Raw genomic sequence first — 115,343 nt, 5'->3', positions numbered from 1 at the left:
TGATAGGGGGCGGAGACGCGGTGAGCCGACCCGTTCGGCCCGGACACTTCCCCCGCCCCGAAATAGGCGGCCGCTTCCCATACCGTCCACGCCAGTCCCGAATCAACCAGCGACAAATCAATGTACTGGCCTTCACCTGTCCTAATCTTGTGGACATACGCCGCCAAAATGGAGTAGAGCGCGGTAACGCCCGCCGCGATGTCGTGGATGGCGATGCCGCTTTTGACGGGTCTGCCGCCTTTTTCACCCGTCATGCTCATGATCCCTGACAGGCCCTGTGCCATAATGTCAAACCCGCCTTTGTGGCTGTACGGCCCCGTTTGTCCGTATCCGGAGATCGAGCAGTAGATCAGGCCGGGGTTGACGGCTCGCAGGGTTTCAAAATCAATCCCCAGCTTGCGGGTCGTGCCGGGCCGAAAGTTCTCGATAAAGACATCGGCCGTTTTGACAAGGTCATACAGGATGGCGCGGCCCGCTTCTTCCTTGATGTTCAAGCGGATTCCCCGCTTGTTCCGGTTCACCATCATGTAGCAGTAGCTCTCATCGTTCACGAACGGTCTCATCGTCCGGGTGTCGTCCCCGTCGGGATACTTCTCCACCTTGATCACGTCGGCTCCCAGATCCCCCAGCACCATCGTGCAGTAGGGACCGGCAAGCACCTGCGTCAGATCAACGACTCTCATGTTTTGCAACGCTTGCTGCATGTTGGACGCCTCCCGCAGTGGATTACAGGCGAGTGAGAATGCCGCGGTTCAGGTCGCTGACGGATTTGCTGCCGGACAAGGCCAGTGACACGTCCAACTCGCTGATCAGCGTATCGATGACGCGCGCTACCCCTTTTTCCCCCGCAACAGCCAGGCCGTACAGGAACGGGCGTCCAATCAGGACGGCATTCGCTCCCAGCGCGAGCGCCTTGATGATGTCCGCTCCCGTGCGAATCCCGCTGTCCAGCAGGAGAGGGATTCGTCCCCCCACCGCTTCCACAATGGGCGGCAGCGCATCGAGGCTGGAGATGGCTCCGTCCAACTGCCGTCCCCCGTGATTGGAGACGATCAGGCCGTCGACTCCATGCTCGACGGCCAGCTTCGCATCTTCGGGATGCAGAATGCCTTTGAGCAAAATCGGCAGGCGGGTCTGCTGCCGCAAAAAGCGAATGTCCTCCCAGCTCAATGCCGGGTGATAGATGTTGCGGAGAATTTCCTGCACGGCGGTCTCTTCGTTGACGACCGGCAGCCGGGAGCAGAAGACCGGGTCGTTGATGTAGTTGGCCAGTCCTTTGCCTTCCTTGAGCGGCGAATACCCGTTCCAGAAATCCCGCCGCTTCCATCCGAGCATGATCGTGTCGACGGTCAGCACAATGGCACCGTACCCGGCCGCTTCCGCCCGCCGCACCATGCTGGCGGACACCTCCCGGTCATTGGACCAGTAGAGCTGGAACCAGCGGGGCGCATCCCCCATGGTCTCGGCGATCTGCTCCAACGAATAGGTGGATACGGTGCTGACGATGAACGGAACGCCATGGGCAGCCGCCGCCCGAGCAGTCGCAAGCTCCCCCTCCGGATGGGCGATGCCCTGCATGCCGATCGGGGCCAGCAGAATGGGTGTGTCCAGGTGTTGATCAAAGAGTGTGATGCTCAGCGTGCGGTCGGACACGTCCCGGAGCATTCTCGGCACGATGGCCCACCGCTGAAACGCGGTGCGGTTGGCCGCAAGCGTCTCCTCGGCTCCCGATCCGCCGCAGATGTAATCGAACGGTCCGTCGGGCAGTATCGCTCGTGCCCGCTGTTCCCAATCCTCGCTCGAGATGGGCAGTGACTGCGTGTCCTTGTCGATTTTGGTAAACAGTGCGGTTGCCGTCCGTTTTTCTGCTTCCACCATTTGCTGTTCGCTTCCTTTCCCTTTACGAAAATCGCGGTTTTCTTTTCTCCAAAAACGCCTGTACGCCTTCCCGGTAATCCTCCGAGTGAAACGATTCCAGTACCATCTGCGCCAGCTCCGGACTTTCCTCGATATGGCCGTCCAGAATCGCCTGCACCATTTTTTGGGTTCCGCGTATGGACACCTGGGAGCGCTCCGTCAGCAGGCGGGCAAATGCGTAGGTCTGCCCGACGATCTCATCCTGCGAATAAATGCGGTCAACCAGGCCGATCCGGTAGGCTTCGTGCGCATCCAGCGATCTGGCCGTGTAGAGGATCTCCTTGGTCCTGGAGGGACCGACGAGATCCACCAGACGCTTGGTGCTGGTCAGATTGTACACAATCCCCAGCTTGGCCGGCGTAATGGCGAAGACGCCGTCCTCCGAGCTGAAGCGAAAATCGCACGAGAGCGCAATATCCAGCCCGCCGCCGACCGCGTACTTTTGGATCATGGCAATGGTTGGCTTGGGAAAGCGGTGCAGCCGGTCCACCGCTCCCATGGACTGGTCGTTGTAGCGTTTCGCCTGTTCCGGAGAAAACCGATTGGATACAAACTCGCTGATATCCGCTCCCGCGGAAAAGGCGGTGTCATCCACCCCGCGAATGACCACCACTTTTGTCTCCCGGTCCTCCTCCAACTGCTGCAGCAGCGTGGACAAGGTGCCCCACATCTCCAGATTGAGGGCATTCCGCTTTTCCGGCCGATTCAGCACAATCGTCGCGACGGCCCCTTCCTTTTCCACAAACAGATGCTGTTCTCCCACATCGCTCGCTCCTTTCGCACGTGCCGTCAGTCTTTCTTGTATTTCGCCGCCATCCGGTTGCCGATGGTCTGCAAGCCCTGTACGAGGAGAATCAGGATGAACACGGTGACGTACATGACATCCACTTCGTAACGCAAATGCCCGAAGCGGTACGCCAGATCACCCAGCCCCCCCGCGCCGACCAGACCCGCCATGGCCGTGGCGCCGACCAGGCTGATCACCGCGATGGTCAGTCCCAACACGATGGAGGGACGGGCTTCCCGAAGCAGCACGTGCCAAATGATGTCCCGCGTCCGGATGCCCATCGACTTGTACGCTTCGACCACGCCGCTGTCCACCTCCAGCAAGGCGCTTTCCATCAGGCGGGCAATGGACGGCGCGGAATGCACGATCAACGGGACAATCGCCCCTTTTACCCCAATCGTTGTTCCCACCACCAGCTTGGTAAACGGCAGGATGAAGAACAGCAGGATGATAAAGGGGATGGACCGGATGACGTTGATCACGACGTTCAGAAGCTGATAGACAAACCGATTCTCCCATGCGTTGCCCGGCCGGGTGAGGATCAGCAGCACGCCCATGGGCAGGCCGATCAATACGGAGAACAGCAGGGATACGGACACCATTTGAAAGGTTTGCACCACGGATTCCCCGATAATGGGGAGGCGTTCCTGGACAAATTCTTGCAGATCAGACATGGCCCCTCTCCATCTCCTCCACGTTTACTCCTTGTTCCTCCAGGAAGGCAATCGCCTTCTTCGTCTCCTCGCCCTCTCCCTGCAGATGGACCACCAGCGACCCGATCTTCTCCTGCTTCAACTGGATGATTCCTCCGGCCAGGATGTTGGGAGAAACGTCAAACTTCCTGCTGACCGCTGCCAGCACCGGCTTCCCGGTGCTTTCCCCCACAAAGGAGAGTCGGACCACGGGCCCGGTCTCCCGGAGTTCCCTGAGCAGGGACGGGGGCAGCTCCCGGTGATAGGTCCCGTTGACGAACCGTTTGGTGGTGCTGTGTCTGGCGTTGGTGAAAATGTCCACCGTTCTCCCCTGTTCAATCACTTCTCCCTTTTCCATCACCGCCACACGGTCGCAGATCTTCTGGATCACGTTCATCTCATGGGTAATCAGGAGAATCGTGATCCCCAGTTCCTGATTGATCGTGAGGAGAAGCTCCAGAATCGACTCGGTGGTTTCCGGGTCCAGCGCACTGGTCGCCTCATCGCTGAGCAGCAGTTCCGGCTCCTGCGCCAACGCACGGGCAATGGCCACCCGCTGCTTTTGTCCCCCGGACAGTTGGCTGGGGTAGGCGTCGTGCTTGTCTTCCAATCCGACGATGCTCAGATACTTGCCCACACGCTTGTCGATTTCCTGTTGACCGACATCCATCAGGCGAAGCGGGATCGCGATGTTGTCGTAGACCGTGGCTGTCTTCAGCAGGTGAAACCCTTGAAAAATCATCCCGATCTTTCGCCTGATCGCAAGTAGCTCGTGTTCGGGCAGACGGGTGACATCCGTGCCATTGATTTCAACCGTCCCGGACGTCGGGGTCTCCAGCAGATTGACGCATCGGATCAACGTGCTTTTGCCTGCGCCGCTGTACCCGATTACTCCGAAGATTTCCCCTTTTTCCACTTCGAGCGAGACATTGGTAAGCGCACGAACGATGCCTTTTTCCGTATGAAAATGTTTGGACACGTTTGTCAGCTTGATCACGCTTGCACTGTACCTCCCTGTTCCGTCCCCCCGGAAAACCCGTCCCCGTCGGTGCCGCGCAGCACCATCCGGTGCAAGAAAGGAAGCTTCACCGAAATGAAGCTTCACGGGCGGCCCGGGATTTTACCACAACGGAATTACCGATCCCTGGAACGTTTCTTCGACGAATGCTTTCACCTCGTCGGAGCGGTACGCCTTCACCAGTTTTTGCACCACGGGATCATCCTTGTTTTCGGTCCGGACCACAATGACGTTATGATGCTTGGACTCTTTCTGCTCGAGGAAGATGGCATCGCGCCCCGGATTGAGATTGTTCTTCAGCGCATAGCTGGTGTTGATGGCGGCGGCAGTCAGGTCGTCCAACTGCTTCGCGATTTGCGCGGCGTCCAGCTCGACAAACTCCAGCTTGCGCGGATTTTCCGCAATGTCCAGCACAGTCGCTTCCCCTTCGATGCCATCCTTGAGCTTGATCAGTCCGGCGCTTTGGAAGAGATGCAGCGCCCGGTCGCAGTTCGTCGGATCGTTCGGCAGGCCAATTTTATCGCCTTCTTTGATCTCGGAAATGTCTTTCACTTTTTTGGAATACATGCCCATGGGATTCAGGACGGTTTCTCCCACAGCGGTCAGGTCTGCGTTGTGCTCTCGCTTGTAGGTTTCGAGGAAGGGGATGGTTTGATAGCTGTTGGCATCGATCTCCCCTTCCACCAGGGCAACATTGGGCATTTGAAAATCGGAAAACGCCTTGATTTCCACTTCCACGCCGTCTTTGGCCGCCACTTCCTTTACTTTTTCCATAATCTGTTCGTGCAGGCCGGACGTAACCCCCACGACGATTTTCTTCTCATCCAGTGCACCGCCCGTTTTTCCGCCGCATGCGGCCAACGCCAGAACGAGCAGGCCGGAAGCAAGTCCACCCAGAATCTTTTTCATGTTGTCCCCCTCCATATACATACTATTTCTATGCGCATACTATGAATTACATTTACACCCAATTATGGGTTTGTGAGGAAATTCACAATCTTCATCAAGTAAATTCAGAAAATAATATACTATAGGCAGTATATCCTAGTCAACCACTATGTTTTATGGGAGTACCGTGACATTGTACATCCCCCATGAATCACCTGTGCAATCGGGCAGCCAGACGAATCAGCCCCTGGTCCTGCCTGCCGGCAAAACCAAGGGCTGCGCATGGTCTGTCTTATTCTTCATTGAACCGATCCAGCATCGAAATCGTGTCGATCAAATGGTTGTTAAAGATTTGCCGAGCGACGGCCAAGAGTTCGATAATCATGGGATCACGAAGCGAGTACGTCACCTTGTTTCCATCCTTGGTCCCGTACACGATGTTCTTGTTTCGCAAAATCGCGAGCTGCTGGGAAACCGCGGAGCCTTCGCTCCCGATCAACGCTTGCAGCTCATTGACGTTTTTGTCCCCTTCTGACAGCAGCTCCAGAATGCGAATCCGCAATGGATGCCCCAGAGCCTTGAAAAAATCTGCTTTGAACTGCTGCAGTTCCAAATTCAACGACCGATCCCCCCATTTTTCATTTTCCTCTCATGAACTACTGCCATGCGCCGCCGCTCTCCTCTTCGTATAGACGCCGTTCGTTTTCGCTCGTTACACCTGATGGGCCGGGTGCATGTCCGGGTTGGCCTGTTTCGGCGAAAGCTCAGGGTTCGACAACCCCGCACATTCCCGAAAGGCAAAATGCCGGCACCCTGCACAGCGGTTCTGATCCAGGCGGGCCAGGGCGAAATTGATCGCGTCCCCTGTGTGCTCGAAGAAATGCTGCTCGCCAATGTACGCATACAATCCGGTACGCTTGAGGACTTCCCTGGGCTGGGATTGCATGCCCGAAATCAGCACCATCCCCCCGTTGTTTTTCCATGTTTTCACCACACTGGCCAATTTGGATTCACCCGTCGTATCCATGAACGGCACTTTTCCCATTCTGAGCAGCAAAATCTTCGGACGGTGCTGAAGGGTGCGCATCACGGATTGTTCAAACGTGGATGCCGCACCGAAAAAGAGCGCTCCTTCCACGGTGAAGATGCTGATTTGCGGACAATCGTGCCCTTCCGTGACCATGTGCGGCCTTACCTTTGCATGTTTCGAAGACGGATCGGGCAGCACCTTGTGTACCGTGATGAGTTCGCCCATCCGCTTCACGAACAGGATCACCGCAAGGATCAACCCGATTTCCACAGCGGTTGTCAGGTTGGTAAACACCGTGAGCAGAAACGTAACCAGCAGCACGACGGAATCGCTGGTCTTTGACTGGAGAACGTGGAAAAATTCCCTGCGTTCGCTCATGTTCCAGGCGACGACCATCAGAATGGGAGCCATGCTGGCCAGCGGAATGTGCGACGCGTACGGAGCAAACAGCATCAGCACGAGCAGTACCACCAGTCCATGAATGATCCCCGCCATCGGGGACACCGCCCCGTTTTTGATGTTCGTCGCCGTTCGAGCGATGGCTCCGGTCGCCGGAATGCCTCCGAACAAGGGAGCCGCCATATTGGCGATGCCTTGACCGATCAGCTCCCGATTGCTGTTGTGCCGCGTGCCGGTCATCTCGTCCGCCACAACGGCGGATAACAGGGATTCGATACCGCCCAGCATCGCAATCGTGAAGGCGGGAACCAGCAGCTGCCCGATTCGTTCCAGCGTCACGTCAGGGAAGTGAAAGCTCGGCAGCGTGCTGGGGATGGGGCCAAACGTGGAACCGATGGTCGCCACTTTCCCCTCAAACAATAATGCGGCAACGACACTCGATATGACAAGTCCCGCCAGCGATCCGGGAACGTTTGGGAACAGCCGCGGTGTAATCAGGATGACGGCCAGGCATATGCCGGCCGTGATTACGCTGTAGACGTTCACCGTGGACAAGTGCATCCCGATTTCCTCCATGTTGGAAAGAAAATCCTCATGTTTCTGAATATCGCGAAGGCCCAGGAAATTGGCAATCTGTCCGCTAAAAATGATGACCGCGATCCCGGTGGTAAATCCGATGGTCACCGGGCGAGGAATATAGCGGATCAGGCCTCCCATCCGGCAAAGCCCCATCAGCACAAGCATGATCCCCGCCAAAAAACCGGCAATCAGCAGGTTTTCATATCCGTACTGCATGACAACCCCGAATAAAATGGGAATGAATGCGCCAGTGGGACCGCCAATCTGGAACCGGGAGCCTCCAAACATGGAAATGAGAATCCCGGCGATGATCGTGGTGTAGATGCCGTACTCCGGTTTCACCCCGGATGCAATGGCAAATGCCATCCCCAACGGAATGGCAATAATCCCCACAATCAATCCCGACAGGCAGTCTCTCCGGAATGACTCCGCGTTGTAACCCGCAAATCGTCCCGTCCACTTCATGTCTGCAACCCTTCTTCTCTTTGAATCTTTGATTATTTGAAGATACAAGAAATAACACACTCACTTTACACGCACGATGCACGTCTTGTCAATGGCGTCGTTTTGTTTCCGCTGCGGGACAGGCCGTACTCCCGGCGCTTGCCTCAGACGACTGCGCGCATCCGGCCGGATGCGGATGAAAGACAAACTCCCCCGCCTGCCATTGGCAGCGAGGGAGTTCGCATCAACGGTTATTCTGCCGGGGTTTGTGCGGCCACGACTTCCTTTTCGCAAAGATATACCGCTTCGGCGTAGAGGCGCAGCGCCCCTTCCCACTGCTTCCGATAGTGTTCCCATTCCTGGTGATTGAAGGTGCTGCCTGTCAACAGGAAAAGGGGAATTCTCAGGTTCAGCAGGCGGCCGCTGACAAGAAATCGCGTCACGCCCGCCGGCATGACCTGCCCGGACGCAACGATTTTTTCGATTTCCTCGATGGTGCAAACAGGATAGCGCAGGCAGACGGTTCCTTCCTCCGGCAGGGAAACGCTGCCCCGCGCGACTCGCTGAACCGCGTATTTCCTGCTGTACGCGCTGACAATCCGATGCCAGGCGTGCAGTTTTTCAGAGCGGTCATGCGATTTCTCCCTGGCGTACAGATAGAGCCGTTTCCCGCTCGGATACATCACCTCCGCCACCAACTGCTTGTGGCGCCGCTCGGCTTCCCAGCGCAGGGACGCATCATGCAGCAGCCCGTACAGCCATGTCCCCATCGGCACGAGATGATCCCAGGCCTCCAGTCGAAAGTCCGCAGGATCCACCACTTGCACCGGTATCCATCTGCAGCCCATCTGGCGCAGGGCTGCCGTCCGATGGGCGCCGTCCAGGATCAGGTATCTCCCGTCCTTCATCCGCATGGCCAGCGGCGGATGGCGCAGCACGCCGTCTTGGCAAAGAGCGGAGCAGGTGTCATCCAACCTCGCAGGTTCATGCTCTTCATGCAGGCAGATTCGTTCGGCTTCCATCACCTGTAACGAAGATAGTACATTCATCAATGTTTACCTCCTCCTGTCCCCGTCACGACCAGTCTTCGTCCAGAAACGGATGGCTGAGCTGCCAAGCCAGCGGCAGCCTTGATCAACGCGGTTCATGAGCGGTCCTCTTCCGCACGCGTTCTCTCCCGGTCTTTCCACGTGCGAAGCTGATGCCGGAGCGCTCGGAACGCAATGCCCCGCTCGTCACCCAGCACATAGGCCCGCACCCCTTTTTCCCACCACAGCGCCATGTCCTCTTCCGCGCGCGGGATGGCGCAGTACGGTACCCCATGGCGAACGGCGGCCGAGTGGATCCGGCGCAGGGCCGCTTTCACCGTATCCCCGCGCGTCTGCCACGGCACCCCGTACGATTGCGAGAGGTCGGCTGCTCCTTCCAGTACCATGTCGATACCGGAGACTGACAGGATGTCGTCAATCCGATCGACCCCTTCCCTGCTCTCAATCATGGGGACGACCATGATTTCTGCATTGGCCCGCTCCATGTAAGCGACCAGGTCGTTCTTGCCAAACGCCCCGGGACGGCCGCTGTTCAAACTCCTGCTTCCCAGCGGATGGTACCGGCTGAAACGGACGATGCTCTCCGCTTGTTCCCTGCTCTGGACATGCGGCACCACCACGCCCTGCGCGCCGCTGTCCAGAACGCGCAAAATCGTTCCCGGCCGGGAATCGGCCACGCGTACCAACGGGGTGAGATGGGCCGTTTCGGCAGCCCGGATCATGTTTTCCAGCGTCTCCGGATTGATGAGGACATGCTCGGTATCAATGATCACGAAATCAAACTCCGCACATCCGATCAGTTCGACCATGACAGGGGAGGGAATCGAGCAAAACAAGCCGTACACGGCTTTTCCTTCTTTCAGTTTGCGTTTCAGCGCGTTTTCCTTGAGCACTTTACACACTCTCCCTTCGCCGCGTGGTTACGCCAACCACGCCAAGGGATTGGACACGTTGTGAACCCGCAGCTCCGTGTCCGGGAACAAGCGGCGCTTTGCCAACTGCTCCACCTCGATCACGGGCACAAACAGATCGAATGCGGCATAGCGTTCCGCCAGATGGGGAAAGCGCTTGTGATACGCTTCGATCACCTGGCGCACCAAGCCCCAGAACGTTTGCTCCGGGTAGCCGAATGCGTCCGCCATGAATAAGGCCAGCTCCCCCATATTAATGAAGAAAAAGGCGTCAAGCATGAAGTCGCGAACCGCTGCCAGGTTGTCCGTTTCGATGAAGGAATTGCGGTTGACCCGCGCATGGTATTCCGGTGTACCGAGCAGCGCCGGGCATTTGTCCGGCTGGGCCAGAAGTTTTTTGGAAAAACGGATGCCGTCGTGAAAGTCTTTCAGTGCGATTCGCTCCGGCATTCCCTCCCGATGGATGAGCACCATGTTCTGCGCGTGCGACTCCAGAGCGATTCCATGGGCGTACAGCATATGGACAATCGGCAGGACGCTCGATTCAAACAGCCTGGTCAACCACGCCTCCGCTCCGTATCGGCGAATCCACGGCTCGATCAACGGCCGACCGCTGTGATCGACCGAGCACAGACCGTTGAATGGCAGGGCCTCTTCCCCCTCCTCCAGGAAGCGGTGCAAACTCTCCCGCCAGATGCAGCTCAGAACGCCGTAGGTTTTGGACTGCACCACATCGGACAGGGCGGGACGATCGTAGGAAATCCCCATGATTTCGCGCAGCAGCACCACTCGTGCCTCATCGAGCAGGAACGGGTCTGCCATGACGAGCTCCCGCAGCCAGTCGGAAATGGCGGGCGCATTGGATACCGTATGGGGCGCAAGGATGCGGCCGGTCGACGTATTGATGAGACTCATCGACAGCTTGACATACGATTTTTCCGGTGACGTATGGTTGGCCAGCGTTCGGATGGACTGCTGCGGCCGATAAGCGTCCTCGGATGCGCCCAAAAGCACCAGACGATTCTCCCGCACATCCTCCAGCAGCGCCGTGATGATGGTTTTCCACTGCCAGGGATGGACGGGCACAAACCAATAGTCGTCCGGATCAAGAGAGCGGCTCCTGAGCTTCTGGGCAAACCGGGCAAACAGCCGTTCTCCCAGCTCCTCGCGCAGAAAGCGCTGATACTCCAGGTCCCGTGCGATCGCAAGACGGGCATGCGTTTTCGCCACCGCCACCCAGAGCGGACGCAGCTCTCGTTTGAACTCGGGACCATACTCGTAGTGATCCTCGTAATCGAACCCGATTCTCGATTTGTAGCTGGGATGGTACGGATGACCGTCCATGATGTCGCCTTCCAGCTCGTCGTAACCGCCTGCCTGCAGCGCTCTTCCCTCCAGATGGCGCTGGTGCTGCGCCAGCGTGTCGTTGAGAAGCGTATGTTCCAGCTCGTTGATGAACGCCGTCAGTCGGCCTTCGTCAGCTCCCACCGACCGGCGAATCTCCAGGAGGAATTGAGCGAGTGATTCCGCTTCCCGGCAGTCGTCACCAGCCATGCGGATGATCGGCGTGTCGGACAGACGGATTCGTCCGAACGTAAATCGCCGCTGTCCCCGGCACAGGTAGACAACCGGTTCGCCTGTTTCAGATTGGGCCGGGATGCGGAAAACCACTTCGCTGTCCGCTTCCTCCGTCTCGGCGGCAATCACGCCTTCGAACAGCAGTGCCTCAAGCAGTTGGCGGAAAATTCGCCGCCGCACCGCCACAAACTGGTCTGACTGAATCGCCGCTTCCACGATGGATGCCCGGTCGGCGAAATCATGCCCCAACTCTACGCGTGTGTTATTCATACGTTCCCCCCAACATGTGCAAGCGGATTTGGTATGGTCACATACAACGGCCGTTCGCCGCGCTGATGAAAGCTGCTGATCAGGTTGGCTTTGGCAGGCAGTCCTTCATTCCGCATCAGATCGAGCAGGATGTCTTTGCCGTTTTGCAAGGCAGGCGATGTATGGACAACCTCGGCCACGATCTTCCACAGGGCGGTTTCCTCCGTCGACCCGCAGCAGGCCAGCGTGTGAATCAGATGGCCCAAATGATTGACCACGACGTAATACTTGAAACGATTCCACGCTTCTTCCTCCGTGTAGAGAACGGGACTGTCTTCCGCCAGCCGGTTTTGGAACATCGCCTGCTGGCGAGCGCGCGTACGCCCGATGCTGACCCCTTCCAGATCGCGGACATAGAAATGAACCGGCCATCCGTCGCGAAGCGTGACCATCGAATTCTGGACGTGCGCTTCCATGCTGACGCCATGTTCCACAAACAGCCATAACAGCGGCACAAGGGACATCTCCAGATACTGTCTCAGCCATTTTTCCAACAGCTCGCTCCAGGAGAGATGCGGGCATTGACGGGCGGCCATTCGCACCGCTTCGATGATCGGCGGCACTTCCGCGTAAGGCGGCTGTTCCAGCGCGGCAGCGACCACGTTGGGCACCTCGTCGTCTTGAGGTGCGGTGATCGGATTCTCCCGGAAAATCACCCCGAAACTCTCCGTCAGTCTCTCCCGCTGTTCGGCAGTCACATGGGCGGGTGCAATCGTGCGATACCCCGCTTCCAGCAAAATCGTAAACGCGGAAAACGGCATGTGGTTGGCCAGAAACGCCAGCACGCGGCTGGCATCCATCGTTCTCTCCAATTGATCAAGCGGATTGACGCGGATGAAATGGGTGATGCGCACATTCAGCGGCAGCTTGAAAAAATAGGGGTGCCGCGGGTCCCACACCGTCCGGACAGACGATGTGGGGTAAACGTTCCCCCCGAGTGCTCCCAGGTCAACCAGCAGTCCGCTGTCCAGCAGGTCCTGCACGTCCCCCCATTGTTTCAGGTGGTTCGCCTGCCAGGGATGGCAGGGGATCAGCCGGTAATGCTGCCGGGAAGGCCCCAACTGCTGTGCAGCCGCTTCCCGCACCCCCGCAGGAATCCATGATTCGTCCGCCGCGTCGGGACCGACAGACGCTTCCCGCACGATTTCAGGCGCGCAGGCGAAGTAGTGCAGGACAAACGACGCTCCCATCTCCGGCGCGTACCTGCGCAGATCTTCTGCCGAAAAGCCTTGCGAACTCTTGGGAGCAGGATGAAACGGATGCCCGTACACGAGCGACTGCTCTGCCGCAGAAAAGCGTTCCACCCCCGACAACTGCGAGAAGGAGCGGCCTTCCCGAAGACTGCGTTCGACGTATGTGCGCGTCTTCTCCAGCGAGTTCTCCAGGTGGGACAAGAGCGTGTCGACCAGATCGGTTCGCGAGAGCGGAAGGGTCGCGGACGCCGCGAGTTCATTCAGCAGCGCCTTGGCCAATTCACGGCAGTGGCCGATCCGCGTGACATCGGCGGTGTCGTTCCGGGCGATCCAAAACGAACGGCCGTAGCGATGATGGCCAAACGGCGAGTAATAGGAAACCGAACCCAGAAGGACAACTCCTGTCGCCTCCAGCACGACTTGCATCGGCGCACCCTGTCCGGCGATCTCCTCCAGAATCTCGGCAGGAAGGTCTCCCAGCCGGGGATCATCCGGGGACAGTCTGGGATCCGCTGCGCCCGTTTCACGCAGATACGCATTGAGCAGTCTCTCCGCCGCTGCTGTTTCAGCCCGTACGCGCCCGATATCGATCGACGCGTGAACGGTGTCAGAGATCGATTTGTTTGTCATCGTTCGTTCTCCACCTCATCATGATGGTTGTAAAGGACGGAGTGGACACGGCATGCCGGGTGCTTGCGACGAGCCAAACAGCCCCTGCCATAAACGAGAACCCCATGATCGCAAATGTCCATTCCATGGGAAGATAGGCGGCAAATGCGGCCCCCCATAACGAGCCGGCAATTTGCCCCATGACGAGAACGGAATTGGAGATCCCTATGTTAACCCCCCTCTGTTTTTCATGGGACGCTTTTGCAACCACCAGGAAAATCGACGGAACCAGGGCGGCAAAGCAAAATCCCTGCAGGACGCGCAGCGGAATCAACCAGCCCACGCTCGCCGGGATGGCTTGCAGCATCACGCTTACGCCGCATCCCGCCAAGGCGGCGCACACGTTTTTTTCCACCTGGATCCGGTCGTTGCAACGCCCCCACCACAGGGAGCCGAACAATGTTGCGCCCCAGGTCACGGCCTGCAGCACGCCCACCCAACTGGCGGCGTACGCGGATCCGACCATTTCCTGCACACGGGGGGCAAACACCGTCACCAATCCAAACGCTCCGAATTGGGCCAGCATCCCCGCCACCAGGACATTTCGCATTCGGCGGTGCCGCAGCACGTCTCCCCACGCGTGCGGAAGCGACACGTTCTCCCGATGAGGGACGTGTGTCTCCCGAGGTGGTTCCTTCAGCACCATCGCCGCACCCAATCCGCAAAAACCAAGCAGCAGTGCTGTCGCCCACAAAATCGGCCGAAAGCCGAACACATCCGTCAACGTTCCGCCAACAAGCGGCCCCAAGAGGGAACCGGCCGCGGTAGCGCTCTGCAGGCTTCCCATCACGCGGCCTTCCGTTCCCTCTCTCGCCTGCGATCCGGTAAAGGCAGCGGCGGCATCCACCACCCCTCCGCACGCGCCCTGGAGCAGTCTCGCCAGGAAAAACTGCATGGGGGTTTGGGCCAGACCCATCAATCCCAGACTGGCCGCAATCCCGATCAGCGCCCGGACGACCATCCACTTCCTTCCGAAGCGATCCCCGTACTTTCCCCAGATCGGGGAAGACAGCGACAGCGTCACGGCGGGAGCTGCCAGGGACAGCCCCGTCCATAACCCGTTTGCTTCGGGGGTCACCGCTCCCAGCTCCGCGAGATAAAAGGGCAGGAGGGGAACCATGACGGTCAAGCTGCAGATGGAGAAAAACTGACCCGTCCACAGCATGCGAAAGTTTCGATCAGCGAAGCTGGATGGATTCATCTTCGGCCCCTACACATTTCAGCGGATTTATCGTTGTCCCGACACCGGCGGGCATGCTGCCTCCACCTGTTCCCGTTCGCTTCAAGAGCGGGGTCAGCAGCAGGCGGGTAGGCCATGTCTCGCTCTCCATCAACTGCTGCTGCAGTACGTCCCGCACCGCAGACGGAACATCGATATGGGACCCGATCACGCTTTTGATCTCCTGCCAGAACAGGGCTTCCTCGATGGCGTACGAGGCGGACAGCGCATCCGCGATGGCGTAAAGATTTACCTGCACCCCGAGTGTTTGAAAATACGAGAGCAGGTGGGCGGGTGTTTCGTTGATCAGGCTGTTGGGGGTACCCGGCTTGACCACGTACGCGGGATCAGCCAGGCCCTCCCGCTCCAGCCACGGGAGATGCACGCGAATCGTGTCATGGTCGCGCAGCAGCAAGCCGCAGGCCCGTTCATTCCGAATGATCACCAGGACGTTCTGGCCGTGAACTTCCGGCATGATTCCATACCGGAAGCACGTGAGCGTCGTCTCGACAAAGACCTGGGCAATCTCGCGAAACAGCGCCAGCACCTCGGTTTTGCCCGTCTGCACACCAAACCGCTTCGCCGCCCATTGGGCGAATACCGGATTTTCCCCGCTGCGATCCAGCACCGCCAGGGCAGACATGGGGATCAGGTGAACGTGTTCATCCTCGAGCAGATCGCGCGGATACTCCCGGATGAGGCAGGCGAGATGCCCCGGCTTGTCAGCAAACGGATCGCCGTCCGGTTCGGAATATCCCCACCAGTTGGACTCGTCGCACACACGCAGCCGGTTGTGCAGCAGGGCGTCTTTTTCGATGAGCTGCCTGAGCAAGGCCTGCCCCTTTTGTCCGTTGTGAAGGTAACGCGGCGGAAGCACACGCAGTGCTCCAAGGGAATAGATGCCAATCGGCACCTTGACATGGTAATGTTCATTACCCGGGGCAGCCAGCGCGCGAACGGACGACGTCGCCCGAAACGCGCCCAACCCTCGAATGACCGGTACGCAAATCTTTCGGGCCATCTCGGTCTGGTAAAGCGACGGCAGCACATGCTCCATCTGCCAGGGGTGAACGGGGAGCAGAAGGTAATTCTCGTCGTCGATGCCGGCACGTACGGCTGCCAGGCGCAGCGTCTCGCGTTCCGATTCATTCAGGATGAAGGCGGCCGCCTCTTGACCTGTGCTTGCCTGGATATGATCGCGCCGTACCGCAATCCAATCCAGTCCGAATGATTGGCCAAACTCCGGGCTGTACCGCTGATAGTCGTCGTCGTTCCACCCGCGTTTCGCCCGCGAAGTCGGATGAAAGGGCCGATCCCGAAGGGCGGAAAACCGCTCCATCTGCAGCAGGAGAGAATCGTACTCATTCCGTTTTATAGCATGCTCTCTCATGGCCGCTAGCGACAGCTCCGTATGCCGGACGGCATCGCTCAATTCGTCGAGAAAATCGTGCACGTTCGGCAAAGCGGCGGCACGCTCCGCTTCGGATACGGAATCGGCAACGACGCGCATGAATTCTGCCGGATGCAGCTCTTGCGCAGTCAGGCTGCCTTCCCGCTCCGTCAGCAGCACGACGGGCAATCGGCTGATCTTGTACGCTTGAAGAAAACGCCGCGGGAATACGCGAAACATCACCGTTCGCTGCCCATCCAGCGGGACATAAAAGTAGCGTTCCCCTTCGTCCAGCGGGTACGGCCCGCTGCCCGATGCGTTCATCCATGCGGACGACACGATCCCCTTTTCCCGAAATCCCAGCAGATTCTCGTGCAGCATCGCGTTGATCAGATCGCAAAACACCATGTTTTCCGCTTGCGTGGTAGCCATTCGTGGTGTACCTCCTTTCAGGCGGGATTACAGAGGTAACCGGGTGCCTTTGTTTTCCGCGACGGCCTTCCGGTAAATTTCCTGTGCGCTGGCAATGTCTTCTACCGCCATCCCCATCGGATTCAGGATGATCACTTCCTCATCCGATTCCCTGCCGGCCTTCGCTCCGATCAGAATTTCCCCCAGCTCGGCATGAAGCTGCTCCCGCGAGAACCTTCCTTCCAGGACGAGCTGGTTGATGACTTTTTTCTCGCGGTTTGCCTGATCCCAATCGTCCACGACCACTTTATCCGCCTTGATAAATACTTCTTTATGTACGTCCATGATGGAAATGTTGCTGACAAACGCCCCTTTTTGCAGCCATTCATACGGAATGTACGGCTGGTCCACCACTGTGCACGTGATGACCACTTCCCCTGCGCGGACTGCGCTTTCTGCATCCGGAGCGATCACGAACGTTACATGCGGATACGTTTCCCGCAAGTGATCGGCCAATGCGCGAGCGGCTTCCGGGTTCAGATCAAAGAGATGGATGGCGGTAATCTGCGGAAACTGTTCCAGCATGGACCGAAGCTGCATGCGGGCGATCACGCCGCATCCCATGCACGCGACACGTTCAAATCCTTTTTTCGCCAGGTAACGCGCTCCAATGACGGTCACAGCTGCGGTGCGCATGCCGCTGATCAGGCTGGCTTCCATCACGGCGATCGGATAGTTGCTCTCGGGATCGTTCAGGATGATGAGGCCGCTGGCGCGTTCCATTCCCCGCCTGCTGGGGTTGTCGTGCTTGCTTCCGATCCACTTCAGCCCCGACACCGGCGCTTCTCCGCCAATGTAGGCCGGCATCGCGATGATGCGATCGGCGATATGCCCGTCGTTTTCGTTGACGCGCAGGTACGGTTTCAGCGGCTGCACGAAATCGCGTTTGGCATGCAGCTCCAGCGCCCTGCTTACAGCCGTGACGTACAGATCGGAAGCGTTTCCTCCCAGCGCGATGATGTCTTCCTTGCTCAAATACAAGATGGAATGATGGCGAGACATGTCGATTTCCTCTCCTTTTGCTGTCATACCGATACGGTTGGGCGGCTGAGCTTTTGCACCCAGGCGTCATCGTACACACTGTCCAAATAACGTTCTCCCCTGTCAGGGAGAATCGTAACCACGCGGGATGCGGCCGGTACCGACGCGATGATCTTCCGGATGGCCGCGATGACCGAGCCCGACGAGCCGCCGGCAAAAATCCCTTCGGCAGCCAACAGGTCGCGGCAGCCCGATACCGATTCGGCGTCGTTCACATAGACAACCTCGTCGATTTCCTCCCTCCTGAGGAGCTCCGGAACGCGGCTGGAACCGATGCCGGGAAGTTCGCGCGGGGCGGGAGGCGCTCCGAAGATGACGGAACCGACCGCGTCGACGGCGATCACTTTGACGTGTGGATACGCTTCCCGAATCCGTCTCGCCGTTCCCAGAATACTTCCGGTTGTGCTGACGGCCATGACGAGGTAATCAATCGAGCCGCTGACTTGTTCCAAAATTTCGCTGGCTGTGCCGTAGTAGTACGCCTTCCAGTTGTTCTCGTTGGCATACTGATTGATCCAATAGGCGTTTGGAGTCGTTTGCAGCAGTTCCTGTACACGCCTGATCCGCGTCTTTAAATACCCTCCCTGGTCATCCGGTTCCTGAACCATGTCAATACGGGCTCCCATTTGCTTGAGAATGGCCAGGTTTGTCTTGGTAATCTTGGGATCGACCACGCAGGTGAAAGTCAATCCATGCACGCGTGCCATCATGGAGATGGCGATGCCCAGATTGCCGGAGGTGCTTTCAATCAGGTGCGTGTTCTCATGGATGGTACCGTCCTTCAGTCCCTGCTCGATGATATAGCGAGCCGGGCGGTCCTTCATGCTGCCGCCGGGATTCATCAGCTCCAGCTTGGCGAAAACGTCCACCTGGCTGCCCGAAAACAGCCGCTTCAGGTGAACCAGCGGAGTGTTTCCCACGCAAGCCGCAATGGAATCAGAAACAGGGGGGCTGGTACGGTTGCATTCGATTCCTGAACGATTCATCATCGGCACCTTCTCTCCCAAAAGGCATTTTGTTAATAATGAAAATCATTTTCAATTATTGTTACGATGAAATTATATTTGATAGTGATAATCATTGTCAACATGATTTTGGCAGATTTTTCATGTGACTTTGGTCCCGTTCTAGCGGGAACCCTCCTGTTCTTACATCGAGACAATGGTCCGCTGCGAGCGTTTTGCGTGAAATCCCCCGCATCCCGCTGATTTTCGGAAACGCGATCGCGGTTATAGCTGCGGGGACAACCCATCTGCTATCATGGAAGAAAAAAGAAAGAAGGGTGAATCATGCAACCGCTCGTTACCCCCCGTTGGCTGTACGAACACCTGCAGGACGACCGGCTGATCGTCATCGACTGCCGCTTTGCCCTGAACAACCCTGCCCTGGGCGAGGAACAGTACCGCCAGGAGCACATCCCCGGCGCCCTCTATTTCCATCTGGAGCGGGACCTGTCCGGCCCCAAACAGACGCATGGCGGACGCCATCCGCTGCCCGATCCGGAAGCGCTCGCCGCCCGGCTGTCCCGCGCGGGTATTGACGAGAGCGTCACCGTGATCGCATACGACGACCAGGAGATGTCCATGGCCGGCCGGCTCTGGTGGCTGCTCCGCTACCTGGGGCACGAGAAGGCAGCCGTGCTGGACGGCGGATTTGCCGCCTGGAAGCGGGCCGGCTACCCGGTGACGGCCGACGTGCCCACTCCCGCCCCGCGCACCTTTGTCCCCCGTCTGCAGCCGGACATGCTGGTGGACATCCGCGGCGTGCAGGAACGCGGCGAACGGACGGCGCTGCTCGACTCCCGCGCCGGCGAACGCTACCGCGGCGAACAGGAAACGCTCGATCCGAAAGCGGGACACATCCCCGGCGCCCTGCACTTCTTTTACAAGGACAATCTCTCCGCGGACGGCACGATGCTGCCGCCTGAACGGCTGCGGGAGCGGTTTGCCCCCTTGGACGGACAGGAGATCATCGTCTACTGCGGCTCCGGCGTGACGGCCTGCACCAACCTCCTGGCCCTGCACGCCGCCGGCCGGACCGACGCCAAACTGTACCCCGGCAGTTGGAGCGACTGGTGCTCCTACGACCTGCCGGTGGCGAAAGGACCTACTCCGGCCGACGACGTTGAAAAGTGAGGGAGGGCCGCCTCCCGCCCGTTTAGCGATCGATCGGCGATGCCGCTCCCTGCTGGATCAGCCGGTGCAGACCGCCGAGCAAAAACGCGCCGCCGGTGACGAAGAAGACGATAAAAAACGAGTGGTTCCAGTTGTCGATGATGCCCGCCACGATGGGGCTGAGAATGGCACCGGCGGAGGTGACAGCGGAAAACAGGCTGAACGCGCTCCCGTACAGGTCGCGCGGCACGTGAAGCATCAGGATGGTGGACAAAGCCGGGAACAGGAGGCCGGAGCAGATGCCGAACAGAAACATCATCAGATACAGCGACACATCCAGGCCGATCGCCAGCCCATACGTCAGCAGGCTCATCAGGCAGAGGCCAACCAGCGTGCGCTGCTCCGGGGACGTGCGGGCCAGCCAGAACTGGCTGAGCGTCGCCAGCGCCCCCAATCCCTTGAGACTGAACAAAATGCCCGTCACCGAAGGCGAAAGATCGTGCCGTTGGATCAGCAGCGGGACCTCGTAAATCAGCGTCCCCTGCGCGTAGACGACGGCAAACCCGCCGAGAAAGGCGGGATAGAGGTACGGATTTGCCACCACGGCCATCAAAGAGGATTGTTGCGGCAGGCGGGCAGCGACGGCAGCGCTGTTGGCGGTGCTGGCAGCGCTGTCGGAAACGCTCCCGCCGTCCGCTCGACTGCCGGGCAGGACCAGCAGGGCAAACACCCCGGCAGCCGCCATGATGCCGCCCAGGATGACAAACGACTGCCCGTAGCCAAACTGTACCGCGAAGAAGCTGCCCACCGCTGGCGAGACAATCGCCGCCGTCGTCAGCACCATCCCGTTTTTCGCCATCAGTTCGCCCTGCTCCGCCCTCGTCCGTCCGGTTTCCCCCAGCATGGCAAAACAGGCCGGCGAGACAAACGCCATCAAAAACCCCAGGATCAGGCGCAGCACGAAGAAATGCTCCGGCGCCTGCACCACTCCCTGGCCGCTCAGGATCAGCCCGGCCAGGAGCAGTCCCCCGGCGACAAACCACTTTTTCGGAAAGCGATCCAAAAACGGTCCGGCGATCAGGTTGCCGCCCAGGTTGCTGATCGCGTACGCCCCCAGGACCACGCCGATCATTGCCCCCGACGCCCCCAGCACGAGCATGTACGGCGCGAGCAGCGGCGTCTGCGCATGCATGTCAAACGACACGAGAAACAAGACGACAAACAGGAGAATCCGCATTCCCTTCCACTCCCCTCTCTATCTCCTATCTATATGAAGCAGGTCGTCCCCATAGAAAAGGGGCTGTCTCAAAAGAGGCACTCCGAATGATTGAATCCCAAAAAGCAGCCAAGAAACATCCCGTCTCACTGTCTTAGTGGGACGGGACGCTTGGTTTACGGGTAATGTTGATTTCCTCGGGGTGGTATTCGCGTTTTCTACGTTGACATTTTGACGGAATATTTTGTATAATGCCAAAAATGAACGATCGCTCAATCAAAATGTGTTGGGAGGCGGAAACTGTCACGTGGTTCTCTTTTTTGAACGTATGTTTCCCAGTGCAAACATGGCTCTGATCAAAGACGAGTTCCCTGTACTCGTCGATACCGGATTTGGAAGTGACTGGGCAGAAACGGAAAGGTTAATCAGAGAAGCGGGGATTTCACCCGAAACGCTGCAGCTTATCGTGAACACCCATTATCACAGTGATCACGTGGGAGGCAATCATCAACTGCAAAAAAATACGGTACAAAGATCGCCGCACATAAATGGGAGGCTGATTTGATAAACGCCTGCCACCCGGAGGCATGCTGTGCCGAGTGGTTGGACCAGCCTGTAGAGCAGTACCGGATCGACAGAAGACTATCTGACGGCGATGAAATTCATACAGGACGCCGAATCCTGCAGGTTGTTCACACGCCTGGTCATACATTGGGGCATATCTCTTTGTACGAACCTGAGGAGAAGGTATTGATTTGTGGCGATCTTTTCCATAAGAATGACATCGGCTGGATCAATATCTTTCGTGAAGGAGTCGCTGCCGTTCAGCAATCAATCGAAAACCTGGAGCGGCTGGCCAGTCTTCCGATTCGACACGCCTACTCCGGCCATGGTCCTGCGTTGGATAATCCTCTGGTTGCGATTGATCATGCGAGAAATCGGCTGGAAAAGTGGCTCCATGCGCCGGAAAAGATGGCATGGCACGCTTGCAAGAGAATTTTTGCCTATACCCTGATGATGTACGACGGACTGTCAAAAGATGAAATCGATACCTACCTCCCATCGTGTGGATGGTTCCGGGATTTTGCCCGCTACTCGTTCCAACTGCAACCGGACGAATTTGTCCCCATCCTGCTTGATGAAATGCTGCGCTCCAAAGCCGCAAGCTGGCGTGGTGATGATCTGATTGCCACTACACCCTATCAGCCGCCAACCAGGGAATGGATGGAGCGGAGTAGCAAGCCTCGCGTTTGGACAACGGAAGGTTATCATTCATGATGAAGAAAGGGGGAAGCTTATGCAGGCAGGCGATGTCCTAACGTGGGAGAGAACATTTACCGAGCAGGATGTGCAAGAGTTTTGCAGAATTTCCGGCGACAACGGCGCGCACCATATTACGCCTGATGAACATGGGCGTTTCATGGTACATGGTTTGCTCACCGCAACCTTGCCGACAAAAATCGGTGGGGACTTGCATGTTCTTGCCAGAAAAATGGAGTTTACCTTTCTCAGGCCGGTGTTTACGGGAGACACGATCCGCTGTGAAGTTACCGTCACCCGTTATGAACGGCAGGAAATCAAAGTGGAAATCGCTGCCGCTGTGGAGTGCTTTAACCAGGCGGGAAAGAAGGTATTGGAAGGCGCGTTTGAAGGGATTATCAGGCGCTAGACAAAATCGCCGGAGGAGCGGGTGAGGCGGGAGACCAGATCAGTGATGCCGTAGCCGTAATCGAGCAGGCGGGCCGTCTCTTCCGGCTTTAGCTGCCGGGGCGTGAGGCCGCCTTCGTACAGTCCGCGCCAAAACAGATTGGCCGGATTGGCGTAGTGAAAGCCGGCTGTCGCCGACACGCGGCCCGGATTGATGCCGCAAAACAGTACCGTTAGATCGCGGCGGATGTAGGTGGGCAGCCATTTTTCCGTAAAGTGGGAGACTCTCCCTAAGGGAGAGTCTCGGTCTCGGGAATGTCATTCGCACCAGCTTGGGCGAAAACGTCTGTTTTTCTGCGCTCTGTGCACGGCCGGCGTCTACGCATGCACCGATTTCAAGCCCAACGAGCTTTCGTGGAACTTGATGTTCGGATACTTCTCCATCGCCATCCGCAGTTGGTACTCGCTCTCAAACAGCATCACCGGCCGGCCGTAGCGGTCCGTCACGGTTTTGTTCTTCAGCGCGTCCAGCGCCGCTTTTTCTCCTTCCAGCCAGCGGGCGATCTGGTACGGCAGGCGGGTCAGCGTGATCTCCACCCCGTACTCCGCTTTCAGCCGGTACTCCAGCACTTCAAACTGAAGCACCCCGACCACGCCAAGGATCAGCTCCTCCATCGGGTAGGTGCGGAACAACTGCACCGTTCCTTCCTCCGTCAACTGCATGATCCCTTTTTGGAACTGCTTGTGCTTCATCGCGTCCTTCACCATCACCCGGGAGAAGAACTCCGGCGAGAAGTGCGGCATCTCTTCGTACTCGAAAGGCTGGCCGACGCAGAGCGTGTCGCCGATCTGGAAGATGCCCGGGTCGAACAGGCCGATGACGTCACCGGCGTACGACTCCTCCACGATCTCCCGGTCCTGGGCCATGAACTGCACCGGCTGGGCCAGCTTGATCTCCTTGCCCAGGCGCACGTGCTTGACGGTCATGCCGCGTTCGAAGCGGCCCGAACAAATCCGCAGAAATGCCACGCGGTCGCGGTGCGCCGGATTCATGTTGGCCTGGATTTTGAAAATGAAGCCGGAAAACGGATGGCTGTACGGATCAATCAGGCCGACGCTGCTCTTCTTGGGCGACGGCGGCGGAGCCATTTGCAAAAAGTTGTCGAGGAACGTCTGCACCCCGAAATTGTTGATCGCACTGCCGAAAAAGACGGGGGTCAGCTCCCCTTTGCCGATCAGCTCCATGTCGAAGGCGTCGCCCGCCACGTCCAGCAGGGCGATTTCCTCCTGAAGCTGCTGCCACAGGTCCTGGCCGACGCGTTCGCCGATCAGCGGATCGTCCGGGCCGCTTACCTCGAAGAAGCGGATGTCCTCATGCTGCGAGCCGTCCTGATACAGCTCCACGCGCGATTTCATCCGGTCGTACACGCCGCTGAAGTGGCTGCCCATGCCGATCGGCCAGTTCATCGGATAGGAGCGGATGCCCAGCACCCGTTCGATTTCTTCCAGGAGCTCGAACGGGTCCTTGCCGTGCCGGTCCAGCTTGTTGATAAAGGTAAAAATCGGGATGCCGCGCATCCGGCAAACCTTGAACAGCTTGATCGTCTGCGCCTCCACCCCTTTGGCCACGTCGATGATCATCACCGCGGCGTCGGCCGCCGTCAACGTCCGGTACGTGTCCTCGCTGAAGTCCTGGTGGCCCGGCGTATCCAAAATGTTGATGCGGTGCCCCTTGTATTCGAAATCCATCGCGCTGGAGGTGACGGAGATGCCCCGCTTCTTTTCGATTTCCATCCAGTCGGAGGTGGCGTGCTTGGAGTTCTTCCGCCCTTTGACCATCCCGGCTTCACGGATCGCTCCGCCGTAGTACAGCAGCTTTTCCGTCATGGTCGTCTTGCCCGCGTCCGGGTGGGAGATAATCGCAAAGGTGCGCCGTTTCGCAATTTCTTGTTCCCATTGGGGGTTTTTCTGACTCATCTTCATTCTCCTGTCGTTGTTCTCTGCCATAGCGTATTCCATAACGATTATAACGACAAACATGCGTGTGAGCTAGCTCGTATCTTTCCTTTTCCATCAGATCGGGTATAATAGAGGGATGGAAGTAGTAAAAATTTTTTGACTGTATGTGAATTCTACATAACAAGGGAGGAACCCTATGACAACCTCTGTGGAAAAACGCGCAGCCGCCTTTCGCGACTACGTGAAAAAAATGACCAGCTACAGCCAGGCGCTCGCCGTCCTGCATTGGGACATGCGCACGCAGGCGCCGCGCAAAGGGATGGAAGCCCGCTCCGAGGTGATCGGCGTGCTGTCCAGCGAGCAGTTCAAACTGGCCACCTCCAAGGAGATGGAGGAACACCTGGAGGCGCTGAGCGAACCGGCCGCGCTGGAATCGCTCGACGCCATCACCCGGGCGACAGTGCTGGAGTGCAAGAAAGAGTTTGACCGCAACAAGAAAATCCCGGCAGACCGGTACCGGGAATTTGTGGTGCTGACCTCGCAGGCCGAGACCATCTGGGAGGAAGCGCGGGCCAACAGCGACTTCGCCATGTTCCGCCCCTATCTGGAAAAGATCGTCAACTTCCAGCTTGAGTTTATCGACTACTGGGGCTACGACGGCAGGAACAAGTACAACACCCTGCTTGATCTGTACGAGCCGGGCATGACCGTGGACCAGTTGGACCCGATGTTTGCCACCCTGCGCGAGAAAACCGTCAAGCTGGTGGCAGCCATCGCCGAGTCGCCGAACAAACCGGACACGTCCTTCCTGAAGAAGCACTTCCCGGAGAGCGAGCAGGAAGCGTTCAGCCGCTTTGTGCTGGAGCGGATCGGGTACGACTTTCAGGCGGGCCGCATGGATCGCAGCGTGCATCCGTTCTGCACGTCGTTCAACCCGGGCGACGTCCGGATCACGACCCGTTTCCACCCGAACGACTTCAACTCGGCGCTGTTTAGCTGCATCCACGAAGCCGGACACGCCATGTACGAGCAAAACATCAATCCGGAGCTGCTGGGCACACCGCTGTGCGACGGCACTTCGATGGGCATCCACGAATCCCAGTCCCGCTTCTGGGAAAACATGGTGGGCCGCAGCCTGCCGTTCTGGAAACATTTCTACGGCGATCTCTTGAAGGCCTTCCCGGCCCAGTTTGCAGGCGTCGACGTCGAGCAGTTCTACCGTGCGATCAACGAGGTCACCCCGTCGTTTATCCGCACGGAAGCGGACGAATTGACGTACAACCTGCACGTCATGATCCGCTACGAGATTGAAAAAGGGCTGATCAACCGGACGATCGACGTGGCCGACCTGCCTGCCATCTGGAACGAGAAAATGAAGGAGTACCTCGGCATCGTCCCGGCCAACGACAAGGAAGGAGTGCTGCAGGACGTGCATTGGGCGGGCGGCAGCTTCGGCTACTTCCCCACCTACTCGTTGGGCAACGTCTACGCCGCCCAGTTCACCCATGTGATGCGCCGGGAGATCAGCGGCTACGACGACCTGGTGGCCAAGGGAGAGTTCGGGCCGATCCGTCAGTGGCTGAAGGAGCACATTCACCAGTACGGCAAGATGAAGAGCCCGAACGAGCTGGTGAAGGAGATCACCGGCGAGGGGATCAACGCATCGTACCTGATGGACTATCTGGAAACCAAGTACACGGACATCTACAAGCTGTAGGAACACCGGGCGCCTCGCGTTTCGTCGAGGCGCTCTTTTCTTTGCCCGCCGCCGATCGCGGCATTTTTTGGGCCGGAAGGGAAATCCGCTTTCGCTGTGGTACAATGGGGCGAAAGGAGGGACAACGGTTGGTTCACTTTACGGAAAAATGGCTGCCCACCTACATCCGCCGCGATCTGACAGTGCTGTTTTGCGGTATCAATCCGGGCCGCGTGTCGGCGACAGCCGGCTTTCACTACGCCAATCCGGCCAATCTGTTCTGGCGCGGGCTGTACGAAGGCGGCCTCACGCCCCGGCAGCTAAAGCCGGAAGAGACGGCCCGCCTGCTCGAGTACGGCTACGGCATCACCGATCTGGTATCCCGCCCCACCCGCTCCTCCGGCGATTTGCGGGAAGCGGATTTCTCGACCGGAGCGGAACAGTTCCGGCAGATGGTCCAGACGTATCGTCCACGGGTCATCTGCTTCAACGGCATCACCGCGTTCCGCCACGCCACCGGCCGCAAAAAGGAACCGGTCTCGCTCGGCCTGCAGCCGCAGCTCGCCTTCGGAACCGGCGATTGGGCCGGCAGCCATCTGTTCGTCATCCCCTCCACCAGCGGCGCCAACGCCTCCTACACGCGCGAAGAACGGCTGGCGATGTTCGGCGAACTGAGCCGGTTCCTGCGCGAGAAGGGATGGCATCCGCTCGATCCGAAACGCGAGTGAGTGTCACATCTGCACCGCAAGGAACGGCAGACGGCCTGCATGCCCAAAACAAATGAAAAGGCTCCGGCATGACGGTTCCGATCGCGATACCGCCGCCCGAGCCTTTTTGGCATGGATGGTTGCAGGTGTCAGGCCTTCGCGGCCGCTTTCAGCAGATGGCTCTGCTGCCGCACGTACTGGATCAGCTCCACGCTCATCGCGTAGTAGTTGAAGGGCGTGATCAGATAGATGCCGTTGAAATAGGTGATGGCCACATCCAGCAGCTCCTTGGCCATCTTGAGGCCTTCCTGTCTGGCCGCTTCTCCCTGAACGCGCCTCATCCGCTCCCGCGCTTCGTCGGAGAGCTTGATGCCCGGCACTTCGTTGTGCAGGAACTCCGCGTTGCGCGAGCTGGTCAGCGGCATGATCCCGATAAACACCGGGATGCCGATGTGTTTCGTCGCCTCGTGGACGAGCCGGATCGACTCCGCGTCGTAGACGGGCTGCGTCATGATGAAGTCAGCCCCAGCTTCCACCTTTTTCTCCAGCCGTTTGATCGCGGCTTCGATGTGGCGCACGTTGGGGTTGAAGGCCGCCCCCACGATGAACTGCGCCTTTTGTTTCAGCGGACGGCCGGAGAACGAGATGCCTTCGTTGAGCTGTTTGACCATGCGGATCAAGTCAAACGAGGTGACGTCAAACACCGAGCTGGCTCCCGGCAAATCGCCGAAGCGGGAGGGGTCGCCGGTCACCACCAGCACCTGGTCGATGCCGAGCGCGTGCAGGCCCATCAAGTGGGACTGCTGCCCGATCAGATTGCGGTCCCGGCAGGCGATGTGGACGAGCGGGTCTATGCCGTACTGGCTTTTCATGATCGCGCCCAGCGCCATGTTGCTCATCCGCACGTTGGCCAGTGAGTTGTCCGCCAGGGTGATGGCGTCCGCCCCCGCCTTGTGCAGCTCGCAGCAGCCGGTCAAGAACCCTTCCGTATCCAGATCCTTCGGCGGGTCAAACTCCACAATGATCGTCGTGCCGGTCTTGACCCGCTCCACGATGCTGGGTTTCTGCCGGTCCCTGACGCTGAACGAGGAAACGGACGGCCGCTCCGTCAACTCGTCGGGCGGGTTGACGCGCGCCTGCGGAGCAAGCCCCTTCAGCGCTTCCGCCATGGCCCGGACGTGGTCCGGCGTGGTGCCGCAGCAGCCGCCCAAAAGGCGCACCCCTTGTTCCCGGAGGCGCAGCGCGCTCTCGGCGAAGTATTCCGGCGAGGACTTGTAGGCGTACTCGCCGTCGCTCAAGCCGAGCCGTCCCGCGTTGGGAAAGGCGGAGAGCAGCGCCCCATCCGGCACGCGGGCGCTCTCGAACGAGCGGAGAATCTCTGCCGGCCCCAGCCGACAGTTGAGGCCGATGATGTCCGCTCCCGCCTTCTGCAGGTGGGAAAACGCCTCCGTCAGCGTGTAGCCGTCACGGGTCCGCCCCACGTCCAGCGTCGCCAACTGGCAAATCAGCGGCAGGCCCGTGAGCGGGCGGATCACGTCGATGGCGAGCAGGAGCTCTTCCAGGTCGAGAAACGTTTCCAGAATCAAGCCGTCCACTCCGGCGTGCAGCAGCGCGATCGCCTGTTCTTCAAACTGGTCGCGGTACTCGTCCAGCACCTTTTTCCGCACCCGTCCGGCGAGGATGGAGCCGATGCTGCCGACGACAAAGGCGTCGTCCTGCGCCGCCTCGCGGGCGATCGTGACGGCGACGCGGTTGATGCGCGTCACCTTGTGCTCCAGTCCGTAGCGGGCGAGCGCGTCCCGATTGGCGCCGAACGTGTTGGTTTCCAACAGGCGCGCCCCCGCCTCGTAGTACGCCTTGTGAACGTCGTGCACCAGGCGCGGATTGGTCAGGCACAGTTCCTCGAAACTGACGCCCACCGGAACCCCCGAGCGGTACAACTGTGTCGCCATCGCCCCGTCGCCGACCAGCAGGTGGTCTTGCAAATATTCGCGCAAATCTTTTTTCGTTGTCAAATCCATCCCTTCTCTCCCATTGCTCTGTGAAACGCCTATAGGTCAAACACGGACGGGCCGGCGTTGAAGTACCGCGCCTCCGGATGGGCGAAGACCATCGCCGAGACGGACGCTTCCGGCTCCATCATGAATCCTTCCGTAAGCTGGATGCCGATGTCCTCCGGTTTCAACAAACGGAACAGCTTGGCCTGATCCTCCAGGTTGGGGCAGGCCGGGTAACCGAACGAGACGCGAATCCCCTGGTAACGGGCGCCAAACCGCTCCAGCATGGTCATCTCCGCCGGATCGGGGAAGCCCCAGACGTCCCGCATCACGTGGTGCACCCGTTCCGCAAAGGCTTCCGCCAATTCCAGCGCCAGCGCCTGCAGGACGTGGGAGCGGAGGTAGTCGCCCCGCTCTTTCAAAAGGGCGGAGCGCTCGCGGATGCCGGAGCCGGCCGTCACCGCCAGGAACCCGACGTAATCCATCTCGCCGCTCTCCACCGGTCGGAGGAAGTCGGAGAGGCAGAGAAACGGCTCCTCCTGCTGGCGGGGAAAGCGGAAACGCTCCAGCAGACGGCTGTGATCGCGCGGATCGTAGACGAGGATGTCGTCGCCGTCCGCCTGGGCCGGGAAAAACTGATACATCCCGTGCGCCGTGATCGTGCCGTCCCGCTTGGCTTCCGCCAGCAGTTCCTGCACCAACTGATACAGCCCGGTCACTTTTTCGTCCCCGGCCTCCAGCAGTTTCTCCACGTTGCCGCGGACGCCGAGATGCTTGCCGAGAAGCATCCGCAGGTTGAGGTACGGCTGCAGATGGCTGATCGGATAGTGACGCAGCACGTGGCGCTCGCAGTCGGGCGGCACGTGGACCGGCACGGTACGGCTGACGGCGGAGCGCTTTGGCTTGAGCGATGCCGCCGCTGCTTCGGCCTGCGGCGGAGTCGACGCTTCCTCTTCCACCGCTTGCTGGGCCGCGCGCAGCTTTTCCCGTTCTGCGGGGTCCTGCAGGCGGTTGACCAGGTCCAGCCCGTCCATCGCGTCCTTGGCGTACAGCACGATTCCCTTGTACTCCGGCGCGATCCGGTTGGAGGTAAACTTGCGGGTAAGGGCCGCGCCGCCTACCAAAAGCGGCACGTCAATGCCGGCTGCCCGCAGGTCCTGGGCGGTAATCACCATCTGCTGCGCCGACTTGACCAACAGGCCCGACAGACCGATCGCGTCCGGCCGCTCTTCGCGGCAGGCGGCGATCAACTGCTCCGGCGGCACCTTGATCCCCAGGTTGACCACCTCGTACCCGTTGTTGGCGAGGATGATCTCCACCAGGTTTTTGCCGATGTCGTGCACGTCCCCTTTTACCGTCGCCAGCAGGATTTTTCCTTTGGTGGCCGTCTCCGTCTTTTCCATGAACGGTTCCAGGAACGATACGGACGCCTTCATCACCTCGGCGCTCTGCAGCACCTCCGCGACGATCAGTTGGTTGGCGTTGAACAGCCGGCCCACTTCTTCCATCCCGGCCATCAGCGGGCCGTTGATGATTTCCAGCGGCGTGTATTTCTCCAGCGCCAGCTTGAGGTCGTCGATCAGCCCGTCCTTGGAGCCTTCCACCACGTACCGGGCCAGCCGCTCCTCCAGCGTGAGCGAGGACGCTTCCACTCGGACTTCCTTTTTCTTCTGCCGGTAAAACTCGGTGAAGGCTGCCAGCGTCTCGTCATTGGTCTCGAACAGGAGCGCCTCTGCCAGTCTCCGCTCCTCTTCGGGAATGGAGGCGTAGCGTTCCAGCTTCTCGGTATTGACGATGGCGTAATCGAGCCCGGCCAAGGTCGTATGGTAGAGGAAGACAGCGTTCAGCACCTCCCGTCCGGCCGCCGGCAGCCCGAACGAGACGTTGCTGATGCCGAGAATCGTCTTGCACTCCGGCATCGCCTCCTTGATCAGGCGGAGGCCTTCCACCGTCTCGCGGGCGGAGCCAATGTACTGCTCGTCGCCGGTGCCCACCGGAAAGACCAGCGGGTCGAAAATGATGTCGCGCGGGTTGACCCCGAACCGGTTGACCAGCAGGTCGTAGGAGCGTTTGGCCACCTCCAGCTTCCGCTCCCGGCTGACCGCCATGCCGGTCTCGTCGATCGTGCCGACGACGACGGCTGCGCCGTACTGGTGAATCAGCGGCACCACCTGTTCAAACCGCTCCAGCCCGTCTTCCAGGTTGATCGAGTTGAGAATGGCCTTGCCCTGCGAGTACCTTAGCCCGAGCTCCATGACGCGCACGTCGGTGGAGTCGATCATCAGCGGCGCTTTCACCTTTTTGACGACAAACTGCAGGAACTTCTCCATGTCCCCGTACTCGTCCCGGTCCGGGTCGGCGAGACAGATGTCGATGATCTGCGCCCCCCGCTTCACCTGGGCGCGGGCGATGTCTGACGCTTCCTCGTACTGCCCGGCCGCGATCAGGTCGCGGAATTTTTTCGACCCGATCACGTTGCTCCGTTCGCCGACGAGCAGCGGCCGGTTGTCCGGTTCCACGTAGACGACCTCGATCCCCGACACGGCGCTGACCGGCTGTCCGGCGGGGACGCGGGGCTTGCAGTCCTTCAACGCTTCCGCCAGCGCGCGGATATGCTCCGGTGTCGTGCCGCAGCAGCCTCCGGCGACGTTGAGCCAGCCCTGCTCGGCAAACGCCCGCATCTTGGCGGCCAGTCCGTGCGGCGTCTCGTGGTAATGGCCGTTTTCGTCCGGCAGGCCGGCGTTGGGATAACAGCTTACCCCGCACTGGGCCAGACCGGACAGCGTGCGCAGATGGTCGCGCATAAACTCCGGGCCGGTGGCACAGTTCAGGCCGATGGTAATCGGCTTCAGATGTTCCAGCGAGACGTAGAACGCTTCGATGGTTTGACCGGCCAGGGTCGTGCCCATCGGTTCGATCGTGCCGGAGACCATCACCGGCACTTCCCTCCCCAGCTCCGCGAACGCCCGGCGGATGCCGATGCCCCCGGCCTTGACGTTCAGCGTGTCCTGCGAGGTTTCCAAAAGCAGCGCATCCACGCCGCCGATTAGCAGCCCTTTCGCCTGCCGGTAGTACGCTTCCACCAGTTCTTCGAAGGTGACGCCTCCCGTCAGGGACAGCGTCTTGGTCGTCGGTCCCATCGAGCCGGCGACGTAACGCGGCCACTCCGGGGTGGAATAGGCGTCAGCCGCTTCCCGCGCCAGCCGGGCCGCGGCGATGTTGATCTCCAGGTCTTTTTCCGCCACGTCGTACTCGGCCAGGACGATGGAGGTGGCGCCAAACGTGTTGGTCTCCACGATGTCGGCGCCCGCCTCCAGGTATTTTTCGTGAATGGAGCGGATCACGTCGGGGCGGGTGAGATTGAGCAGCTCGTTGCAGCCTTCGTAGGCCTCGCCGCCAAAATCATCGGCGGTCAGGCTGGCCTGCTGCAGCATCGTCCCCATCGCACCGTCCAGAATCAGAATTTTCCGGTAAAGCTGTTCGCGAAGACTTGGTTTCATGGGCAGACTCCTTTTCTCACAAACTCACAAACGTATCGGTTCGAGTACAGCAAAAAATCCTCTCCTGTGTGCCAGAAGAGGATTTGTCCGCGAAACATACACGCATGACCATCCTCTTATCTTTCAAAGCACACGGCTTTGCTGGAATTGGCACCTGGTAATCCGGTTGCCGAGGCTTCATTGGGCCAGTCCCTCTGCCTCTCTGGATAAGAGTCGTCACTATCTCTTATGCGGTTTTGTCAAACGGCAACGATGTTTGAATGTATCTTAACACCCCCCTCTCCCCGCGTCAATGAAGAATTTGTCTATTTTCTCCAGCCCGTGACCCCCGCCCATTTTTGTGAAGCTGGTCATCCGCCCACAACAACCGGCACATTCGTGTATAGACTGAAGCATAACGGAAAGGAGGGGAAACAACAATGAGTACTTCCTTCTGCGGATCCGGCATTTTCGGTGACACGTTCGCGCTGGTGCTCGTTCTGTTTATCCTGTTGGTCATCGTCGGATGTTCGAACGACTGCAACTAAACGGGCGCTTACATGAAAAGGAGCCTAGCTGCTAGGCTCTTTTTGCGCTGGACAACCCTGTCCGTTCGCCGTTCCCTGCGGGACTCCCCGCCTGCGCCCCGTTCGTTGTCAGCCGCCGCCCGTTTTTGCTATGATGAAAAGCGATCCGGTACAAAGGAGCGAACCGCTGTGAATCATTTGGTACCCTGTGACCGTCAGGAATTCCTCTCCCGCCTGGAGACGGTGAAAGAGCTGGAGCAAACCGATTTTGAGACCTACTCGATCGTCAAGAATCGAGAGACGGGGCAGCACTACCTTCGCTATTCGTTTGAGCACATCAACCTGTCCGAAGGAGGCAGGCGGGACGAATACGACCACTTCCTCCCGCTGGAATCGGACGACGTGCTGGGCATTCTGTTTGGTGACCAGCCCTACCGCTTTCCCGATCACTGGCGCTCCCCCTATCTGCGCAGCGGGACGGATGAGCGGCTGATGCCGTTTGATCCCAGCGAAAACCACGACCTGGAGGAAGAGGCCGAAGCAGAACGGGCGCTGCTCGCCAAGCTGGTCGAGTACAAGCGGCAGTGGCAGTCCGCCGACGACAAGGAACGGCTGACGCGGGACCTGTTCCACGACTTGGACGATTTGCTGAAAAAACCGGAAGAGTGAGTTGCATCCCGCGGGAGATGTCCGCTATAATGCTAGAGAAACATAGTCGTCGCCGAAGAGGAGAGTACTCCGTCAGAAAGCGGAAGCGAGCCGGGGACGGTGGGAGCCCGGTGCGGAATGACGCGGGGAAGCGCACCTCGGAGACGCGTCCTGAAGGTCCGGACGACCGGATTGCGTAGGGCACGCCGGGTCTGCCCGTTACCGCAGGCAAAGCGGCTTTCGCCTGTCCCCGTGCGGGAGGCGAGAGCAACAAGAGTGGCACCGCGGGAGTACAACCTCTCGTCTCTTTTCCCGATGAGACGCAGAGGTTTTTCTATTTTTTTCAGATTCCCAGAAACGAAAGGAGATTTCCATGAGCTATAAGCATCAAGCGGCCAGCATCATTGCCGCAGCACTCACCCGCCTCGGCGCGGACCAATTTACCGCCGAAACCGTATACGACATGCTGGAAACCCCGCCCAATCCCAGCATGGGGGATATCGCCTTCCCCTGCTTCCAACTGGCCAAGGCGCTCCGCAAGGCTCCGCCGCTGATCGCCGCCGAGCTGGCCGGCGAGGTAAGCGGCGCGCCGATTCGCGAAGCCAAGGCGGTCGGTCCGTACCTCAACCTGTTCCTCGATCAGGAAAGCGTCGCCCGCGACGTGATCGGCACGATCCTGACGCAGGGCAGCGCATACGGCAGCCGCGACATCGGTCAAGGGCGCAACGTGCCGATCGACCTCTCCTCCCCCAACATCGCGAAGCCGTTCTCCATGGGCCACCTGCGCTCCACCGTGATCGGCAACGCGATCGCCAACATCATGGAAAAACACGGCTACCGGCCGATCCGCATCAACCACCTGGGCGACTGGGGGACGCAGTTCGGCAAGCTGATCGTCGCCTACAAGCTGTGGGGCGACGAAGAAAAAGTAAAGGCCGAGCCGATCAAGGAGCTGCTCCACCTCTACGTCCGCTTCCACGAAGAGGCGGAAAAAGACCCGTCGCTGGAAGATCAGGGCCGCGAGTGGTTCAAAAAGCTGGAAGACGGGGACGAGGAAGCGCGTCGCCTCTGGCAGTGGTTCCGCGACGAATCGCTGAAGGAGTTCATGAAAATCTACGACTTGATGGGCGTTCAGTTTGACTCGTTCCACGGCGAGGCGTTCTACAACGACAAGATGGACCGCGTCGTCTCCATGCTGGAGGAAAAAGGGCTGTTGACCGAATCGGACGGCGCCCTGGTGGTCAACCTGGACGAGTACGACATGCCGCCGTGCCTGATCAAAAAATCGGACGGCGCCACCCTGTACGCGACGCGCGACCTGGCAGCCGCCCTGTATCGGTATGAGACCTACAACTTCGCCAAGGCCCTCTACGTCGTGGGCAACGAGCAGCGCCTGCACTTCCAGCAGTTGTACAAGGTGCTGGAAAAGATGGGCTTCGAATGGGCCAAGGAGATGTACCACATTCCGTTCGGCATGATGCTGAAGGACGGCAAGAAAATGTCCACCCGCAAAGGAAAAGTGGTCCTGCTGGAAGAAGTGCTGGCGCAGGCCATCGAGGACGTGCTGAACGTGATCCGGGAGAAAAACCCGTCGCTGGAAAACAAGGAAGAGGTGGCCCGCCAGGTTGGGGTTGGCGCGGTTATCTTCCACGACCTGAAAAACTACCGCTTAAACGACATCAATTTCTCCTGGGAGGAGATGCTCACGTTTGAAGGCGAGACCGGTCCGTACGTGCAGTACACGCACGCGCGCGCCTGCTCGCTGCTGCGCAAGGGCGGCTACGAGCCGACCAGCGAGGTGAAGCTGCCCGCAGGCGCCTTGGACAGCAAGGAAGCCTGGGCGGTCATCACGCTGTTGAACAGCTTCCCGGAAGTGATCGACCGGGCGCGGGAACAGTTCGACCCGTCGCAGATCGGCAAATACGTGATCGACCTGGCGCAGGCGTTCAACAAGTTCTACGCCAACGTCCGCATTCTGGCGGAAGAAGAGGACGTCAAGACGGCCCGCCTGCAGTTGGTCGCCGCAGTGGTGACGGTGCTGAAAGAGGGGCTGCGCCTGCTCGGACTCGCCGCACCGGAAGAGATGTAATCGCCTGTTGGCGAGACTGCCTCTCGTCCATCAAAAAAGCCGACTTTCCTGCTTTGACAGGAAGTCGGCTTTTCTTTTCCTTTGGGAACGCTCCCTACTTTTTCCCAAACCACGTCTTGCCGAGCAGCTCCACCACCTGCTTGGGCAGCGAGCGCGGCGGTTCTTTTTCAGCTCCCGATGCGTCGACGAGACGATACAACAGCGCCTTGTCGTCGGCCGGGTCCGACTTGGTTTCCAGCGTCAGTTCGCCGATGACCCCCGCTTTCGTCCATTCCTCGATCATGATCTGATACTCGCCGGGAGCCAGTTCGATGTATTCCCCGTCCGGCAGGTCGATCACGGCATAGCCGTCGTGTTCGATTTCGGCGTCATAGATATGTCCGTTCGCCGCCTCATACAGGGCCAGCTCTTCCGGATTGTTCAGGTTTTCCTTGAGCGGGGCAAAATCCTCGATGGTTACCTTGACTCTTCGTTTCACGCAGACTCCTCCTCGCTGACAGCGCACTGTACGGTTTCCTCTCACACTCTACCATACGGGCGGTCAGCCTGTCACGGCCCGGCCAGCTCTCGCACAAGGGCGATTTCCTCCCGATGGCCGCCACCAGGCGGACGGGGCGTCTCCAGCACGACCGGGATTCCCTGCAGCTCCGGCGTCCGCAGCAGAGGGACAAACGCTTCCCTCCCGATCGCGCCCCGCCCGATCGGCGCGTGCCTGTCGCGAAAGGAACCGGTGGGATACACCGAATCGTTCAGATGGACGGCGGCCAGCGCGTCCAGATACCCCAGCTTCCGCATGCTGTCAGCCACCCGCTCCCAGTCGTCTCCCGTCCAGAGCCCGCTGGCAAAGGCGTGGCACGTGTCGAAGCAGAACCCCACTTTATGCGGATGGTTCAGCAGTTCCCGCACCTGGGTCAGCTCTTCCAGCGTCGTTCCCATGCGGCTGCCCTGGCCCGCGTTGTTTTCCACCAGCAGCTTCGCCTCTCCGCTCCAGCCGTCCAGGATGTCGTTCACCATCCGGATCATCAGCCGGTACCCTTCCAGCACATCCGCCCCCTTGTACTGGCCAAAGTGGACGACCACCCCGATGGAGCCGCACGCTTCCGCGATCTCCAGATCGTTTCGCAGCGAGTCGGCCGTCGCTTCAAACAGTGCGCCCGGCGCCGCGGCAAGATTGGCCGGATAGGAGGTGTGGGCGATGGAGACGATGCCCTGCTTTCGGCAAAAGGCGCGGCACGCCTCCGCATCCCTGGGGTCGAACGCTTTGACCGCCAGGCTGCGCGGGTTCTTGGGAAAGTATTGAAACGCTCCGGCCCCCAGCGCCAAAGCCGTCTTCGCCGCGGCCAGATACCCGCCGCGAATGCTGACGTGACATCCGACGTACACGCAGCTCCCTCCCTGTGGCAAGTTGTTTCCAGTCTCCCCCACTCTTCCTCGTTTCAGTCGCCGGATGGGGAAATGGCTGCTGCCGGAAGCTCCCCGCTTCTCCCCCCGATGCTGCCCGCCTCGCCGCGCAGGCTGCGGCCGCTCTATGCGTCGGGCGCGCGCCTGCCCCGGTCAGCGGGCGGACGGATGCCGGCATGCGCCTGCACCAGCACCCGGTCGTACCGCTCCGACGCCCCCGGCGACGGTCGGCTCAGCCAGGTGCCCAGCAGCGCGCCGAGAAAGCCGAGCGGGATCGAGACCAATCCCGGATTGGCCAAGGGAAACAGCGGCTCGGCCAGGATCAAGCCGTGCTCGGGATGCATCACCGACGGGCCGAGACAGACAAGCAGGAGCGAAGCCAGTACGCCGGTGATGACCCCGGCAAGCGCTCCCTGCACCGTGAACCGCCGCCAGTACAGGGTAAACAGGATCAGCGGCAGATTGGCCGAAGCGGCCACTGCAAACGTCAGCGCCACCAGAATCGCCACGTTCATCTTCTGCGCGCCGATCGCCAGCCAGATGGAGACGAGGCCGACGGCGACGGACGAAGCCTTGGCGACCAGCACCTGCTCCCGTTCGGAAGCCTGTCCGCTGCGGACGATGTGGCTGTAGACGTCGTGGGCAAACGCGGAGGACGCGGCGAGCACCAATCCCGTCACGACCGCCAGTATCGTGGCGAAGGCGACGGCCGAGATGTAGGCCATCAGGAATTCGCCGCCCAGCGCGTCGGCCAAAAGCGTCACCGTCAGATTCCCCCCGAACCCGGCCTGCTCCAGGGTCTGCCAGCCGATAAACGCGCACGCGCCGAATCCCAGCAGAATGGTCATCAGGTAAAACGCCCCCATGATCCAGGTGGCCGTGATGATCGACTTGCGCGTGGTGACCGCGTCCTTTACCGTAAACAGTCGGGCGATGATGTGGGGCAGGCCGGCCGTTCCCAGGATCAGCGCCAGATGCAGCGAAAGGATGTCCAGCGGCCTGACGTACTGGTTGCCCGGATAGAGGTAGCGCTCCCTGAGCGGGGTGGCCGTGCTGACGTAATCAAACAGCGCCGCCAGGCTCCAATCAAAGCGGGCCAGCACGATCATGGAGACGATGCACGTGCCTGTCAGGAGCAGAATGGCCTTGATAATCTGCACCCAGGAGGTGGCCTCCATCCCGCCGAAGACGACGTAGATCGTCATCAGGCTGCCCACCACCATCACCGCGGTCTCGTACTCGATGTCAAACAGGTGGTGAATCAGCGCCCCCGCCCCCACCAGTTGGGCGATCATGTAAAAAATCGTGATCAACAGCGTCGTGCAGGCGATCACCCCGCGCAGCCCCCTGCTGTCAAAGCGGACGGCGATCGCGTCGGCCAAGGTGTACCGCCCCAGGTTGTGCAGCGGCTCCGCGATCACCGACAGCATCACCAGATAGGAGACGAAAAAACCGATCGCGTAGAGAAAGCCGTCAAACCCGTACAGGGCGATCGCCCCCGCAATGCCGAGAAAAGACGCGGCGCTCATGTAGTCCCCCGCGATGGCCACGCCGTTCTGCAAACCGGTCAGGCGGTTCCCTGCGGCGTAGAACTCGCGCGGGTTGACCGCCCGCCTGGCCGCGGAATACGTGATGAACAGCGTGCCGATAATCACGCTGCAAAAGAAAATGACCGCAGACATGCCAGCCCCCACTTCCGCCTGAATGGCAAAGAAGCTGGGGCATTCACCCCAGCATCTCCAGTTTCCTGATTACTTATCCGCGGGCTATGCCGTTTCCTTCATGCCCGTATTGGCCTTGACCTGAATTTCTTCAAATTTGGCGTCGTCCCGCGAGCGGGAGAAGTACGTGCCGAGCCAGGCGGCCAAAAAGCCAAGCGGGATGGATACGATGCCCGGATTGCTGAGCGGGAAGAGCGCATGGCCGACGAGAATCGCCTTGCCCGGCTCCGGATTCCAGACGTTCGGGCTGAGGGCGACCAGGATCAGTGCGCTGAACAGCCCCACCAGCATGCCGGTCACCGCTCCCGTCGTGTTAAAGCGGCGCCAGTAAATGGTAAAGATGATCACAGGCAGGTTGGCGCTGGCCGCCACCGCAAAAGCAAGCGCCACGAGGAAGGCGACGTTCAGCTTCTGCGCGAACAAGGCGAGCAGGATGGAGATGACGGCCACGCCGACCGACGCCCACTTGGCGGCCAGCATCTGCTCCCGCTCCGTCACTTTGCCCTGCCGGATCACATGGCTGTAAAAATCGTGCGCAAAGGCGGAGGCGGCGGACAGGACCAGCCCCGCCACCACGGCGAGGATCGTGGCGAAGGCGACGGCGGAGACGAACGCGAACAGGAAGTTCCCCCCGAGGTACTGCGCCAGAAGCGGAGCGCCCATGTTGCCCGCCGGGTCCATGTTGTCCTGGCCGACAAACGCAGCCGCGCCAAAGCCCAGGAAAATGGTCATGACGTAGAAAATGCCGATGATCCAGGTGGCGTACACCACCGACTTGCGCGCGGTCGGCGCATCCTTCACGGTAAAGAAGCGGATCAGGATGTGCGGCAGACCGGCCGTGCCCAGCACCAGCGCCAGGTTGAGCGAGATCGTGTCCAGCCCGTCCTTGAACTTGTTGCCGGGATAGAGAAACTTCTCGCCAAGCGGCGTGGCCGTCTTCATGTGTTCGAACATGGCCGTGACGCTGAAGCCAAACTTGGCGAACACCATCACCGAGATGATGAACGTGCCGGCCATCAAGAGCACCGCCTTGACGATCTGCACCCAGGAGGTGGCGGTCATCCCGCCGAAGACCACGTACACCGTCATCAGGGCGCCGACGATCAGCACGGACGTGGTGTACTCCAGCCCGAGCAGCAGTTTGATCAGCGCGCCGGCCCCCACCAACTGCGCGATCATGTAAAAAATGGAGATGGCGACGGAGTTGAGCGCGGCCACGCCGCGAATCTGCTTGTTGTTGAAGCGGGCCGCGATCATGTCCGCCATCGTGTACTTGCCCAGGTTTCGCAGCGGTTCGGCCACCAGGTACAGCACGACCAGATACGCGACGAGAAAACCGATGCTGTAGAAAAAGCCGTCGAAGCCGGACAGCGCGATCATCCCGGCGATGCCGAGAAACGAAGCCGCCGACATGTAGTCGCCCGCAATGGCAAGGCCGTTCTGCCAGCCGGTCAGGCCGCCCCCGGCGGTGTAAAATTCGCTGGTCGTGTTGGTCCGCTTGGAAGCGTAGTAGGTGATGATCAGCGTCAAGATGACGATGGCCAGAAACAGCAAAAACGCGGTTACGTTCATACCCCTTTTCCTCCCGTCTCCTGTTTGATCTGTTCCACCATCCGGTCAAACTCTTCCGAGCGCTTCGTGTAGATGATACAGAGGGCCCAGGTCATGATGAACTGGGCAAAAGCGAATACCCAGGCCCAGGTGATCGCCCCGAAAGCGGGCCGGTTCAGGACTTGAAAGTAGGAGGTCATGATCGGGAGGGTGAAGTAAAACACGAAGAAGAAGATGGAATAAGGCAGGATGAATGCTTTTTTCCGCTTCAGCAGTTCCTGGAAGGCGGCGGAACGGCTCACGGCCGCGTAGTCAATCGACGGCGGCTTCGACGTCCCTTTGGCCGCCGGGCTCGTATTTCCCATTGGATCTCCCCCTCTTGCAAATGTGGCGCCCACTGGATTGTAAGCGCTTCCTTTAGTTTACAAAACAATTCCAATATTGCGTACATTTTTGCGCATCCTGCACAATCCCGTGCGCCACATGCACAAAACGAGGAATCAGCGCAGGGAAACATTTACCCTTCCAGCCGCTTCAGCAGGTCTTTGGCAGCCGTGCGGGAGACGGGTACGCGCACTTTTTTCGGCCCTTTCAGAATCAGGTTGTACGCCCCGTTGAACCACGGTTCCAGCTCGCTGACGTACTGCAGGTTGACCAGGTAGCTCTTGTGCGTGCGGAAAAAGGAATGGGCTTGAAGCTTCTCCTCCAACTGCTGCAGGGTCATTCGGGTGGTGTACACCTCCGTCTCCGTGCAGATCTGCACCACCCGGTCGTCCCGGACGGCGTACATGACGGCGGCCGGGTCGATCACCACCAGCCGGTTGTTCTCTTCCACGATCAGCTTGGAGACTTTTCCCGCGTGAGGCACAGGCGTCTCGGCGAGCCGCTTGCGCACGCGCTGCAGCGTTTCCCGCAGGCGGTGGGGTTCCGTCGGCTTCAGCAGGTAATCGACGGCATTCAGCTTGAACGCCTCCACCGCGTAGTCCTCATGGGCGGTTGAGAAGACCAGCAGCGGTCGATTCTTGCGCGCCGCCAGCATGCGCGCCGCCTGGTCCCCCTCCAGTTCCGGCATTTTGATGTCCAGAAACACCACGTCGGGGTTGTGCTCCTCCACCAGGCGCAGCAGTTCCCTGCCGTTGGCGGCACAGGGCAGGAGTTCCACGTCGCTTTCCTGCTGCAGCAGGTAGGCCAGCTCTTCCCGGGCCAGGTGTTCGTCTTCGGCAATCATGACGCGAATGCGCATCAGACATCCTCTCCTCCTCTGTGAGGTATGAAAAAGGTGATCCGGCAGCCGCCCTCCGGTTTGTTGGCGAAGCGCAGACGGGCGGACGGGCCGAGCAGGCTGACCAGCCGCTGGTTGACGTTGTAGACGCCGATCCCGTTTCCGTCGCGGCTCTCCAGCGGCATCGCGCCCAGCTTGTCCAGGATGGACGCGGGGATGCCTGCGCCGTTGTCTTCGATGACCACGGCCACCCGTCCTCCGTCCCGCTTCACGCTCACCTCGATCTCCCCGCCGCTGGGCTTGCCCCGCAGGCCGTGATGGATGCTGTTCTCCACCAGCGGCTGCAGCGTCCCCGGCGGGATCAGCGCATCTTCGACGCCGGCGTCCGCCTCGCAGCGGACGACAAACTGTTCCGCAAAGCGAATGTTGATGATCTCCAGATACGCGTTCAGGTGGTTCAGCTCCTGCCCGACGGTGACCAGGGGACTTGCGGTCAGCTTCAGGTTGAGGCGCATGAACACGCCGAGCTGGATCGTCATGTGCCGCGCCAGATCGGGATTGATCCGGATCAGGGTGACGATGGAATTGAGCGTGTTGAACAGAAAGTGCGGCTGTATTTGCGCCTGCAGCATCCGCAGCTCCGCGTCCTTCATCAGCCCCTTCATTTTCTCGGCCAGCGTCAGCGTGAGCTGGTTGGACAGCAGGTTGCCCAGCCCCTTGGCCAGGGCTTCCTGCACCTTGCCGATCTGTTGGGGACGGCGGAAATACAGCTTGATCAGCCCGACCACGCTGTCCCCTTCCCGGATCGGCACCACCACTGCCGCGTGCAGCGGACAGTGCTTTCGCTCGCAGGAGACGCTCTCCCGGGTAAGCCCCGTCTCGATGCCGCCGCTGACCATCGCCCGCCGGTCCAGCTCGCTCCCCACCGGCTCGCCGGGCAGGTGGTGATCCGCGCCGGCCCCGACGTGGGCGAGCAGGCGCTCCCGGTCGGTGACCGCCACCGCTGCCGCCTTCGCTTCCCGCAGCAGGAGCTGGGCGGCGGCTTGGGCCGTCTGCGGCGTCAAGCCCTGCTTGAGATGAGGCAGGATCCGCTCGGCGATGGTAAAGGCCCGCTCCGCTTCCGTCGCGGCGGAGCGCTCCTCCTCTTTCAGGGCGACGTGGATCATCGTGGTAAAAATGGCGATGGAGATGCTGTTGGTCAGCACCATGGGTATGCCGATCAGGTTGACGACGGTCCGGACCAGCTCGGGAGGGTGGGCGAAAATCAGCAGCAGCGACATTTGGATGATGGGGGCGAACATGCCGATAAACAGCGCCTTGGCGGGGGAGATCACCCGCTCCTGGGAAAAAAAGCGCGCCACGTAGCCGGCGAAGAGCCCGGTGATCGGCACGGAAAGCCCCGCCGGCCAGGCGGCAAATCCGCCCAGGCTGTACAGATGAGCCCCGGCGATCAAGCCTGCTCCCAGCCCCACCAGCGGCCCGCCCAACAGCCCGCCGATCACCACGCCCACCAGGGTGGAGTTGGCGATCGCTTCATGGGGCTGCAGCGAAAAAATCCAGAAAGCGGGGAGGTACGCCTCCTTTCGCACCACCACGCCCGCATAGGTGCCGGCCATCCCGAACAGGCCAAACAGCAGCGAATACGCGATCGACGTCCCGAGGTGAACGTCCCGGTCCAGCAGTTGGCGAAACAGCGGGATGCGCGTCAGAATAAAGGCGAGCGTAAGCAGAATCCCCATGCGCTCGATCAACAACAGCGTCAACTGTTCCACTGCGCCATCCCTCCGCAACTCGTTCCGTCTGTTAACAATTCCGCTTTCTCTTTCGCTTTCCCTGCTGGACAGACAACTCGGCTGGGCGCCCTGCATACCCTGGATGTGCAACGCTTCATGCGGGAAGGGTGATCGATAATGTGCGGAATTACCGGATGGGTTGACTGGGAAAAAGACCTTTCCCAGGAGAGAGCCACGATTGAAGCCATGACACAGACGCTGACCAGACGGGGACCTGACGACGAGGGGTACTGGCTGTCGCCGCGGGTCGCATTCGGACACCGACGGCTGTGCGTCGTCGACCCTGCGGGCGGCCGTCAACCGATGACGCGCGAACTGGGCGGACACGCCTATACCCTGATATACAACGGAGAACTGTACAACACGGAGGATCTTCGCCGGGAACTGCTGGTGAGAGGCCACGCGTTTCACTCCCACTCGGACACGGAAGTGCTGCTCGCCTCCTACATCGAATGGGGCAGCGAGTGCGTCCGCAAGCTGAACGGCATCTTTGCCTTCGCGGTCTGGAACGAACGGGAGCAATCCCTGTTTCTGGCCCGCGACCGCATGGGGGTAAAGCCGCTCTTTTACGCCAGACGGGGCAGCTCGTTTCTGTTCGGGTCCGAGCTGAAGGCGCTGCTGGCCCATCCGGCTGTAGAACCGGTCCTGTCCCGGGAAGGGATCGCCGAAATCTTTGCCCTCGGACCGGCCCGGACACCCGGACACGGCGTCTTTCACGACGTCTTCGAACTGCGGCCCGGCTGCCACCTGACCGTCACGCGCGAGCGCTTCGCCATCAAGCGGTACTGGCAGGTGGAGAGCCGCCCCCACACCGACGACGCGGAGCGGACCGCCAAAACCGTCCGGGAGCTCTTGATCGATTCGATCCAGCGGCAGTTGGTCGCGGACGTCCCGGTCGCCACGCTTCTCTCCGGCGGGCTGGACTCCAGCGCCATCACCGCGATCGCGGCCGAGGCGTTCCGACGCGAAGGGAGGGGGCCGCTGCATACCTATTCCATCGACTACGTGGACAACGATCGCCACTTCCAGGCGAACGCCTTCCAGCCCAACGCCGACGCCCCGTACGTGCAGAGGGTCTCCTCTTTCTTTGGCACCGTTCACCATGCGATCGAGTTTGACACGCCCGAGCTGGTGGATGCCCTGCGCACCGCCACGTACGCCCGCGATCTGCCCGGCATGGCGGACGTCGACGCGTCTCTCTACCTGTTTTGCCGCGAGATCAAAAAGGAAACGACGGTGGTCCTGTCCGGGGAGTGCGCGGACGAAGTGTTTGGCGGCTATCCCTGGTTCCACCGCGAAGAGCTGCTCCACGCCCGCACGTTCCCCTGGTCGCGGGCCATCGAACAGCGGGCCGCCTGGCTTTCGCCCGAACTGCGGGAGTGGGTGAAGCCGGAGGAATACGCGGCGCAGCGGTATGAGGAGACGCTTGACGAGGTGCCGCATCTGCCCGGCGAAAGTCCGCTGGAGGCACGCCGCCGCGAAATGTTTTACCTAAACCTCACCTGGTTCATGAACACCCTGCTGGATCGCAAGGACCGGATGAGCATGGCGGCCAGCCTGGAGGCCCGTGTGCCGTTTTGCGACCACCGGCTGGTGGAATACGTCTGGAACATCCCCTGGTCGCTGAAAATGTGGGGCAGCCGCGAAAAGGGCATCCTGCGCAAGGCACTGGAGGGCATCGTGCCCGACGACGTCCTGTACCGCAAAAAAAGCCCCTATCCGAAGACGCATAATCCCGCGTACACGGAAGCGACCCGCTCCTGGCTCCTGGAGATTCTGGACGATTCCTCCTCTCCCCTGCACCGGCTGATTGACACGGCAGCGGTCCGCCGGCTGGCCCTGGCGGACGCGAAAGCCTCGGACGTTCCGTTTTTCGGCCAGTTGATGAGCACTCCCCAACTGTTTGCCTACCTGGCACAAATGGATGTGTGGATGCGGGTGTATCACGTCACGATCCGGTCCTGACGGGAAAAAAGCTCCTCGACCCCAGCCTTACGGGGTCTTGAGGAGCTTCCTTTTCTTCCTGACGGCGGTCGGCTTCGCGGCCAGTTTGGCGGCCGGTTTGATGGTTGGCTTGGCAGCTGCCGCTGGCTTCGCCGGACAGGAGCGGTATCGGATATCGAACTCTCGGGCCGTGCGTTTGGCGATGGAAAAGGGGCTGGACGGCCCTGTGCGGACTAACCGGTAATCGATGCGAACGCGGGTGGCGCCACCGGTGAGAACGGCCCGGATCACTTTTTGATTGGGGCGATTTCGCACAATGCGCAGCGATTGGACCATGGTTGGGAGCGGAGGCACGTCCCCTGCCGGCACACACAGTTTGCCTTTGACGAGGCGCAGGTTCAGGTTGCACACCATCACCCGCGTCAGCCGTTTCCCCCAAAACCGACGAAAATACCGGGCAATTTTGCGTCGGGTGTTAAACCGGTCCGGAAGGGGGGTGTAGTCGACGCCGTTGACCGTGTAGACAACCTTGCGGCGCGGAGAGGACACCACCCTGCTCCAGACCTGTTCCGCCTGTTCGATCATGTTTCGGAAAAAGCGTTCGTGATCCAAGAAATCACCTCCTCCTAAACCCTATGGGGGAGGGCTTGTGCTAGTACGCCCGTTTGACCGCCTGTTTTTCCGACAAGAGCCGTCAGGCTGTCCGCTTGTCCTCCCCCCTGCTCGGGTGCCTGTCGAACCGGGAGGATGCGTTTCGGATATTCCGTCGGGAGCAGGTGAACGCTTCCAAAGAGTGAGCCGCCTTCCCCATCCACTGTTTTTTATTCGCCCTGTTCATCGATTATGTTGGGTGGAGAAAGGATGGGCGGGAACGTCCGCTCCTGTCGGCCGGCAGTACCGGCAGGCACGGACGCGGACGGATGCGGGCGGGAGGTTCCCGCAGCACGGTCTTCTCTGATGCGGGGGATGCGGAGAATGAAAAAAACCGTCTGGAAGCCAGACGGTTTTTGCGTGCGTCGTGATAGCAAGGAATGCTGTAAGCCAGGTTCTGTGTCTCCCGTGCTGCAAGCGGGGCTGTTCCCCTCGCACCAAGAGCGGTAGTCATCTATCTATGGCAGCCGAGGCCGCCATCCGTCCCTCCGTTCATTTCCTTCGGGACGGTTCCCCTACCAAATTTGGGTTTCTCGCTCGCAGGGTTTACCGCGTTCCATCTCCCCTGTCGCCAGGGAAGCTCCGTTTCTGTGGCACTTTCAGCGTACTCGGGTCTCAGGGAGAACCCTTTCCGCGCCGTCAGCGAAGCCGAAGCCTCACTGCCCTGGTTTGCACCAGGTACGAACACTCCAGGCATCTCAGCCTGGGCGAGCCTGGACTTTCCTCTACCGCCGACCGAAAACGGCCGCGGCAGCGACTACCCGCATTCCTTGCCATTACCGAATCAGTACCATTTAATTTAGCACATGCCGCAAGATCGGTCAACCCGAATCTAATGGCAAACGTGGCAAATTGTTAACATGACCCGCCTGTAGTACAATGGGGGACAAAGGAGGGCTGAGCGTGATCACCATTACCCCGACCGCTGCCGCCCGTCTGTCCGCGTTGATTGCGGAAGAGCGGGACGCCGACCGGCTGGGCATCAAAATCATCGCGACGACGTCGGGCTGCGGCAGTCTTGCGTACAGCATCGCCATCACGGAGGCGGGTCGCTTGGACAAATCGGTCGACGTGACCGGCATCCGTCTGTTTTACCGCGACGAAGAGAAGGAGCTGCTGAACGGGATCGTCGTGGACTTCGACCCGGTGACCGGCCGTTTTTCCCTCGCGCATTCCCGTCCGCCGCAGACCGGCTGCCCGCTATCTCATTGACAGGAGGGATTTTCATGCTGCTGCTTCCATTTGAAAATAGCGTTCCCCGAATTCACGAATCCGCATTCATCGCCCGCGGCGTGGTCATCTCCGGCGATGTGACCATCGGCGAAGACACCTCGATCTGGTACAACACCGTCATCCGCGGCGACATCGCTCCCACCGTCATCGGCCGCAGGGTGAGCGTTCAGGACAACAGCACCTTGCATCAAAGCCCCGGCAATCCGCTCATCCTGGAAGACGAAGTGACGGTCGGCCACAACGTCGTGCTGCACAGCTGCATCATCCGCCGCGGTGCCCTGATCGGCATGGGCGCGATCGTCATGGACGGCGCGGAAGTGGGCGAAGAAGCGATGGTGGCCGCCGGCGCGCTGGTTCCGCCGGGAATGAAGGTGCCGCCCCGCACCCTGGTGGTGGGCTCTCCCGCCAAGGTGAAGCGGGAACTGACGGAAGACGATTTCCGCGAGCTGCGCCGTATCCGGCAGTCTTATGTGGACAAGGGGAAAATCTACCGGAAGCTGGAGGAACAGCCGCTCAGCCGGTAAGTCGCAAAAGCCGCGTCTTGGCGGCTTTTTTTATTGGCAGATCGGGCCGCTTGCCCCACATCCGTTCGCAAAAAAGGCGCGTTCGTCAGGAACACGCCATTGTTTTCATGCCGCATGTCACGCCGCCCGCTGCTGTTCGCTGCTGCGGATATGCTCAAACAGGCGGTACGAGCGAATGGCTGTCTCCAGGTGCAGGCGGGCCGGTTCTTTTGTGGTCACATGACGTTGAAAAAAGGCCGACAAGCTGTAGATCAAGCGGCAGTACCTGCGCAGATGGCGGTCTCCTGCCGCGCCGACCAGCAGGCACGCGACGCCCGCCGCCACGCACCAGGGCAGCGCCGCAAACGGCAGCGCCAGCAAAAATCCGGCGAAGAACCACACCACCAGGTTGGTGGAGCAGCCGGCATTGACGATGTCGGCCTTGGCAATCTCTTTCCAGGACTCAAGCCGCTTTTCCCCCTGATAGCTGAAGACCTTGTGCTCCGCGCCGTGAAATTTTTTCAGCTCCCGCGGGAAGATGAAGTGAAATCCCGCCACATACACGGCCGCCCACCACGGATCGACCACGGCCAGACGCGGGAACGCCGCCGCAGCGATCACGTACAGGACGAGCGCCAGATGCAGCAGTTGATACGGCCAGGGGAAGGAAAAACAAATGCGAAGCCACATTTTGCCGATGGTCCGAAAGGTGATTTTTTCCGCCCAGAGGTGAATGACGCCGTCCTTCACTTCTGCGCAGGCCAGCACGTTCCGGTCGTGAAAAAAGACGCCGCGTCCAAAAGAAATGCCCATTATCATGTTGTTCGCTATTCTCCTTCCGCTCCCTAGTCAGTATAATTATATGAATGTACGTGTGTAATTGAAGGAGGTCTCACCATGATCCGCATGGTTCCAACCACACCACTGACTCCGCGGCACGACCCATGGGAGCCGCTTTTTAACGCGACGCCGCCCGCTTACAAGCTGACCAGCGTCGAATTGACCGTGACCAATCTGTGCAATCTCCGCTGCGAGCATTGTGCCGTCGGCGATACGCTGCGTTTCAAGGACGATCCCGCTCTGCCCGTCGACCTGATTCTGCGCCGGCTGGACGAAGCGGAAGACCTGCTTACTCTCAGTATAACAGGCGGGGAACCGATGTACAGCGAACGGACCGTGCGAGAGGTGATTCTGCCGATCCTGCGCTACGCGGCGGACCGCGGTCTGCGCACGCAGATCAACTCCAACATGACCCTGCCGTTCTCCCGGTACGAACAGATCCTGCCGTACATAGACGTGATGCACATCTCCTGGAACTGGTCTACGCCCGAGGAGTTCCTTGCTATTGTCTACGCAAAAAGCGGGCGTACGGTTTCACTCAAACAGGCGGAGCAGCAATTTGCCCTGATCGGGGAAAATGCGCGGAAACTGGCGGAGGCCGGCGTGTTTGTCTCTGCGGAGACGATGCTCAACACGCGGACGTGGAAGAAAATGGACATCCTGCACAAGCAGATTCAAGAGATGGGCTGCCGCCGTCACGAAGTCCATCCGATGTACGCCAGCGACTTTGCCCGCGATCTGCAGGTGCTGACACTGGATGAACTGCGCAGCGCGATTCACTCGCTCCTGGACGTGCGCAACGAAGAGGTGTGGATGCTGTTCGGCACGCTTCCCTTCTTCGCCTGCAGCCCGCTGGAAGCGGACCGGGAGCTGATCCGCCGCCTGCGGGAAGCGAAAAACGTCACCGTGCGCAACGACCCCGACGGCCGGAACCGCTTGAACGTCAACATTTTCACCGGCGACGTGATCGTCACCGACTTCGGCGACGTGGAGCCGCTCGGCAACATTCAGACCGACCGGCTGCAGACGATGTTTCAGCGCTGGCAGGAGCATCCGCTCAACCAGACCATCAACTGTCACTGCCCGGCGGTCAACTGTGCCGGCCCCAATCTGCTGGTTGCCAACACCTACTATCCCGACACCAACTTCAAGCAGCGTAAAGCGCTGGTCTGAACGGGCAGACTAGGGACAGAGGTGATGATGGATGAGCAGGCGCAGACGTCCCCTCGTCCCGCAGGCGCAACACGGGCTGGACCGGCTGAAAGCCCAGGCGGCCCGGGTGAACGAACCTGAGCAGGCCAAGTATGAAGTGGCGGAAGAGCTGAACATTCCCCTGACGAACGGCTACAACGGCCACCTCACCGCCCACGACGCCGGCCGGATCGGCGGTCAACTGGGCGGCAGCATGGTCAAGGAACTGGTGCGGATGGCCATGGAGCGGATGAAGTCGCGTCCGTGACCCTCGCCCGCATGTCAATCGCAGCGGAACCAGGGAAACGCGGAAAATGGCCGGCGGCATGAAAAAGGACGGGCGCTCCCCGTCCTTTTCGTGTGCAGACCGTTCATTTCATTGTTGTAAAATTACCGCCGAGATACTCTCCGGTTTCCGCATCATACATGCCGGTGGCCAAGCAGTTTTTGATGAGGCCGAAACGAGGATGTTCAAGCCCATTCGGATAATAGACCTGAACCGCCAAGACTACGCGATCTTTGGCGATTTCAGTGGAAACGGCGTCATCTCCCGCAAGTTTCACAAACTCCTCGTACGTCATGTACGCGGTCAGCTTCACTTCCGCGTTCTGTTCTTCCAAATAGTTTTCGTCAAGAACACTGCTTTTGGTGGCTTTGAAGGACTGGCTTTGCAAGCCCGATTGATCTGCGTTCCCTTTCAGAATGGGTTCGGGATTTTTGTTGAGCGGCTTACTGTCGGCTTTCACCTCCACGTTCGCATCTGAAGTGCCTGCGCCCTCGTTTCCGTCGCCTTGAAATGCGAACGCATAAGCACCGACCGATGCCACCAACACGAACGCGAGAGACAGCGAGTGTATCTTCTTGTTTATTCTGTTCACTCCTTCCCAGCTTTTTTACTCTTTGACGACAGCACAGACGAATTCGTTCCCGTTCGTTCTCAGAAGTTTTACTGGACGTAACTGTTGTATCCCATGAAGCACGCATTCCGCCCCCGGACCAGCGGCCGTTTCATTGACCGGTGTTGCTTGCAGAGCAGCCTGTTTCTGTAAAATGCGCACCGGTCCTTGGACGGTTGCTGCTGCTTCCGAGGCTTGCGTTCCGCCGATCTGCTGTTGGAAGTTTTGTGGCAGGCTCGGGCGCGGCGATCCCTTACCGCCGGCCGTGCTGCCGGCTGGCACGGTTGTTTCGTTGCCATCCCTCTTTAAAGTGGAAAAGGAACCGCTTGATGGTCGTCGCGGTTCCCCTGTGATTTTCGTATTGTGCGCTCAGCGCAGACGATCCAACTGCTTGGCTCTCGGCTTGCGCGGCCCGAGCATGGAGCGGCTGATGTCGTTTACCCTGTGGAAGGAATCGAACATCTGGTCGAGCACTTCCACCAGCTCGCGAATCTGCACCACTTTGCCGTAGACGCCGTCAAAATGGTGGCGAACCGATTTGCCGTTCAGTCGAAACATGACCGCACCTCCTTCTGTTCCTCTCTTATCACCCTATGCCAAATAGGCCCGAAAGGAAAATCGGATGGGGCGGTCGCAATCGCCCATTTTTGGTCCGCAGGCGTGCCGGTCAGATGTCCGACTGCTTGGAACACGTCACATCCCGGCCGCCCCCAGCCGCGATGCCGGACAAGGCCGGACTAAAGTTCGTACAGTTCGGTACGCCGATCGGCAAACACGGGAATCCGGCCCCGCACCTCGTCCACCAGCGCGAGGTCCAGTTCGGCGTAAACGATCTCCTCCTGCTGCATCCCTTCCGCGATCACTTCCCCCCACGGATTGACCACCATCGAATGGCCGCAGAAGGTGTTGCCGCCTCCCTCGCCGACGCGGTTGCAGGCGACGACGTACATCTGGTTTTCGATCGCGCGCGCAATCAGCAGTTGGCGCCAGTGATCCAGACGGGGGTGGGGCCACTGCGCGGGCACGCACATCACTTTGGCCCCTTTGAGGGCGTGGACGCGCAGCCACTCCGGAAAGCGGATGTCGTAACAGATGACGGAACCCGCCGTCTGTCCGTCCAGTATGTACAATCCGGGCTTCTCTCCCGCCGCCAGATACTTTTCTTCGTCCATCAGGCGAAACAGGTGGGTTTTGGAATAGCTCCCCGCCAGATTTCCTTCCCGGTCAAACACAAACGTGGTGTTGTAGACGCGTCCGTCCCTGCGTTCGGCAACGGAACCGCCGATGACATGGGCCTTTAGATACACGGCGGCTTCCCGCAGCAGCGCTTTTGCCCGTTCTCCGTTGTCGTCGGCGATCTCGTCCAGGCGGGTCAGATCGTACCCCGTGTCCCACAGTTCAGGCAAAACCACCAGATCCGGCTGCTGCTCCGCCTCCGCCAATTGGTTCACCAACCTGCGCACCGTTGCCGCGTTCAGGTCCGGCCGGCCGAAAGCGATATCCATCTGCAGCAAGGCAACATTCCACTTCATGCGTTTCCCCCCTATCTGTATTGTCTTTATCGTAGCTTTCCACTACCTGGAGTTCAAGCATAATGTCTATTGGCGCAGGCTTCCGGCGCGAAAAAAAATCCCGAGGAAGCTCCTCGGGAGACGAACGGGTCGTTTACGTGCGGGGGCGCGGGCGGCCTTCCAGACGGGAAACGCGCACTTCCAGGCGGTCCACGCGGCGGTCCAGATCGCGTACCTGTCCCTCCAGGCGGCGCAGGCGGCGGTCCACGTCATCACGCGGCGGTGTCGGCGTCTCGCGGATCGGAATGAAAAGCGTCTGTCCAATGTAGATATAGTACGGAGGCTGGAGGTTGTTGGCGCGGATCAGTTCCTGCACCGACACTCCAAAGCGGGCGGCGATGGAATTGAGCGTGTCACCGGGTCGGACTACATAATTCACGCATGACCAACTCCTTTTGGGGTTCTGATTCGTTATTAACCTATGCCCGCCCGCGGAGCGAGGAAATAAACCAATACCCATTTTCGCCAGATTGGTCAAACACCCATGAAATTCGCCGTGACAGGCTCCGCCCATTCACGGCTCCCAGCCGGACGAACGTTTGCGGCGAGGCGGCGGGTGACGGTTGCGCCGCAGAACAGCCCCCCTGTCACGGGTGAAAAAAACCTTTGGCCCCGCAGCGGGTGACCAAAGGTTTTTTGTGCGTGTATCCGTTTTTATTTGAAGACCGGCTCGGCAAACTGCGCCAGCTTTTCCTTCGAGCTTTTTTCCACGTCGGCGTGCAGGCTGTTGCCGTGCGCATCCATCGTGACGATGGCGGCAAAGCCCTTGACGCGCAGGTGCCACATCGCTTCCGGAATGCCGAACTCCATAAAGTCGACGCCTTCCACTTCTTCAATACAATCGGCGTAGTACTGGGCCGCACCGCCGATCGCATTGAGGTAGACGGCACCGTGTTCCTGCAGCGCCTTCAGCGTTTTGGCTCCCATGCCGCCTTTTCCGATGACGGCGCGGATGCCGAATTTCTTGATGATGTCGCCTTGGTACGGCTCCTCGCGAATCGACGTGGTCGGACCGGCTGCCTTCACGTGCCACTTGCCCGCTTCGTCTTTCAGCATCACCGGACCGCAGTGGTAGATGATGCCGCCGTTCAGGTCGACCGGGCAGTCGTGATCCATCAGGTACTTGTGCAGGGCGTCGCGTCCCGTGTGCATCAGGCCGTTGATGATGACCACGTCGCCCACTTTCAGGCTGCGGATCTGCTCTTCCGTGATCGGTGCCTCCAGCACCACTTCGCGGCGTTCGCCGGCTGGCTGCTCGATGGCGGCCGGCGTCATGTCCATGGGGACCTCTTCGTCCTTGTACAGGTAGCGGATGATCTCGCCCGTCTCCGCGTTGAGGCGCACGCCCTGACGGCGGAACGCCCAGCAGTTGTAGGCAACGGAGACGAAGAAGCTGGCCGGCAGGCGGTTTTCCACGCCGATTTTGCAGCCGAGGAGCGTGGAATTGCCGCCGAAGCCCATCGTCCCGATCCCCAGTTGGTTGGCCGCTTCCATGATGTAATTCTCCAGTTCGGCCAGGGTCGGGTTGGGGTTGACGTCGTCGACGCGGCGGAACAGTTGGTGCTTGGCCAGCGCGTAACCGGACGTCCGGTCGCCGCCGATGCCGACGCCGATGAAGCCGGCACTGCAGCCCTGTCCTTGTGCCTGGTAGACGGCGTGCAGGATGCACTTGCGAATGCCGTCCAGGTCGCGGCCCGCCTTGCCGAGCCCCTCCAGTTCACAGGGGAGCGAGTACTGGATGTTCTTGTTTTCGCAGCCGCCCCCCTTGAGGATCAGTTTGACTTCGATCTCGTCTTCTTCCCACTGTTCAAAGTGAATGACCGGCGTACCCGGTCCCAGGTTGTTTCCGCTGTTTTCACCGGTGAGGGAGTCCACGGAATTGGGACGCAGTTTCCCGGTTTTGGTCGCTTCGGCAATTGCTTCGTGAATCGCCTTTTTGATCACCAGTTGATTGACGCCGACCGGCGTTTTGATTTCAAAGGTTGGCATGCCGGTATCCTGGCAGATCGGCGAGACGTTTTCCTCCGCCATCGTGATGTTTTGCGCAATGGTGGACAGAGACAGAGCGGCACGGGTGCCCATATCTTCTTTCGCTTTCGCGGCGTTGATCGCGCGGCGCACGTCCGGCGGCAGATTGGTGGACGTCTCCGTGATCAGTTCCAGAATGCTTTGCTTTAGCTTTTCCATCTATGTCGCCCCTTTTTGACCAAGTGGTGTGCGAGGTATCGTAAACCGCCTCTTATTATATCACACCCGCTCCCCTCTGTCCGTAGAATGTATGCACTTGCAGAGAGGTTCGAAAAAATCCAGGAATTTTATTTGGCTTGTGAATCGGCGCAAAGGGGATTATCATGTCAAGAGGGGATGATCCGCAGAAAGGGTTCGCACTAGAAAAAAGGATGAACAGCGAATTTGGAAGAATATGTTAAACATGAGGACAAGGTTTGTTCAGAGAGTGGAGAGGTAGGGTCATGAAAGGAAAACAGCTTGTACGAAACATCACCTTCTTGCTCCAGGCGAAGATCGACTTCATCCTGCTCGTCGCCATCTTTGCCTGGAAAGTGCCGTTGTTTTACCGCATCGTCAACATGAATCTGGACGGCACCGTGTACGCCATTTCCCTGTTGGTCGTGGCAAGCCTGTTGATCTGCCGCAACGCGTTTCCGTTTGCCTTCCGGTTTGCGTATGTGATGCTGGTCGACCTGGTTTTGAGCACGCTGATGTTTATCGATTCCATTTACCACAGCTACTTCCACGACGTCACGTCGATCAGCCTGCTGCGCCAGATCGGGCAGGTCAACGAAATCAGCGGCAGCATCTGGACGCTGGCGGACGGGAAGTATCTGCTTTATTTTGTCGACATTCCGCTGCTCATCCTCTTGTACCGTTTCAAGATGAAGCAGATGCTGTCTGCGCATCGCGGACCGGTCTGGAAAACGGCAAGCCGGATCTTCGCCATGGCGATCGTGTTTCTCTTGGTGTTCGGTTCCACCTTCAACATCGAGCGGACGCTGGCGAAGGTGCCTTCCCTGCTGGACTCCCGCTATTCCAACAAGGCGGTCCTGCAGGAATTGGGCATTTACCACTATCACCTGTTTGACATCTATCAATACGTGAACCGCGCCCTGAAGAACCGAAAGGCCACACCCGAAGAGATCAACGACGTGAAGACATGGTTTGCCGCCGAAAACGGCAAATGGCAGCCCGGCCCGCTGTTCGGAAAGGCGAAGGGGCAAAACCTGATCGTCATCCAGGAAGAATCGCTGCAGGCGTTTGTCGTGAATCTGAAGGTAAACGGTCAGGAAGTGACGCCCAATCTGAACAAGCTGGTCCGCGAAGGCGTCTACTATCCCAACTACTACGACCAGACGTACCACGGCCGCACGTCCGACGGCGAATTTACGTCGCTTGTGTCGCTGTACCCGTCTTCGGTTCCCGGCAGCATTTACTTTAACTTTGTCGAAAACGAGTTTGATTCGCTGCCCAAGGCGCTCAAGCGGGAGGGGTACACCACCTTTTCGGCGCACGCCTACGCCGGCTCCTTTTGGAACCGCGCGGTGATGCACCGCAAGCTCGGTTTCGAACAGTCCATGTTCATGGAGAATCTGGAAGACGGCGAAAAGGTCGGCTGGGGCTTGTCGGACCGGGACTTCTTCAAGCAGATGAACGAAAAGCTGACGGAACTGCCGCAGCCGTTCTTCGCCTTCCTGATCTCGCTCTCCAACCACCATCCGTTCAACGAAGTGCCGGCCGCCTACAAAACGCTTCAGTTGGGCGAGCTGGAAGGAACGATGATGGGGGATTACCTGCATTCCGTTCACTATGCGGATCAGGCCCTCGGCGAATTTATCGAATCGCTGAAAAAAAGCGGACTGTACGACTCCTCCGTGCTGGCCGTGTACGGCGACCACGACGCCGGTCTGCCCGACGCGGAACTGGCGCGCATCGGCATCCGGCCGCAGTACGACAAGCAGTACGACAAGGTGCCCCTGGTGATTTACAGCTCCGCCTTGGGCAAGAATAACGGGACCGTCGATGAACAGGTTGCCGGCCATCTGGATTTGACCCCTTCGCTCCTGTACCTGTTGGGCGTTCCCCAGGAAGGCCATTACTTCATGGGGCAGCGTCTCTTCGATGTCCCCTCCGGCAGCAACAAGCAGGTGGTCTTCCGGGACGGCTCCTACGTGACGCAGAACCGGGTGTTTCTGGTCCAGAACGGCCTGTGGGAGGAGGGCCAGTATCTGGACAGAACCAGCGGCAAACCGGTCGACGGACAAGGGGCGCAGGAAACCACGCTGGCGGCGCAAAACCGGCTGCGCATCTCCGATTTGATCCTGGAGAGCAACCTGATCCCCGCTTTGCAGAACGGCACGGCGGCGGTCACCGACAGAAATCCTCCGCAATAACCCGGCACACGTGCAAACCCGGCACGCCTGCCGGGTTTTTTGCCGTCTTCGGACGGCGCTGAAACATTTTCGTCGAGCTGCCGTCTTATGAGTATCGAAAGGGGGATCTGCATGAAAAAACCCATCGCGTGGTTCTTGGCCGGCGCCCTCCTGTTTGCGGCCGTGCCTGCCTTTGTCGCCGCCGTCGGGATCGGCGACGAAGAGGCGGCCGCCGCCGGCACAGACGAGCTGCCGGTCGTCGGTTCGTACGACCATCTGAAGAAGCTGCTGAAAACCAATTGGCAGCAGCGCGCCTACCTCTACCCCACCAGAGACTTGGCCATGGAAACACAGAGCGCGGCGTCCGCGGCCCCTCCCGTCGCGGGCGGCAGCACCGGCAGGAACGCCGCCTATTCCACGACCAACGTCCAGGTGCAGGGCGTCGACGAAGCGGACGTGGTCAAGACGGACGGCACCTATCTGTATCAGGCGACACCGGACGACGTGCGGATCATCCGGGCCGCTCCCGCGAGCCACATGAAGCTGATGAGCCGTCTGACGTACGAGGACGGCCAGTTCGACCCGCTCGAAATCTATGTGGACGAGAAGCGGCTGATCGTGATCGGCCACTCGAACGCTCCCGCGCTGCGCGGCGATTCCCGCCTCGCCGCTCACGTGCCGGTGACGGTGCAGGCGCTGGTGTACGACATCGGGGACAAGGAGCATCCGAAGCTGACGCGGCGGCTGGAACTGGACGGCCAGTACCTCTCCTCCCGCAAAATCGGCTCCAGCCTCTACCTGACCGCCAACAAGCGGATCGATCCCTACCTCATCCTGGAACAGAAGGAAGAAGCGCCGGGACCGGTCTATCGCGACAGCGTCCGGGGTGACGGCTACCGGACCGTCCCCTATCAGGAGATCCGCTATTTCCCGGAGGCGCTCCAACCGGATTACCTGCTGGCAGCGGGCGTCAACCTGGACGATCCCCGCCAGCCCATGTCGGTGCACGCCTATCTGGGCGCGGGCGAAAACATATACGCCTCTCCCGGCAATCTGTACGTCGCCGTCACCGAACAGCCGGCTCCTGCCCGGGACGTCAAACCGTTCGAGCGGGCGCTCCTGCCCCGACCGCTGCCGCCCGACAACGCGAGGACGGCCGTGTACCGGTTTGCGCTGAAAGACGGCGCGCTGTCCTTTACCGGCAAAGGTTCGGTTCCCGGCCGCATCCTCAACCAGTTCTCCATGGACGAACACGGCAAGCACCTGCGGATCGCCACCACCAGCGGCGATGTCTGGCGCACGGACGAAGGCATCTCGAAAAACAACCTGTACGTGCTGGACGACCGGTTGAACGTCACGGGCAAGCTGGAAGGCATCGCGCCGGGGGAACGCATCTACTCGGTCCGCTTCATGGGCGATCGGGCGTACATGGTCACGTTTAAAAAAGTGGACCCGCTGTTTGTCATCGACCTGAAGAAGCCCAGCGCTCCCGCTGTTTTGGACGCGCTGAAAATCCCCGGCTACAGCGACTACCTGCATCCCTACGATGAACACCACATCATCGGCTTCGGCAAGGATGCGGTCGCTGACAAGGAATGGGCCTACTACCAGGGGATGAAAGTGGCGCTATTCGACGTCACGGACGTGAACAACCCGAAAGAGACGTTCAAGACGGTGATCGGCGATCGCGGCACGGACTCGGATCTGCTGTCCAACCACAAGGCCCTGCTCTTCTCCCCGGAGAAGCACCTTCTCGCCTTCCCGGTTACGGTGCGGGAGCTGACGGACGCGCAGAAGACAGCCGGCGATTTCCGCGAGTACGGGCGGTTTGCTTTCCAGGGGGCGTACGTCTACCGGCTGGATCTGCAGCACGGCTTTACGCTTCGCGGCAGGATCACCCACCTGAGCGCGGCGGATTACAAGCAGGCCGGCGACGACTGGTACGAGAGCGAGAAAAACGTGCAGCGCATCCTCTTGATCGGCGATACGCTGTACACCGTATCCCGGGCTGCCGTCGAGGCCCACGACCTCTCCACGATGCAGAAGCTCGGCGGCCTTCCCCTTTTCCAATCGCCGCAAACATCTGTCACGCCTGCGGGATCTGTGCTAAGATGAAGAGGAGATGCAGCAGAGAGAAAGGGTGTCAACCGCTTGGAATACTTTGACTTGAACGTGACTTCGACACTGTCTGGCGTGGCGGCCGTGCTGCTCGTGGCCTTCCTCAGGCTCCACTGGCCGTTTCGCTTTCAATACATCGGCAATCTGTACAAGCGCCATCCGGAAAAGCGGATGCGCTGGCTGGACGCCTCCTATCGGCGAAACCGCTCCCGTTCCGTGGCGATGCTGGACAAATCGACCCACGAGATCATGGCCGGCAATTACGAACTGGCGGAAAAGTACATCGTGCAGGGGCTGAACGTCTGCAAGGAACAGCCGTCCCTGTTTAACCAGGCGTTGATCCACTACCTGTTTTACAATCTGGCCTTCGTCTACTTCAGCCTCGGGCGGTACAGCGAGGCCCTGGAAATCGCGTTTCGCGTCTATCAGCGCGACCACGGCATGACCGACTCGCTCGGCGTGATCGCCTGCTCCCACGCCCGGCTGGGCGAGATCGACAGCGCGCTGGAAGCCTTCCGCCTGATCGACGGCAGGCGCTCGGCACGCGACTGGAAGCTGTTTTGCCTGGCCGAAATCGAAGCGGCCAAAGGCAACTACGAGCGGGCCATCACCCACGTGCACCAGTTGATGACGCATGCCGGCGTCTCGCTCTGCCTGAACCGGGCCGAGCTGGAAAAGCGGTTGCAAGAATGGACAAAAGCCTCTACCCAAGCCGGGTGAGGCTTTTGTCTTGCGCTTGAAGGCGCTTTACGGCTGGCGGGCCAACGCAATCAGTTCCTGCAGAAACGGAGCGATGTCCCCCGCGAGAACGGTGCCGTGACCGGTGGCGAGCCGCTCAATCGGCCAGCCGAGCAGCATTTCCAGGCCTTCCGCCATGCCGGCCGCCTTCTCGGGCTCCTGCTCTTTCCAGCGAAGGAGAAACTGCCGCCACGATTCCCGCAGTTCCGCCCCGTAGTCGACCACCCGTTCCGCCGGCCTGGCAAAAAAGCTGAGGTGATCGCCGACAAAACAGACTTTGGTATCGGGGTCAAAAAAAGCGACGGAGCCTTCGGTATGAAACGGAAGATGGCGGAATTGCAGAAGCGGCAGGTCCCCGCCGGAACCGGTAAACGTATGTCCGAACAAGGTTTGGGAAAAATCGTCCAACTCGTAGTAGTCGTCCAGGTGAATCCAATTGTGACGGGAGGGGAACAGGTCGGCGTTACCGATGTGGTCAGCGTGTCGGTGCGTGAAGTACACGTAACCGATCCGCTCCGGCTTGACTCCAATCTCCGCAAGCGCCTGCTGAAAATAGGGGCGGTGCTTGCGCAGATGGGAGTCAATCAGCACGAACGCGTCGTTTTTGGCGATGACGTAGCTGTTGATGTAGCTTTTCCAAGCTTCTTCATAGGTGAGAATCGCCCAGGTGGATTCGGCAATCAGCGCGGTAACATTGGTCAAGCCTCCATCTCTCCTCTCCTTCCGAAAATGTATTTCATTCTACCTCGTATTATACACGAATGCGGAGAGGCATGCGGCTGAAAAAGCGGCTAACGGGCGGACGCCGGCTCCGCCAGGCTGACCCAGGTTCTCCCCTGTACCTGCCGAATCGCGATCGGCACCCCGAAGAAGCGGCTCAGTTCGGCTTCCGTCAAGACGTCAACCGTGCGCCCCGCCCGATCCACTTCGCCGTTTTTCAGCAGCAGGGCATGCGTGAAGCACGGCAGAATCTCTTCGATGTGATGGGTGACGTACAAGAGCGTGGGACCGTCCGGCTGGCGGGCGATCCGGTCGATCATCTCCAGCAGTTGTTCCCGCGCCAGCAGGTCGAGACCGGTACACGGCTCATCCAGAATCAGGAGGCGCGGCGAAGCCATCAGCGCCCGCGCGATCAGCACCTTTTGCCGTTCTCCCTGGGAAAGCGTCCGGTACGGGCTGTGGATGAGCGATGCACAGCCAAACATCTCCAGCAGCTCTGCCGCTTTTTGCAGATCTTCCTCCTCCGGCGCGGTGTACAACCCGATGGTCGCCTCCCTCCCGCTGAGGACGACCCGCTGTGCCGTCTCGTGTTCGTGCAGACGGGCCATCAGCGCGGAGCTGACCCAGCCGATGGATTTTCGCACCTCGCGGAGGTCCACCGTGCCGTACCGCTGGCCCATTACGGAGACCTGCCCCGTCGTCGGCCAGACGTAGCCGCAGATGATGTTGAGCAGGCTGGTCTTGCCGGAGCCGTTCTGCCCCACCAGACACCAGTGCTCCCCCTGTTTCACCTGCCAATCAATCCCACGCAGGATATACCGGTCCTCTCGCTGCCAGGAAACGTCCCGCAGTTCGATGGCCAGTTGTTCGTTCATCTCTCTCCACTCCTTCTGCGAAAAATTGCGACTATTATGAGTATACTAGGAGCCGGGCGGAATGGCACGGATTTCTTTCCGCCGGGTGCAGGGAACGGCTGCCATCCGGGAAAGGCAAAACAGCCCTCCCGGCAATGAGGGCTGCGGGATGGCTGTTTCTGGCGGCTGCCGGCTTCTCAGACCAGTCCGCTGTTTTCCAGGCGGGTGTGCTCCGGTCCCTGCGGCGCTTCCCTGATAAACCGTTCGTAGGGCAGATAAACCGCCAAAAAGAGCGTAAAGGCGTAGAGCAGCATCTCCACCACTTCCAGAAAACTGGTGACGAATCCGGTGCCGTTCAAAAGCTCGGCCGTGTAAAACAGCCAGGGAACCAGCCAGGTGGTCACGCATGCGGCGGTCCCAACCTTGAACGGCGCCTGCTTCACCTTTTTTCCCGACAGGTGAACAATAAGACTGAATGTCACGAAATGGCACAGCACATTGAGCAGGGTCATCACCAGTTGACCGGTTTGCTCGGGCGGAAGCGAGGCGGCCTGCCACAGCGACACCAGCAGCGGCTTCAGGGCGGGCTCGACCGTTCGGAACGCCAGCACGCACAAGGTAAACAGCAGGGAACTGAGGACAACCCCCAAGAGCGAATACTGAACCCATTTGCCCCAGGCCATCTTCCCTTCGCGGTTCCACTGCTGCTTCATCAAACTGAACGACATTTTCACAACGACGGCCCTCCCTGGGTTAGAAAAGTTGAAGGCTTGCAAACAGACTCAACGCCATCAGGACAGCAAACAGATACGTCACCCAATACGCTTCCCGCCGCAGGATCAGCGTCAGCAGCAGCAGGGTAAAGAAGGCGGTGCTGAGGGTATTGAGCCACTCCAGCCGCATGTGAAACAGCGACAGTCCGTGGTAGGAAAACAAACAGAGGAAAAACAGCGCAAACGACATCCGCTTGATCCACAGCGATGCGGCGGCCCCGAACGCGGTTTCGCTCACCTGCCAGGTCCCCATGTAATCCGCCACGCTGGCCGGCTCGGGCTTGCCGGCGAATCGGACATATGCCGGCTGCAGGTAGGGCGCGGTCCCCTGCTGGGAGCGGTAGCCCCAGGCCAGCATTTCTCCCCCGACCATGAACGACTGGTAGCCCGCGGGGACGGGCGGCTGGGTGTCGTCCGGGTAGGCGGGGATCAGCGGAAGGCTGCTGTCGAAGCTGAAGATGACCCGCTTGCCCTCCAGGCTGCCGAAATAGCGGCGGCCTGAGCTTCTCGTCCCGTAGCGGGTGACGAACGCGAGCTGCTTCAGCGGATTTTTCATCGCGGCGGCTACACTGGCATCGACCGGAATCCAGCCGACCCCGTCGACGAAAAACTCGTTCCACGCATGCGCCTGGAACTTGCCTGCCGCCCAGGCGCCGATCACCGTCCGGCAGGGAATGCCCAACGCCCGGCAATAGGCTGCGAACAAAAAGGAAAACTCGCCGCAGTCCCCTTTTTTGTGGCAGCGCATCGCCAGCGCGCCCCGTTCCGTCGGCGGCCAGTGATAGCGGTAGTGGGCGACGATGTGGTCAAACAGTCTGCGCGCCTGTTCGATCGGCTCGCGGGCGTCGCCGACGATGCGCAGCGCTTCGTCGCGAATGTCTTCGTTCACCGGCACGAGCGGCGTGGAGCGCAGGTAGAACTGCCGCTCCTCATCCGTCAGCACCGCCGCCCCGGCCGTTTCGCCGTCCGTCTGGTCCTCCGCCGTTTTTGCGGGAACAAGCCTGGTCTCGTACGCGTCAAAGGAAAACGAGAGCACGACCCGCTGCCCGGTTCCCACTTCGTAGTAGGCGAGCGGGTTTCCGGTCGGCAGCAGAGCCGTTTCCCGCGGAGTCGTCTGCGACAGGATGCGGATGCTGCGCTGCGTCATACTGGGTGCGGGCAGGGCCAGCCACAAGTCCACCTGCGAACGCTGCCGATTGTCGTACGTGTAGTCGACGCGATACGTTTTTGTCTTCTTGTACACGAGCTGATACCGCTGTTCCATAAAAGCCCTCCTTTTCTCCTGCTGCGCTCTTGCCGTTTGCGAACGAGGCAGTATCACGGCTTGTCTTACGCGTCCTGCTTGGCCGGGCGCGCTTGCGGCAGATAGCACGCGTCATCGCAGCCGCCGGCGGGAAGGATCGTCCGCCGGGAAGCGACGAAATCATACGCCTTTTGGCCGACGCCGAGCAGGTTGGCCAGGCACAAGAGCGGGCTGATCGGCCACAGGGGCACAAGCCGCTTGCTGATCTGGATGAAGGCGTAGATGCCGTCGCGCATGACGGCGTCGTTCACCCGCCTGCTGTGCATTCGCTGTTCCGCCTTTTGCGGGTCCAGGCCGTACGCGTCGCAGACGCCCGGCTCCCGGAACGAGACGAAGCGAAGCAGTCCGAACCAGTCGAGCTTCTTCAACGTACGGACAGAGGCTTGGCACATCGGGCACCAGCCGTCGTAAAACACCATCACCCGCTGGGCCCGTACCGGCTCCATGCGCCCGATCCGGCGGGTGCGGGTCCGAAGCGCCAGACGGACGCGGCGCCACAGCCGGGCCAGGCCGTTGTGGATGCGCAGGTACTCCTGGTCGGTGATCAGCAGGAAGTCGATCATGCACATGATCAGCGAGAAGGTGACCAGCCCCATGACCACGGCGATGCCGGTGTAAAAGCCGATCACGCAGCAGACGATCAGGTACTTCGTGCAGCGGTTGAACAACAGGAACGGAAACGCCAGCTTGACGATGACCGAAGCGTACGTCGACAGGACGATGAGGAAGTCGTTTTGCAGGATCAGGTTTTGGAAAAACGGGTGGCTGTACTCGTCCACCTGCAGGATGTAGTACACCGCCGTTCCGTTGTGCCAGACCTCCCCCATCACCTGGTACAGGCCGGAGGTCAAGTACATGATGCACAGGTTGATGATGCAGAACAGCACGGCGAAGTTGTGCAGAACCGCCTTGATCTTGTACCACATGGTGTGTTCCACCAGCGGGCGGCGGCGCCAGTATGCGTCCGCGTCTGCGGAAAAGTAGGCGGTCGTGTTGGCAAACAGCAGGTAGAACAGCACCAGCCGCATGATGTTGTCGCCGCCGTCGGAGATGAGCACGTTGCGGTCCATCAGCGAGATGGTGAAGATAAAGTTCAGCACCGAGACGATGCGCCCTTTCCAGCCGATCAGGTAGAGGATGGTGACGATAATTCCCAGGTGATAGATCAGGTCAAAATAGACCAGCGAGGGACTGAGCATGTACAGCGAGTACGCGTGGTCTTTCATGGAAGCGGCCAGGTAGGTGTCGTGATCGATCAGTCCCGCGTCTGACCAGAGCAGGTAGCGCTGCGCGTAATGGATCAGGTACATGTACAGGATGATCAGGCCAAACCCGATTCGTGCCAGCGAAGCCCCGATCAAAAACTCTTCGCGGTACAGCCAATCCAACCAAAGACGCCTGTCGGCGCGCACGGCGGTACCCATGTACGGACTCCCCTTTCTCCATCAGATTGAAGGAACCACAGGTTCGTATCGTTGCCAGTCAAATTCCACGTACTGCCGTTCGTGCTGGTAGTTGGGATTGTGGCGTTCGGAAAACGGCTTGCTGGCCCGGATGAGGACACGCAGTCGAATCGAATCCACGTCCTGGCCGGCAATGTACTTGGGTACGTTCGAAAATCCGTAGCGGTACAGCAGGTGAACCCCTTGCTTTCGGTATTCATCCAGAAGCTCCAGATCCTCTTTGGGGAGCTTCAGATCTTCCTTGTTCCGCTTCTGTTTCTTTTCTTCAAACAGGTTGATCACGTCGTCCTGATGAAACGCCTGCGTGAACGCGCCCACGCCGAACCGCATGATGCGGTTGATGGGCGAAAAGCGATGTTCCCAGTTGGCAGTGATCAGCGGGGTCGTGATGTCGACCCAGTCGCTTTCCACCAGCCTGCCGCTGGCGTCCTTCACTTTCGCCTGTATGTAGATCGTGTTGGTATGGCTCACCGGATTGGGAGCAAACAAGTGCCAGTTTTGCGAAAAAATCGGATTGGTGTAGCCGTCGACGATGTCGCGCCATTTGTTCGTCAGCGGGTTAAACGGAAGCACGTGCAGCAGGATCATGCTGAAATGCCACAGCATCAGGGCAACCAGCAGCACGGGAAAACACGCAAGCAGTCGCTTTTGCCATTTGCCGAGTTCCACGCGAATTGACCACCTTTCCAGACAGGCTGCGATTGGAGAAGGGAAAAGAGAGGGAGAGTTCCGCACGCGGACGCTCCCCTCTCTCTTTTGTCAGGCAAACTGCGGTTTAGTTGTCAAATACAACTTCCAGGTTTTGGTTGGCGTGCAGAGGCAGGGTGGACCATCTGTTCTTGTATTTTTTGTGCGCCCATGCAGCGGCTTTCTCGCCGACGTATTTCCCGACACCTGCGGCTACGCCGGTCAGGGCGGCTACGCCGACGGCGGGGAGAACCTGCGGCTTGACGGAGCCGGCCTTTTCAATCGACGCGAAGTTGGCAGAGGTTTGAACGTTGGTGGAAGTCGCGCCTACCGATGCGGACAGCATGCCGCCGGAAACAACGGTAAGAGCAAGGGCAACCGTGACGACCTTTTTCACGAAACGATAACCTCCTCATTTTTGAAAACATATGGGATCGATGCGTGTTCCTTCCACTTCCTCACATCTGCCCCTTCAGCGGCGGGTGGGCTGGCCAGCCTTTTTTCAAGCAGGTACATGAAAAACACCCTTCCCCTGAAATTGGCGAAATATGGAAAGGGCAGGAACATCTTCATTATAGGATGCTTGTCCAAATGGTGTAAATTGACAATTGTCATATTCTGCTAAAAATGGGTCTTTTGTCATATCATCACCCGCTTATGTGATGGCATTCACATGGAAACAGCCCCTCCAATCGGAAGGGCTGGACGTTTTCTCTCATTTGCCGAACCGCGATTCCTGTCGCTTGATCTCCTCCGCCGTCGTGTCGAGCGCCGCCTGCGGGCCGGGGAAGCGGCGATGGTAGTAGGCCAGATCCATGACCAAGAGGAGCAGGAACATGCCGATCAGGGCGAACCCTGCGTTTTGATTGGGCGGAATCACCATCACGACGCTGATGAAGACGATCCAGACGAGACTGAGCACGTTGATCGGCCTGCTCCATGTGCCGAGGTTCCAGGGGCCGTAGTGCTGGGGGCGGAACAGTCCTTTTGCCTCCGCCCGCAGTTTCAGGTAGAGCGGGATGCCGTAGGCGACGTAAAGACCGACGACGCTGACTGCGGTGAGGAAGGCGAGCGTGGTGTAGCTGGTGTCCGGATTGATCCGTTTCAGGATGTAGTCGAACAGCGCCAGGGCAAAGGAGAGGATCACCACCAGCCAGATCGCCTTGGCCGGCGTGCGGTATCGGACGGAGATTTCCGCCCAGTGGCGGCTCCACGGAATTCCCTTGTCGCGGGAAAATGCGTACAGCATCCGCGAAAACGAGGTGACCGACGAGAGGCCGCAGAACCACATCGCAAACGTCACCAGCCAAAGCACCGCCGTCCCGAACGTCCCGCCCAGTGCTTCGCTGATGACGTGGATGAAGGCGTTTTCCGCCCCGCTCGCGGCAGCCGCGTCCTTGATGGAGAGGGTCACAAAGGCCAGCATCACAAACCCGAAAATGAACGAAAAGGCTACGGAACTGAAAATGCCCCAGGCGGCGCGAACCCGCGGGTTGATCGTTTCCTCGATCGTGTGGGCGGACGCGTCGTAGCCGGTAAACGTCCACTGCGCCTGCAAAAGGCCGATCAGGAACGCCAGGGCGTACGGTTGGTCGGAGAAGGTCTGCCCCACCTGAAACAGGTACGCCAGCGGCTGCAGCTCGTGCCGGGAGAAAAAGGCCAGGCTGCCGACCAGAATGACGACGACGCCGATGTGGTACCAGGCGGAAAAGTCGTTCAGCCTGGCGACGAGGCGAATCCCGATGTGATTGAACGCGCCGTGCAAAAGCAAGGTGATCCCGAACAGCACCAGGGTCGTCGTCTCCGATGACGTGTACCCGAACGCGCCGGCCAGGAGCGGATCGGCGAACAGGGCGAACGAGTAGTCAATGCCGGCGACGATCCCGATCTGGCCGATCAGGTTGATCCAGGCCGTGTACCAACCCCAGCGCTTGTTGGCGAGGACGGCCGCCCAGTGGTACAGCGCCCCCGCGGTCGGGATGGCGGAGGCCAGTTCGGCCATGGAAGCGGCGATCAGCAGGACGAACAGGGCGACGATCGTCCAGCCGAAGCCCATCATGCCCGGCCCGCCGTAGGTCAGGCCGTGGCCGTAGAGCGACACCGCTCCGGTGAGTATCGAGATGATGGAAAAGGAGATGGCGAAATTGGAGAATCCCCCCATGTCACGCAGCAGTTCCTGGGCATACCCGAACCTGTTCAGGTCCTTTTTGTCCTCCAGAATCTGCCGCTGTTTGTCCTGTTGCATCCGCGACTCCTCCTTTCGCTCAGGTGTTCCGGTTGGAACCGATAAAGCTCTCGTGCCGGCTTTCGTCAAACCGGCGGACGCTTTCGTTGGCGCGGTAGCCGATGGCGACCGCCACGCCGATTGTCAGCAGCACCAGGACCAGGCCCAGCAGCAGCATCCCGCTCCCCTCCCCCTGTTGGTTTGAAGCCCGTCTCGGGTGAAACTCACGCCGCGAGCAGCCGGGCCGCTTAAAAGTAGTTGCAGGTGATGCCGCCGTCCACGTTCAGAATCGCCCCGTTGGTCCAGTCGGACTCGTCGGAGGCGAGATAGACGGCGCAGTGGACGATGTCTTCCGGTTTGCCGAAACGACCGGACGGCTGCCGGCCCAGACGGATGCGCCGGGCCTCTTCGTCGCTGACCAGCCATTCGGTCAACAGCGGCGTCTCGATCGGACCGGGACAGATGGCGTTGGCACGGACGCCTTTGGGACGGAATTGGATGGCCAGCGAGCGCGTCAGCGAAACGACCGCCCCTTTGGAAGCGGTGTAGGCATCCTGCGGGACGCTGCAGCCCATGAAGGCGACGAACGAGGCGATGTTGATGATTGAGCCTTTTCCCTGCCGAATCATCGCCGGGATCACGTGCTTGCACATCAGGAACGTGCCGCGCACGTTGACGGCCATCACGCGGTCCCACACCTCGACGGGCGTATCCAGGACGGAGTGATCCTCCGCGGGCATGATCCCCGCATTGTTGTACAGGACGTCAATCCTGCCGTACCGCTCCAGGGTGGCGCTTACGGCCGCCTTGACGCTCTCCTCGTCGGCCACATCGCAGACGAACAGCGACGCCTCGCCGCCTGCCGCCTGTACCCGTTCCACCGTCGTCTGGCCGGACGTTTCGCTGATTTCAAAGACGGCCACCCTGGCTCCTTCGGCCGCAAACATGGCCGCCGCCGTTTGTCCCATGCCGCTGCCTGCTCCGGTGATGACACACACTTTGTCCTGCAAACGCATGCCTGTACGCCTCCTCATCCCTGTTCGAAATAACGGGCCCGCTCCCACGCCGTCACCACGGCGTTGAACGCCTGCTGTTCCACGCGGGCCATGTTGTAGTAGTGGTCGGCGACCGTTTCGCCAAACACGAGGCGAACCGCTTCGCTCTCCCGCCACAAGGCCATCGCCTCGTAGAGCGAGTACGGCACGCGCGGAACGCCCTCGGCCGCGTACGCGTTGCCCCGCCACTCCTCCGGCAGCGGCCGCTTTTCCTCCACGCCCAGCAAGCCCGATCCGATCATGGCCGCGTACGCCAGATACGGGTTGATGTCCGCGCCCGGAATCCGCGACTCGATTCGCAGGCTGCTGCCCTCGCCCACGATGCGGAAGCCGGCGGTGCGGTTGTCACGACTCCACACCGCATGCACCGGTGCCCAGCTCTCCGGGGCGTAGCGCTTGTACGCGTTGACCGTCGAGGCGTAGCAGAGCGAAAACTCCCGCACATGGGCCATCACCCCGGCGAGGAAATGCTGCATCAGCGCCGACATGCCGTACGGCTGGCTCTGGGCATCAAAAAACAGATTGCGGCTGCCGTCCGCATCCCACAAGCTGAGGTGAAGATGGCCGCTGGAGCCGGTCCACTGGTGATGCGGTTTGGCCATAAACGTAACGGCGTGGTCCTCCAGGATGCAGATTTCCTTTGCCCCGTGCTTGAACAGCACGTGCCAGTCGGCCGACTGCAGCGCATCCGTATACTGGATGTTGATCTCGTGCTGGCCGGCATGCGCCTCTCCCTTGGACGATTCGACGGGAATGCCCGCTTCCCGCATAAAATTTCGAATTTTCCGGAAAATCTTCTCATTTCTCGTCCCCTGCAGCAGATTGTAGTCCTCGTTGTAGTGGCCGGCCGGCCGCAGCTCCTCGTACCCGCCGCGATGAATCTCTTCGTAGGTCTGCCGGAACAGGTAAAACTCCAGCTCGCTCGCCATGAACGGCCTGAATCCCAGCTTTGCCGCTTTTTCCAACTGCTGTTTCAGCACGCTGCGCGGCGCGATGGGAATCAACTGGCCGGTCTGTTCGTCCACCGCGTCGGCCAGGACCAGCGCCGTCTTTTCCTGCCAGGGCACGATCCTCAGCGTGCTCCAGTCGGGCCTCGCCAGCCAATCGCCGTACCCGCTCTCCCAGTTCATCAGCGCGTAGCCGGGCGGCGTGTTCATCTCCATGTCGGTCCCCAACAGGTAGGTGCAGAAGTGCGTCCCTTTGCGCAGACCGCCGCGCAGACAGTAATCGGCCGTCAACCGCTTCCCCATCAGGCGCCCCTGCATGTCGACGATGGCGATCATCAGATTGTCGATCTCGCCCCTGCGCATGGCGTGCTCCAATTCCTCCACGCTCAGCAGTCCCTTCGCCGATTCCGTCATTGGTACCCCCTCCTCTCTGACCTTCGTCAGGCTGGCCTTCCCCTCTCAATCGGGCAGTGTCAACGTCACGTATTTGACGTCCAGGTATTCGGCCAAGCCGTGATGACCGCCTTCCCGCCCAACGCCGCTTTCCTTGATGCCGCCGAACGGCGCCTGCGGAACGCTGAGCGACGTGCCGTTTACCGCCACCATGCCAAACTCCAGCCCTTCGCTCATCCGGCAGGAGCGGCCCAGATCGCGCGTAAAGACGTACGCCGCCAACCCGTACGGTGTCTCGTTGGCCCAGCGGAGCACCTCTTCCTCCGATGCAAAGCGGACAATAGGGGCAACCGGGCCGAAAATTTCCTCGCGGGTGACAGCCATGGCGCGGGTGACGCCGTCCAGGACGGTGGGAGCGAAGAAATGGCCGCGCGCATACGCCCCCGCCGCCAGCCGGTAGCCGCCCGTCAGGATGCGCGCTCCGTTTTCACGGGCGTCAGCCACCAACTGCTCTGCCCTGCGCACGGCGTTCTCGTCAATCAACGGTCCCACCTGCACGCCCGGTTCCGTCCCCGCCCCCACCCGCAAACTGCGCACCCGGGCGACAATCCGCTCGGTCAGCGCGTCCGCGATCTCCTGATGGGCGTAAATGACGTTGATGCCGTTGCACATCTGCCCGGCATTTTCAAACTTGTTGGCGACGATGGCCTCGGCGGCCCGCTCCAGATCGGCATCGGGAAAGACGATCACCGGGGCGTTTCCGCCCAGTTCCAGCGACAGCCGCTTGACCTGGTCGGCCGCCCTGCGCATCAACTGCTTGCCCACTGCCGTGGAGCCGGTAAAGGAGAGCTTGCGCACGCGGGGATCGGACAGCCACGCGCCGCCAATCGCATCGGCCTCGCCCGTCACCAGGTTGGCCGCTCCGGCGGGCAGGCCCGTCTCCATCAGGCGATCGAACAGCGCTACGGCGATCAACGGCGTCTGCCGCGCCGGCTTCAGCACCGCAGTGCATCCCGCCGCGAGCGCCGGGGCCATTTTGCGCGCCACCATCGCGGCCGGGTAGTTCCACGGCGTGATCAGAGCGGCTACGCCCACGGGCTGGCGCAGCACCAGGATTCGCTGCTGTTCCCTGGAGGCGGGAATCACCTCGCCGTAGGCCCGCTTCCCCTCTTCCGCGTACCAGCGGATAAACGCGGCGGCGCCTTCGATCTCGTCCCGTGCTTCGTCCAGCGGCTTGCCCTGCTCCGCTGTCAGCAGTTCCGCCAGCACGTCCCTGTCCCGGACGATCCGCTCGGCCCACTCCATGAGGTAACCGGCGCGCGTCTGGGCCGGAAGCCGGGCCCACAGCGGGAATGCCTGCGCCGCCGCGTCGACGGCCAGCCGCGCTTCACGCTCGCCTCCCAGAGGCACCCGTCCGACCACCTCCCCCGTCGCCGGATTCGTCACGTCCAGCGCAGTCGGGAGGGAGTGCTTCTCCCCGTTGATCCAGCAATGATTCCACTGATCCCGCGTTCCGTTCGTCACTGCCATTCCTCCTCTCGGCACGACACCGCCACAGGTTGTGCAACGATTAGTACATTGTACGTGCCAATCGATCGGCTATACCTGGGAAGTGAGCCAAGCGGACGGTTCGAAAGCGGCTTCGACATCCAAAAAACGGAGCAGACCCCCCATGGGTCTGCTCCGCAGTGACCACTGATTCGACGCGCTACTGCACGTCCAGCTTTTTTTCCTCCATGACCTCATTGATCAGAATGACGCCGTGGGACAGCGTCGTCCCACCTCCGAACGCCCCTGCCACCGCTACCGTCTCCGTGATTTCCCGTTCGCTCGCGCCTTCCGCCAGCGCCGCTTCCAGGTGATAGACGATGCAGTGCTCATTGCCCGCGAACAGCGAAATGCCGAGCGCCATCAGGTGCTTCTCCTTGGACGACAGCTCGCCGGGCGTAAAACACTCGCTGGTAAACCGGGTGTAGGCGTTCAGCGCGTCGGGCATCAGCCGACCAAACGCCTGCAGCCCTTCCCGATACTGCTCTGCCAAGTAGTGCTCCATTGCCAGTCTCCTCCAGATGATCCGTTTGTCGATAGGTTAGGTTTCCCCAAACGAACCGCTTCATGCAGGAGCGCGTCACTAAAAAAAGCGCCGCTCACTGGGAACGGCGTTGCTGCGTATCATGTTAGGAGCAGGAAGAGCACCGGCCGCCGCAGCCGCAGCCACAACTGGAGCTGGATCGGTAGGACGACGAGCCGTATCCGCCCGAACTGCTGCCCGTGCGCTCATACGTGCAGCGGTCGTAGTAGTGACGCATTCTCTGTTTGTGGTGGGAGTACAGTTCGTGGTACCTGCCGTATTTCCGGCGGTGATGGCGGTACTGCTCGCATTTTTGCTTGTAGTGGTGCATCCGCTCCAGGTGGTAATGGTATTTATCCAGATCGTAGTCGATGTCCTCCCTTCTACCATGTCTGCGCCGTTCGGAACTGGGCGGTATCGGGATATTGGGGCTGACGTTCGGCGGTATCGGAATGTTAGGGCTGACATTTGGCGGTATCGGAATGTTGGGGCTGACATTCGGCGGTATCGGGATGTTGGGCCGGACGCGCGGCGGTCTCCTCGGAATGTTGGGCGACGGCAGATTGGGTGACGGAAGGTTCGGGGACGGCAAGTTGGGAGACGGTACGTTCGGCGACGGCCGGTTCGGAGACGGCAGGTTGGGCGACGGTACGTTCGGCGACGGCCAGTTCGGGGACGGAAGGTTCGGGGATGGCAGGTTCGGCCATGGCAGGTTCGGAGACGGCACGTTCGGCGACGGCAAATGAGGCAGCGGCTTCTCCTTCGGCTTGCGCCTGGGCCTTGGCAGCGCCGGAGGCATTGGCGGGATCTTGCGGCGTTTTTCCACAGTCACACGTCCTTTCTGGTAAAATCGCACAGTACATGGTATGACATTCACCCTTTCCGAGAAACGACACCTGCCCACTCCCGCCGATAAAGCTGAGCCCGATTTTGCCTTGGTCGTGCGAACGCCGTGTCGGGATTCCCCCTTGACTGCTTCCCTCCATCAGGTACAATGGAAAAAGATGAAATCATCTGATAATTCAAAAGGACAGAAAGTGGGGAAACGCATGCCGGGCGGGCGTCTCGCACGTTTTGCCAATCGCATAGGTACCCGGGAAGAGGGGATAGGATCAAACGTCCTATCCCCTCTTCCTTTTTCGTTCTCTGCTTTGCTAACGGAGGAAAATCCATGCGCACGACACACTTATGGTGAAGGAGGCCGCTCATGAGCGAACAACCGACCGTAATTTTCCTGGACGGCGACCATTTGTCGATCGACCAGGTGACAGCGATTGCCCGCTGCGGGGCAGTAATCCGGCTCACGCCCGAAGCGGCGGAACAGGTCCGCCGCTCCCGCGCCCTGGTGGACCGCATGGTGCGGGAACGGCGCGTGGTGTACGGCATTACCACCGGCTTTGGCAAATTTTCCGATGTCGTCATTCCCGCCGGGGACATCCGCCGCCTGCAGGAAAACCTGATCGTCAGTCACGCCTGCGGCATGGGGGAGCCGTATCCGACGGAAGTGGTCCGGGCGATCATGGCCCTGCGAATCAACGCGCTCGCCAAAGGGTATTCCGGCATCAGGGAAGAAACGCTGCAGTTGTTGATCGAGATGTGCAATCGCGGCGTCCATCCCGTCATCCCCCAGCAGGGGTCGCTCGGCGCCAGCGGAGACCTCGCCCCGCTCGCCCACATGGTGCTGGTGATGCTGGGCAAGGGAGAAGCCGAATTTCGGGGCAAGCGCCTGTCCGGCGCGGAGGCGCTGCACGCCGCAGGCCTGGCGCCGATCCGCCTGGAGGCCAAAGAAGGATTGGCACTGATCAACGGCACGCAGGCGATGACCGCCCTGCTCGCCATCGCCCTGCATGACGCCCGCATCCTGTTGGAGAGTGCCGAGGTGATCGCCGCGATGACCGTGGAGGCGCTGCGCGGCATCCCGAAAGCGTTTGATCCGCAGCTCCATCTCACCCGCCCGCATCCGGGGCAGCAGGAGTCGGCGCGCCGTCTGCTCGCCCACCTGCACGGCAGCGAACGGACGACCGCCCCGGGAGAACTGCGCGTCCAGGACCCGTACAGCCTGCGCTGCATTCCCCAGGTCCACGGGGCGACGCGCGACGCGCTGGAATACGTCTGGGCGGCCGTCACACGGGAATGCAACAGCGCAACCGACAATCCCATCCTCTTCCCCGACACAGGGGAGGTGATCTCGGGCGGCAACTTCCACGGTCAGCCCATGGCGCTGGCGGCCGATTTTCTCGCCATCGCGATGGCCGAGTTGGCCAACATTTCCGAACGGCGAACGGAGCGTCTGGTCAATCCGCAGCTCAGCGGCCTGCCCGGTTTTTTGACGGAACACGGCGGGCTGCACTCCGGCTTCATGATCACCCAATACACGGCCGCTTCCATCGTCTCGGAGAACAAGGTGTTGTGCCACCCCGCTTCGGTCGACTCGATTCCCTCCTCCGCCAATCAGGAGGATCACGTCAGCATGGGCACGACGGCGGCCCGCAAGCTGCGCGCCGTTGTCGCCAATACGGCCAGGGTGCTGGCCATCGAATACCTGGCGGCCGCCCAGGCGATCGAGTTTGGCAGCGGCCGGTTGGGTGACGGCACGCAGCGGGCCTATGAGCACATCCGTCGCGCCATTCCGCGCCTGACCGAAGACCGGGAGATGCACACCGACATGGCCAAAGCGGAAGAACTCATCCGAAGCGGCGTGCTGGTCTGGTGACGTTCCCCGAAGCCACACCTCCATCGCATCTGCGTAATGGAGAAGCGGCCGCCGATCTGTTATGCTGAAAGGGAGAGGATCATGCGGCGGATACGGCATGGGGTATGCCGTCTGCGGCAAGCCTGACACGTTCCCGCAGCATCCTCTCCGCACCGACTTCTGTGACAGGAGGCGCTTTTGATGAACAAGCCGCCCCGCTCCGAAGCCATTCTGCTGTTTGACGGCGTGTGCAACCTGTGCCACGGCGCCGTCCGGTTTATCATCCCGCGCGACCCCTCCGGGCGGATCCGCTTCGCTTCGCTCCAGTCGGAGACAGGCCGCCGTCTCCTCGCCCGGCACGGCTTTCCCGCAGACGAACTGCGCACCGTCGTGCTGATCGAGGGGGACAGCCTGTACACCCGCTCGGACGCGATGCTTCGCGTCGGCCGCAAGCTGAACGGGTGGTGGCCCCTGCTCTCGTCGCTGGGACTTGTGATTCCCCGTCCTGTACGGGACTGCGTGTACAACTGGATTGCCCGCAACCGCTACCGCTGGTTCGGGCGGCAGGAACAGTGCCTGCTCCCCACGCCGGAGATCCGTCAGCGTTTTGTGGAGTGAGGGAGGTCATGGCACCGGCGCGCCGGTCATGATCGGATACAGTTTCCCCTTGAAGGCAAACGAGGTCTTCCCCGTCTCCTCCGACACGACCAGGACGAGCGCGTCGCTTTGCTCCGTCAGTCCAATCGCCGCCCGGTGACGGGTGCCCAGCTTGCGTCCGCCCGCGTCCACTCTGGACAAAGGCAGGACGTTGCCTGCCGACACGATCCGGTTGGCGCGGACGAGAACGGCCCCGTCGTGCAGGGGGCTTCCCGGATAAAACAGGGACTCCAGCAGCGAATAGCTGAGCGACGCGCCGATGGGAACGCCCGCCTGAATCAAGCGGTCAAGCGGATCGTTCCGCTGAACCACGATCAGCGCGCCGTGGCGCCTCTCCGACAGGTGCCGGATGGCGATGGTCAGGTCCATGTAGGTATCGGTGTAAGGCCCCAGGTAGCACTGCAAATAAAACGAGGCGGCTTTCGCCTCGATCCGGGTAAACCACTCCTTGACCTCTTCCAGCTTTCCCAGCAGGCAGTTGTTCTCGTCTGCCAATACGGAAATGCTCTGCTGCAAATTCTCGACGATCTCCTGCAAATCCCGCTTGATTTGTTCCTTCATCGGGGAGACGTCGCATTCCACGTGTTCCATGCCCATCCCTCGATTCACGACCGTTCGTTCGCGATTATTGTGACCGTTCGGCCCCATCGGCATACCGCACAAACAAAAACCCCGCCGGATCGTGACCATCCGCGGGGTTTAGACGATTTGACGATGCAGGTCAAATGCTTTTCTTGATGTTCAACTGACCGATGAAAGCTTCCGTGCTGCGCTTTCGTTCCTTGCGCATCTGCTTCCGCTCTTCGGCGGTCTCAAAGAGGTATTTTTCCTCTTCCGTTTCCGGAATGACCGGCGGAACCGGTGTCGGCTTGCCGTCTTCGTCGAGAGCGACGAAGGTCAAAAACGAGGTGGCGGTCAGAGCACGCTCCCCGGTCAGCAAGTTCTCGGATATGATTTTCACGAACACTTCCATCGACGTGGTTCCCGTCGAGGAGACGATCGCCTCCAGGCAGATGGATTGGCCCATTTTGACGGGGGTCAGGAAGTCGATGGAGTCGATGGATGCGGTGACGACCGGCCGACGGCAGTGGCGCATGGCGGCGATGGCCCCCACTTCGTCGATGTAGGACATCATCTTTCCGCCAAACATGGTATTGTGAAAGTTGGTATCGGACGGCAGTACCAGTGAAGCCTGAATGGTTCGGGACTCTTTTGTCGTCTTAGCTTTCATCGCTGTTGCTCCTTTGCCAATCAACTTGTTGACGTTCCCATCATACCACAAGGCGGACAGGTTTCAAACGAGTGAACATCGTTTTCCGCCGCCGTTTGCTGCCGCCTGTCGTGCTGCAGCCGAACCGGCCGTTTCCGCAGCGTGAACAAGCCGCCGGCCCGCTTATCGTTTCAGAACGATCTCCGCTTCCGTGCCGAAAATGGAGAGGCGCCCGTCGGCAAAAGCGGCCAGGTCTTCTTCGTCCGCAGGAATCTCCATCAGGATGTCCACGACCTGGTCGCCGTCAACGGCAAACGACAACTGCAGATCCTTTTCCCCAAACTCGTTGTCCGACAGCCGCACGTCAATCAGCTCACCGCGAAACTGCGTCACTTCCTCGTCTTCGCCGTCACTGTCCCACTGGGTAAACTGAATCTCCGCCGCCTGTCCGCGAAATTCCTTTTCCATCACCGCCATCAACTGATCGTGCTGGTGAATCTCCATGTGAATCCCTCCGTTTCATTATGTACACAACTCCATCTTACCAGACCGCGGCCGCCAAACAAAAACGCCGCCCGGATGAACGGGGCGGCGCATCGGCCGTTCTAGCTTACCTTGCTGATTGTCTGGGCGAGGGCAAAATCCTTGCCCGTCAGCCCTCTCGCGTCCCGGGTGGTCAGCGTGAACGTGACCGCCCCGCCGGAGATCTGGATCTCGACGTGCTGGCTGTCGTGTTCCAACTGCTCCGCCACGCGGTTGACGAAGCTGACGGCGGCGGCAAAATCGGGACAGTGGTACGTGCGGGCCAACGCCATCCGGTCTTCCACCAGCCTCCAGCCGGGCACTTTGTTCATGTACACTTTTACCTGTTCCAGTGTCAGTCTGCTCATCAGCACGCCCCCTTCGCTCGGTGAACGGAATTACCACCATCATATTCACCGACACGTCCGGTTAGTCACGCTGATCAGCGCTCAGCCTGCCGCTTGCGGGCGTAGAAAATCATGCGCGGCGACGTTTCCGCCTCGTACGGCCGGAAATCGTAGTCGCCGAAGGTTTCGATCCGCTCAAATCCGGCCCGGCGCAGCATGGCCGTCATTTCCTCCACGGAGAACAGGCGTACCTGCTCCAGATAGACGCGGGGCTCGGGCTGCTCCGCATCGTTGACGACGATCCGCTTTTTGACAAACCCGTCTTCGATCCAGCGCTCCTCCTCGATGAAGAGGCCGGCGACCTCTTTCGTCGAGCGCGGCACGAGATGGGCCTTGACGTAGGCTGGATTGAGGTAATCGATGACGACTTCCCCGCCCGGTTTCAATGCGGCGGCCATGTTTTGGACCACCTGTGCGTTTTCCTCGTCGGAAGCGAAGTAGCCGAAGCTGGTAAACAGGTTGACGACGATGTCAAACTCTTCCCGAAACGGGATGTGGCGCATGTCGTAGCGGTAAAAGCGCAGGTTGGGAAACGAGTTCTGTTCCTCCGCCAACTGCAGCAGGACGGACGACAAGTCCACCCCGACCACGTCGTATCCCCGGCGAGCCAAGGCCCGCGAGTGACGCCCGCTCCCGCAGCAGAGGTCCAGCACCCTGCCCGTGCGCTTGATCGGCAGCCGCTTCAGCAGATTGGCGATCTCCTCGTCCGCCGAAGCATCGTCGCGGTGTTGGTACACCAGCACGTAATCTTCACGAAAGCTGCGTTCAAACCATTCTTCTGCCATTTCTGAGCTCCTTTGATTTCCAAGATGCCACTATTATACCACAGCCGGATTGGGCCAAAGCCCATTTCGCCCGGCTCGAAGTGCAGCGCAAGGCGGAAGACCCACGCCCCTCGCGACAGGACAGGGCGTCATCCCCCGGGCCGGCAGCCGTTTCTCTGCGCAAAAAAAACCCCCTCGATCGGCATGGGGTCACGCCGCCAGGGGTGCTTGCACTCGATTGGCCTTATCGGCGGAACGACCGACCCAGGCGGATTTTTTCCGCCACCCGGGACAGGACCACTTCCACCGAGGACTGATCGGCCACCACGTCGTACTCGTTGATGTTGATCCGCAGGACGGGACAGGCGGAAAACGAGCGAATCCAGCGTTCGTACCGCTCGTACAAATCCCGCCAGTATTCGACCGGCGTCCGCTGTTCCATCGGCCGCCCCCGCTCCTTTACCCGGCTGAGAATGTCCTCAAAACTGCCCTCCAGATAAATCAAGAGGTCGGGATGGGGGAAGTACGGCGTCATCACCATGGCTTCAAAAAGCTGGGAGTAGGTCTGGTAATCTTCCTCGGTCATGTGCCCCTGTTCGTACAGCATGCGGGCAAAAATGCCCGTGTCCTCGTAGATCGAGCGATCCTGAACGAACCCCCCGCCGTATTCGAACATGCGCTTCTGTTCCTTGAAGCGCTCCGCCAGAAAGAAAATCTGGAGGTGAAAGCCCCACCGGGAGAGATCCTCGTAAAAGCGGCCCAGGTACGGGTTGTTGTCCACCTTTTCCACGGAGACGCGGAAGCCCAGCAGCTCGGCCAGCGCGCGCGTAAACGTGGACTTGCCCACCCCGACCGTTCCGCCGATGGTGATCACGGCGTTGCTCGGTATGCCGTATTTTTCGCGAAGATGGCTGTTCCTAAATCCTGACATGAACGTAACTCCTTCTCCTGTAGTTGCGGTTGGCCCTTTGGAAACGCTCACGATTCCTGCAGCGCCCTGATCTGCGGCCCGATCTGGCCGAGCACGTAGGCGAGATCCTCCGGCCTGTGCACGAAATCCAGATCGTCGCAGTGAAACTTGATCACCGGCGTATCGGGATGACACCGTTCAAACGCTTTCATAAATTCGTCGTAATCGGCGATCAGGTTTTTCATGTACCCCACATCCATGTTGCGCTCCACGTCCCGGTCGCGCATCGCGATCCGCTTCATGACGGTGTCGATCGAAGCGGTCAGATAGACAACCAGATTGGCCTGCGGCAGACCTTCGGTGAGGATGTCGTAAATCTTTAAATACTTTGGCAAATTTTCACCGTCCAGGGTCCTTTTGGCAAAGATCGTGTTTTTGAAAATGTTGTAATCGGACACGACGGACACGCCCTGCTGCAGGTACCGGGAGCGGATGTCCTGAAGCTGCTTGTAGCGGTTGCAGAGAAAAAACATCTCCAGTTGGAAACTCCACTCCGCGATGTTCTCGTAAAACTTCCCCAGAAACGGGTTCTCGTAGACGATCTCTTCCAACAACTGCAGCCCGAAAGCCTTGCTGATTTCCCGGGACAGCGATGTTTTGCCGATTCCGATCGGCCCCTCGACGGTAAGCAAAATGGACTTCATGACTATGTACAAATCCTTTCCCACGATATGAGAGCACTCCATATTGTAGCATGGACGGTCACGGTTTGTCGAAAAGATTCGATTCACGGGGGAAACATTGGCAGCTTTATGGCAGCAAACAACCTGTGGGCCGGCCAGCAATCTGCCAGGCCGACCCGTGATACGAAAACGAACGAACCGGTGTTGTCTGATACGGCATACCCTGGACGGCGGAGCATGGCCCCTTGATCATCAGCGGCTTCAGGTGAAGTACTCGATTTTCGCCTGCGGAAACAGCCGGGCAATCTCCCGCTCCAGGTGGGCTTGCAGTTCTTTGGCCTGCTCGTCCGGATAGACGTATTTGCCTCTGCCGTACTTGCCCCACTTGTATTTGCGTTCCGCTTCGTTCATCTCCAGTCTGGTTTTGGGATATCGCTGCAAGATCAGCTTCTTGGCCACTGTGGTAAAGCGGTGCTGGATCAGTTCAAAAGTCAGGTCCTCCATCGCCTCGGGGACCAACTGCTGCCGAAGCCTTTCCAGGAGATCGGTGTAGCCCGCTTCCCATCCGTCAAAGCGGTAAAGCGGCGCCAGAATGAAGCCGAGCGGATAGCCGGCCCTGGCCACTTTTCCGGCCGCTTCCAAACGCTGTTCAAAGCTGGACGTGCCGGGTTCGAAGTTCTTGATCACGTAGTCCGCGTTCATGCTGAAGCGAAAGCGGGTCTGCTTGTTGTGCCGGGCGTCGAGCAGGGAGTCCACATGGTGAAACTTGGTGACGAACCGCAGCCTCCCCAACGGCTGATTGCCGAAAAACTCGATGGCCCGCTTCAGATTGCCGGTAATGTGCTCGATGCCGACCGGGTCGGAGGTACAGGCCGCCTCAAACCGGGTGATCCGGGGGGCCCGCTCGCGGATGTACCGCTCTGCCTGGGCAAAGATTTCCTCCGTGTTGACGTAGACGCGGACGTACGGCCTGGTGCCGATGTTGGTGTTCAGGTAGCAGTAATGGCAGTGGGCCGCGCAGCCGGTGGCGAGCGGCAGGGCGTACTCGGCCGACGGCTTGGACGGCTCGAACTTCAGCGTCTTGCGCACGCCTACGACCAGTGTCCGCTTGGCGTTGCGGTACTGCTGCACCTCCGTCTCTCCCGGAATGCCGCGCACCTGATTGTGACTGGTCGTCATCCGGATGGGCAGGCCCCGCTGTTGATACCGCCGGTACAGTTCCCGGCCGAGCGGGTAGTCCAGTGCGGCCGGTTCAAAGAAGACGAAATCCGGCTCAAACAGGTTCGCCTCGCTGCCGTCCGTCGATGCCGCCTTGTTCAACCTTGTCGTTTCCATGGCAGGTTCCCTCCTCCGGCTAGTATCTCCTGCCCGCCGAACGTCCACCGCGGAGAAACCTGGCTGGCACCTACTGCAAGGTCTGTTTGAAGCGGCGCAGCCACTGCTCGGCCTCTTCCCGCTCCTCCGCAGGCACCTGCAGCACGTAGACGTGTCCGGCCCGCTTTGTCCGCTGCGCCAAGAGCCTCACCCGCACTCCCCTCGTTTCCAGATACCGCCGGCACTCCTGGGCCATTCGCGGCAATCCGTATGATTCGTGAATAGTCCTCCATTTGATCCACATGTTTGGTTCCACCCGCCCTTTCCATGCTCGATACCATACTGTAAGCAGCTGCAGGACGTCCGGTTCAACCTGGACAGCGGATCAACCGCGCGCAGGCAAAACCGTTTGCCGCTCCCGGGCGTCTAATAAGACGGGAGGGGTCGACGTGAACCTGGAACAGCTTGTCGCGGCCGCGCAGCGCGGAGACGACGACGCGTTTTACCAATTGATTCGCGCACACAAGGAAAAACTGTACAAGGTGGCCTACGCTTTTTTCCGCAACGAGACGGACGCCCTGGAAGCGCTGCAGGAAGTGACCTGCCGGGCCTACCTGAAGCTCTCCAAGCTGAAAACTCCCGCCTACGTGTCCACCTGGCTGACGCGGATCATGATTCACACCTGCATTGACGAGCAAAAGCGAAAGCGGCGCTGGCAGTTGGAGCCGACCGAACGGGAGGCCGCCCACGTGGAGGACACCGACAGCCGGCTGCAGATCGACGAGGCACTGTCCCGCCTGGCTCCCGTCCAGCGCCAGGTGATCATTTTGAAGTACTTTGAAGATTTGACCATCCGGGAAATTGCCTCCCTGCTCGGCCACCCGGAAGGCACGATCAAGACGTGGCTGCACAAGGCGCTCGGCGCCCTGCGCGAAGATTTGGGAAAAGGATGGTGATCATGGTGCGTGACTGGGAGCAAACGGAACAGCAGTTGTCCGAGATCAGGGAGCGGTATCAGCATGTGGCGGTCCCGGAACAGGCGGATCGCTACATCCTGGCCGGCATGGTGGAAGCGCGGCGGCGGCAGATGCGCACGCAACGCCTGCGCCGGATTGGCTGGTCGGCGCTGACCGCCTGCGTGCTGATGCTGGGGCTGGTCTTCTCCATCCGCCTCTCCCCCGCCGTCGCCGCCTACGTCAGCCATGTGCCCGGCTTGAAGCCGCTGGTGGAGCTGATCCAGTACGACAAGGGACTGCAGATGGCGGCCCGCCACGGTTTGACCCAGCCGGTTGGCAGGTCAGCCGTCCGCGACAAGGTGAGCTTTACGGTGGATCAGGTGTTGATGGACAAAAGACGGATGCTGATTGTTTACACCATCAGGAACGCGGAGCCGGGACATTTGATGGAGCTGGAAAATCTGGAACTGTACGATCCGTCGGGAAAACCGTTGGAGGGGGGGATCTCCTGGTCTCACCAGCCTGCAGTCGAAGAGGCGGTCGTGATTCATAACAAGCTGGAAGTTTACATGCCGGATGACGTCCCGATTCCGGACCGCATCACCGCCAAGGTCACCCTGTCCGTGGACGGTCAGGTATGGGAACCCTTGTCCGTGGACATCCCGATCGACAAGTCCACATTCGCCGACCTGACAGAAAAGGTGTACCCCGTCAACAAAACCGTGATCGTGGACGGTCAGGCCATCACGGTGGAGCGCGTCACCGTCTATCCGACGCAGACGGAGGTGGCCATCCGCTTCGACCCGAAAAACAGCAAGCGCATCTTCGGCTTTGACAACCTGCGTCTGGTCAACGAAAAAGGGGAGACGTTCGCCTTCTGGGGGAACGGCGTATCCAGCCGTCCCGTCGACGAGGACAGCGTGGTCTACTACCTGGAGAGCAGCTACTTTACCCCGCCGGAAAAGCTGTACGTGACAGCCGACGGCATCCGGGCCCTGGACAAGGACAAATTGCACGTGGTCATCGACGCGAAAACCGGCCGGCTGCTGCAGGCGCCGGACAACAGACTGCGGGTGGAAGCCCTGCGGCAGAACGGAGACGTGGTGGGGCTGGACCTCGGTCTGCGGGTGGAGGAGCGCGATCTTCACCAGTTTCACCCGTATGTCCGGGATTTTACCGATGACCGGGGCAACGAGTACGAGCATGTCCAGGGGACTTCCTACGTGGACGGCGGCGTCCAGCATTATGGGGAACTGTTCAAACGGAAAACGGAGAAGGGCGTTCCGTCCACGTATCGGTTTACCCTGTCCTATTATCCCGCGAAACTGAATGGGGACTTTACCGTCTCCATCAAATGATCGGCTGCGGCCGGTTGGAACGGTTGCCATCGGCCGGACGGAACGGTTGGAATCGGCGGCTCGGGCCGTCACCCGGACGTTCGACCGCCTTTCCGCCATAACGAAGAAGAGCCCGAGGTCTCCTCGGGCTCTCTGCTGCTGTTTTATTCAATGGTTGCCCAGTGATTGGTCGGGCCGTGCCCGCCGCCGATTTGCGGTGCGGTGGCGATGGCCTGGACGATGAATCGGTTGGCCCGCTCCACCGCTTCCACCAGCGGTTTCCCCTTGGCCAGTTCCGCCGTCAGGGCTGCGGAAAAGGTGCAGCCGGTCCCGTGGGTGTGCCGGGTATGAATGCGGCTGTGGGCCATTTCGTAAAACGCTTGTCCGTCGTACAGCATGTCGACGATCTCCTCGCCGTCCAGGTGTCCGCCTTTCATCAGCACATGGCGTGCGCCCAGGGCGTGAATCGCCTTTGCCCCTTCCCGCATGTCCGCCGGCGTGCGGATCGTCATGCCGGTCAGGCACTCCGCTTCCGGCAGGTTGGGCGTCACCACTTCGGCCAGCGGGAGCAGGTGTGTTTTCAGCGCGTCAATCGCTTCGTCCAGCAGCAGCTTGGCCCCGCCCTTGGCGACCATCACCGGGTCGACCACCAGCTTTTCCAGGCGAAACGCGCGCACTTCCTCCGCCACCGCCCGGATGATCGCCGCGTCAAACAGCATACCCGTCTTGGCCGCGTCCGCGCCGATGTCCCGCAGGACTTCGCGGATTTGCTGCGTCACTGCTTCGGTCGGCAGCGGGTAGACCCCCGCCACCCCCAGGGTATTTTGCGCGGTCACCGCCGTGATGGCGCTGGTGCCGTAGACGCCGAGCTGATGGAACGTTTTCAGGTCCGCCTGGATGCCGGCGCCGCCTCCGCTGTCCGAACCCGCGATGGTCATCGCTTTTGCAACCGTGCTCATGTTCTCTCCTCCTGTCAGTCTCTCGCTCTTACCCGAGTATATCATCCGCCCGGCTCCTTCGGTATACTAGATACGAGGTTTGAAGGATCAGGCAAAAGGAAGGGGTTTTGGCATGACGTACCGCAGCCTCTACTGGCTGACCGTTCTCCTGCCGCCATTCATCATCGGCGGCTTTGAATTTGTCCGGCACGATTTTCTGCTCGAATACCTGTCGATGGAAACGGGCAACGTCTACATTACGATCCTGACCCTGCTGCTTTCGTTTCTGTTTGCCACCTGGATGTTCCGCAAGATCGAGCGGATGAATGCCAAGCTGGTGGAAGAACAGGCGCGCCGCGCGGTGTACGAGGAGCGGGAACGGCTGGCGCGGGAACTGCACGACGGCATCGCCCAGTCGCTCTTTTTCCTCAACGTCAAGCTGAAGCAGGGACAGCTTGAGGATGCGCGGGTGGCTGTTTCGGCCATCGACAATCACGTCCGGCAGGCGATTTTCAACCTGCGCTCCCTGCCCGAAGAAGGCAGCAGCTTCACGCAGCGCGTGGAAAAGTGGCTCGCCCAGTGGAGCGCGCTGTCGGGAGTGGATGTGACGCAGGAGGTGAAGCTGGACGACGGCTTTTTTTCACCGGCCGAAGAGGTGCAGTTGTTCGGCGTCATCCAGGAGGCGTTTGCCAACATCCGCAAGCACGCCAATGCCCGCCACGCGTGGCTGAAGCTGGTCGGCGCCGGTCCCGGAAACTGGCAGCTCGTGATTGAAGACGACGGCATCGGAATCCCGCCGATTGACGGCGAAGCGAAAAAATACGGCCTCGCGATGATGTGCGAGCGCGCCAAGCAGTTGGGCGCCGCCATCGTCATCCGCCAGCGCGCGGCAGGCGGCACGGAGATACGGCTGACGGCCGGAAACGGAGGAATGGGGAGATGAACGCATACCGGGTGTTGATTGCCGACGACCATCCCATGGCGCGAATGGCGATCCGCAGCCTGTTGGAACAAGATCCGTCCTTTGAGGTGATCGGCGAGGCGGCCGACGGAGAGGAGGCGTACACCCTCTGCGGACAGCTTCAGCCCGATCTGGTGCTGATGGACATCAACATGCCCAGGTGGAGCGGCCTCGAAGCCACGCGGGAAGTGAAAAAAGCGTACCCGCACATCAAGGTGGTGATCCTCAGCGTATCCGACGATGTCGGCGACCTGATCACCGCCATCCAGTTTGGCGCCCAGGGGTACCTGCTGAAAAACCTGGAGCCGGACGACTGGATCACCTATCTGCATGCCCTCCTGGGGGAAGACAGCGACGTCTCCCGCGAAATGGCGACGCGGCTGCTTCACCGCTTCCGCCAGGAGGAAAGACTGGACGAGCCGACGCCGGACGTGCTCACCCCGCGCGAACGGGAGATCGTCATGTACGTGGGGGCCGGCAAAACCAACCGGGAGATCAGCGACGCGCTGATTATCGCGGAAAACACAGTGAAAAACCACATCAAAAACATCTTGGAAAAACTGCAGTTGGCCAATCGGGTACAGTTGGCCGCCTATGCGGTCCGCCACCGTCTGCTGAAAAAATGACGGGGACAGGTGATGCGTTCACCTGTCCCCCAGCCGCTTCTATGGGGCAGCGGCGTTGAAGTCGTAGTACACGTACGGATCCTTGGGCGCCTTGACGGGCTGGATCCGGGACGCCTTCAGCACCAGCATGTCGTATCCGTCCACGCTGCGAAGCTCCAGTTTCCCCCTCACCTTCACCCAACTGTCCGTCGCCCATTTGCTCGCCGCCTTGTCTTCCACCAGGATGCCGAAGACGGTGGCGTCCGCGGTGCAGCAGGAGACGGAAAAGCGGGCGACGACAAACTGCTGCGGCGTAAAACCGGGTTCGCGGTAAACAAAGCCGAGCGTTTCCAGCTCCTTGCCGGCAAATTCCTTGGCGTACAGCTCCATCGTCGTCAGGCCGTCGAGAAACAGCTTGTCGTCCAGGTGGATCACCGGCTGCTTGTACAGGGATACGGCGATGTCCGTGTAAAAATCACCGAAGCTGTTGGCGGCAAATCGCTGGCGGATCTGCTCGTCGGTTTGCGGAACCGACTGGTTGGGACTCCCGCTGTCCCCCGCTTTTTCGGGGGCATCGGACCTGCCTGGGCCGCCATTGCCGGACACCGTTGTATTCCCCGTCTCACCCGCCCCTTTCGCCTTCTCCGTCCCGTCCGTCATCGCGTTGGCGTCAGGCGCGGGCGAACCCGCCTGATCCGACCCCGGCTTTGTCGAACTGCCGACGGATTGCACCCATTTTCCCTCTCCTGTCAGCAGCGTGACGCCGCGCTTTTCCGCGACCGCGCTGCCCAGCGTCTTGTCCGGCAGCACAAGCCCCATCACCAGCGGCAGGGCAAACAGTCCGTAGACCACCAGCGCGGTAAAGGGACTGCGCGGCACCTTGTGGGCGTCTCCACAGTCGCACTCGTACGAGTCCGGACCGACCACCGCCTGCCGGATGCTGACGGCTGTCAGAAGCGCCAGGATGGCGACGGTTACGTAGCTCAGCATGTGCAGCCGGGGCGCCAGGTAGTGGCTGAGGCGGCCGGTGACGATCAGATCGGCGAGCAGCAGGGTAAATCCCAGCAGGATCAGGCTGCGCATGATGTAGTGACGTTTGACTGTTGACGGTTGCACCTCGATCTTCCTCCCCTCATGTCGGCATCAGCATGGTGACGACCAGCACCAGGAGCGTCACCGTCACCAGCAGCTTCACGACGAACCCGGCCCGAAACGTGCTGAACAGCATCAACGTGTTTTTCAGGTCCAGCATCGGGCCGTAGACGAGAAACGCAAGCAGCGAGCCCGCGTGAAACGTGTTGGCAAAGGATGCCGCGATAAACGCGTCCGCCTCCGAGCACAGGGAAAACAGGTATGCCATCCCCATCATCACCAGGTGGGAGGTGAGCGGCGTCTGCCCGATCGAGAGCAGCGTGTCCCGGCTGACGAAGACCTGGAGCAGCGCGCTGATCAGGGCACCGAACAGCAAGTATTTTCCCATGTCAAAAAATTCGTCCACCGCGTGGGAAAGGGTGGCGCTCAGCTTTCCGCGGATCGCTTCCGTATGGGCGGCCTCGTGCAGAATCTGCCGCTCTACTCCCAGGCGCAGCGGATTGTGGCGGACAAACAGCCAGACGAGCACGCCGGCCGCAAGCGCGACGATCAAACCGGCTGCCGCCCGGTACAGCGCCATGTCGGGCTGCCGCTGAAACGCGAGAAAGGTGGACGACAGCACGACCGGATTGACGATCGGCCCGGCGAGCAAAAAGACGATCCCGACGTGGACAGGCATGCCTTTTTGGATCAGCCGCCGCACCACGGGGATGACGGCGCATTCGCAGACGGGAAACAGAAAACCGAGCAGTCCGGCAAACGGGAGTGCCAGCAGCGGATTGCGCGGCGTCCAGCGGCGGACCTGCTCTTCCGTGACGAACGTCTGGATAAAGGCGGAGAAAAACACGCCCAGCAGGACAAACGGAATTGCCTCCAGCACAATGCTGAGAAACAGGGTTTTGACGTCCAGCCAGCGCCCGGACAACTCCAGCCTGCCCGGGGAAAACAAGCCGTCTCCGCTTCTCGCCGTCAGCCAGACGACGGCCAGCCCCAGGAGGACGGCGCCCATTATCTCAATGAAAAACGTTCGGAGTTTGGCCAGCACGTTCGCTACCTCCATCCCTTTGCAGCCATTCTTGTCCTCATCATTATACAAGGGAATTGGCGGAAAATGACTCACACACTTTTTTTTCCAGCCGTTCCGTTTTATAATAGCTGCAAGAGGTGATCGCGTGAACACCAGGGAACGGCACAAGGAACCCGCGCACGACGCATGCCGGATTCGGTTGCTGCCGGACACAAGGGGACCGCCTGATCCCCCGCGTGCACGAAACGAAAGGCGCGGCCGCCATGTTCAAGGCGCTCGATGGCGATCGCGTGCGACACCTCATCCTGTCAGGCGTGGAGCGCCGCCACACACAAACCGTTCCACTTCAAATCCCTGCAGCCATTCCGGCATGATTCCCGAGCCAGCTCATCTCTCCTCCGCTGCCCGGCTCCGGAATCGCTTCCTCTCCCTATCGCTGTTTCCTATCCATCACTCATCCAAGCCGAACCGTCTCGCCCACACCTGAAAAGGAGGTGATCCCCCCGATCACGGTCCGTTTTCACGATGGTTGACGTTGACGCATGTCCGGAGAAAATCTCTTGACGATGGGAGGCGCTACGGATGAACCACCCTGATTTTTCCAACCTGCAGACGTGTGTGGAAGATGCGAAAACGGCCGCGTTGGATACAAACGCCGGACCGGCCGACCCGACGGATTACCGGCAGCTGCTGATTCGCCTGGAAGCGGCACGGGAGAAACTGCCGCCGCTTTATCGGGAGAAAGTGTTCCAGCCGATCGCACGCGCACTGGACGAGCTGTCCGAGTCCGGATTTGTCGAGCTGCTCAAGCGCGACCCGGACCGGGAACGGGAAGCGGGTCTTCTCATGGACATCGTCCAGGCGATTCTGCAAAACGGGGAAGGGTACGAACAGACCGCGACGGATGCCTTTCAGGAAGTGGTCAGCGACTTGTACGACGGTTTTCTCAGCGCGGGTGACCGAGCCGGAATCAAACCTCCGGACCACAGCGTGATTGCCCCGCTTGTCAAATGGGGACGGCCCCAGTACGGGCCGTACACGTGGCCGGTGGACGCCGCGGCCCACTTTGGACTGGAGACGGGCATCGTCAACCTGCCCCCCTCCCATGCCAAGCAGGGCCTGCTCGCCTGGTCCGCGCTCGCCCACGAAACGGCCGGACACGACATTCTGCACGCCGATACGGGGCTGCTGCAGGAGCTGTCACAGGTCGTCCGCCAGGAACTTATCGGACAAAAGTTCAGCCGAAGCTTGGCCGAGTACTGGGCGCTCCGCATCGATGAAACCGCCTCCGACGTGCTGGGCGTTCTCAACATGGGTCCGGCCGCGGGCATTGGCTTGATCGGTTACTTCCGCGCCTTGAACGGCGCTTGGGGAGGCACGCCCAAGCTGCGCAATACGGGTCCCGACTACGATCCCCACCCCGCTGACATCCTGCGCGGATACTTGGCGGCCGAGACCGTCCGGCTGCTCCGTTTTGACGGCGCTCCGCTCTGGGCGGACGCCCTCGCGGCGGAAACGGACAAAGACCTCGGCACGATCGTGTTGGGGCGAACGACCGTCGACGCCGATACGGCAAAGCGTTCCGCCGCCGCCGTCGCCGCCGCCATCGCGGATTCGCCGTTGAAGAGCCTGGAGGACCACGCGCTGGCCCAGATCCAGAACTGGCACGACCGCGACGAGCAAATTGCCGCCAGCATTCGCTCCCATCTCGCCTCCGCCGGCGACCTGAACGATTGCTACGTGTCGGGGATGTACGCCGCCCATGTGGTGGCTGCCGCCGTCACCGGCGCGCTGGGACAGGGCGCCAACATCCCGGAGATTTTCCAACGCATGGTCACCGTGTTGAAAAGCATGCACGATGCCAATCCGGCATGGGGGCCGCTGTACGTCAGACATCCGGGCGATCTCCAGCCCCATCGGGTCTACACCCGGCCTGCCGCCGAGTCGGTTGCCGCCGGCTGATCCGGCACACACCGGGCCGTTTGGGCAGCAAATTTGTTCCGACTATTTCGAATTGATCGGCACCGTAAGAAGCATGTTTCCGCGGAGAACGCGGAAACATGCTTCTTTGCTTGTCGCCGTCCGGCATTGCGCCAGGTTCGACCGCCTGGAATGGGCAGATGATGCATCCCAAACATCCAAACATATGATTGAGTGTTCATACGTTAATATGTTATGATTTTCTTGCCATCACATGGGAAAAGGGGACAATCGTATGAACGCGTATGATGTGCTGGTGATCGGCGCCGGCCAGGCGGGGCTGGCCATGGGCTATTACCTGCGGCAGGCGGGGCTCCGCTTCCTGATTGTCGACCAGTGCGAGCGGGTGGGCGATAGCTGGCGGCAGCGGTACGACACGCTCGTCCTGTTCACCCCGCGCTCTTGCAGCGACCTACCCGGCCTGCCCTTCCCCGGGGAACGGGACGGACTGCCTGCAAAAGACGACGTGGCCGACTACCTGGAACAGTACACCGCCCACTTCTCCCTGCCTGTCCGGACGAAATCGCCCGTCTCGTCGGTTGAGAGGCACGGCGATGGGTTTCTCGTCGCCAATGGACAGGAGCAGTGGTTCGCCCGGCAGGTCGTGATCGCCACGGGACCGTTTCAGACACCGTGGATCCCCGCGATCCACCGGGATGCTGCCCCGGATGTCGTCCAACTGCATACGGCTGCGTACAAAAACGAACGCCAGCTCCGCCCCGGACCGGTCCTGGTGGCCGGGTCCGGCAATTCAGGGGTCCAGATCGCCGTGGAACTTGCCGCCTCCAGACCGGTCGTTCTCTCCATGGAGCGGCCGCGTCCGTTTCTTCCCCTGCGTCTTTTGGGAAAACCTATCTTTTGGTACCTCAAGCTGTCCGGGTTTACCTCCATTCCCGTCACCACCCTGCCGGGACAATGGCTGAGCAGGCGGCCCGATCCGATCATTGGCTACAAGCGGCAGCTCCGCCGCCTGGAACAAGAGGGACGGCTGCGCGTGACGGGGCGGACCGTCCGCCTGTCCGGCCGCATCGCAACCTTTTCGGACGGCAGTCAGGCGGAAGCGGCCAACATCATCTGGGCGACCGGATTCCGACGCACGTATGACTGGCTTCATGTCCCGGGCGTATTGGACGCAAACGGCCGTCCGATTCACCGGCGAGGCGTCACGCCAGCCGCCGGCCTCTACTTTCTCGGCCTGCCGTGGCAGTACCGCCGGACCTCCGCTCTCCTGGGCGGGGTTGGCGAGGATGCGCGCTACCTGCTTTCGCACATCCTGCACACGTCCGGCCGACATCATGTGACGTAAGGGGGAATCCGCATGGGTTTGCATCACCATCACGGCCATGCCCACGACGACGGCCACGGCCATCACCACCACGGCAAAGGGGCCAGCAAGCGCGCCCTGCTGATCGCGCTGTTGATCATCACAGCCTTTCTCGTCGTGGAAATCGTCGGCGGCATTCTGACAAACAGTCTGGCGCTCCTGTCCGACGCCGGTCACATGGTCAGCGACGCCTCCGCCCTGCTCTTGAGTCTGGTGGCGCTGCACGTGGCCGCCCGTCCTCCTTCGAACCAAAAGACGTTTGGGCTGCGCCGCCTGGAAATCCTGGCCGCTTTGACCAACGGCGTCACGCTGGCCGTGATCTCGCTGGCGATCCTCTGGGAGGCGTACGAGCGGCTGCGCACCCCTCCGGAAGTGGCGAGCGGCACCATGATCCTGATCGCCTCGCTGGGGCTTGCCGCCAACGTCGCCGCCGCGTACGTGCTGATGCGCGGCGACTATCGGGAAAACGTAAACGTGCGCAGCGCCTTACTGCACGTGCTGGGCGACCTGCTCGGCTCCGTCGGGGCCATCATCGGCGGGCTCCTGATGCTCTGGTTCGGCTGGTACATCGCCGACCCGCTGATCAGCATCGTCGTCGCCGTCCTGATCCTGCTCAGCTCGTGGCGCGTGACCAAGGAATCGGTCAACATCCTGATGGAAGGATCGCCAGCCCGCATTGACGTCGCCCGCGTCAGCGAACGCCTGCTGCACCTCGACGGGGTAAAGGGTGTGCACGACCTGCACGTCTGGACCGTCACGTCCGGATTTGATTCGCTCACCTGCCATCTGACCGTGGAGGACGACCGGCCCAGCTATCCGATCCTGAACGAAGCGATCCGGCTGCTGCACGACGAGTTTGGCATCTCCCACGTGACCATCCAGATCGAAGACGAAACGGTCCGGCACGCCGAACTGGCATGCGAACACGGGGGACCCGCGAAAGGCGGCCATGCGCACGGCCATTCCCATTCGTAACACAAAAAATCTCCTGCGCATCCTGCACAGGAGATTTTTCTTTTATGGCGGGGATCAGTCTTCCATCGTGGACAGGTCGCCGGTCGGCAGGCCCAGCTCCCACGCTTTGAGCACGCGGCGCATGATCTTGCCGGAACGCGTCTTCGGCAGCTTGTCGAGGAATTCGATTTCGCGCGGCGCGGCATGCGCGGCGAAGCCTTCCTTGACGAATTTGCGGATGTCTTCCATCAGCTCTTCGCTCGGTTCGTAGCCCGCGCGCAGGGAGATAAACGCCTTGATGATTTCCCCGCGCACCGGGTCCGGCTTGCCGATGACGCCCGCTTCCGCCACCGCCGGGTGTTCCACCAGCTTGCTTTCCACTTCAAACGGACCGACGCGCTCGCCGGAGGTGTTGATCACGTCGTCGATGCGGCCCTGGAACCAGAAGTAGCCGTCCTCGTCCTTGTAGGCGGAGTCGCCGGACACGTACCAGCCCGGGAAGCGGAAGTACTCCTCGTACTTCGCCGGATTTTTCCAGATGTTGCGCATCATCGACGGCCAGCCGGTGCGGATGGCCAGATTGCCCATCCGGTTGGGCGGCAGTTCGTTTCCCTGATCGTCCAGGATGGCCGCGTAGACGCCGGGGAAGGGCTTGCCCATCGAGCCCGGCTTGATCGCCATGCACTTGTAGTTGCAGATGAGCTGTCCCCCCGTCTCCGTCATCCACCAGGTATCGTGGATGCGCTGGCGGAAGACGCGCATGCCCCAGTAGACCACTTCCGGGTTGAGCGGTTCGCCGACGCTGAGGATGTGGCGCAGCGACGACAGGTCGAAGCGCTTCACGATTTCGTCGCCTGCCCCCATCAGCATGCGGAAGGAGGTCGGGGCGCTGTACCAAACGGTCACCTTGTACTTTTGAATGGTGTCGTACCACTCTTCCGGCTTGAACCGTCCGCCGCGCACCACGTTGGTGGCGCCGTTCAGCCAGGGGGCAAAAATCCCGTAGGCCGTACCGGTTACCCAGCCCGGGTCAGCGGTGCACCAGTAGATGTCGTCTTCCTGGAGATCGAGGACCCATTTGCCGGTCTGGTAGTGCTGGATCATCGCGTTGTGGACGTGCAGCACCCCTTTCGGTTTGCCGGTGGAGCCGGAGGTGTAGTGCAGGAGCATGCCGTCTTCGCGGTCCACCCACTCGATCTCCAGTTCGGGGGATGCGGATGCCATCGCTGTTTCATAGCTGATTTGCCCTTCCTCGAGACCGTCCGTGGCCCCGACCAGGATGACGTGCTTCAAGGCCGGCAGATCTTTCACCGGAACGCGAGGCAGCAGCGCAGGCGTGGTGACGATGGCGACCGCCTCGCTGTCCTCCAGTCGGTCGCGGACAGCCGCTTCCATGAACGCCTCAAACAGCGGCCCCACGATCGCACCGATTTTCAACGTCCCTAAAACGCTTACATAAAGCTCCGGCGAACGAGGCATGAACACGAAAACGCGGTCGCCCTTGGCAATGCCCAGGCTGCGCAGCACATTGCCGAATTTGTTGGACAGTTCGCTCAACTGTGCGAACGTGTAGCGCTCGTCTCTGGTCGCGTCGCTGTACAGCAGGGCGATTTTGTCTTTGCGCTCCGTCTGCAGGTGACGGTCGATCGCCTCGTACGCGATGTTGACTTTTCCCGTTTCGTACCAGGAAAACTGCTTTTCCACGTCGGCCCAGTCAAAGTTGGCGTAAGCCTCTTCGTAGTTCTGCAGGTTGAACCGTCCTTCCGTGGGCGGAATCAGTTCGACTTTCATACTCTCACTCTCCTTGTGTGACTGAAGGATCACTGCTTCATTCAGCTTTTTCATAATATTTCTGCACTTCCCGACAAATTCCTGCTGCCAGAAACCTACTTATGAGAAAGCGGAAAAAATCTTGTATAATGATCAGGTAGTTTGCTAGAAAGCGGAGGTGACACCAGATGTTCTGGTTTTTGATATTGTCGCTTTTTGCCGTTTTGCTTGCGCGCGCCTACCGCAATACGTTTGATCTGAACACCCGCCGCGTCAACGTGGCCGTCCAGCCGTCGGAACGCCTCGGCGAATCCGCCAGCTTCGAGCCGCTTGCCGTGCTGCACCTGTCCGACCTGCACATGGAAAACATCTCCATCGACGCGGAGCGGATCGTCCGGGACTTTTCCGGACAGCGCATCGATTTGATCGCAATTACCGGCGACCTGTTGGACCGCCATAAAAATATCCCCAAAGCGGTGGCCTACGTGGAAACCGTGATGAAACTGAAACCGCGCCTCGGCACCTTTGCCGTCTTCGGCAACCATGACTACGTGCTGGCTCCCCCGAAGCTGGGGCTGTTGAAAGCGGAGCTGGAACGGATCGGCTGCCGGGTGCTGGTGAACCAGCACGAGACGGTGCTCCACAACGGAGTGCCGGTGCACGTGATCGGCGTGGACGACTACTCCACCGGCCGCAGCAACCTGGCCGCGTCGTTTCAGCATGTGCCGGCAGAAGGCGTGCGCCTCGTGCTGACGCACGATCCCAACCTCGTCCTGGAAATGCGGGACTATCCGTACGACTATCTGCTGTCCGGCCACTTTCACGGCGGGCAGATTCACTGGCCCAAACCGTTTCACCTCGTCAAGATGGGCCGCCTGCCCAAGCTGAACATGGTAAAAGGGCTGCATCGCTACGAGGGACGCCCCTTTTACATCAGCGAGGGCTTGGGGCAGACGGGGATCAACATCCGTCTCCGTTCCCGTCCGGAGATCACGCTGCACACGCTGGTTCCCGCAGGCTCGCTGTCCGGCCATCCGACAGCGGAGACAGCCGCTGCAGCTCGAACGAAAAGCCCCGCCGCAAAACCAGGCGTCGTCGCAGCCAAGCCGGGCGCGGTTGCGACAGAAGCCGCCCGCACACTGGCCCTTGAGTAAGGTATAATGATGGCATCTCGCTGTGAAACGGGGTGCCGGATATGGACGCATGGAAACGGGAAGTGAAACGAATCCGGCAGGCGACAGGCCTGCCGATCGCGTATCTGAACGTGGCGCAGGAGGACAGCGAGGCCGTCCGCGCCGCACAGGAGCAGGCCGGCTGGGAGATCGTGCAGAGCGGGTCTTCCGCCGGCCGGACCTGGATGGTAGCCATTTGGCCGGCCCAGTGGCCCGATGCCGCACGTGCGCTGCTGACGCTGCTGTTGGCCAAGCCCGAACAGGCCTGCTCCGCCCAGGAACAGGTCACCGCCTGGCTGACGGAAGTGGCGGCCGGCCAGCCCGCTTCCCCGCCCAACGGACTGGAACGGCTCTGGGCGTGGCGGGAGAGGCGCGTCTGCTTCCTGTTGGAATCCTCCCGGAGCGAAGGGCTGTTTGAGCTGCCCGCACTGCAGCCGCTCCTGCACGATTTTTTCAAAGGAGCCCCCGTCTCGCTGTTTCCGATCCGTCCGTCCCACCTGCTCCTGGCCGTTCCCGTCTCCGCCCTGGACGGCGGCGATACGGAGGACTGGCTGGAGTGGGCCTTTGGCCTGCACGACCTGATCTCCACCGAGCTGATGGAAAACGTGCGCGTCATTCTCGGACCGGCCGTGGAGACGCCAGCCCTCCTGGGCCAGGCGCTGGACGACTGCCTCCGCCTCTCCCGCGCCCTGCAGAAATACCGGCCGCGGGTCATGGTCGCGGACAGGCGGCAGTTCCCGCTGGAGCGGTGGGCCGCCTCCCTGCCTTCCGACACCGCCTCCCTGTTGGGCGACACGCTCTCACGCATGATGCCGGCACCAAAGCTGAGCCGCGAACAGATCGAGACGCTGGAGACCTTGTTTGCCCGGCAGTTGAATGTGAGCGAGGCCGCCCGGCAGTTGTTTCTGCACCGCAATTCCCTGCTCTACCGTCTGGACAAGCTGACGGAAGAGACCGGCCTGGACCCCCGGCAGTTTCCCGATGCCGTGCTGCTGCAGTTGTTTCTCCTGTTTCGGCAACATTGACCAAACAATTCGTACAATTTGACCGTAGAGCCGCCGATTCCCGACTGGTAACATGTGGGTACAGCGATCAGGAACGACAGCTTTGCAACTTTCGGGAAGACGGAGGTGCCGGAGTTGGCAAAAGTAACGCTCCATCACGTGTACAAACGGTACGGCAGCCATGTAACCGCCGTACACGACTTTCACCTGGAGATTGAAGACCGCGAGTTTCTCGTGCTGGTCGGTCCGTCCGGATGCGGCAAATCGACCACGCTGCGGATGATCGCCGGACTGGAGGAAATCTCCGAAGGCGACTTGTACATCGGGGACCGGCGGGTCAATGACGTGGCCCCCAAGGACCGCGACATCGCCATGGTGTTTCAAAGCTACGCCCTGTACCCGCACATGAACGTCTACGAAAACATGGCGTTTGGCCTCAAGCTGCGCAAGTTTTCCAAAGCGGAGATCGACAAGCGCATCCAGGAAGCGGCGCGGATTCTTGACATCGCCCACCTGCTCGACCGCAAGCCAAAGGCGCTCTCCGGCGGCCAGCGGCAGCGCGTCGCCCTGGGACGAGCCATCGTCCGCGAGCCGCAGGTGTTCCTCATGGACGAACCGCTGTCCAACCTGGACGCCAAACTGCGCGTCCAGATGCGCACGGAAATCCTGAAGCTGCACCAGCGGCTCAACACGACCGTGATTTACGTGACCCACGACCAGACCGAAGCGATGACCATGGGCGACCGCATCGTCGTGATGAAAGACGGCGTCATCCAGCAGGTGGCGACCCCGACCGACATTTACAACCACCCGGTCAACCAGTTTGTGGCCAGCTTTATCGGTTCCCCGGCGATGAACTTCATTACGGGGCGCGTCGCCGAGCAGGACGGCCAGCTTCTCTTCGAAGCCGCCAACCTGCGGGTCCGATTCCCGGAAGACAAGGCGAAGGTTTTGCGGGAGAAAGGGTATGCCGGCAAGCAGGTCACGTTCGGCATCCGCCCGGAAGACATTTACAGCGACAATCAGTTTATCGAAGCCAATCCGTTCGACAGCACCGTCACGGCGGAGGTGGACGTCGTCGAGAACATGGGCTCCGAACTGTTCGTCTACTTTTCCAATGTCGGCGGCACGCAGCTTGTGGCCCGCGTCGACGCCCGCGAAGGCATAAAGCCGCGGATGTCCGTCAAACTGGGCATGGATTTGTCCAAGTGCCACGTGTTTGACAGCGAGACGGAAACGGCTGTATTCTAAACGAATTAAAGAGAAAAAAAGGGATGTCCCCGCCGGCATTCCCTTTTTCCTGTTTGTGGAGAGGGAGAGATCATGTCATACAAAATTGTGTTTTTTGACATTGACGGGACGCTGCTGAATACCGATCATGCCATCCCCGAAGAGACGCGGAGGGCTGTCCGGCAGTTGAAGGAAAACGGCGTCCGGGTCGCAATCGCCACAGGCCGCGCTCCGTACCATCTGCTGCCGGTTGCCGAGGAACTGGGGATCGACACCTATGTCGGGTTCAACGGCTCGTACGTGGTCGTGGAAGGACGGCTGATCCGCGAGACGCCGCTGGCCAAAGAAACGCTGGCCGACCTGGAAGCGACGGCCCGCGCCAACGGCCACCCGATGGTATTCCTCAGCGCCAATTCCTGTTATGCCAACACCGCCGATCATCCGCACGTAATCGAGTCATTTCATTCCCTGCGCCTGGCGCCCCCCGTCTGTCGTCAGCGCTTCTGGGAGGATACTTCCATCTACCAGGCGTTTCTCTACTGCAGCGAACAGGAGGAACACCTCTACTCCACCCGGTTTCGTGACGACGTGTCGTTCGTCCGCTGGCACCGCGTCGTACTCGACGTGCTGCCCCCCAACGGCTCCAAGGCGCGCGGCATTGAAGCGGTGCTGCGCCATTACGGACTCAAACCGGAAGAGGCCGTGGCGTTCGGCGACGGCTTGAACGACAGGGAAATGCTCGCCTACGTCGGCATGGGCGTGGCGATGGGCAACGCTCACGAGCAGTTGAAGCCGCTGGCCAACATGGTGACCCGCCACGTCAATGAAGCGGGCATCCAGTACGGGCTGCGGCAGCTCGGCCTGATCTAGAAGACGAGGAATACTAAGACGAGGAAGCCTGTCAGCTTTTTCCGTCATAATCGCTCCCTCCGTGCGCACGCTATTTCTATACAGCATGGAGGGAGTGAGTTTTTTGTGCGAGTCTTACCCCCGATTATCGCAGCGATCGCTCTGGTCGGGCTGGCCATGATCCCGCTTCGCTGGCATCAGCAGCAGGAAATGCGCGAACCTCACCCCCAGGTTACTTCGCTTTCGGCGAACATTCCGCGGATCAACTACATCGAGCAGGTAAAAGACACGCGGCGCGGGCTGGAAAAGAGCGCCCACATCAAAACCCTGCGCCACAATACGCGCGACCGCAGCCACTATGTGGAGCATGAGGTCGTGGTTCGCTTTTCTCCCCGCCCCGATCAAGCCGCCATCCAGAAGCTGCTGGCCTCGGTGGACGGCCGGATCAAGCGGGATTATGGGCAGGCGATGATCATCAAGTCGCGCAGTTTGACCACCCGGCAGTTGATGAAAAAACTGGCGGAGCATCCCGATTCCGTCTACGCGGAACCCAACTACCTGCTGCTGCCCAACCGCCGGCCCAACGACCCCTATTACCGCGAGTACCAATGGAACCTCCCCCTGATCGGCATGGAACAAAGCTGGGACATCAGCCGGGGCTCCAGCGACGTCGTGGTGGCGGTCGTCGACACGGGCATTGATTTGCGCCACCCGGAATTTGCCGGCAAACTGGTGGACGGCTACAACGTGCTGGAAAACAACAACGTCCCCCAGGACGACAACGGTCACGGCACCCACGTCGCCGGGGTGATCGCCGCCAAGACCAACAACGCCGACGGCATCGCCGGCATGTCCTGGAACGGCAAGCTGATGCCGATCAAGGCGATCGGTGCAGACGGGGCCGGCTCCGCATTTGACATCGCCCAAGGGATTTACTGGGCGACCGACCACGGCGCCGACGTGATCAATCTGAGCGTGGGCAACTACACTTCGTCGGCCGCCTTGAAGGAAGCATGCCGCTACGCGTTTGACCACAACGTGGTGCTGGTGGCCGCATCCGGCAACGACGCGACCAACCAGCCCAGCTATCCGGCCGCCTACGAGGAGGTCATGTCCGTCGCCGCCGTCGACCACAACAGACAGCGGGCCGATTTTTCCAACTTCGGGGACTATGTGGATGTGGCCGCGCCCGGCGTCGACATCCCCAGCACCTACATTCACAGCGATTACGCCGCCCTGTCCGGAACCTCCATGGCGTGTCCACACGTAGCGGCGCTGGCTTCGCTCATCCGCTCCGTCAGTCCCCACCTGAAAAACACGGAGGTCATGCAGATTATTCGCCAGTCCTCGGTCGATTTGGGCCCTCCCGGCAAGGACAAGCTGTACGGGTTCGGCATGATCGACGTGAATGCGGCGCTCAGGCAGGTTCAACCGGCAGCCACAGGCCAGGTGAAGCAGCCGGAGACCATCGGCGAACTGCTGCACAAGTTTTTGCTCCGTCTTCGCTTTGGACTGTAAGAACGAGTGATTCCGCAACAGGAGGGGTTCGATGAAAGCGTGCATCGTTTTTGCCCACGAAGGAAACACCAGCTTTGCCCACCAAATCTTGCAGCACGTCGTCACCGCATGTGAAGCGGCCGGCATCCGTCCCGTTGTCCGCGACCTGTACCGGATCGGGTTTCAGCCGGTCTTTGACGGGGAGGACATGTGCCTGGCCAGTCAAGGCCGGGCCCAGGCCGATGTGGAAGAGGAGCAGGTACTGGTCACCGACGCCGACCTGCTGGTCATGATCTACCCGGTCTGGTGGTGGTCACCGCCCGCCATCCTGAAAGGGTACCTGGACCGCGTCTTTACGGACGGGTTCGCGTTCCGCTACGGCGATGACGGACCGGTCGGCATGCTGAGCGGAAAGCAGGCGCTCGTCTTTACCACCACCCGCCAGTCGGAACAGGAGATGCGCGCCGACGGGTTTGACGAGGTGATCCGCAAGCAGATTGTGGACGGGACGCTGAAGCTGATCGGCTATGACGTGACCTACCGCAACTTTGCCGCCGTTCCGTACGTGAGCGAAGCGGAACGGGCCGCCATGCTGGACGAGGTGGAGGCGCTGGTTCGCCGCATCCGGCAGCCCGTTGGGGTGTAAGCATCGATCAGACAACTGCGCAAAAAAGCCCTCCCGGCAGCGGCACGGTCCGATCGTGCCTGTCTGCCTCGGAGGGCTGTTCTCGATTTACGCTTTTTGCATCCGTTTCTTTGTGATGTAGTCCGTTTCGTAGTACTGCAGATCGTCACGCAGCTGCTCAAACACCTTGGACAGGGAAATGGTCAGTTGTTTGAGCTCAGGGGTTACCTCTTTGCGGAAAATAATTGCGTCATGACCGGTGTACGAATAACGTCCGTCTTCGTCGTACACTTCCCCCTTGGGGTAGTAGAAGTTGTTCACACAGGAGTGATACACCTGGTACAGAACCTCTTCGGCAAACTCCTCTTTGAATTTGGCTCGCCGGAGCGCCACACCCAGCCGCTCGTATGCATTTTCGCAGTAGACCAGCAGGTGCCGCAAGTCGGAGAGATAGTCGCGGTAGTAAGCCTCGTACTCCTCCGGATCGCCGGATTGGGCCACAAGCCCCGCCAGTGTCACTTGGTTCAGAAAGCGCTCCAGCTCCATGCTTACCTTCTTCAACTTCGTGTACGTGTCTTCGCACAATTGCTTCAGATGAGTCGCTGACATAGTGTCCCCCTCGCGTTGAAAGAATCCGCCCTTTTCTGAATAGTATAAAGGATAGGTTCTTTACAACACAAGAATTTCTTTTCACCATATCCTGCTATGCGCTTGTCGACTCCGCCTCGGGAAGGGCCGCTTTCCGCGTCTGGAACTGGTAGGCGACGTACGCCGCAAAGAGGCCGAGCAGCGCCATGAACGCCAGGACCGCCAGATCGTGTGTCAGGTAGGACAGGTCGTGTCCCTTGTTCAGGATTTCCCGGACGCCGTTGAGGAAATACGTGAGCGGCAGCGACTTGCCAATGGCCGCAACGGCCGCGGGCATGGACATCAGCGGCCAGGTGTACCCCGACAGCATGAACGACGGCACCGCGATCAGCATGGCGATCTGGGTGGCCTGCAGTTGGTCCTTGGACCAGAACGAGATGGCGAATCCGATCGCCAGCACGGCGAGGTTAAAGGCGGTGCCCACGATCAGCAGATGGGCCGTGCTGCCGTGGTACGGGATCTCAAATCCCTTTAACAATAAAACAAATGTCAGCATCAGATTAAAGGTGGCCACCAGCAGATAAGGCAGCAGCTTGCTCAAGGCAATCGTCCAGAAACCGTTTTCCCTCAGGGTGGACGACCATGTCCCCGCTTCTTTCTGCTGGGCGACGGAGAGGGCTACGCCCAAAAACAGCACCTGCTGCAGCACCGTTCCGGCCAGACCGAAGACCATGAACGTCAGGTAGCTGAACGTCGGGTTGTACAATACACGGTAGCGGTAGTCGATCCCCGTGAACAGGTTTTTCCCTTCTTCTCCCCAGCCGCCCTGGGCCTCCAGCTTCTTCAGCGTGACGCCGGCCGAGACCGTCTTGATCACGGTGTTGGCGGCCCGGACCGCGGTGTTGGAAATCAGCATGTTGCTGCCGTCGATGACGGTCAGCACTTCGGCCTCCCGCCCCGCCTTCACGTCTTTCTCCAGATCGGCGGGAATGATCACGGCCATGTGCGCCTGTCCCCGGTCGATCAGGTTCATCGCCTCCGCTTCCGTGCCGACGATGTGGGTGATGCGGAAGGTCTGGTCCACCTCAAAGGCGCGGTACAGCTCGCGGCTCAGTTCCGACTGGTCCGCGTCCACCAGCACGGTGGGAATCTCCATCACCTTTTTTTGGCTGTACAAAAACCCGAACAGGGTCATGTACAGAAGCGGCACCACGAACAGCACCAGGCGGATCGTCTTGTTCGTATAGATGTTGCGCCACTCCTGAAGGAGCAGGCGGGAGAAGTTACTCACCGACACCAGCCCCTTCGACGTTCCACTCGACCGTCAAGCCCGGACGCAGTTCGGGATCGGTCACCGTCATTTTGACCTGGAAGGAGCGGATGTCCCTGTCGCCCAGTTCCTGGGTCGCTTTCTTCACGGCAAAATCGGCTGCGGGCGCTACGCTGACGATCTTCGCCTCCACGTCGCGGTTCAGCGCCGGCACGTGCAGGGCCGCCTTGTCGCCCACCTTTACCGTGGACAGCGCGTATTCGTCCACGTAAAACTTCACGTAGTTGTCCGTTTTCGCCTGCAGCGTCACAACCGTATAGCCCTGCGCCACCAGCTCCCCTTTTTGCACGGCGACCGACTTGACGATGCCGTCCACCGGCGCGGTCAGCTTGGTGTTTTTCAGGTACGCGTCAATCTCGTCGAGCGCCCCTTTGGCCTGCTGAACGCCCGCTTCCGCCGATCTAACGTCAAGCTGTTTCACACCCACCTGTCCGCGCGACGCCACCGCTTGGTCGTAAGCGGCTTTTGCCTGCTCCCACTGCGCCTTGGCCGCTTCCAGCTGCTCCTGGCGCGCTCCGGACTGGGCCATCTTGAGCTGTTCGTTTGTCGCTTTCAGTTCGGCCTCCGCTTGTTCGTACTGCATCTGCGCCTCTTCCACTTTCGCCTGCGGAACGGCTCCGTCGGCAAACAGCTTTTTCATCCGCTCCAACTGGGTGGCGGCGATGTCCTTGGCGGTCTGGGCGGCCTGCAGCTTCGCCTTCAACTGGGCCACTTCTTCGGAGCGCGCCCCGTTCTTGCTGGCCTCGTACTGCGCTTTGGCCGCGTCCACTGCCGCTTTCGCCTGTTCCACCTGCGCGCTTACGGTGCTGTCGGTGATCGCCACGCCTTTTTTCGCCTGTTCCAGACGGACCAGCGCCAGGCGATAGGCGGCCTCCGCCTGTTCCCGTTTCGCCAGCAGTTCGTCGCTGTTCAGCGTGGCCACCAACTGCCCCGCTTTTACCTCGTCGCCTTCCTTTACGGCGATCTCGGCAATCGAGCCGCCCATCTTAAACGACAGATCCACCTCGGTCCCCTCGACCACGCCGGTCAACTGCGTTCCACGCTGTCCCGCCACGTTGACCGCTCCCGGTCCCAGCAAATACGTCCCCAGCACGACAATGCCGGTCAAGAACCCGGCGATTCCGATCCATGCGCGTTTGTTCATGTTCGTTCTCCTCTCCTTCCGATTTGTCTGTTACCTGCGAACGCCTGTGATTTCGTCAGTTCTGAGGCTCACCGCGCAGCACGCCGGCCAAAAGCAGGCGCAGCGTCCGCTCGTCCGCTTCCGTCGCCCGCTCCTTGCGGAAGTGCTTGCGCAGCACGGTAATGCCGGCCATGCCGAACAGGGCGGATACCAGCGTCCACACGTCCGCCTCCTCGGCGACATACCCGGCCTGCTTCAGTTCGGTCCAGTATTTTTCCATCGTGCTGAAATACCCGGCCAGCAGCTTGCCGATCATCTGATCCCGCTGCTCGTCGCCGGTGAAAAAGCTCAGGAGGAGAAGACACAGTTCCCGGTGTTCGGAAAAGAAGCGAAGATGCTCATCCAATACGCCAATCATGCGCTGATCCAGCGGCACATGGCCGCGTTTCATCACGCTGTCCACGGAATCGATCAGCATCTTCACTCCTCTTTCAATCACGTACAGAAACAGTTCCTCCTTGGTGGAAAAGTGGTAGTACAGCGTGCCTTTGGCCACCTGCGCCACCTCGGCAATCGCATCCATCGTGGTGTCGCTGTACCCGTACTGGGCAAAAGCCTTCAGCGCTCCCTGTGCGATCTGATCTTTCTTGGATCGGGCCATCCCTCCCCATCCTCCTTAGTGAGATTTCTGAACTGACCGGTCAGTACAAAAATGAGTGTACGCCTTTTTCCTTTTTTCGTCAAGCCCCCGAAAAAAGGCAGACCGCCCGTCAGGCGGTCCTTTCCCTGCGCCGTATGTCAACATCGTCCCCGGCCTGCGAGCACAGCGCCTCCCCGATGAGGACAGCCGCCCCGGACTGCGCACACAACGCCTCCCTGATGAGGAAAGCCGACCCGGACTGCGCGCGTCATGGTACCGGTCTCCTGCTGCACGGGCCCGCGCGCCGTCAGCCGTACAGCCCGACTGCCGGACCGTCAATGGACGAGGTCAAAGCCTTTTGTCGTGTAGCCGATATCGTTCAACAGTGTCTGGAACTCCTCTTCCCTCGCCGTCCCCCCGCGCGAGATCCGCTCGTGCAGGTCGGCGATTCGCTGGTAGATGGCCTTGTTGGTGGAGACGAACATGACGTTGTAACGGGTCTCCGCCTGCAGGCGGCTGCGCATCTCCCTCACCACCCGCTGCTGGATATGGTCGGTATGACCATTGTCGATCCGGGTCGGCTTGTTCGGCGTAAAGGGAATCGACGGGGTCGGGTCAATCTGGTCCGGCTTGGGCGTATCGGCCGTCAGCACGCCAATCAGCAGATTGTCCTTGTACGCCAGCACCTTGATGTCCCGCACGCCGGGTATCCGTTCCGCGCGGCGTTCCAGCAGGGCGATCAGATGGGGCTCGCGGTTGTGGATGTTCTTTTGGTAGATCATCGCCGCCGGTCCCTTGTCCCGTCCGACGTTGTCATTTTTCAGGTTGATGCCGTACGGGTCAAACCGCGCCGGCTTGCCAGCGTAGTCTTCCGTCCCCTGCTGCTTGTTCGGCGTACAGCCGGCAATTCCCGCGGCCAACCATAGGGCCGCGCACAGCACTCCCACTCGCTTCACGCAAAAACACCTCCTTACACCCTAGTGTGTTGTCTGGGAGGTGTTCTTACTCCGCAGGAGCGTTCCTTATCTTCCCTTTTCCAAATGCCACTGCAGGGCAGCCGGGCACACGAAGCCGAGCTTTTCTTACACCTGCCGCTCCGCTTCGGAACGTTTCGACGCCGACGCCTGTCCATCTGCAAGTTTTGAAGGGAGACGCGCAACGTTTCGACGAGATGCGGCGTCAAATAAATGGACGCACGCGTACGGGACAGCAGGCAGCCAGACACTCGGCAGGCTGGGAACCGCAGCGCACTTCCGACCTTTTTCCTCCGCCCAAATACCCATTTTCAAATTGTTGCAAAAATGCAACCAATTACTTCCGCAAAACCGTTACAATGGACTTACAACGACGACATTTCATCGCGAAAGAGGCCGAAGATCCATGAAAAAACTGCTCCCTTTACTCATCCTTGCACTCATTCTCACCATCATTCCTCCCGGCGGCAGTTCCGCCAACACGTCTGTCATTCAATTGGGAAGCGACGTGCTGTTCAATCAATTCCACCACGTGATTGAAGGCAAAAAGGTGGGCCTTGTCACCAACCAGACCGGCGTCAACAGCCAGGGGATCAGCACGATCGACATGCTGCGGCGCGACCGTACCGTCACGCTGACCGCGCTGTACGCCCCCGAACACGGGCTGGATGGAAAAACGCCTGCGGGCCAACACACCGCCTCTTACACGCATCCCGTCTACGGCATCCCGGTGTACGGCCTGAACGGCTCCGCACCCATGCCCACCAAGGAGATGCTGGCGAACATTGACGTGCTGCTCGTCGACCTGCAGGACATCGGTTCCCGGACCTCTCCCTACATCTCCACGCTCCACGCCTGCATGACCGCGGCCAAACAGTTCGGCAAACCGGTCGTCGTGCTGGACCGGCCCAACCCGGTCGGCGGCACCATCGTGGATGGTCCCGTGCTGGAGGCACCGTACCGTTCGTTCATCGGGGTCGACACCCTGCCGCTGGCGCACGGCATGACCATCGGTGAATTGGCCCGATTCTTCAACCGCAGCATCGGCGTCGATCTGACCGTCATTCCCATGCAGGGGTACACCCGCCAGATGCTGTTCCAGGATACCGGGCTTCCCTGGATTCCCAGCTCTCCCCACATTCCCGACCTGGCCGCCGTTTTCGGCTACATGGCGACCGGCCTGGGCGAAGGAACGGGAATCACGCCGGCCGACAACTTTACCTGGATCGGCGGCGAAGGCATTGACTCCCACGCGTATGCCGACCTGCTGAACGGGGCCCTGCTTCCCGGGGTGGTGTTCCTGCCGGAAGACAAGGGAACGCGCGGCGGGGTGCGCCTGCACATTACCGACCCGTACCGGTTCAATCCGGCGAAGACGGGCATCTACGCCCTCGCCTACGCCCGCCAGTTGAACCATTTCCCGGTGCCGAAGAGCGGCCAGACGATCAGCGTGTTTGACAAGGAAATGGGCACCGGGAAAATCGGGCAGTACCTGGAGCAGGGATTGTCACCGCAGGCGATCGAAAGCACGTACGCCGACGAGCTGGCGGCATTCCGCGAACAGCGGAAAGCGTTTCTCATTTACGGCGATCAGCCGTACCAGCCGGTCGAACCGATCCGCAGCAAGCCGGTTGTGCCCGCTTCGGAGCCGGCCTCGAAGCCGCAGCCCGCAGTTACCAAGCCGGCGGCGAATCAACAGGTTCCGGCGATTCACCCGGCGGTCCCGCCGGAAAAACCTGTGCCGCCCGCAGCCAAACCGGCAGCATCCGTCACACCGGCGCCAGCCGGCGCTGCGCAGACGGCGAAACCGCCGGCGACGGCCAAACCGTCCGCTCCTTCCGCAGCAGTGCCCGGGGCAAAGCCGGCCGAGAGCAAACAGCCCCAGGAAAAAGTGGCCTATCTCACCTTTGACGACGGCCCTTCGCCAGTTACCGACAAGGTGCTGGACATCCTGAAGCAGCATCAGGTGAAAGCCACCTTTTTCGTGGTCGGCAAAAATGTTCCCGGCCGTGAAGCCGTGCTGAAACGGGCCATCGCCGAAGGACACGTGGTCGGCGGTCACACCTATTCGCACGATTACCGCCTGATCTACAGGGACATCGCGTCCTTCTTTGCCGATCTGGAAAAAGGCAACCAGTTGATCGAACACGCCACGGGCGTCAAGCCGACCGTGTTCCGCTACCCGGGCGGCAGCACCAACACGGTGAGCAGAAAGTACCAAAATCCAAACGTGTACAACAACAGCCACACGGTCATGCAGGACATCAAGGCGGAAGCGGTCAAACGCGGCTATGTCTTCATCGACTGGAACATCACCAACGGAGATGCCCGCAGCAACCACTACACGCCGGAGAGCGCGCTGGCCAATGTGAAGAGCCAGGTGAAACACCAGCGGGAAATCGTCGTGCTGATGCATGATGCCTCCACAAAAGCGGCGACGGTCCAATCGCTTCCCGCAGTCATTCAATTCTTGAAGCAGCAGGGCTACCGGTTCGACGTCATTCACGCCGACAAGCCGACAGTCGCCACCGTGAAGTAGCGGCAGCCAACCATCACCAGCTCCCTTTCGGGGGAGTTGGTTTTTTGTTTGGGGCACAATAAGCAAGGAGCCGGACAGCTCCTGCCGGCGTCCGCCAGCAACACGTGAAACGGGAGGAAGATCATGGGAAGCTACAAGTGCTGCCACTGCGAGCATGAAACGGACAGCGTTCACCTGATCACGTTCTTCCAGGGCAAGCAGGAACGCGACGAACTCGTCTGCGACACCTGTTACGCCGATTGGCTGGAAGGGTTGAAGGTAGAGCCGTAAGCCCTCCCGGCGGCGATGGCGAGACCGTCGGGAGGACGTCGACACGTTTTTTCGCCAGCCCCAAGCGCGGCCGCTTGTCCATGACGGCCGAACAAGACACAAAAAAACCCGTTTGACGGCTGTTCACGTCCGTCAAGCGGGCTGTTCCTTTCCCATTTAGGAAGACCGTGCCGATTGTCACACCGTATAGGTGCGATATGCCGCTTCGCACGGATTCCCCCAAGCGACATGCATCACGCCGTCCTCCGGCACCATGACCAGAGAGGCTACCGTGGTCATCTGCCACTCGGCGGGCTGATTGGGGTCCACGTGCCTGCAGATCGACGTCGGGGCGTTGTCGTGATCCCGCAGGACGTCCATCATCCGCTCCGCCGTAAGCTCGCCGGCCAGATCCGCCAAGCGGGCGGCCATCCGTTCCTTGCGTGCGAAGCTGTCTGGCAGAATCGTCCCGGCCGTGTCCTGCCCCTGGTAGGAATCCGTCAGGTAGCAGTTGGTGTGGTACAGCATGCCGCCGGACGGCTCGATCACCGTATAGCCGTCAAACACGCTCTCAATCCCGCGCAGCCTGCCCGACGCGTCGGCCAGATGAAAGTACCCGATGCCTCTCGCAGCCTGACAGAGCAGGGAAAACGCCTCCTCAAAGGACGACTGCCGCATCACTTTGGGCAGGTAGCAGCCAATCGGCAGGTGGATGCGGAATCCGTCGGGCGCGGTAAACAACGAATTGGCCGACATGCCGTACCCGGACGAATTGAGCGAATACTCCACGAACCCGCCCAGCGACACGGAGAGGACGCGCACGCCGTTCTCGTACTCCATCTTCACGATGTCCAGCGGGACGTGAGGGAACCAGTCGATGTTTTGCCCCAGGACGGTCTTTCCCTCCCTCGTCCTGTCACCCGCGACGGCAAACGAGGTGCACAGTCCGCGCAGCTTCTGATAGTACACCCCCAGTTCCAGGATACAGCGCAGCGTGAACATCTCCCGCCAGTCGCACCCGACCGCTTCTGCCGTCCCTTTCACCTGCTCGAGATAATCCGGGTCAAACGCCTGTACGTTGGGGATGTACTTTTCCGCTTGGGCCATGACGTCTTCCTTTGTGGTGCGGTACCCGTTGGTCAGCACCCGGAAGATGAAGTCCAGCGAGCTTCGCAGGTTTTCCCTGCACGCCTCGCCGTACTGGCGCCCGATCTCGCGAAACGATCCCCTGCATTCCACCACGGTCCCCGTATTCATCCGACTCACACCTCTCCCTCCTGTTTTGCCGCTTGTCCGCCGATCCCGTTCCAGAAATGATGCCACACCCGTTCGATCTTGGCCGCATCCAGTTCGGGATTGATCAGATAGGCCATCAGCAGGCCTTCGCGCAGCGAGCGAAACGACAGCTCCAGCTCATGCAGCCCATCCGCCTTGATGATCCCTTCGTTCACCCCGTCCGCCAACGTCTGGCGCAGCCGTTCGGCAAACGGCCGCTCCGTCTCCAGCAGTTCGGCCCAAAGCTGCTCCTTCAGATGGGCAGGGGGATAAAGCAGTACCCGGTTCCACAGCATCGAAGATTCCGGCTGCCCGGCAAAGACCCGGATGTATCCCGCAAACATGGCGGACAGGCGTTCCTGGACGCTCTTTCCCCGGACGCGATCCCACAGGGTGTCCATTTTTTCCCGGTATTCCTGCGCGAGCTGCCGGAACACGGCGAGGAACAACTCGTCTTTTCCCGCGAAATACGTATAGATGGCAGGCTTTTTGATGCCCACCCCTTCGGCTATGTCGTTCATCGCCGTCGCCTCGTACCCCCGCTCGGCAAACAGGGAACGGGCGAGGTTCGTGATTTTGTCCACGGTTCGAATGGTCATGACCTCCCCCTTACTTACCGGTCGGTAAGGAAAGGATACCACACATTTCCATTGGCAGTCAATGGAAGTCAATCCGGAAAACAATCTGCACCACCCCAAAACACCCCGAGCATCTGCTCGCCCGGGGTGTTTAATGTGCGCAAACGCGGCTGCCCCTGCCTGCGTGCTTAGGGAACGACCTGATTTTCATCTTCCGCCGCCAGCGATTGGTAACGGAGACGCAGCTCCCGTTTCAGAATCTTGCCGCTCGGATTGCGCGGCAGGCTGTCGGTGATAACCGCGTATTTGGGCGCCTTGAACGAGGACAGCCGCTCCCGGCAGAACGCCAGGATTTCCTCCGCGGTCAGCGTCTCGCCCGCTTTCGGCACCACCACCGCCGTGACCGCTTCGATCCAATAGGGGTGCGGGACGCCAATCACCGCTGCCTCCGACACTTTCGGATGGCGGTAGATCAGTTCCTCCACTTCCCGGCTGGCGACGTTTTCCCCGCCGGATTTGATCATGTCTTTTTTGCGGTCCACGACGGTGATGTACCCCTCCTCGTCCATGATGCCGAGGTCGCCGCTGTGAAACCAGCCCTGGCGAAACGCCTCTCGCGTTTTTTCCTCGTCGCGGAAGTAGCCGAGCATCGCGTGACTCGTCCGATGCACGATTTCCCCCACCGTCCCCGGAGGAACCTCGCGTCCGCTGTCGTCGACGATTTTCGTTTCCACGTTGAGCGCCGGTCTCCCGGCAGAACCGGCCTTGCGCAGTTGGTCCTCCGGCTTCAGAACGGTTGCCAGGGGAGCCACTTCCGTCTGTCCGTAAAAGTTGTAAAACCGTGCGTTGGGCAGCCGCGCGTTCAGTTCCTTGAGAATTTCCACCGGCATGATCGCCGCGCCGTAATAGCATTTTTTGAGGGAGGAGAGATCCCGTTCGGCAAACGACGGGGAACGCAGCAGCGCAATCCAGACGGTCGGCGGGCAGAACAACTGGGTGGCCCGGAACGTCTCCACCGTCTCCAGCATCACGTCCGGCACGGCCTGTTCCAGAATGATCCCGCTCGCCCCCAGGTACACGTACGGACCGAGGAAGCAGTGAAGCTGCGCGCTGTGAAACAGCGGCAGCGCGTGTACCGCAATGTCGTCTGCCGTCATGCCGCCGTCAATGATCGTGCTGACGTATTCGGCAATCACGTTTGCATGGGTGAGCATGACGCCTTTTGGCTTTGATTCCGTGCCGCTGGTGTAGAGGATGTGAACAACGTCGTCGTCCGCCAGATCCACTTCCGGCTCCGTCGTCTCGCAGTCCTGAATCCATTCGCGAAACGGCAGCCATGCCCCCGTCGGAACGGCCGGTTTGGAGATGAGACAGCGCAGCAGCGGCGAACAGCCGGACAGCCGGATCGCCTCGTCCGCCACCGCCCGATACTCCGGTGAGGCAAAACAGGCGCTCACCTCGGCATGTCCGAGAATATACGCCACGTCTTCGGTGTTCAGCATGTAGTTGATCGGCACCATGACCACCCCCGCCTTGGCCAGGGCAAAGTTGAGGATGGCAAAATCCATGGAGTTGCGCGACAGGACTGCTGCCCGCTCCCCTTTGCGCAGTCCCGCCGCCAGCAGCGCGTTTGCCGCCTGATTCACCACCTTGTCCAACTGTTCGTAGGTAAGTGTCTCTTCTTCGAAACGCAGCGCCGGTTTGTGCGGAAAACGGCCCCTGCTGCGGCGCAGCAAATCCCCCAGCGTGTTACGCCTCGCCCGTTGCATGTCGCTCATGATACCGACTCCTCCTTGCCCGTTTCTTTTATTATATCCAAATAATTCTGTATAGTATGTAAATTACAAAAACATTTCCCGGGCAAACCAAAACCCGGGAAGACAAAAAAAGTCCCTGACCAAGCAAGTCAGGGAGAAGAACTCAAGGTTATGGGTTGTTTTCTATATCATAGTATAGAGAGTAGTATATATTCAACCAGCATATTATTCCAATCAATATATGGAAAACGCTCTTCTGCTCGGGCAGATGCTGGTCACAATCCCTGCCCGCTGAATTTTGCAAAAAAGAGCGGCGGCTCGATCTGCAGTACTAAGCCGCCGCAGGCCCCCAAGAAACGCGGGTGCTTCGTCTATAGGATATATCAATGAGTACATACGAATCGATAGCAAATGGATGGATGGCGATGAAAACTTTGGAGTATTCCCAGAAAAACGTCTCCGGTTGTTTCGCCCGGCTCTCCACGCTGCAGCCTCACCTGGTACAAGTGACGTGGGAAATGGCACAACCGGCGTCGGAAAGCGTGCCGACCGCGGCCCTTATTCCTGCACGATCGGGGTCGGCTCCACAATGGACAGCGGGACTCCATGCATGCCGAAAATTTGCCGGACGCGTACGTACAGGTGTACCGGAAGGTCCGGGAACAGAAAGGCGACTTCCCCGCTCGGCAGCGAAGTGATCATGCGCGGGATGGATCGCTTGTTCAGTTCGCGGCGGATGGCTGCCGCTTTGCGCCATGAGACGGCGAAATAAAACGTGGGGGTAATGGGTTCAGCATTCACTCTCAAAACACGCTCCTTTCAGGCCTCCTTACATATATCGGCGAAAATGTCCAATACTATAATTGTAATATATTACCAAACACATCTCCCCCTTGAAATGGTGCGCCCACCCGTTTGTGGACAAGCGGGCGCTTTTCCTATTCAGAACCAACTATCACGATGAACCACGTTTCAGCCTTACTGTTCCTATCATAATGTGGCCGCTGCTGTCGAATATACAGTGGCCATTTACATCTCCTCCACGCAGTTTGGTCAACGCCTTTCAACGTACTGGCCTCAATAGTATGCAAGTATAGCAATAAGGTAAAATTTGGGTTTACATCTTATTCCAGTCCTCAGTAAAATGCAATTAACTAATATTTCCCAAATCCGCCGAGTCACTAAAACCGATCTGACACAGGATTGCTGCTATTCCGAAAATGCAGATTGGAAGAAAGGGGGAGTATATTCTGCTTGAACCATAAAAATGGAGGAAAGAAGTGAGGTGGAACGTTTGCTGGAATCGACGCTGCGACTTCACCGATTTATCTACTCAAACAGCAGTAAGAGCGGATTTTTTAGAAAGGGGATCATTCATGAAAAGAACGTTACGTGCATTATTAGTTGTTACCATGTCGGCTACGTTACTTTTGAGTTCGTTTGAAGCATCTGCTCGTGAGGACAATCCGATACCGCAATACATGTTGCCCGGCACAGTATTGATTTATGATGATAATCTTCAGATTGTCATTAAAAAAGGCGGGTATCCCAATTCCGATGTTAGACCGGCTTCCAGAAGCCTGGATGGACCGCATATTGCGAATGTTCCTGAAGATGCCACAGAAGAAGAGGCCAGGCAGATTGAGCTTGAGAATGAATTGGCAATAAAAGCGTTTCAAATGAGTTTGGCGGGTGATTATATTCAAGCGCCTCCACCTAAAATCTATCCGGGAATGAAAGTAGTTTACGACGAAGTTACGGGCGAATTAAACAACATTTATTATGTGGACGAAAACGATCCTTCTGGTTATTCCCTTCATAATGAGCCAGTTTCAGAGTTGAATCCTAATGCCAATTCGAGACAAGCGGTTCCCAGTGCTGCTGGCGATGTTCAGTGGAAATGGGGGGAGAATAATCGAAACGTATTGACGTATCAAGCTAGTGACGATAGTTTTTTAGGAACAGGCAGAGCGACTTATTTTACGGGTTCAATCGGCAATAGAGATAATAAACTGAAAGACAATGATTGTGCTACTCATAAGGAGTATGATTATTCGAAAAAGGGAAATAAGGATATTACCTTAAGAAATTTAGATACAGATAAAGTTTTTACTTTTTATCAGGCATCTGTAGGGTCTTTGCCTGATGCTATTATCGATATTTGGGGATTAAGCAATTTGCAAAAGGTTGCGGGGAATACAAGAGATACTTCAGTGCCTAATGTAAGGTATTACCATAAGAGATTTTCGGATCAGAGCATACCTAGATAGCCTATTATTAACCGCGAGTCGATATGCCAATTGTTGTTTGTTAGGGTTTAATCCTTTAAATGGTATACGCTGTTCTTTTAAAATTTTTAGAAGTAATGGCGTATACCATTTCAACAAAGAAATCATTCAAAATCTTTAGCTTAGGAGTATTATTTGAACATGAAAAAGAAAATGATAGCGTTTAGCGGCATCATCGCTGTTGTTATCTTAGCTATCCTGGCTATAAATCATCATACACGCGAGGTTAACACAAAAAGGGAATCAGAGGAATATTTACATATAACGGCTACAGCTTATAATAATGGAAAAAATGATGATGACGGGGTTTCTTTGGTGTTATACCTTTATTCGATTCGGGATCAAAACATGTCGGAGATCTTGAGGATTCCTATAGATCCTGGATATCCGGTGGCTTTTGCAGATCTTCGGAACAATAAGGTGTATTTTAGTGATAGCGTTACAGGTGACGAGGTTGATAATTTGTATGAATATAATCTAATAACGAAAGAAAGAAAACAATTAACCTTTGGCAAGTTTCTTTTCAACGATTTGTTTATCGTAGATAACAAAATGATTACAAACGTTGCACCGCGATACGCTACCGTTACTCAACCGGCAATTTTTGATCGGACGACGAGAGAATTTACTTATCTAAATCCAGACGACGATGACACCTGGTGTTTCTCATTGTCCTATAATTATACGACGAAGAAGTTATTGAGTCTTACTGCTTCCGATTCCGAAATGAGAACACCTAAAGTTACGGAAGTTACACATATTAGACCAAAAACTCTGTATTTGATGGATTTGGATTTTGGACAATATCAGCCGATCTACCATACGGATCAATTTGAAATCAGACTGACCAGGCAGCTTGATTCAAATAGAATCTTAATGACATATGATCCATTTATGGGTTCGTCCAAACCCAGGACGTTAAAAATGTTGTATATCGACAGTCAAAAGGTCGAAGATTTTGATGTTCCGGGTATTAAGGAAGTGAAATCTTTTTACCCGAGGGCTCATGCGGAAGGTCTATTTATTTTAGGAAGGGATGTCAATAACCAATATGGACTTTTTTATTATGATATGGTTACAAAGAATGTAAGCAATGTATTTGAAAATTACCCGCTTCCAAAGGATCATCGCAGTTTGGTCGATTTCGTTTACAGTATGGATTGAATCCCTGCCATGCGTCTGGCGGGGATTTTTTTTGCGAAAGGAAAACAACACAAGCCCGCATGAACATCGGGCTCAGGTTGCGTAACATGACCGGGATTACCACTGTTCAATCGCCTCTACAAACAGCTTGTTGACCATCGGCGGGTTGGGCTTGCCCTTTGTCTGCTTCATGACTTGTCCGACCAGATAACTGGAGAGTGGTAACGAATAACATAATGATTTTTTGTATAAATTCCTACCCTTCACAATAGGGTACAATGATTTCAAAGAAAGGTCGGGAGAGCCCATGAGCCTGATGTACAAAGAGCAGTCATACAGACGTTAATAAAGGAGGATTATTTCAATTGAAAAGAAAATTATTTTTGCCTATTGTCACCGCCGGGATATAATTGACCCAGGTTCGCCGGAAAGAAAATGACCCACCCTTAGCGAATATATCCCCTTCGT

At 59.7% G+C, this 115,343-nt stretch carries 109 protein-coding genes, 1 other RNA gene and 1 riboswitch (1 of these 111 running past the window's edge); of the genes, 37 read left to right on the top strand and 73 right to left on the bottom strand.

From position 1 onward, the window contains the following. From FOI68_RS00530 to sbnA, 16 genes are all read right to left on the bottom strand, one after another. Positions 1 to 704 carry the 5' portion of a CaiB/BaiF CoA transferase family protein gene (locus tag FOI68_RS00530; RefSeq protein ID WP_029099341.1) on the bottom strand. It extends 484 nt beyond the left edge of the window, so only the first 704 of its 1,188 coding nucleotides appear in the window; it begins with the start codon at positions 702 to 704; its stop codon lies off the left edge, out of view. 22 nt (positions 705 to 726) lie between these two features. Then, on the bottom strand, positions 727 to 1,878 hold the full coding sequence (locus FOI68_RS00525; RefSeq protein ID WP_044900183.1) for an alpha-hydroxy-acid oxidizing protein: 1,152 nt from the start codon (positions 1,876 to 1,878) through the stop codon (positions 727 to 729). A 22-nt stretch (positions 1,879 to 1,900) separates the two neighbouring features. Further along, positions 1,901 to 2,680 carry an enoyl-CoA hydratase/isomerase family protein gene (locus FOI68_RS00520; RefSeq protein ID WP_255433285.1) on the bottom strand — a complete coding sequence of 260 codons (780 nt, stop codon included), beginning with the start codon at positions 2,678 to 2,680 and terminating at the stop codon, positions 1,901 to 1,903. A gap of 26 nt (positions 2,681 to 2,706) precedes the next feature. Next, the gene (locus FOI68_RS00515; protein ID WP_044900181.1) at positions 2,707 to 3,378 is read right to left on the bottom strand and encodes a methionine ABC transporter permease; all 672 of its coding nucleotides are present in this window, start codon (positions 3,376 to 3,378) and stop codon (positions 2,707 to 2,709) included. Next, the gene (locus FOI68_RS00510) at positions 3,371 to 4,393 is read right to left on the bottom strand and encodes a methionine ABC transporter ATP-binding protein (protein ID WP_143862047.1); all 1,023 of its coding nucleotides are present in this window, start codon (positions 4,391 to 4,393) and stop codon (positions 3,371 to 3,373) included. The genes FOI68_RS00515 and FOI68_RS00510 overlap by 8 nt, the downstream gene beginning before the upstream one ends. Positions 4,394 to 4,516: 123 nt before the next feature. Further along, positions 4,517 to 5,323, bottom strand: coding sequence for a MetQ/NlpA family ABC transporter substrate-binding protein (locus FOI68_RS00505; protein ID WP_029099337.1), 807 nt, complete (start codon positions 5,321 to 5,323; stop codon positions 4,517 to 4,519). Positions 5,324 to 5,594: 271 nt separating this feature from the next. Then, positions 5,595 to 5,921, bottom strand: coding sequence for an ArsR/SmtB family transcription factor (locus tag FOI68_RS00500; protein ID WP_029099336.1), 327 nt, complete (start codon positions 5,919 to 5,921; stop codon positions 5,595 to 5,597). Between the two features lie 93 nt (positions 5,922 to 6,014). Beyond that, complete coding sequence (locus FOI68_RS00495) at positions 6,015 to 7,775, bottom strand: SulP family inorganic anion transporter (protein ID WP_143862046.1); 1,761 nt, start codon at positions 7,773 to 7,775, stop codon at positions 6,015 to 6,017. A 230-nt stretch (positions 7,776 to 8,005) separates the two neighbouring features. Then, positions 8,006 to 8,803, bottom strand: coding sequence for a ParB N-terminal domain-containing protein (locus FOI68_RS00490; RefSeq protein WP_143862045.1), 798 nt, complete (start codon positions 8,801 to 8,803; stop codon positions 8,006 to 8,008). A 95-nt stretch (positions 8,804 to 8,898) separates the two neighbouring features. Then, positions 8,899 to 9,696: an HpcH/HpaI aldolase family protein gene (locus FOI68_RS00485; protein WP_044900176.1), complete on the bottom strand. Its 798-nt coding sequence runs from the start codon at positions 9,694 to 9,696 to the stop codon at positions 8,899 to 8,901. Positions 9,697 to 9,723: 27 nt separating this feature from the next. Then, positions 9,724 to 11,562, bottom strand: a complete 1,839-nt coding sequence (locus FOI68_RS00480) for an IucA/IucC family protein (protein ID WP_143862044.1) — start codon at positions 11,560 to 11,562, stop codon at positions 9,724 to 9,726. After that, positions 11,559 to 13,424 (bottom strand): IucA/IucC family protein, encoded by a 1,866-nt coding sequence (locus FOI68_RS00475; protein WP_143862043.1) that lies wholly within the window; start codon positions 13,422 to 13,424, stop codon positions 11,559 to 11,561. Before FOI68_RS00475 ends, FOI68_RS00480 begins: the two co-directional genes overlap by 4 nt. After that, positions 13,402 to 14,664: an MFS transporter gene (locus FOI68_RS00470; protein WP_143862042.1), complete on the bottom strand. Its 1,263-nt coding sequence runs from the start codon at positions 14,662 to 14,664 to the stop codon at positions 13,402 to 13,404. Before FOI68_RS00470 ends, FOI68_RS00475 begins: the two co-directional genes overlap by 23 nt. After that, a complete protein-coding gene (locus FOI68_RS00465; protein WP_143862041.1) occupies positions 14,642 to 16,504 on the bottom strand; it encodes an IucA/IucC family protein in 1,863 nt (620 codons plus the stop codon). Before FOI68_RS00465 ends, FOI68_RS00470 begins: the two co-directional genes overlap by 23 nt. A gap of 27 nt (positions 16,505 to 16,531) precedes the next feature. Further along, entirely contained in the window at positions 16,532 to 17,545 is a 1,014-nt protein-coding gene (gene sbnB, locus FOI68_RS00460) for a 2,3-diaminopropionate biosynthesis protein SbnB (RefSeq protein ID WP_143862040.1), read from the bottom strand. A 23-nt stretch (positions 17,546 to 17,568) separates the two neighbouring features. Then, positions 17,569 to 18,573 (bottom strand): 2,3-diaminopropionate biosynthesis protein SbnA, encoded by a 1,005-nt coding sequence (gene sbnA, locus FOI68_RS00455; RefSeq protein WP_304488785.1) that lies wholly within the window; start codon positions 18,571 to 18,573, stop codon positions 17,569 to 17,571. A 300-nt stretch (positions 18,574 to 18,873) separates the two neighbouring features. On the opposite strand from sbnA, the gene FOI68_RS00450 reads away from it, so the two are divergent. Continuing rightward, positions 18,874 to 19,719 carry a sulfurtransferase gene (locus FOI68_RS00450; protein ID WP_143862039.1) on the top strand — a complete coding sequence of 282 codons (846 nt, stop codon included), beginning with the start codon at positions 18,874 to 18,876 and terminating at the stop codon, positions 19,717 to 19,719. A gap of 22 nt (positions 19,720 to 19,741) precedes the next feature. Here FOI68_RS00450 and FOI68_RS00445 read toward each other — a convergent pair whose 3' ends face one another. Further along, positions 19,742 to 20,935, bottom strand: coding sequence for an MFS transporter (locus tag FOI68_RS00445; RefSeq protein ID WP_143862038.1), 1,194 nt, complete (start codon positions 20,933 to 20,935; stop codon positions 19,742 to 19,744). A 307-nt stretch (positions 20,936 to 21,242) separates the two neighbouring features. On the opposite strand from FOI68_RS00445, the gene FOI68_RS23850 reads away from it, so the two are divergent. From FOI68_RS23850 to FOI68_RS00435, 3 genes are read left to right on the top strand one after another with little or no spacing between them, the layout of a single operon-like run. Continuing rightward, complete coding sequence (locus FOI68_RS23850; RefSeq protein WP_370512098.1) at positions 21,243 to 21,479, top strand: MBL fold metallo-hydrolase; 237 nt, start codon at positions 21,243 to 21,245, stop codon at positions 21,477 to 21,479. Then, a complete protein-coding gene (locus FOI68_RS00440) occupies positions 21,476 to 22,192 on the top strand; it encodes an MBL fold metallo-hydrolase (protein ID WP_255433283.1) in 717 nt (238 codons plus the stop codon). Before FOI68_RS23850 ends, FOI68_RS00440 begins: the two co-directional genes overlap by 4 nt. Before the next feature lie 19 nt (positions 22,193 to 22,211). Further along, positions 22,212 to 22,583, top strand: coding sequence for a hotdog domain-containing protein (locus tag FOI68_RS00435; RefSeq protein ID WP_029099326.1), 372 nt, complete (start codon positions 22,212 to 22,214; stop codon positions 22,581 to 22,583). On the opposite strand, the gene FOI68_RS00430 is transcribed toward FOI68_RS00435, so the two are convergent. Together FOI68_RS00430 and FOI68_RS00425 are read right to left on the bottom strand one after the other, a co-directional pair. Further along, positions 22,580 to 22,810, bottom strand: coding sequence for a mismatch-specific DNA-glycosylase (locus FOI68_RS00430; protein WP_255433324.1), 231 nt, complete (start codon positions 22,808 to 22,810; stop codon positions 22,580 to 22,582). The genes FOI68_RS00435 and FOI68_RS00430 overlap by 4 nt on opposite strands. A gap of 129 nt (positions 22,811 to 22,939) precedes the next feature. Further along, positions 22,940 to 24,538: a peptide chain release factor 3 gene (locus tag FOI68_RS00425; protein WP_029099324.1), complete on the bottom strand. Its 1,599-nt coding sequence runs from the start codon at positions 24,536 to 24,538 to the stop codon at positions 22,940 to 22,942. A 178-nt stretch (positions 24,539 to 24,716) separates the two neighbouring features. Here FOI68_RS00425 and FOI68_RS00420 point away from each other — a divergent pair, with 178 nt between their 5' ends. Together FOI68_RS00420 and FOI68_RS00415 are read left to right on the top strand one after the other, a co-directional pair. Beyond that, positions 24,717 to 26,237 (top strand): carboxypeptidase M32, encoded by a 1,521-nt coding sequence (locus FOI68_RS00420; RefSeq protein ID WP_143862037.1) that lies wholly within the window; start codon positions 24,717 to 24,719, stop codon positions 26,235 to 26,237. A 128-nt stretch (positions 26,238 to 26,365) separates the two neighbouring features. Then, on the top strand, positions 26,366 to 26,944 hold the full coding sequence (locus tag FOI68_RS00415) for a mismatch-specific DNA-glycosylase (protein ID WP_044900168.1): 579 nt from the start codon (positions 26,366 to 26,368) through the stop codon (positions 26,942 to 26,944). A 128-nt stretch (positions 26,945 to 27,072) separates the two neighbouring features. Here the strand turns inward: FOI68_RS00415 and FOI68_RS00410 are convergent, their stop codons facing one another. Continuing rightward, complete coding sequence (locus tag FOI68_RS00410) at positions 27,073 to 28,944, bottom strand: bifunctional homocysteine S-methyltransferase/methylenetetrahydrofolate reductase (RefSeq protein WP_044900167.1); 1,872 nt, start codon at positions 28,942 to 28,944, stop codon at positions 27,073 to 27,075. A 29-nt stretch (positions 28,945 to 28,973) separates the two neighbouring features. After that, on the bottom strand, positions 28,974 to 32,420 hold the full coding sequence (metH, locus tag FOI68_RS00405; RefSeq protein ID WP_044900166.1) for a methionine synthase: 3,447 nt from the start codon (positions 32,418 to 32,420) through the stop codon (positions 28,974 to 28,976). Positions 32,421 to 32,533: 113 nt separating this feature from the next. Continuing rightward, a riboswitch (SAM riboswitch) is annotated at positions 32,534 to 32,633 on the bottom strand. Positions 32,634 to 32,839: 206 nt separating this feature from the next. Here metH and FOI68_RS00400 point away from each other — a divergent pair. The 3 genes from FOI68_RS00400 (at position 32,840) to argS (ending at position 35,663) form a co-directional block, all read left to right on the top strand. Next, positions 32,840 to 32,947 carry a YjcZ family sporulation protein gene (locus FOI68_RS00400; RefSeq protein ID WP_029099319.1) on the top strand — a complete coding sequence of 36 codons (108 nt, stop codon included), beginning with the start codon at positions 32,840 to 32,842 and terminating at the stop codon, positions 32,945 to 32,947. Between the two features lie 168 nt (positions 32,948 to 33,115). Beyond that, positions 33,116 to 33,595: a hypothetical protein gene (locus FOI68_RS00395; RefSeq protein ID WP_044900165.1), complete on the top strand. Its 480-nt coding sequence runs from the start codon at positions 33,116 to 33,118 to the stop codon at positions 33,593 to 33,595. 352 nt (positions 33,596 to 33,947) lie between these two features. Further along, a complete protein-coding gene (gene argS, locus FOI68_RS00390) occupies positions 33,948 to 35,663 on the top strand; it encodes an arginine--tRNA ligase (protein ID WP_035298133.1) in 1,716 nt (571 codons plus the stop codon). Between the two features lie 94 nt (positions 35,664 to 35,757). Here the strand turns inward: argS and FOI68_RS00385 are convergent, their stop codons facing one another. The 7 genes from FOI68_RS00385 to FOI68_RS00355 all read right to left on the bottom strand — a co-directional run bounded on the left by FOI68_RS00385 (position 35,758) and on the right by FOI68_RS00355 (position 43,330). Beyond that, on the bottom strand, positions 35,758 to 36,141 hold the full coding sequence (locus FOI68_RS00385; RefSeq protein ID WP_029099316.1) for a hypothetical protein: 384 nt from the start codon (positions 36,139 to 36,141) through the stop codon (positions 35,758 to 35,760). 71 nt (positions 36,142 to 36,212) lie between these two features. Continuing rightward, on the bottom strand, positions 36,213 to 37,046 hold the full coding sequence (locus tag FOI68_RS00380) for a deoxyribonuclease IV (protein WP_143862036.1): 834 nt from the start codon (positions 37,044 to 37,046) through the stop codon (positions 36,213 to 36,215). Between the two features lie 143 nt (positions 37,047 to 37,189). Beyond that, the gene (locus FOI68_RS00375) at positions 37,190 to 38,746 is read right to left on the bottom strand and encodes a solute symporter family protein (protein ID WP_029099314.1); all 1,557 of its coding nucleotides are present in this window, start codon (positions 38,744 to 38,746) and stop codon (positions 37,190 to 37,192) included. An 84-nt stretch (positions 38,747 to 38,830) separates the two neighbouring features. After that, positions 38,831 to 40,357, bottom strand: coding sequence for a solute symporter family protein (locus FOI68_RS00370; RefSeq protein ID WP_029099313.1), 1,527 nt, complete (start codon positions 40,355 to 40,357; stop codon positions 38,831 to 38,833). Continuing rightward, positions 40,354 to 40,701: a DUF485 domain-containing protein gene (locus FOI68_RS00365; protein WP_029099312.1), complete on the bottom strand. Its 348-nt coding sequence runs from the start codon at positions 40,699 to 40,701 to the stop codon at positions 40,354 to 40,356. Before FOI68_RS00365 ends, FOI68_RS00370 begins: the two co-directional genes overlap by 4 nt. Before the next feature lie 152 nt (positions 40,702 to 40,853). Then, a complete protein-coding gene (locus tag FOI68_RS00360) occupies positions 40,854 to 41,579 on the bottom strand; it encodes a LytR/AlgR family response regulator transcription factor (RefSeq protein WP_143862035.1) in 726 nt (241 codons plus the stop codon). Further along, the gene (locus FOI68_RS00355; protein WP_143862034.1) at positions 41,579 to 43,330 is read right to left on the bottom strand and encodes a LytS/YhcK type 5TM receptor domain-containing protein; all 1,752 of its coding nucleotides are present in this window, start codon (positions 43,328 to 43,330) and stop codon (positions 41,579 to 41,581) included. The genes FOI68_RS00360 and FOI68_RS00355 overlap by 1 nt, the downstream gene beginning before the upstream one ends. 138 nt (positions 43,331 to 43,468) lie before the next feature. On the opposite strand from FOI68_RS00355, the gene asnB reads away from it, so the two are divergent. Then, positions 43,469 to 45,316, top strand: coding sequence for an asparagine synthase (glutamine-hydrolyzing) (asnB, locus tag FOI68_RS00350; RefSeq protein WP_143862033.1), 1,848 nt, complete (start codon positions 43,469 to 43,471; stop codon positions 45,314 to 45,316). 27 nt (positions 45,317 to 45,343) lie between these two features. Here asnB and FOI68_RS00345 read toward each other — a convergent pair whose 3' ends face one another. Continuing rightward, complete coding sequence (locus tag FOI68_RS00345) at positions 45,344 to 45,907, bottom strand: hypothetical protein (RefSeq protein WP_143862032.1); 564 nt, start codon at positions 45,905 to 45,907, stop codon at positions 45,344 to 45,346. Between the two features lie 420 nt (positions 45,908 to 46,327). After that, positions 46,328 to 46,715: RNase P RNA component class B (gene rnpB / locus FOI68_RS00340), an RNA gene on the bottom strand. Between the two features lie 134 nt (positions 46,716 to 46,849). On the opposite strand from rnpB, the gene FOI68_RS00335 reads away from it, so the two are divergent. After that, positions 46,850 to 47,158 carry an iron-sulfur cluster biosynthesis family protein gene (locus FOI68_RS00335; protein WP_065066153.1) on the top strand — a complete coding sequence of 103 codons (309 nt, stop codon included), beginning with the start codon at positions 46,850 to 46,852 and terminating at the stop codon, positions 47,156 to 47,158. Between the two features lie 14 nt (positions 47,159 to 47,172). After that, positions 47,173 to 47,703, top strand: coding sequence for a gamma carbonic anhydrase (locus FOI68_RS00330; RefSeq protein ID WP_029099306.1), 531 nt, complete (start codon positions 47,173 to 47,175; stop codon positions 47,701 to 47,703). A gap of 117 nt (positions 47,704 to 47,820) precedes the next feature. Here FOI68_RS00330 and FOI68_RS00325 read toward each other — a convergent pair whose 3' ends face one another. Then, positions 47,821 to 48,501 (bottom strand): DUF1385 domain-containing protein, encoded by a 681-nt coding sequence (locus FOI68_RS00325; protein WP_029099305.1) that lies wholly within the window; start codon positions 48,499 to 48,501, stop codon positions 47,821 to 47,823. A gap of 78 nt (positions 48,502 to 48,579) precedes the next feature. Between FOI68_RS00325 and yfkAB the strand changes: the two genes are divergently transcribed. Beyond that, positions 48,580 to 49,695 carry a radical SAM/CxCxxxxC motif protein YfkAB gene (gene yfkAB / locus FOI68_RS00320; protein ID WP_035298151.1) on the top strand — a complete coding sequence of 372 codons (1,116 nt, stop codon included), beginning with the start codon at positions 48,580 to 48,582 and terminating at the stop codon, positions 49,693 to 49,695. Positions 49,696 to 49,726: 31 nt separating this feature from the next. Then, on the top strand, positions 49,727 to 49,981 hold the full coding sequence (locus FOI68_RS00315) for an alpha/beta-type small acid-soluble spore protein (RefSeq protein ID WP_029099303.1): 255 nt from the start codon (positions 49,727 to 49,729) through the stop codon (positions 49,979 to 49,981). A 103-nt stretch (positions 49,982 to 50,084) separates the two neighbouring features. On the opposite strand, the gene FOI68_RS00310 is transcribed toward FOI68_RS00315, so the two are convergent. From FOI68_RS00310 to FOI68_RS00290, 5 genes are all read right to left on the bottom strand, one after another. Then, positions 50,085 to 50,591: a hypothetical protein gene (locus FOI68_RS00310; protein WP_143862031.1), complete on the bottom strand. Its 507-nt coding sequence runs from the start codon at positions 50,589 to 50,591 to the stop codon at positions 50,085 to 50,087. A gap of 387 nt (positions 50,592 to 50,978) precedes the next feature. Further along, the gene (locus FOI68_RS00305; RefSeq protein ID WP_143862030.1) at positions 50,979 to 51,167 is read right to left on the bottom strand and encodes a hypothetical protein; all 189 of its coding nucleotides are present in this window, start codon (positions 51,165 to 51,167) and stop codon (positions 50,979 to 50,981) included. Between the two features lie 179 nt (positions 51,168 to 51,346). Further along, positions 51,347 to 52,141 (bottom strand): carbon-nitrogen family hydrolase, encoded by a 795-nt coding sequence (locus FOI68_RS00300; protein WP_143862029.1) that lies wholly within the window; start codon positions 52,139 to 52,141, stop codon positions 51,347 to 51,349. A gap of 133 nt (positions 52,142 to 52,274) precedes the next feature. After that, the gene (locus FOI68_RS00295) at positions 52,275 to 52,559 is read right to left on the bottom strand and encodes a LysM peptidoglycan-binding domain-containing protein (RefSeq protein WP_029099299.1); all 285 of its coding nucleotides are present in this window, start codon (positions 52,557 to 52,559) and stop codon (positions 52,275 to 52,277) included. A 275-nt stretch (positions 52,560 to 52,834) separates the two neighbouring features. Then, positions 52,835 to 54,367 (bottom strand): fumarate hydratase, encoded by a 1,533-nt coding sequence (locus tag FOI68_RS00290; RefSeq protein WP_035298157.1) that lies wholly within the window; start codon positions 54,365 to 54,367, stop codon positions 52,835 to 52,837. A gap of 284 nt (positions 54,368 to 54,651) precedes the next feature. Here FOI68_RS00290 and FOI68_RS00285 point away from each other — a divergent pair, with 284 nt between their 5' ends. From FOI68_RS00285 to FOI68_RS00275, 3 genes are all read left to right on the top strand, one after another. Then, positions 54,652 to 56,586 (top strand): LTA synthase family protein, encoded by a 1,935-nt coding sequence (locus FOI68_RS00285; RefSeq protein WP_143862028.1) that lies wholly within the window; start codon positions 54,652 to 54,654, stop codon positions 56,584 to 56,586. Positions 56,587 to 56,697: 111 nt separating this feature from the next. Further along, on the top strand, positions 56,698 to 58,680 hold the full coding sequence (locus tag FOI68_RS00280) for a beta-propeller domain-containing protein (RefSeq protein WP_143862027.1): 1,983 nt from the start codon (positions 56,698 to 56,700) through the stop codon (positions 58,678 to 58,680). Between the two features lie 36 nt (positions 58,681 to 58,716). Then, positions 58,717 to 59,403, top strand: a complete 687-nt coding sequence (locus tag FOI68_RS00275; protein ID WP_029099296.1) for a tetratricopeptide repeat protein — start codon at positions 58,717 to 58,719, stop codon at positions 59,401 to 59,403. A 27-nt stretch (positions 59,404 to 59,430) separates the two neighbouring features. On the opposite strand, the gene FOI68_RS00270 is transcribed toward FOI68_RS00275, so the two are convergent. The 14 genes from FOI68_RS00270 to FOI68_RS00210 form a co-directional block, all read right to left on the bottom strand. After that, positions 59,431 to 60,123, bottom strand: a complete 693-nt coding sequence (locus tag FOI68_RS00270) for an MBL fold metallo-hydrolase (RefSeq protein WP_143862026.1) — start codon at positions 60,121 to 60,123, stop codon at positions 59,431 to 59,433. An 89-nt stretch (positions 60,124 to 60,212) separates the two neighbouring features. After that, the gene (locus tag FOI68_RS00265; RefSeq protein WP_370512094.1) at positions 60,213 to 61,016 is read right to left on the bottom strand and encodes an ABC transporter ATP-binding protein; all 804 of its coding nucleotides are present in this window, start codon (positions 61,014 to 61,016) and stop codon (positions 60,213 to 60,215) included. 176 nt (positions 61,017 to 61,192) lie between these two features. After that, entirely contained in the window at positions 61,193 to 61,729 is a 537-nt protein-coding gene (locus tag FOI68_RS00260) for a hypothetical protein (RefSeq protein ID WP_143862025.1), read from the bottom strand. Between the two features lie 19 nt (positions 61,730 to 61,748). Beyond that, the gene (locus tag FOI68_RS00255; protein WP_143862024.1) at positions 61,749 to 63,032 is read right to left on the bottom strand and encodes a transglutaminase-like domain-containing protein; all 1,284 of its coding nucleotides are present in this window, start codon (positions 63,030 to 63,032) and stop codon (positions 61,749 to 61,751) included. A 65-nt stretch (positions 63,033 to 63,097) separates the two neighbouring features. Beyond that, positions 63,098 to 64,495 carry a DCC1-like thiol-disulfide oxidoreductase family protein gene (locus tag FOI68_RS00250; RefSeq protein WP_143862023.1) on the bottom strand — a complete coding sequence of 466 codons (1,398 nt, stop codon included), beginning with the start codon at positions 64,493 to 64,495 and terminating at the stop codon, positions 63,098 to 63,100. A gap of 21 nt (positions 64,496 to 64,516) precedes the next feature. Then, positions 64,517 to 65,203 carry a DUF5819 family protein gene (locus tag FOI68_RS00245; protein WP_143862022.1) on the bottom strand — a complete coding sequence of 229 codons (687 nt, stop codon included), beginning with the start codon at positions 65,201 to 65,203 and terminating at the stop codon, positions 64,517 to 64,519. A 106-nt stretch (positions 65,204 to 65,309) separates the two neighbouring features. Then, positions 65,310 to 65,618 carry a hypothetical protein gene (locus FOI68_RS00240; protein ID WP_143862021.1) on the bottom strand — a complete coding sequence of 103 codons (309 nt, stop codon included), beginning with the start codon at positions 65,616 to 65,618 and terminating at the stop codon, positions 65,310 to 65,312. A 318-nt stretch (positions 65,619 to 65,936) separates the two neighbouring features. Further along, a complete protein-coding gene (locus FOI68_RS00235; RefSeq protein ID WP_035298169.1) occupies positions 65,937 to 67,466 on the bottom strand; it encodes an amino acid permease in 1,530 nt (509 codons plus the stop codon). Between the two features lie 19 nt (positions 67,467 to 67,485). After that, positions 67,486 to 67,623 (bottom strand): hypothetical protein, encoded by a 138-nt coding sequence (locus FOI68_RS23220; RefSeq protein ID WP_162836751.1) that lies wholly within the window; start codon positions 67,621 to 67,623, stop codon positions 67,486 to 67,488. 70 nt (positions 67,624 to 67,693) lie between these two features. Further along, positions 67,694 to 68,461: an SDR family NAD(P)-dependent oxidoreductase gene (locus tag FOI68_RS00230; protein ID WP_029099286.1), complete on the bottom strand. Its 768-nt coding sequence runs from the start codon at positions 68,459 to 68,461 to the stop codon at positions 67,694 to 67,696. 14 nt (positions 68,462 to 68,475) lie between these two features. Then, positions 68,476 to 69,861, bottom strand: a complete 1,386-nt coding sequence (locus FOI68_RS00225; RefSeq protein ID WP_143862020.1) for a glutamine synthetase family protein — start codon at positions 69,859 to 69,861, stop codon at positions 68,476 to 68,478. A 45-nt stretch (positions 69,862 to 69,906) separates the two neighbouring features. After that, positions 69,907 to 71,364, bottom strand: a complete 1,458-nt coding sequence (locus FOI68_RS00220; RefSeq protein ID WP_370512093.1) for an NAD-dependent succinate-semialdehyde dehydrogenase — start codon at positions 71,362 to 71,364, stop codon at positions 69,907 to 69,909. Positions 71,365 to 71,548: 184 nt separating this feature from the next. Next, the gene (locus tag FOI68_RS00215; RefSeq protein WP_029099283.1) at positions 71,549 to 71,893 is read right to left on the bottom strand and encodes a carboxymuconolactone decarboxylase family protein; all 345 of its coding nucleotides are present in this window, start codon (positions 71,891 to 71,893) and stop codon (positions 71,549 to 71,551) included. 124 nt (positions 71,894 to 72,017) lie between these two features. Then, entirely contained in the window at positions 72,018 to 72,242 is a 225-nt protein-coding gene (locus FOI68_RS00210) for a hypothetical protein (RefSeq protein ID WP_143862019.1), read from the bottom strand. Between the two features lie 151 nt (positions 72,243 to 72,393). On the opposite strand from FOI68_RS00210, the gene FOI68_RS23215 reads away from it, so the two are divergent. From FOI68_RS23215 to FOI68_RS00200, 3 genes are all read left to right on the top strand, one after another. Continuing rightward, entirely contained in the window at positions 72,394 to 72,657 is a 264-nt protein-coding gene (locus FOI68_RS23215) for a hypothetical protein (protein ID WP_185973854.1), read from the top strand. 461 nt (positions 72,658 to 73,118) lie between these two features. Next, entirely contained in the window at positions 73,119 to 74,624 is a 1,506-nt protein-coding gene (gene hutH, locus FOI68_RS00205) for a histidine ammonia-lyase (protein WP_143862018.1), read from the top strand. A gap of 180 nt (positions 74,625 to 74,804) precedes the next feature. After that, the gene (locus tag FOI68_RS00200) at positions 74,805 to 75,221 is read left to right on the top strand and encodes a thiol-disulfide oxidoreductase DCC family protein (protein ID WP_029099280.1); all 417 of its coding nucleotides are present in this window, start codon (positions 74,805 to 74,807) and stop codon (positions 75,219 to 75,221) included. A gap of 6 nt (positions 75,222 to 75,227) precedes the next feature. On the opposite strand, the gene cdaS is transcribed toward FOI68_RS00200, so the two are convergent. The 9 genes from cdaS to FOI68_RS00155 all read right to left on the bottom strand — a co-directional run bounded on the left by cdaS (position 75,228) and on the right by FOI68_RS00155 (position 81,374). Continuing rightward, positions 75,228 to 75,851, bottom strand: a complete 624-nt coding sequence (gene cdaS, locus FOI68_RS00195) for a sporulation-specific diadenylate cyclase CdaS (protein WP_143862017.1) — start codon at positions 75,849 to 75,851, stop codon at positions 75,228 to 75,230. A 130-nt stretch (positions 75,852 to 75,981) separates the two neighbouring features. Beyond that, entirely contained in the window at positions 75,982 to 76,491 is a 510-nt protein-coding gene (locus tag FOI68_RS00190; RefSeq protein WP_029099278.1) for an acyl-CoA thioesterase, read from the bottom strand. Between the two features lie 162 nt (positions 76,492 to 76,653). After that, a complete protein-coding gene (locus FOI68_RS00185) occupies positions 76,654 to 76,974 on the bottom strand; it encodes a hypothetical protein (protein ID WP_035298178.1) in 321 nt (106 codons plus the stop codon). Between the two features lie 101 nt (positions 76,975 to 77,075). After that, positions 77,076 to 77,360 (bottom strand): 4a-hydroxytetrahydrobiopterin dehydratase, encoded by a 285-nt coding sequence (locus tag FOI68_RS00180; protein WP_029099276.1) that lies wholly within the window; start codon positions 77,358 to 77,360, stop codon positions 77,076 to 77,078. Between the two features lie 74 nt (positions 77,361 to 77,434). Beyond that, complete coding sequence (locus FOI68_RS00175; protein ID WP_143862016.1) at positions 77,435 to 78,184, bottom strand: class I SAM-dependent methyltransferase; 750 nt, start codon at positions 78,182 to 78,184, stop codon at positions 77,435 to 77,437. 223 nt (positions 78,185 to 78,407) lie between these two features. After that, positions 78,408 to 79,094 carry a deoxynucleoside kinase gene (locus FOI68_RS00170; RefSeq protein ID WP_029099274.1) on the bottom strand — a complete coding sequence of 229 codons (687 nt, stop codon included), beginning with the start codon at positions 79,092 to 79,094 and terminating at the stop codon, positions 78,408 to 78,410. Positions 79,095 to 79,141: 47 nt separating this feature from the next. Beyond that, entirely contained in the window at positions 79,142 to 79,777 is a 636-nt protein-coding gene (locus FOI68_RS00165; RefSeq protein WP_029099273.1) for a deoxynucleoside kinase, read from the bottom strand. Between the two features lie 240 nt (positions 79,778 to 80,017). Beyond that, entirely contained in the window at positions 80,018 to 81,091 is a 1,074-nt protein-coding gene (splB, locus tag FOI68_RS00160) for a spore photoproduct lyase (RefSeq protein ID WP_143862015.1), read from the bottom strand. 70 nt (positions 81,092 to 81,161) lie between these two features. Beyond that, entirely contained in the window at positions 81,162 to 81,374 is a 213-nt protein-coding gene (locus FOI68_RS00155; RefSeq protein WP_029099271.1) for a hypothetical protein, read from the bottom strand. A 145-nt stretch (positions 81,375 to 81,519) separates the two neighbouring features. Here FOI68_RS00155 and FOI68_RS00150 point away from each other — a divergent pair, with 145 nt between their 5' ends. After that, entirely contained in the window at positions 81,520 to 82,026 is a 507-nt protein-coding gene (locus FOI68_RS00150; RefSeq protein ID WP_185973842.1) for a sigma-70 family RNA polymerase sigma factor, read from the top strand. Positions 82,027 to 82,028: 2 nt separating this feature from the next. Further along, complete coding sequence (locus FOI68_RS00145) at positions 82,029 to 83,384, top strand: DUF4179 domain-containing protein (protein ID WP_143862014.1); 1,356 nt, start codon at positions 82,029 to 82,031, stop codon at positions 83,382 to 83,384. A gap of 143 nt (positions 83,385 to 83,527) precedes the next feature. On the opposite strand, the gene thiD is transcribed toward FOI68_RS00145, so the two are convergent. Beyond that, a complete protein-coding gene (gene thiD / locus FOI68_RS00140; protein ID WP_029099268.1) occupies positions 83,528 to 84,322 on the bottom strand; it encodes a bifunctional hydroxymethylpyrimidine kinase/phosphomethylpyrimidine kinase in 795 nt (264 codons plus the stop codon). Positions 84,323 to 84,434: 112 nt separating this feature from the next. Here thiD and FOI68_RS00135 point away from each other — a divergent pair, with 112 nt between their 5' ends. Together FOI68_RS00135 and FOI68_RS00130 are read left to right on the top strand one after the other, a co-directional pair. Beyond that, complete coding sequence (locus tag FOI68_RS00135) at positions 84,435 to 85,244, top strand: sensor histidine kinase (protein WP_143862013.1); 810 nt, start codon at positions 84,435 to 84,437, stop codon at positions 85,242 to 85,244. After that, positions 85,241 to 85,888: a response regulator gene (locus FOI68_RS00130; RefSeq protein ID WP_035298184.1), complete on the top strand. Its 648-nt coding sequence runs from the start codon at positions 85,241 to 85,243 to the stop codon at positions 85,886 to 85,888. The genes FOI68_RS00135 and FOI68_RS00130 overlap by 4 nt, the downstream gene beginning before the upstream one ends. Before the next feature lie 39 nt (positions 85,889 to 85,927). Here the strand turns inward: FOI68_RS00130 and FOI68_RS00125 are convergent, their stop codons facing one another. Next, complete coding sequence (locus FOI68_RS00125; protein ID WP_370512097.1) at positions 85,928 to 86,950, bottom strand: TIGR03943 family putative permease subunit; 1,023 nt, start codon at positions 86,948 to 86,950, stop codon at positions 85,928 to 85,930. A gap of 49 nt (positions 86,951 to 86,999) precedes the next feature. Further along, positions 87,000 to 88,004: a permease gene (locus tag FOI68_RS00120; protein WP_052660396.1), complete on the bottom strand. Its 1,005-nt coding sequence runs from the start codon at positions 88,002 to 88,004 to the stop codon at positions 87,000 to 87,002. 564 nt (positions 88,005 to 88,568) lie between these two features. On the opposite strand from FOI68_RS00120, the gene FOI68_RS00115 reads away from it, so the two are divergent. The 3 genes from FOI68_RS00115 (at position 88,569) to FOI68_RS00105 (ending at position 92,265) form a co-directional block, all read left to right on the top strand. Continuing rightward, positions 88,569 to 89,948: a hypothetical protein gene (locus tag FOI68_RS00115; RefSeq protein WP_143862011.1), complete on the top strand. Its 1,380-nt coding sequence runs from the start codon at positions 88,569 to 88,571 to the stop codon at positions 89,946 to 89,948. A gap of 253 nt (positions 89,949 to 90,201) precedes the next feature. Beyond that, positions 90,202 to 91,272, top strand: coding sequence for a flavin-containing monooxygenase (locus tag FOI68_RS00110; protein WP_143862010.1), 1,071 nt, complete (start codon positions 90,202 to 90,204; stop codon positions 91,270 to 91,272). Between the two features lie 12 nt (positions 91,273 to 91,284). Beyond that, complete coding sequence (locus tag FOI68_RS00105) at positions 91,285 to 92,265, top strand: cation diffusion facilitator family transporter (RefSeq protein WP_029099262.1); 981 nt, start codon at positions 91,285 to 91,287, stop codon at positions 92,263 to 92,265. Between the two features lie 54 nt (positions 92,266 to 92,319). Here FOI68_RS00105 and acsA read toward each other — a convergent pair whose 3' ends face one another. After that, entirely contained in the window at positions 92,320 to 94,035 is a 1,716-nt protein-coding gene (acsA, locus tag FOI68_RS00100) for an acetate--CoA ligase (RefSeq protein ID WP_029099261.1), read from the bottom strand. 167 nt (positions 94,036 to 94,202) lie between these two features. Between acsA and FOI68_RS00095 the strand changes: the two genes are divergently transcribed. The 6 genes from FOI68_RS00095 (at position 94,203) to FOI68_RS00070 (ending at position 100,412) form a co-directional block, all read left to right on the top strand. Continuing rightward, positions 94,203 to 95,168 carry a metallophosphoesterase gene (locus FOI68_RS00095; RefSeq protein WP_143862009.1) on the top strand — a complete coding sequence of 322 codons (966 nt, stop codon included), beginning with the start codon at positions 94,203 to 94,205 and terminating at the stop codon, positions 95,166 to 95,168. A 41-nt stretch (positions 95,169 to 95,209) separates the two neighbouring features. After that, positions 95,210 to 96,211: a PucR family transcriptional regulator gene (locus tag FOI68_RS00090; RefSeq protein ID WP_143862008.1), complete on the top strand. Its 1,002-nt coding sequence runs from the start codon at positions 95,210 to 95,212 to the stop codon at positions 96,209 to 96,211. Positions 96,212 to 96,325: 114 nt separating this feature from the next. Beyond that, positions 96,326 to 97,441, top strand: coding sequence for an ABC transporter ATP-binding protein (locus FOI68_RS00085; RefSeq protein WP_029099259.1), 1,116 nt, complete (start codon positions 96,326 to 96,328; stop codon positions 97,439 to 97,441). Between the two features lie 72 nt (positions 97,442 to 97,513). Beyond that, positions 97,514 to 98,290: a Cof-type HAD-IIB family hydrolase gene (locus FOI68_RS00080; RefSeq protein ID WP_143862007.1), complete on the top strand. Its 777-nt coding sequence runs from the start codon at positions 97,514 to 97,516 to the stop codon at positions 98,288 to 98,290. A gap of 105 nt (positions 98,291 to 98,395) precedes the next feature. Then, on the top strand, positions 98,396 to 99,787 hold the full coding sequence (locus FOI68_RS00075) for a S8 family peptidase (protein WP_044900300.1): 1,392 nt from the start codon (positions 98,396 to 98,398) through the stop codon (positions 99,785 to 99,787). A 31-nt stretch (positions 99,788 to 99,818) separates the two neighbouring features. Continuing rightward, positions 99,819 to 100,412 carry an NAD(P)H-dependent oxidoreductase gene (locus FOI68_RS00070; protein WP_143862006.1) on the top strand — a complete coding sequence of 198 codons (594 nt, stop codon included), beginning with the start codon at positions 99,819 to 99,821 and terminating at the stop codon, positions 100,410 to 100,412. An 87-nt stretch (positions 100,413 to 100,499) separates the two neighbouring features. Here FOI68_RS00070 and FOI68_RS00065 read toward each other — a convergent pair whose 3' ends face one another. The 5 genes from FOI68_RS00065 to FOI68_RS00045 form a co-directional block, all read right to left on the bottom strand. Further along, positions 100,500 to 101,000 carry a DUF3907 family protein gene (locus tag FOI68_RS00065; RefSeq protein WP_143862005.1) on the bottom strand — a complete coding sequence of 167 codons (501 nt, stop codon included), beginning with the start codon at positions 100,998 to 101,000 and terminating at the stop codon, positions 100,500 to 100,502. A 94-nt stretch (positions 101,001 to 101,094) separates the two neighbouring features. Further along, positions 101,095 to 102,270, bottom strand: coding sequence for an ABC transporter permease (locus FOI68_RS00060; protein ID WP_029099254.1), 1,176 nt, complete (start codon positions 102,268 to 102,270; stop codon positions 101,095 to 101,097). Further along, positions 102,263 to 103,453 (bottom strand): HlyD family secretion protein, encoded by a 1,191-nt coding sequence (locus tag FOI68_RS00055; RefSeq protein WP_143862004.1) that lies wholly within the window; start codon positions 103,451 to 103,453, stop codon positions 102,263 to 102,265. The genes FOI68_RS00060 and FOI68_RS00055 overlap by 8 nt, the downstream gene beginning before the upstream one ends. Positions 103,454 to 103,508: 55 nt before the next feature. Continuing rightward, positions 103,509 to 104,093 carry a TetR/AcrR family transcriptional regulator gene (locus FOI68_RS00050; protein WP_044900297.1) on the bottom strand — a complete coding sequence of 195 codons (585 nt, stop codon included), beginning with the start codon at positions 104,091 to 104,093 and terminating at the stop codon, positions 103,509 to 103,511. 314 nt (positions 104,094 to 104,407) lie between these two features. Beyond that, complete coding sequence (locus FOI68_RS00045; protein WP_044900296.1) at positions 104,408 to 105,028, bottom strand: YhcN/YlaJ family sporulation lipoprotein; 621 nt, start codon at positions 105,026 to 105,028, stop codon at positions 104,408 to 104,410. 424 nt (positions 105,029 to 105,452) lie between these two features. On the opposite strand from FOI68_RS00045, the gene FOI68_RS00040 reads away from it, so the two are divergent. Next, positions 105,453 to 107,585, top strand: coding sequence for an exo-beta-N-acetylmuramidase NamZ domain-containing protein (locus FOI68_RS00040; protein ID WP_143862003.1), 2,133 nt, complete (start codon positions 105,453 to 105,455; stop codon positions 107,583 to 107,585). 123 nt (positions 107,586 to 107,708) lie between these two features. Beyond that, positions 107,709 to 107,855 (top strand): hypothetical protein, encoded by a 147-nt coding sequence (locus FOI68_RS23210; protein ID WP_162836752.1) that lies wholly within the window; start codon positions 107,709 to 107,711, stop codon positions 107,853 to 107,855. A gap of 177 nt (positions 107,856 to 108,032) precedes the next feature. Here the strand turns inward: FOI68_RS23210 and FOI68_RS00035 are convergent, their stop codons facing one another. From FOI68_RS00035 to FOI68_RS00020, 4 genes are all read right to left on the bottom strand, one after another. Then, the gene (locus FOI68_RS00035; RefSeq protein ID WP_255433323.1) at positions 108,033 to 109,091 is read right to left on the bottom strand and encodes a C45 family autoproteolytic acyltransferase/hydrolase; all 1,059 of its coding nucleotides are present in this window, start codon (positions 109,089 to 109,091) and stop codon (positions 108,033 to 108,035) included. Positions 109,092 to 109,096: 5 nt separating this feature from the next. After that, positions 109,097 to 109,708, bottom strand: a complete 612-nt coding sequence (locus FOI68_RS00030; protein ID WP_035298209.1) for a TetR/AcrR family transcriptional regulator — start codon at positions 109,706 to 109,708, stop codon at positions 109,097 to 109,099. Between the two features lie 167 nt (positions 109,709 to 109,875). Then, a complete protein-coding gene (locus FOI68_RS00025; protein WP_143862002.1) occupies positions 109,876 to 111,465 on the bottom strand; it encodes an acyl-CoA synthetase in 1,590 nt (529 codons plus the stop codon). Positions 111,466 to 112,002: 537 nt separating this feature from the next. Further along, on the bottom strand, positions 112,003 to 112,245 hold the full coding sequence (locus FOI68_RS00020; RefSeq protein WP_035289631.1) for a hypothetical protein: 243 nt from the start codon (positions 112,243 to 112,245) through the stop codon (positions 112,003 to 112,005). Between the two features lie 575 nt (positions 112,246 to 112,820). On the opposite strand from FOI68_RS00020, the gene FOI68_RS00015 reads away from it, so the two are divergent. Both FOI68_RS00015 and FOI68_RS00010 read left to right on the top strand, forming a co-directional pair. Beyond that, positions 112,821 to 113,714, top strand: a complete 894-nt coding sequence (locus FOI68_RS00015; protein WP_143862001.1) for a hypothetical protein — start codon at positions 112,821 to 112,823, stop codon at positions 113,712 to 113,714. A 159-nt stretch (positions 113,715 to 113,873) separates the two neighbouring features. Continuing rightward, a complete protein-coding gene (locus FOI68_RS00010; protein WP_044900290.1) occupies positions 113,874 to 114,896 on the top strand; it encodes a hypothetical protein in 1,023 nt (340 codons plus the stop codon). Positions 114,897 to 114,992: 96 nt separating this feature from the next. Here FOI68_RS00010 and FOI68_RS24200 read toward each other — a convergent pair whose 3' ends face one another. Beyond that, positions 114,993 to 115,184, bottom strand: a complete 192-nt coding sequence (locus FOI68_RS24200; RefSeq protein ID WP_370512096.1) for a hypothetical protein — start codon at positions 115,182 to 115,184, stop codon at positions 114,993 to 114,995. Between the last annotated feature and the right edge of the window lie 159 nt (positions 115,185 to 115,343).

The organism is Brevibacillus sp. LEMMJ03, from assembly GCF_007197875.1.
In the GTDB taxonomy this organism is placed as follows: Bacteria; Bacillota; Bacilli; order Brevibacillales; family Brevibacillaceae; genus Brevibacillus; species Brevibacillus thermoruber.
The sequence above is the reverse complement of the archived record's forward strand: the minus strand, read 5'-3'. Positions and strand labels throughout refer to the sequence as shown.

Coding starts and splice junctions, on each gene's coding strand:
- FOI68_RS00525 (WP_044900183.1), bottom strand. CDS start 1,878: ATGGTGGAAGCAGAAAAACGGACGGCAACCGCACTGTTTACCAAAATC.
- FOI68_RS00515 (WP_044900181.1), bottom strand. CDS start 3,378: ATGTCTGATCTGCAAGAATTTGTCCAGGAACGCCTCCCCATTATCGGG.
- FOI68_RS00505 (WP_029099337.1), bottom strand. CDS start 5,323: ATGAAAAAGATTCTGGGTGGACTTGCTTCCGGCCTGCTCGTTCTGGCG.
- FOI68_RS00495 (WP_143862046.1), bottom strand. CDS start 7,775: ATGAAGTGGACGGGACGATTTGCGGGTTACAACGCGGAGTCATTCCGG.
- FOI68_RS00490 (WP_143862045.1), bottom strand. CDS start 8,803: ATGAATGTACTATCTTCGTTACAGGTGATGGAAGCCGAACGAATCTGC.
- FOI68_RS00480 (WP_143862044.1), bottom strand. CDS start 11,562: ATGAATAACACACGCGTAGAGTTGGGGCATGATTTCGCCGACCGGGCA.
- FOI68_RS00475 (WP_143862043.1), bottom strand. CDS start 13,424: ATGACAAACAAATCGATCTCTGACACCGTTCACGCGTCGATCGATATC.
- FOI68_RS00470 (WP_143862042.1), bottom strand. CDS start 14,664: ATGAATCCATCCAGCTTCGCTGATCGAAACTTTCGCATGCTGTGGACG.
- FOI68_RS00465 (WP_143862041.1), bottom strand. CDS start 16,504: ATGGCTACCACGCAAGCGGAAAACATGGTGTTTTGCGATCTGATCAAC.
- sbnB (WP_143862040.1), bottom strand. CDS start 17,545: ATGTCTCGCCATCATTCCATCTTGTATTTGAGCAAGGAAGACATCATC.
- sbnA (WP_304488785.1), bottom strand. CDS start 18,573: ATGATGAATCGTTCAGGAATCGAATGCAACCGTACCAGCCCCCCTGTT.
- FOI68_RS00450 (WP_143862039.1), top strand. CDS start 18,874: ATGCAACCGCTCGTTACCCCCCGTTGGCTGTACGAACACCTGCAGGAC.
- FOI68_RS00445 (WP_143862038.1), bottom strand. CDS start 20,935: ATGCGGATTCTCCTGTTTGTCGTCTTGTTTCTCGTGTCGTTTGACATG.
- FOI68_RS23850 (WP_370512098.1), top strand. CDS start 21,243: ATGTTTCCCAGTGCAAACATGGCTCTGATCAAAGACGAGTTCCCTGTA.
- FOI68_RS00435 (WP_029099326.1), top strand. CDS start 22,212: ATGCAGGCAGGCGATGTCCTAACGTGGGAGAGAACATTTACCGAGCAG.
- FOI68_RS00425 (WP_029099324.1), bottom strand. CDS start 24,538: ATGAGTCAGAAAAACCCCCAATGGGAACAAGAAATTGCGAAACGGCGC.
- FOI68_RS00420 (WP_143862037.1), top strand. CDS start 24,717: ATGACAACCTCTGTGGAAAAACGCGCAGCCGCCTTTCGCGACTACGTG.
- FOI68_RS00410 (WP_044900167.1), bottom strand. CDS start 28,944: ATGGATTTGACAACGAAAAAAGATTTGCGCGAATATTTGCAAGACCAC.
- metH (WP_044900166.1), bottom strand. CDS start 32,420: ATGAAACCAAGTCTTCGCGAACAGCTTTACCGGAAAATTCTGATTCTG.
- FOI68_RS00400 (WP_029099319.1), top strand. CDS start 32,840: ATGAGTACTTCCTTCTGCGGATCCGGCATTTTCGGTGACACGTTCGCG.
- argS (WP_035298133.1), top strand. CDS start 33,948: ATGAGCTATAAGCATCAAGCGGCCAGCATCATTGCCGCAGCACTCACC.
- FOI68_RS00375 (WP_029099314.1), bottom strand. CDS start 38,746: ATGTCTGCGGTCATTTTCTTTTGCAGCGTGATTATCGGCACGCTGTTC.
- FOI68_RS00370 (WP_029099313.1), bottom strand. CDS start 40,357: ATGAACGTAACCGCGTTTTTGCTGTTTCTGGCCATCGTCATCTTGACG.
- FOI68_RS00365 (WP_029099312.1), bottom strand. CDS start 40,701: ATGGGAAATACGAGCCCGGCGGCCAAAGGGACGTCGAAGCCGCCGTCG.
- FOI68_RS00360 (WP_143862035.1), bottom strand. CDS start 41,579: ATGCGCATTCGCGTCATGATTGCCGAAGACGAACACCTGGCCCGGGAA.
- asnB (WP_143862033.1), top strand. CDS start 43,469: ATGTGCGGAATTACCGGATGGGTTGACTGGGAAAAAGACCTTTCCCAG.
- FOI68_RS00330 (WP_029099306.1), top strand. CDS start 47,173: ATGCTGCTGCTTCCATTTGAAAATAGCGTTCCCCGAATTCACGAATCC.
- FOI68_RS00325 (WP_029099305.1), bottom strand. CDS start 48,501: ATGATAATGGGCATTTCTTTTGGACGCGGCGTCTTTTTTCACGACCGG.
- yfkAB (WP_035298151.1), top strand. CDS start 48,580: ATGATCCGCATGGTTCCAACCACACCACTGACTCCGCGGCACGACCCA.
- FOI68_RS00315 (WP_029099303.1), top strand. CDS start 49,727: ATGAGCAGGCGCAGACGTCCCCTCGTCCCGCAGGCGCAACACGGGCTG.
- FOI68_RS00305 (WP_143862030.1), bottom strand. CDS start 51,167: ATGTTTCGACTGAACGGCAAATCGGTTCGCCACCATTTTGACGGCGTC.
- FOI68_RS00300 (WP_143862029.1), bottom strand. CDS start 52,141: ATGAAGTGGAATGTTGCCTTGCTGCAGATGGATATCGCTTTCGGCCGG.
- FOI68_RS00290 (WP_035298157.1), bottom strand. CDS start 54,367: ATGGAAAAGCTAAAGCAAAGCATTCTGGAACTGATCACGGAGACGTCC.
- FOI68_RS00285 (WP_143862028.1), top strand. CDS start 54,652: ATGAAAGGAAAACAGCTTGTACGAAACATCACCTTCTTGCTCCAGGCG.
- FOI68_RS00280 (WP_143862027.1), top strand. CDS start 56,698: ATGAAAAAACCCATCGCGTGGTTCTTGGCCGGCGCCCTCCTGTTTGCG.
- FOI68_RS00265 (WP_370512094.1), bottom strand. CDS start 61,016: ATGAACGAACAACTGGCCATCGAACTGCGGGACGTTTCCTGGCAGCGA.
- FOI68_RS00255 (WP_143862024.1), bottom strand. CDS start 63,032: ATGGAACAGCGGTATCAGCTCGTGTACAAGAAGACAAAAACGTATCGC.
- FOI68_RS00250 (WP_143862023.1), bottom strand. CDS start 64,495: ATGGGTACCGCCGTGCGCGCCGACAGGCGTCTTTGGTTGGATTGGCTG.
- FOI68_RS00235 (WP_035298169.1), bottom strand. CDS start 67,466: ATGCAACAGGACAAACAGCGGCAGATTCTGGAGGACAAAAAGGACCTG.
- FOI68_RS23220 (WP_162836751.1), bottom strand. CDS start 67,623: ATGCTGCTGCTGGGCCTGGTCCTGGTGCTGCTGACAATCGGCGTGGCG.
- FOI68_RS00230 (WP_029099286.1), bottom strand. CDS start 68,461: ATGCGTTTGCAGGACAAAGTGTGTGTCATCACCGGAGCAGGCAGCGGC.
- FOI68_RS00225 (WP_143862020.1), bottom strand. CDS start 69,861: ATGACGGAATCGGCGAAGGGACTGCTGAGCGTGGAGGAATTGGAGCAC.
- FOI68_RS00215 (WP_029099283.1), bottom strand. CDS start 71,893: ATGGAGCACTACTTGGCAGAGCAGTATCGGGAAGGGCTGCAGGCGTTT.
- FOI68_RS00210 (WP_143862019.1), bottom strand. CDS start 72,242: ATGCACCACTACAAGCAAAAATGCGAGCAGTACCGCCATCACCGCCGG.
- FOI68_RS23215 (WP_185973854.1), top strand. CDS start 72,394: ATGTTGGGGCTGACATTCGGCGGTATCGGGATGTTGGGCCGGACGCGC.
- hutH (WP_143862018.1), top strand. CDS start 73,119: ATGAGCGAACAACCGACCGTAATTTTCCTGGACGGCGACCATTTGTCG.
- FOI68_RS00200 (WP_029099280.1), top strand. CDS start 74,805: ATGAACAAGCCGCCCCGCTCCGAAGCCATTCTGCTGTTTGACGGCGTG.
- cdaS (WP_143862017.1), bottom strand. CDS start 75,851: ATGGAACACGTGGAATGCGACGTCTCCCCGATGAAGGAACAAATCAAG.
- FOI68_RS00190 (WP_029099278.1), bottom strand. CDS start 76,491: ATGAAAGCTAAGACGACAAAAGAGTCCCGAACCATTCAGGCTTCACTG.
- FOI68_RS00185 (WP_035298178.1), bottom strand. CDS start 76,974: ATGGAGATTCACCAGCACGATCAGTTGATGGCGGTGATGGAAAAGGAA.
- FOI68_RS00180 (WP_029099276.1), bottom strand. CDS start 77,360: ATGAGCAGACTGACACTGGAACAGGTAAAAGTGTACATGAACAAAGTG.
- FOI68_RS00175 (WP_143862016.1), bottom strand. CDS start 78,184: ATGGCAGAAGAATGGTTTGAACGCAGCTTTCGTGAAGATTACGTGCTG.
- FOI68_RS00170 (WP_029099274.1), bottom strand. CDS start 79,094: ATGTCAGGATTTAGGAACAGCCATCTTCGCGAAAAATACGGCATACCG.
- FOI68_RS00165 (WP_029099273.1), bottom strand. CDS start 79,777: ATGAAGTCCATTTTGCTTACCGTCGAGGGGCCGATCGGAATCGGCAAA.
- splB (WP_143862015.1), bottom strand. CDS start 81,091: ATGGAAACGACAAGGTTGAACAAGGCGGCATCGACGGACGGCAGCGAG.
- FOI68_RS00155 (WP_029099271.1), bottom strand. CDS start 81,374: ATGTGGATCAAATGGAGGACTATTCACGAATCATACGGATTGCCGCGA.
- FOI68_RS00145 (WP_143862014.1), top strand. CDS start 82,029: ATGGTGCGTGACTGGGAGCAAACGGAACAGCAGTTGTCCGAGATCAGG.
- thiD (WP_029099268.1), bottom strand. CDS start 84,322: ATGAGCACGGTTGCAAAAGCGATGACCATCGCGGGTTCGGACAGCGGA.
- FOI68_RS00135 (WP_143862013.1), top strand. CDS start 84,435: ATGACGTACCGCAGCCTCTACTGGCTGACCGTTCTCCTGCCGCCATTC.
- FOI68_RS00130 (WP_035298184.1), top strand. CDS start 85,241: ATGAACGCATACCGGGTGTTGATTGCCGACGACCATCCCATGGCGCGA.
- FOI68_RS00125 (WP_370512097.1), bottom strand. CDS start 86,950: ATGCGCAGCCTGATCCTGCTGGGATTTACCCTGCTGCTCGCCGATCTG.
- FOI68_RS00115 (WP_143862011.1), top strand. CDS start 88,569: ATGAACCACCCTGATTTTTCCAACCTGCAGACGTGTGTGGAAGATGCG.
- FOI68_RS00110 (WP_143862010.1), top strand. CDS start 90,202: ATGAACGCGTATGATGTGCTGGTGATCGGCGCCGGCCAGGCGGGGCTG.
- FOI68_RS00105 (WP_029099262.1), top strand. CDS start 91,285: ATGGGTTTGCATCACCATCACGGCCATGCCCACGACGACGGCCACGGC.
- acsA (WP_029099261.1), bottom strand. CDS start 94,035: ATGAAAGTCGAACTGATTCCGCCCACGGAAGGACGGTTCAACCTGCAG.
- FOI68_RS00095 (WP_143862009.1), top strand. CDS start 94,203: ATGTTCTGGTTTTTGATATTGTCGCTTTTTGCCGTTTTGCTTGCGCGC.
- FOI68_RS00090 (WP_143862008.1), top strand. CDS start 95,210: ATGGACGCATGGAAACGGGAAGTGAAACGAATCCGGCAGGCGACAGGC.
- FOI68_RS00080 (WP_143862007.1), top strand. CDS start 97,514: ATGTCATACAAAATTGTGTTTTTTGACATTGACGGGACGCTGCTGAAT.
- FOI68_RS00070 (WP_143862006.1), top strand. CDS start 99,819: ATGAAAGCGTGCATCGTTTTTGCCCACGAAGGAAACACCAGCTTTGCC.
- FOI68_RS00065 (WP_143862005.1), bottom strand. CDS start 101,000: ATGTCAGCGACTCATCTGAAGCAATTGTGCGAAGACACGTACACGAAG.
- FOI68_RS00055 (WP_143862004.1), bottom strand. CDS start 103,453: ATGAACAAACGCGCATGGATCGGAATCGCCGGGTTCTTGACCGGCATT.
- FOI68_RS00050 (WP_044900297.1), bottom strand. CDS start 104,093: ATGGCCCGATCCAAGAAAGATCAGATCGCACAGGGAGCGCTGAAGGCT.
- FOI68_RS00040 (WP_143862003.1), top strand. CDS start 105,453: ATGAAAAAACTGCTCCCTTTACTCATCCTTGCACTCATTCTCACCATC.
- FOI68_RS23210 (WP_162836752.1), top strand. CDS start 107,709: ATGGGAAGCTACAAGTGCTGCCACTGCGAGCATGAAACGGACAGCGTT.
- FOI68_RS00035 (WP_255433323.1), bottom strand. CDS start 109,091: ATGAATACGGGGACCGTGGTGGAATGCAGGGGATCGTTTCGCGAGATC.
- FOI68_RS00030 (WP_035298209.1), bottom strand. CDS start 109,708: ATGACCATTCGAACCGTGGACAAAATCACGAACCTCGCCCGTTCCCTG.
- FOI68_RS00025 (WP_143862002.1), bottom strand. CDS start 111,465: ATGAGCGACATGCAACGGGCGAGGCGTAACACGCTGGGGGATTTGCTG.
- FOI68_RS00015 (WP_143862001.1), top strand. CDS start 112,821: ATGAAAAGAACGTTACGTGCATTATTAGTTGTTACCATGTCGGCTACG.
- FOI68_RS00010 (WP_044900290.1), top strand. CDS start 113,874: ATGAAAAAGAAAATGATAGCGTTTAGCGGCATCATCGCTGTTGTTATC.
- FOI68_RS24200 (WP_370512096.1), bottom strand. CDS start 115,184: ATGGGCTCTCCCGACCTTTCTTTGAAATCATTGTACCCTATTGTGAAG.